General features: G+C 57.2%; 117 protein-coding genes, 2 tRNA genes and 2 riboswitches (1 of these 121 cut by a window edge). Of the genes, 41 read left to right on the top strand and 78 right to left on the bottom strand.

Features of this window, described 5'->3' with window-relative positions:
• On the bottom strand, window positions 1–36 hold the 5' portion of the coding sequence (locus tag RA28_RS11285; RefSeq protein WP_039529382.1) for an MFS transporter. Its footprint begins 1332 nt before the window's first position; only the first 36 of its 1368 coding nucleotides appear in the window; the start codon lies at window positions 34–36; its stop codon lies off the left edge, out of view.
• Between the two features lie 128 nt (window positions 37–164).
• On the opposite strand from RA28_RS11285, the gene RA28_RS11280 reads away from it, so the two are divergent.
• From RA28_RS11280 to yaaA, 3 genes are all read left to right on the top strand, one after another.
• On the top strand, window positions 165–452 hold the full coding sequence (locus RA28_RS11280) for a YggT family protein (protein WP_039528459.1): 288 nt from the start codon (window positions 165–167) through the stop codon (window positions 450–452).
• A 78-nt stretch (window positions 453–530) separates the two neighbouring features.
• Entirely contained in the window at window positions 531–2570 is a 2040-nt protein-coding gene (gene recQ, locus RA28_RS11275) for a DNA helicase RecQ (RefSeq protein ID WP_039528456.1), read from the top strand.
• 33 nt (window positions 2571–2603) lie between these two features.
• Entirely contained in the window at window positions 2604–3374 is a 771-nt protein-coding gene (gene yaaA / locus RA28_RS11270; protein WP_039528453.1) for a peroxide stress protein YaaA, read from the top strand.
• Here yaaA and RA28_RS11265 read toward each other — a convergent pair.
• The 6 genes from RA28_RS11265 to RA28_RS11240 form a co-directional block, all read right to left on the bottom strand.
• Entirely contained in the window at window positions 3365–3826 is a 462-nt protein-coding gene (locus tag RA28_RS11265; protein WP_039529380.1) for a VOC family protein, read from the bottom strand. The two genes, yaaA and RA28_RS11265, sit on opposite strands and share 10 nt — an antisense overlap.
• A 47-nt stretch (window positions 3827–3873) precedes the next feature.
• Window positions 3874–6078 carry a response regulator gene (locus RA28_RS11260; RefSeq protein WP_039528449.1) on the bottom strand — a complete coding sequence of 735 codons (2205 nt, stop codon included), beginning with the start codon at window positions 6076–6078 and terminating at the stop codon, window positions 3874–3876.
• A gap of 66 nt (window positions 6079–6144) precedes the next feature.
• A complete protein-coding gene (locus tag RA28_RS11255; protein ID WP_039528445.1) occupies window positions 6145–8187 on the bottom strand; it encodes a membrane protein in 2043 nt (680 codons plus the stop codon).
• Window positions 8184–10946: a DUF4159 domain-containing protein gene (locus RA28_RS11250; protein WP_039528442.1), complete on the bottom strand. Its 2763-nt coding sequence runs from the start codon at window positions 10944–10946 to the stop codon at window positions 8184–8186. Before RA28_RS11250 ends, RA28_RS11255 begins: the two co-directional genes overlap by 4 nt.
• Window positions 10943–11818 carry a DUF58 domain-containing protein gene (locus tag RA28_RS11245; RefSeq protein WP_039528438.1) on the bottom strand — a complete coding sequence of 292 codons (876 nt, stop codon included), beginning with the start codon at window positions 11816–11818 and terminating at the stop codon, window positions 10943–10945. The genes RA28_RS11250 and RA28_RS11245 overlap by 4 nt, the downstream gene beginning before the upstream one ends.
• On the bottom strand, window positions 11815–12822 hold the full coding sequence (locus RA28_RS11240; protein WP_039528435.1) for an AAA family ATPase: 1008 nt from the start codon (window positions 12820–12822) through the stop codon (window positions 11815–11817). The genes RA28_RS11245 and RA28_RS11240 overlap by 4 nt, the downstream gene beginning before the upstream one ends.
• Window positions 12823–12886: 64 nt before the next feature.
• On the opposite strand from RA28_RS11240, the gene RA28_RS11235 reads away from it, so the two are divergent.
• Window positions 12887–13468: a DUF1285 domain-containing protein gene (locus tag RA28_RS11235; RefSeq protein WP_082029822.1), complete on the top strand. Its 582-nt coding sequence runs from the start codon at window positions 12887–12889 to the stop codon at window positions 13466–13468.
• Here the strand turns inward: RA28_RS11235 and RA28_RS11230 are convergent.
• Complete coding sequence (locus RA28_RS11230; protein ID WP_082029823.1) at window positions 13465–14403, bottom strand: DMT family transporter; 939 nt, start codon at window positions 14401–14403, stop codon at window positions 13465–13467. The two genes, RA28_RS11235 and RA28_RS11230, sit on opposite strands and share 4 nt — an antisense overlap.
• A gap of 179 nt (window positions 14404–14582) precedes the next feature.
• Here RA28_RS11230 and RA28_RS11225 point away from each other — a divergent pair, with 179 nt between their 5' ends.
• Together RA28_RS11225 and RA28_RS11220 are read left to right on the top strand one after the other, a co-directional pair.
• Complete coding sequence (locus RA28_RS11225) at window positions 14583–15341, top strand: hydroxypyruvate isomerase family protein (RefSeq protein WP_039528427.1); 759 nt, start codon at window positions 14583–14585, stop codon at window positions 15339–15341.
• Between the two features lie 29 nt (window positions 15342–15370).
• On the top strand, window positions 15371–15643 hold the full coding sequence (locus tag RA28_RS11220) for a DUF2798 domain-containing protein (protein ID WP_241481118.1): 273 nt from the start codon (window positions 15371–15373) through the stop codon (window positions 15641–15643).
• A 42-nt stretch (window positions 15644–15685) separates the two neighbouring features.
• Here RA28_RS11220 and polA read toward each other — a convergent pair whose 3' ends face one another.
• The 3 genes from polA to RA28_RS11205 form a co-directional block, all read right to left on the bottom strand.
• Entirely contained in the window at window positions 15686–18481 is a 2796-nt protein-coding gene (polA, locus tag RA28_RS11215; protein ID WP_039528423.1) for a DNA polymerase I, read from the bottom strand.
• Window positions 18482–18551: 70 nt separating this feature from the next.
• Window positions 18552–19034 (bottom strand): hypothetical protein, encoded by a 483-nt coding sequence (locus RA28_RS11210; RefSeq protein WP_052261444.1) that lies wholly within the window; start codon window positions 19032–19034, stop codon window positions 18552–18554.
• Between the two features lie 80 nt (window positions 19035–19114).
• Window positions 19115–19291: a zinc-finger domain-containing protein gene (locus RA28_RS11205; RefSeq protein ID WP_082029821.1), complete on the bottom strand. Its 177-nt coding sequence runs from the start codon at window positions 19289–19291 to the stop codon at window positions 19115–19117.
• 87 nt (window positions 19292–19378) lie between these two features.
• Between RA28_RS11205 and RA28_RS11200 the strand changes: the two genes are divergently transcribed.
• Window positions 19379–20371, top strand: coding sequence for an ABC transporter ATP-binding protein (locus RA28_RS11200; RefSeq protein ID WP_039528416.1), 993 nt, complete (start codon window positions 19379–19381; stop codon window positions 20369–20371).
• Here RA28_RS11200 and RA28_RS11195 read toward each other — a convergent pair.
• On the bottom strand, window positions 20368–20832 hold the full coding sequence (locus RA28_RS11195; protein WP_039528413.1) for a DUF1203 domain-containing protein: 465 nt from the start codon (window positions 20830–20832) through the stop codon (window positions 20368–20370). The two genes, RA28_RS11200 and RA28_RS11195, sit on opposite strands and share 4 nt — an antisense overlap.
• Before the next feature lie 110 nt (window positions 20833–20942).
• Here RA28_RS11195 and RA28_RS11190 point away from each other — a divergent pair, with 110 nt between their 5' ends.
• The 3 genes from RA28_RS11190 (at window position 20943) to RA28_RS11180 (ending at window position 25405) form a co-directional block, all read left to right on the top strand.
• Window positions 20943–23861: an error-prone DNA polymerase gene (locus RA28_RS11190; protein ID WP_039528410.1), complete on the top strand. Its 2919-nt coding sequence runs from the start codon at window positions 20943–20945 to the stop codon at window positions 23859–23861.
• Window positions 23862–23909: 48 nt separating this feature from the next.
• Entirely contained in the window at window positions 23910–24323 is a 414-nt protein-coding gene (locus RA28_RS11185) for a group III truncated hemoglobin (RefSeq protein WP_039528407.1), read from the top strand.
• 146 nt (window positions 24324–24469) lie between these two features.
• On the top strand, window positions 24470–25405 hold the full coding sequence (locus RA28_RS11180) for a DMT family transporter (protein WP_039528402.1): 936 nt from the start codon (window positions 24470–24472) through the stop codon (window positions 25403–25405).
• A gap of 45 nt (window positions 25406–25450) precedes the next feature.
• Here RA28_RS11180 and RA28_RS11175 read toward each other — a convergent pair whose 3' ends face one another.
• Together RA28_RS11175 and RA28_RS11170 are read right to left on the bottom strand one after the other, a co-directional pair.
• The gene (locus RA28_RS11175; protein ID WP_039528399.1) at window positions 25451–26176 is read right to left on the bottom strand and encodes an NYN domain-containing protein; all 726 of its coding nucleotides are present in this window, start codon (window positions 26174–26176) and stop codon (window positions 25451–25453) included.
• A 94-nt stretch (window positions 26177–26270) separates the two neighbouring features.
• The gene (locus RA28_RS11170; protein ID WP_039528394.1) at window positions 26271–27383 is read right to left on the bottom strand and encodes an S-(hydroxymethyl)glutathione dehydrogenase/class III alcohol dehydrogenase; all 1113 of its coding nucleotides are present in this window, start codon (window positions 27381–27383) and stop codon (window positions 26271–26273) included.
• A 130-nt stretch (window positions 27384–27513) separates the two neighbouring features.
• Between RA28_RS11170 and RA28_RS11165 the strand changes: the two genes are divergently transcribed.
• On the top strand, window positions 27514–27801 hold the full coding sequence (locus RA28_RS11165; protein WP_039528391.1) for an I78 family peptidase inhibitor: 288 nt from the start codon (window positions 27514–27516) through the stop codon (window positions 27799–27801).
• Window positions 27802–27868: 67 nt separating this feature from the next.
• A complete protein-coding gene (locus tag RA28_RS11160; RefSeq protein ID WP_039528388.1) occupies window positions 27869–29521 on the top strand; it encodes a DUF6504 family protein in 1653 nt (550 codons plus the stop codon).
• A gap of 17 nt (window positions 29522–29538) precedes the next feature.
• Here the strand turns inward: RA28_RS11160 and RA28_RS11155 are convergent, their stop codons facing one another.
• Window positions 29539–30264 (bottom strand): SDR family NAD(P)-dependent oxidoreductase, encoded by a 726-nt coding sequence (locus RA28_RS11155; protein WP_039528384.1) that lies wholly within the window; start codon window positions 30262–30264, stop codon window positions 29539–29541.
• Window positions 30265–30455: 191 nt separating this feature from the next.
• Between RA28_RS11155 and RA28_RS11150 the strand changes: the two genes are divergently transcribed.
• The 9 genes from RA28_RS11150 (at window position 30456) to RA28_RS11110 (ending at window position 38152) form a co-directional block, all read left to right on the top strand.
• A complete protein-coding gene (locus RA28_RS11150; protein WP_039528381.1) occupies window positions 30456–31787 on the top strand; it encodes an NAD(P)/FAD-dependent oxidoreductase in 1332 nt (443 codons plus the stop codon).
• A complete protein-coding gene (locus tag RA28_RS11145; RefSeq protein ID WP_039528377.1) occupies window positions 31741–32286 on the top strand; it encodes a hypothetical protein in 546 nt (181 codons plus the stop codon). The genes RA28_RS11150 and RA28_RS11145 overlap by 47 nt, the downstream gene beginning before the upstream one ends.
• Window positions 32286–33509 carry an MFS transporter gene (locus tag RA28_RS11140; protein ID WP_039528371.1) on the top strand — a complete coding sequence of 408 codons (1224 nt, stop codon included), beginning with the start codon at window positions 32286–32288 and terminating at the stop codon, window positions 33507–33509. The genes RA28_RS11145 and RA28_RS11140 overlap by 1 nt, the downstream gene beginning before the upstream one ends.
• Entirely contained in the window at window positions 33506–34123 is a 618-nt protein-coding gene (locus tag RA28_RS11135; protein WP_039528367.1) for a DUF3833 domain-containing protein, read from the top strand. The genes RA28_RS11140 and RA28_RS11135 overlap by 4 nt, the downstream gene beginning before the upstream one ends.
• Window positions 34120–34662, top strand: coding sequence for a DUF3833 domain-containing protein (locus RA28_RS11130; protein WP_039528364.1), 543 nt, complete (start codon window positions 34120–34122; stop codon window positions 34660–34662). The genes RA28_RS11135 and RA28_RS11130 overlap by 4 nt, the downstream gene beginning before the upstream one ends.
• A 74-nt stretch (window positions 34663–34736) precedes the next feature.
• Window positions 34737–34939, top strand: a riboswitch (cobalamin riboswitch).
• Between the two features lie 102 nt (window positions 34940–35041).
• The gene (locus RA28_RS11125; protein WP_039528361.1) at window positions 35042–35398 is read left to right on the top strand and encodes a DUF1636 family protein; all 357 of its coding nucleotides are present in this window, start codon (window positions 35042–35044) and stop codon (window positions 35396–35398) included.
• Window positions 35395–36171, top strand: a complete 777-nt coding sequence (locus RA28_RS11120) for an ABC transporter ATP-binding protein (RefSeq protein WP_039528358.1) — start codon at window positions 35395–35397, stop codon at window positions 36169–36171. The genes RA28_RS11125 and RA28_RS11120 overlap by 4 nt, the downstream gene beginning before the upstream one ends.
• A gap of 18 nt (window positions 36172–36189) precedes the next feature.
• Complete coding sequence (locus RA28_RS11115; RefSeq protein ID WP_039528355.1) at window positions 36190–37137, top strand: ABC transporter substrate-binding protein; 948 nt, start codon at window positions 36190–36192, stop codon at window positions 37135–37137.
• Window positions 37138–37147: 10 nt separating this feature from the next.
• Complete coding sequence (locus tag RA28_RS11110; RefSeq protein ID WP_241481117.1) at window positions 37148–38152, top strand: FecCD family ABC transporter permease; 1005 nt, start codon at window positions 37148–37150, stop codon at window positions 38150–38152.
• Window positions 38153–38178: 26 nt separating this feature from the next.
• On the opposite strand, the gene RA28_RS22820 is transcribed toward RA28_RS11110, so the two are convergent.
• From RA28_RS22820 to RA28_RS11045, 13 genes are all read right to left on the bottom strand, one after another.
• On the bottom strand, window positions 38179–39618 hold the full coding sequence (locus RA28_RS22820) for a CAP domain-containing protein (RefSeq protein WP_193747400.1): 1440 nt from the start codon (window positions 39616–39618) through the stop codon (window positions 38179–38181).
• A gap of 339 nt (window positions 39619–39957) precedes the next feature.
• The gene (locus RA28_RS11095; RefSeq protein ID WP_039528348.1) at window positions 39958–41100 is read right to left on the bottom strand and encodes an aminotransferase; all 1143 of its coding nucleotides are present in this window, start codon (window positions 41098–41100) and stop codon (window positions 39958–39960) included.
• Between the two features lie 134 nt (window positions 41101–41234).
• Window positions 41235–42137, bottom strand: coding sequence for a metal ABC transporter substrate-binding protein (locus RA28_RS11090; RefSeq protein WP_193747399.1), 903 nt, complete (start codon window positions 42135–42137; stop codon window positions 41235–41237).
• Window positions 42137–42484, bottom strand: a complete 348-nt coding sequence (locus tag RA28_RS11085; RefSeq protein WP_039528345.1) for a hypothetical protein — start codon at window positions 42482–42484, stop codon at window positions 42137–42139. Before RA28_RS11085 ends, RA28_RS11090 begins: the two co-directional genes overlap by 1 nt.
• A complete protein-coding gene (locus tag RA28_RS11080) occupies window positions 42469–43239 on the bottom strand; it encodes a DUF4198 domain-containing protein (protein WP_039528344.1) in 771 nt (256 codons plus the stop codon). The genes RA28_RS11085 and RA28_RS11080 overlap by 16 nt, the downstream gene beginning before the upstream one ends.
• A gap of 14 nt (window positions 43240–43253) precedes the next feature.
• A complete protein-coding gene (locus RA28_RS11075) occupies window positions 43254–44423 on the bottom strand; it encodes an ABC transporter permease (RefSeq protein WP_052261442.1) in 1170 nt (389 codons plus the stop codon).
• The gene (locus RA28_RS11070; protein ID WP_039528341.1) at window positions 44420–45088 is read right to left on the bottom strand and encodes an ABC transporter ATP-binding protein; all 669 of its coding nucleotides are present in this window, start codon (window positions 45086–45088) and stop codon (window positions 44420–44422) included. Before RA28_RS11070 ends, RA28_RS11075 begins: the two co-directional genes overlap by 4 nt.
• The gene (locus RA28_RS11065; RefSeq protein WP_152612079.1) at window positions 45085–45603 is read right to left on the bottom strand and encodes a hypothetical protein; all 519 of its coding nucleotides are present in this window, start codon (window positions 45601–45603) and stop codon (window positions 45085–45087) included. The genes RA28_RS11070 and RA28_RS11065 overlap by 4 nt, the downstream gene beginning before the upstream one ends.
• Before the next feature lie 280 nt (window positions 45604–45883).
• Window positions 45884–47173 (bottom strand): NAD(P)/FAD-dependent oxidoreductase, encoded by a 1290-nt coding sequence (locus RA28_RS11060; RefSeq protein WP_052261441.1) that lies wholly within the window; start codon window positions 47171–47173, stop codon window positions 45884–45886.
• Between the two features lie 14 nt (window positions 47174–47187).
• Window positions 47188–48387, bottom strand: coding sequence for a trans-sulfuration enzyme family protein (locus RA28_RS11055; RefSeq protein WP_039528337.1), 1200 nt, complete (start codon window positions 48385–48387; stop codon window positions 47188–47190).
• Entirely contained in the window at window positions 48374–48721 is a 348-nt protein-coding gene (locus RA28_RS22685) for a hypothetical protein (RefSeq protein ID WP_152612078.1), read from the bottom strand. Before RA28_RS22685 ends, RA28_RS11055 begins: the two co-directional genes overlap by 14 nt.
• Window positions 48718–51114 (bottom strand): transketolase, encoded by a 2397-nt coding sequence (locus tag RA28_RS11050; protein ID WP_039528334.1) that lies wholly within the window; start codon window positions 51112–51114, stop codon window positions 48718–48720. The genes RA28_RS22685 and RA28_RS11050 overlap by 4 nt, the downstream gene beginning before the upstream one ends.
• A gap of 87 nt (window positions 51115–51201) precedes the next feature.
• Window positions 51202–51555, bottom strand: a complete 354-nt coding sequence (locus tag RA28_RS11045; protein ID WP_241481116.1) for a hypothetical protein — start codon at window positions 51553–51555, stop codon at window positions 51202–51204.
• A gap of 310 nt (window positions 51556–51865) precedes the next feature.
• Here RA28_RS11045 and RA28_RS11040 point away from each other — a divergent pair, with 310 nt between their 5' ends.
• Entirely contained in the window at window positions 51866–52273 is a 408-nt protein-coding gene (locus RA28_RS11040) for a RidA family protein (protein ID WP_052261440.1), read from the top strand.
• Window positions 52274–52317: 44 nt separating this feature from the next.
• On the opposite strand, the gene RA28_RS11035 is transcribed toward RA28_RS11040, so the two are convergent.
• From RA28_RS11035 to RA28_RS10980, 12 genes are all read right to left on the bottom strand, one after another.
• On the bottom strand, window positions 52318–52575 hold the full coding sequence (locus RA28_RS11035) for a hypothetical protein (protein WP_039528331.1): 258 nt from the start codon (window positions 52573–52575) through the stop codon (window positions 52318–52320).
• Window positions 52576–52586: 11 nt separating this feature from the next.
• Entirely contained in the window at window positions 52587–53285 is a 699-nt protein-coding gene (locus RA28_RS11030) for a NapC/NirT family cytochrome c (RefSeq protein ID WP_039528329.1), read from the bottom strand.
• 30 nt (window positions 53286–53315) lie between these two features.
• A complete protein-coding gene (locus RA28_RS11025) occupies window positions 53316–53744 on the bottom strand; it encodes a nitrate reductase cytochrome c-type subunit (RefSeq protein ID WP_039528327.1) in 429 nt (142 codons plus the stop codon).
• A gap of 56 nt (window positions 53745–53800) precedes the next feature.
• On the bottom strand, window positions 53801–56293 hold the full coding sequence (gene napA / locus RA28_RS11020) for a nitrate reductase catalytic subunit NapA (protein WP_039529351.1): 2493 nt from the start codon (window positions 56291–56293) through the stop codon (window positions 53801–53803).
• Window positions 56294–56310: 17 nt separating this feature from the next.
• The gene (locus RA28_RS11015; protein WP_039528324.1) at window positions 56311–56583 is read right to left on the bottom strand and encodes a chaperone NapD; all 273 of its coding nucleotides are present in this window, start codon (window positions 56581–56583) and stop codon (window positions 56311–56313) included.
• Entirely contained in the window at window positions 56580–57092 is a 513-nt protein-coding gene (napF, locus tag RA28_RS11010) for a ferredoxin-type protein NapF (protein WP_039528321.1), read from the bottom strand. Before napF ends, RA28_RS11015 begins: the two co-directional genes overlap by 4 nt.
• Window positions 57093–57305: 213 nt before the next feature.
• The gene (gene dxs / locus RA28_RS11005) at window positions 57306–59234 is read right to left on the bottom strand and encodes a 1-deoxy-D-xylulose-5-phosphate synthase (RefSeq protein WP_039528319.1); all 1929 of its coding nucleotides are present in this window, start codon (window positions 59232–59234) and stop codon (window positions 57306–57308) included.
• Between the two features lie 16 nt (window positions 59235–59250).
• Window positions 59251–60117, bottom strand: a complete 867-nt coding sequence (locus RA28_RS11000) for a polyprenyl synthetase family protein (protein ID WP_039528318.1) — start codon at window positions 60115–60117, stop codon at window positions 59251–59253.
• On the bottom strand, window positions 60118–60360 hold the full coding sequence (locus RA28_RS10995) for an exodeoxyribonuclease VII small subunit (protein ID WP_039528315.1): 243 nt from the start codon (window positions 60358–60360) through the stop codon (window positions 60118–60120).
• Entirely contained in the window at window positions 60357–61283 is a 927-nt protein-coding gene (locus RA28_RS10990) for a histone deacetylase family protein (RefSeq protein WP_039528314.1), read from the bottom strand. The genes RA28_RS10995 and RA28_RS10990 overlap by 4 nt, the downstream gene beginning before the upstream one ends.
• A gap of 68 nt (window positions 61284–61351) precedes the next feature.
• The gene (locus tag RA28_RS10985) at window positions 61352–62053 is read right to left on the bottom strand and encodes a response regulator (RefSeq protein WP_039528311.1); all 702 of its coding nucleotides are present in this window, start codon (window positions 62051–62053) and stop codon (window positions 61352–61354) included.
• Complete coding sequence (locus RA28_RS10980; RefSeq protein ID WP_039529349.1) at window positions 62050–62562, bottom strand: MarR family winged helix-turn-helix transcriptional regulator; 513 nt, start codon at window positions 62560–62562, stop codon at window positions 62050–62052. The genes RA28_RS10985 and RA28_RS10980 overlap by 4 nt, the downstream gene beginning before the upstream one ends.
• A gap of 158 nt (window positions 62563–62720) precedes the next feature.
• Between RA28_RS10980 and RA28_RS10975 the strand changes: the two genes are divergently transcribed.
• Both RA28_RS10975 and RA28_RS10970 read left to right on the top strand, forming a co-directional pair.
• On the top strand, window positions 62721–63587 hold the full coding sequence (locus RA28_RS10975; protein ID WP_039528308.1) for a branched-chain amino acid aminotransferase: 867 nt from the start codon (window positions 62721–62723) through the stop codon (window positions 63585–63587).
• A gap of 272 nt (window positions 63588–63859) precedes the next feature.
• Entirely contained in the window at window positions 63860–64081 is a 222-nt protein-coding gene (locus RA28_RS10970) for a hypothetical protein (protein ID WP_039528306.1), read from the top strand.
• Window positions 64082–64119: 38 nt separating this feature from the next.
• On the opposite strand, the gene cobO is transcribed toward RA28_RS10970, so the two are convergent.
• The 5 genes from cobO to RA28_RS10945 all read right to left on the bottom strand — a co-directional run bounded on the left by cobO (window position 64120) and on the right by RA28_RS10945 (window position 68218).
• Window positions 64120–64719: a cob(I)yrinic acid a,c-diamide adenosyltransferase gene (gene cobO, locus RA28_RS10965; RefSeq protein WP_039528303.1), complete on the bottom strand. Its 600-nt coding sequence runs from the start codon at window positions 64717–64719 to the stop codon at window positions 64120–64122.
• A 57-nt stretch (window positions 64720–64776) separates the two neighbouring features.
• Complete coding sequence (locus RA28_RS10960) at window positions 64777–65712, bottom strand: DMT family transporter (protein ID WP_039528300.1); 936 nt, start codon at window positions 65710–65712, stop codon at window positions 64777–64779.
• Between the two features lie 54 nt (window positions 65713–65766).
• The gene (locus RA28_RS10955) at window positions 65767–66429 is read right to left on the bottom strand and encodes an HD domain-containing protein (protein WP_052261439.1); all 663 of its coding nucleotides are present in this window, start codon (window positions 66427–66429) and stop codon (window positions 65767–65769) included.
• The gene (gene aroC / locus RA28_RS10950) at window positions 66413–67513 is read right to left on the bottom strand and encodes a chorismate synthase (RefSeq protein WP_039528295.1); all 1101 of its coding nucleotides are present in this window, start codon (window positions 67511–67513) and stop codon (window positions 66413–66415) included. The genes RA28_RS10955 and aroC overlap by 17 nt, the downstream gene beginning before the upstream one ends.
• A gap of 123 nt (window positions 67514–67636) precedes the next feature.
• Entirely contained in the window at window positions 67637–68218 is a 582-nt protein-coding gene (locus tag RA28_RS10945) for a 6,7-dimethyl-8-ribityllumazine synthase (RefSeq protein WP_275041373.1), read from the bottom strand.
• A riboswitch (FMN riboswitch) is annotated at window positions 68203–68402 on the bottom strand. (Overlaps the previous gene by 16 nt.)
• Window positions 68403–68456: 54 nt before the next feature.
• Here RA28_RS10945 and RA28_RS10940 point away from each other — a divergent pair.
• The 5 genes from RA28_RS10940 to RA28_RS10920 all read left to right on the top strand — a co-directional run bounded on the left by RA28_RS10940 (window position 68457) and on the right by RA28_RS10920 (window position 72789).
• Window positions 68457–69086 (top strand): FMN-binding negative transcriptional regulator, encoded by a 630-nt coding sequence (locus RA28_RS10940; RefSeq protein ID WP_039528292.1) that lies wholly within the window; start codon window positions 68457–68459, stop codon window positions 69084–69086.
• A gap of 54 nt (window positions 69087–69140) precedes the next feature.
• Window positions 69141–69749: a glutathione S-transferase gene (locus RA28_RS10935; RefSeq protein WP_039528289.1), complete on the top strand. Its 609-nt coding sequence runs from the start codon at window positions 69141–69143 to the stop codon at window positions 69747–69749.
• A gap of 298 nt (window positions 69750–70047) precedes the next feature.
• Window positions 70048–70632 carry a ubiquinol-cytochrome c reductase iron-sulfur subunit gene (petA, locus tag RA28_RS10930; RefSeq protein WP_039529342.1) on the top strand — a complete coding sequence of 195 codons (585 nt, stop codon included), beginning with the start codon at window positions 70048–70050 and terminating at the stop codon, window positions 70630–70632.
• A 12-nt stretch (window positions 70633–70644) separates the two neighbouring features.
• Complete coding sequence (gene petB, locus RA28_RS10925) at window positions 70645–71988, top strand: cytochrome b (protein WP_039528287.1); 1344 nt, start codon at window positions 70645–70647, stop codon at window positions 71986–71988.
• A gap of 18 nt (window positions 71989–72006) precedes the next feature.
• Window positions 72007–72789, top strand: a complete 783-nt coding sequence (locus tag RA28_RS10920; protein WP_039528283.1) for a cytochrome c1 — start codon at window positions 72007–72009, stop codon at window positions 72787–72789.
• A gap of 55 nt (window positions 72790–72844) precedes the next feature.
• On the opposite strand, the gene RA28_RS10915 is transcribed toward RA28_RS10920, so the two are convergent.
• The 3 genes from RA28_RS10915 to dapF all read right to left on the bottom strand — a co-directional run bounded on the left by RA28_RS10915 (window position 72845) and on the right by dapF (window position 75390).
• Window positions 72845–73102, bottom strand: coding sequence for a hypothetical protein (locus RA28_RS10915; RefSeq protein ID WP_152612077.1), 258 nt, complete (start codon window positions 73100–73102; stop codon window positions 72845–72847).
• 192 nt (window positions 73103–73294) lie between these two features.
• The gene (mtaB, locus tag RA28_RS10910; RefSeq protein ID WP_039528277.1) at window positions 73295–74551 is read right to left on the bottom strand and encodes a tRNA (N(6)-L-threonylcarbamoyladenosine(37)-C(2))-methylthiotransferase MtaB; all 1257 of its coding nucleotides are present in this window, start codon (window positions 74549–74551) and stop codon (window positions 73295–73297) included.
• On the bottom strand, window positions 74548–75390 hold the full coding sequence (gene dapF / locus RA28_RS10905; RefSeq protein WP_039528274.1) for a diaminopimelate epimerase: 843 nt from the start codon (window positions 75388–75390) through the stop codon (window positions 74548–74550). The genes mtaB and dapF overlap by 4 nt, the downstream gene beginning before the upstream one ends.
• A gap of 211 nt (window positions 75391–75601) precedes the next feature.
• Between dapF and RA28_RS10900 the strand changes: the two genes are divergently transcribed.
• A tRNA-Lys gene (locus RA28_RS10900) sits at window positions 75602–75677 on the top strand.
• Between the two features lie 517 nt (window positions 75678–76194).
• Here RA28_RS10900 and RA28_RS10895 read toward each other — a convergent pair.
• From RA28_RS10895 to RA28_RS10880, 4 genes are all read right to left on the bottom strand, one after another.
• Complete coding sequence (locus RA28_RS10895; RefSeq protein ID WP_052261438.1) at window positions 76195–77184, bottom strand: HupE/UreJ family protein; 990 nt, start codon at window positions 77182–77184, stop codon at window positions 76195–76197.
• Window positions 77181–78011: a peptidylprolyl isomerase gene (locus RA28_RS10890; RefSeq protein WP_039528272.1), complete on the bottom strand. Its 831-nt coding sequence runs from the start codon at window positions 78009–78011 to the stop codon at window positions 77181–77183. The genes RA28_RS10895 and RA28_RS10890 overlap by 4 nt, the downstream gene beginning before the upstream one ends.
• A 160-nt stretch (window positions 78012–78171) precedes the next feature.
• Window positions 78172–80094: a DUF3604 domain-containing protein gene (locus RA28_RS10885; protein WP_039528269.1), complete on the bottom strand. Its 1923-nt coding sequence runs from the start codon at window positions 80092–80094 to the stop codon at window positions 78172–78174.
• Between the two features lie 204 nt (window positions 80095–80298).
• Window positions 80299–81381: a hypothetical protein gene (locus RA28_RS10880; RefSeq protein ID WP_152612076.1), complete on the bottom strand. Its 1083-nt coding sequence runs from the start codon at window positions 81379–81381 to the stop codon at window positions 80299–80301.
• Between the two features lie 436 nt (window positions 81382–81817).
• On the opposite strand from RA28_RS10880, the gene RA28_RS22815 reads away from it, so the two are divergent.
• Complete coding sequence (locus RA28_RS22815; protein WP_039528264.1) at window positions 81818–82288, top strand: Lrp/AsnC family transcriptional regulator; 471 nt, start codon at window positions 81818–81820, stop codon at window positions 82286–82288.
• A 50-nt stretch (window positions 82289–82338) separates the two neighbouring features.
• On the opposite strand, the gene RA28_RS10870 is transcribed toward RA28_RS22815, so the two are convergent.
• Complete coding sequence (locus tag RA28_RS10870) at window positions 82339–82677, bottom strand: ASCH domain-containing protein (protein WP_039528261.1); 339 nt, start codon at window positions 82675–82677, stop codon at window positions 82339–82341.
• 317 nt (window positions 82678–82994) lie between these two features.
• On the opposite strand from RA28_RS10870, the gene RA28_RS10865 reads away from it, so the two are divergent.
• The 3 genes from RA28_RS10865 to RA28_RS10855 all read left to right on the top strand — a co-directional run bounded on the left by RA28_RS10865 (window position 82995) and on the right by RA28_RS10855 (window position 85817).
• Window positions 82995–83070: transfer RNA gene (locus RA28_RS10865), tRNA-Thr, on the top strand.
• Between the two features lie 936 nt (window positions 83071–84006).
• Entirely contained in the window at window positions 84007–84267 is a 261-nt protein-coding gene (locus RA28_RS22680; protein ID WP_152612075.1) for a hypothetical protein, read from the top strand.
• 653 nt (window positions 84268–84920) lie between these two features.
• Window positions 84921–85817 (top strand): hypothetical protein, encoded by an 897-nt coding sequence (locus tag RA28_RS10855; protein WP_152612074.1) that lies wholly within the window; start codon window positions 84921–84923, stop codon window positions 85815–85817.
• Between the two features lie 758 nt (window positions 85818–86575).
• Here the strand turns inward: RA28_RS10855 and RA28_RS10845 are convergent.
• On the bottom strand, window positions 86576–86965 hold the full coding sequence (locus RA28_RS10845; protein WP_039528254.1) for a thermonuclease family protein: 390 nt from the start codon (window positions 86963–86965) through the stop codon (window positions 86576–86578).
• A 167-nt stretch (window positions 86966–87132) separates the two neighbouring features.
• Window positions 87133–87687 (bottom strand): hypothetical protein, encoded by a 555-nt coding sequence (locus RA28_RS22250; protein WP_152612073.1) that lies wholly within the window; start codon window positions 87685–87687, stop codon window positions 87133–87135.
• An 89-nt stretch (window positions 87688–87776) separates the two neighbouring features.
• On the opposite strand from RA28_RS22250, the gene RA28_RS22810 reads away from it, so the two are divergent.
• Window positions 87777–87923 (top strand): hypothetical protein, encoded by a 147-nt coding sequence (locus RA28_RS22810; RefSeq protein ID WP_193747398.1) that lies wholly within the window; start codon window positions 87777–87779, stop codon window positions 87921–87923.
• Here the strand turns inward: RA28_RS22810 and RA28_RS10830 are convergent.
• Window positions 87904–88743: a hypothetical protein gene (locus RA28_RS10830; RefSeq protein WP_039528250.1), complete on the bottom strand. Its 840-nt coding sequence runs from the start codon at window positions 88741–88743 to the stop codon at window positions 87904–87906. The two genes, RA28_RS22810 and RA28_RS10830, sit on opposite strands and share 20 nt — an antisense overlap.
• A 914-nt stretch (window positions 88744–89657) precedes the next feature.
• Here RA28_RS10830 and RA28_RS10825 point away from each other — a divergent pair.
• Window positions 89658–90158 carry a hypothetical protein gene (locus tag RA28_RS10825; RefSeq protein WP_152612072.1) on the top strand — a complete coding sequence of 167 codons (501 nt, stop codon included), beginning with the start codon at window positions 89658–89660 and terminating at the stop codon, window positions 90156–90158.
• A gap of 21 nt (window positions 90159–90179) precedes the next feature.
• On the opposite strand, the gene RA28_RS23150 is transcribed toward RA28_RS10825, so the two are convergent.
• Window positions 90180–90518 carry a helix-turn-helix domain-containing protein gene (locus tag RA28_RS23150; protein WP_039528239.1) on the bottom strand — a complete coding sequence of 113 codons (339 nt, stop codon included), beginning with the start codon at window positions 90516–90518 and terminating at the stop codon, window positions 90180–90182.
• 411 nt (window positions 90519–90929) lie between these two features.
• Here RA28_RS23150 and RA28_RS10815 point away from each other — a divergent pair, with 411 nt between their 5' ends.
• Window positions 90930–91415 carry a hypothetical protein gene (locus RA28_RS10815; protein ID WP_193747397.1) on the top strand — a complete coding sequence of 162 codons (486 nt, stop codon included), beginning with the start codon at window positions 90930–90932 and terminating at the stop codon, window positions 91413–91415.
• A gap of 445 nt (window positions 91416–91860) precedes the next feature.
• Entirely contained in the window at window positions 91861–93066 is a 1206-nt protein-coding gene (locus RA28_RS10810; RefSeq protein WP_052261435.1) for a tyrosine-type recombinase/integrase, read from the top strand.
• A 619-nt stretch (window positions 93067–93685) separates the two neighbouring features.
• Here RA28_RS10810 and RA28_RS10800 read toward each other — a convergent pair.
• From RA28_RS10800 to RA28_RS10745, 11 genes are all read right to left on the bottom strand, one after another.
• Window positions 93686–94150 carry a hypothetical protein gene (locus RA28_RS10800; protein WP_039528230.1) on the bottom strand — a complete coding sequence of 155 codons (465 nt, stop codon included), beginning with the start codon at window positions 94148–94150 and terminating at the stop codon, window positions 93686–93688.
• A gap of 424 nt (window positions 94151–94574) precedes the next feature.
• Window positions 94575–94895, bottom strand: a complete 321-nt coding sequence (locus RA28_RS10790) for a hypothetical protein (RefSeq protein WP_039528223.1) — start codon at window positions 94893–94895, stop codon at window positions 94575–94577.
• Complete coding sequence (locus RA28_RS10785; protein WP_039528221.1) at window positions 94892–95335, bottom strand: DUF5681 domain-containing protein; 444 nt, start codon at window positions 95333–95335, stop codon at window positions 94892–94894. Before RA28_RS10785 ends, RA28_RS10790 begins: the two co-directional genes overlap by 4 nt.
• 149 nt (window positions 95336–95484) lie before the next feature.
• The gene (locus tag RA28_RS10780; protein WP_039528217.1) at window positions 95485–96009 is read right to left on the bottom strand and encodes a hypothetical protein; all 525 of its coding nucleotides are present in this window, start codon (window positions 96007–96009) and stop codon (window positions 95485–95487) included.
• Window positions 96010–96216 carry a transcriptional coactivator p15/PC4 family protein gene (locus RA28_RS10775; RefSeq protein ID WP_039528214.1) on the bottom strand — a complete coding sequence of 69 codons (207 nt, stop codon included), beginning with the start codon at window positions 96214–96216 and terminating at the stop codon, window positions 96010–96012.
• Between the two features lie 100 nt (window positions 96217–96316).
• Window positions 96317–96691, bottom strand: a complete 375-nt coding sequence (locus RA28_RS10770) for a hypothetical protein (RefSeq protein WP_039528211.1) — start codon at window positions 96689–96691, stop codon at window positions 96317–96319.
• 116 nt (window positions 96692–96807) lie between these two features.
• The gene (locus RA28_RS10765; protein WP_039528209.1) at window positions 96808–97002 is read right to left on the bottom strand and encodes a hypothetical protein; all 195 of its coding nucleotides are present in this window, start codon (window positions 97000–97002) and stop codon (window positions 96808–96810) included.
• Window positions 97003–97467: 465 nt separating this feature from the next.
• Window positions 97468–98697 carry a tyrosine-type recombinase/integrase gene (locus RA28_RS10760; RefSeq protein WP_039528205.1) on the bottom strand — a complete coding sequence of 410 codons (1230 nt, stop codon included), beginning with the start codon at window positions 98695–98697 and terminating at the stop codon, window positions 97468–97470.
• 349 nt (window positions 98698–99046) lie between these two features.
• On the bottom strand, window positions 99047–99247 hold the full coding sequence (locus tag RA28_RS10755) for a hypothetical protein (protein ID WP_152612070.1): 201 nt from the start codon (window positions 99245–99247) through the stop codon (window positions 99047–99049).
• 406 nt (window positions 99248–99653) lie between these two features.
• Window positions 99654–100190 carry an SRPBCC family protein gene (locus tag RA28_RS10750; RefSeq protein WP_039528200.1) on the bottom strand — a complete coding sequence of 179 codons (537 nt, stop codon included), beginning with the start codon at window positions 100188–100190 and terminating at the stop codon, window positions 99654–99656.
• Between the two features lie 140 nt (window positions 100191–100330).
• The gene (locus tag RA28_RS10745) at window positions 100331–100804 is read right to left on the bottom strand and encodes a phosphoribosyl-AMP cyclohydrolase (RefSeq protein ID WP_039528198.1); all 474 of its coding nucleotides are present in this window, start codon (window positions 100802–100804) and stop codon (window positions 100331–100333) included.
• 301 nt (window positions 100805–101105) lie between these two features.
• Between RA28_RS10745 and RA28_RS10740 the strand changes: the two genes are divergently transcribed.
• The 3 genes from RA28_RS10740 (at window position 101106) to RA28_RS10730 (ending at window position 103676) form a co-directional block, all read left to right on the top strand.
• Complete coding sequence (locus tag RA28_RS10740) at window positions 101106–101495, top strand: hypothetical protein (protein WP_039528197.1); 390 nt, start codon at window positions 101106–101108, stop codon at window positions 101493–101495.
• A 64-nt stretch (window positions 101496–101559) separates the two neighbouring features.
• Window positions 101560–102942 carry a leucyl aminopeptidase family protein gene (locus tag RA28_RS10735; RefSeq protein ID WP_152612085.1) on the top strand — a complete coding sequence of 461 codons (1383 nt, stop codon included), beginning with the start codon at window positions 101560–101562 and terminating at the stop codon, window positions 102940–102942.
• Window positions 102939–103676, top strand: coding sequence for a C40 family peptidase (locus RA28_RS10730; protein ID WP_039528194.1), 738 nt, complete (start codon window positions 102939–102941; stop codon window positions 103674–103676). Before RA28_RS10735 ends, RA28_RS10730 begins: the two co-directional genes overlap by 4 nt.
• On the opposite strand, the gene RA28_RS10725 is transcribed toward RA28_RS10730, so the two are convergent.
• The 10 genes from RA28_RS10725 to RA28_RS10680 form a co-directional block, all read right to left on the bottom strand.
• Complete coding sequence (locus tag RA28_RS10725) at window positions 103673–104023, bottom strand: DUF2794 domain-containing protein (RefSeq protein WP_039528190.1); 351 nt, start codon at window positions 104021–104023, stop codon at window positions 103673–103675. The genes RA28_RS10730 and RA28_RS10725 overlap by 4 nt on opposite strands.
• A 73-nt stretch (window positions 104024–104096) precedes the next feature.
• Window positions 104097–105761 (bottom strand): ABC transporter permease, encoded by a 1665-nt coding sequence (locus RA28_RS10720; RefSeq protein ID WP_039528186.1) that lies wholly within the window; start codon window positions 105759–105761, stop codon window positions 104097–104099.
• A gap of 108 nt (window positions 105762–105869) precedes the next feature.
• Window positions 105870–107090, bottom strand: coding sequence for a phenylacetate--CoA ligase family protein (locus tag RA28_RS10715; protein ID WP_039529324.1), 1221 nt, complete (start codon window positions 107088–107090; stop codon window positions 105870–105872).
• A 19-nt stretch (window positions 107091–107109) separates the two neighbouring features.
• Window positions 107110–107943, bottom strand: a complete 834-nt coding sequence (locus tag RA28_RS10710; RefSeq protein ID WP_039528184.1) for an ABC transporter ATP-binding protein — start codon at window positions 107941–107943, stop codon at window positions 107110–107112.
• Window positions 107944–108016: 73 nt separating this feature from the next.
• Window positions 108017–109297, bottom strand: coding sequence for an ABC transporter substrate-binding protein (locus RA28_RS10705; RefSeq protein WP_039528181.1), 1281 nt, complete (start codon window positions 109295–109297; stop codon window positions 108017–108019).
• Window positions 109298–109373: 76 nt separating this feature from the next.
• On the bottom strand, window positions 109374–110450 hold the full coding sequence (locus RA28_RS10700) for a branched-chain amino acid ABC transporter permease (RefSeq protein ID WP_039528177.1): 1077 nt from the start codon (window positions 110448–110450) through the stop codon (window positions 109374–109376).
• Window positions 110451–110453: 3 nt separating this feature from the next.
• A complete protein-coding gene (locus RA28_RS10695) occupies window positions 110454–110711 on the bottom strand; it encodes a hypothetical protein (protein ID WP_039528174.1) in 258 nt (85 codons plus the stop codon).
• 2 nt (window positions 110712–110713) lie between these two features.
• A complete protein-coding gene (locus RA28_RS10690; RefSeq protein ID WP_039528171.1) occupies window positions 110714–111700 on the bottom strand; it encodes a branched-chain amino acid ABC transporter permease in 987 nt (328 codons plus the stop codon).
• A 29-nt stretch (window positions 111701–111729) separates the two neighbouring features.
• On the bottom strand, window positions 111730–112548 hold the full coding sequence (locus RA28_RS10685) for an ABC transporter ATP-binding protein (protein ID WP_039528169.1): 819 nt from the start codon (window positions 112546–112548) through the stop codon (window positions 111730–111732).
• 78 nt (window positions 112549–112626) lie between these two features.
• Window positions 112627–112807: hypothetical protein (locus tag RA28_RS10680; protein ID WP_039528166.1), on the bottom strand; the 181-nt coding region annotated here is incomplete at its 5' end.

Genomic DNA, 112807 nt, shown 5'->3' with positions numbered 1-112807 from the left:
ACCCCAGATCCGCTTTCGCTTGGAAATCTCTGCCATGACTGCCCTTGTTTTCGTTGCTTTCATAAGACGGACCTTTGGCGCATAGCGCAAGTGTTCAGTTGGCGCACACTTGCTCTTTGCCGCCGGGGCGCTTAGGTCTCTGGCAATTGACGAACGGAGTGCCCATGCTGTCGCTGATCCAAATCCTATTGCTGATCCTGGACATTGTCTGGTTCATCATCCTCGCCCATGTGATCATGAGCTGGCTGATCAACTTTCAGGTGCTTAACCTGCAACAGCAACTTGTGGCGCAGATCTGGTATGGTCTGAACCGTATCCTAGAGCCGATTTATGGACCCATCCGACGTGTTCTTCCCAATATGGGCGGGCTGGACCTGACACCTTTGGTCGTGCTGGTCGCCGTCTATGCGCTGCGGATTATCCTGATCAACAACGCGGTCTATTTCGTCTGACCTCTTGTTCACTGAATCTTAGTGTGTGATTGTCCTGTCTTAAGAGCAGATAAAACTTAAAACAGGGCCAACCCGCACATGTTCGACGCCGCACCCTTGTTGCGAGATGTCTTTGGATTCGACGATTTCCGCCCCGGGCAGGAAGAGATTGTCGACGCCGTGACCGCCGGCGAAAACGTGTTGGCGATCATGCCCACAGGTGGCGGAAAATCCCTGTGCTATCAACTCCCTGCATTGTTACGAGACGGCGTTACCGTGGTGATTTCGCCGCTTATCGCCCTGATGCGCGATCAGGTGCGCGGTCTGCAGGAAGCCGGCGTAGAGGCCGGTGCACTGACATCGGGCAACACACCTGAAGAAAACGATGCGGTCTGGGACGCGTTGGAAGCCGGAAGGCTGAAACTGCTCTACATGGCGCCGGAACGGCTCGCAGCCGGATCAGCACTGGGCATGCTGCGACGGATCAATGTCAACCTGATTGCGGTGGACGAAGCCCATTGCGTCAGCCAGTGGGGCCACGATTTTCGCCCAGACTATCTGCGGATCGGAGAGCTGAGGCGCGCGCTGAAGGTTCCGCTTGCCGCCTTTACCGCGACAGCTGACGCCGAAACACAGGACGAGATCGTCCAGAAACTGTTCGACGGCACCGAACCTTTCAGGTTTTTGCGTGGGTTCGACCGCCCCAACATCCATCTGGCGTTTGCCGCCAAGGACGGGCCGCGCAAACAAATCCTCGACTTTGCTGCTGCGCGCAAAGGTCAGCCCGGTATCGTCTACTGCGGAACCCGCAATAAAACCGAAGCACTCGCGCAGGCACTGCGCGACGAAGGTCATGCCGCCTGCTATTACCACGGCGGGATGGAGGCCGAAGATCGCCGAATCGTCGAAACCCGTTTTGCGCGCGGGGATGGGCTGATCGTCGTCGCAACCGTTGCTTTCGGCATGGGCATCGACAAGCCGGATATCCGTTGGGTTGCGCATGCCGATCTGCCGAAATCCATCGAGGCCTATTATCAGGAAATCGGACGCGCCGGGCGCGATGGAGGACCGGCCGAGACGCTGACCCTGTTCGGCCCCGACGATATTCGCTTGCGCCGCTCACAAATCGACGAGGGGCTCGCCCCACCAGAACGGCGCATGGCCGACCATGCACGGCTGAACGCTCTGCTGGGGTTGGCCGAAGCGCTGTCATGCCGTCGTCAGACCTTATTGGGCTACTTCGGAGAACAAGCCGCCCCCTGCGGCAAATGCGATCTGTGCGATAGCCCGCCCGAGGTATTCGATGGCACCACCCCCGTCCGCATGGCCCTGTCCGCGATCCTGCGCACCGAGGAATGGTTTGGTTCGGGGCATTTGATCGATATTCTGCTGGGCAATGAAACGGACAAGACCCGCGCCCGGCGCCATGAAAGCCTGTCAACCTGGGGTATCGGCACAGACTGGTCACGCCCGCAATGGCAGGCGATTTTTCGTCAGATGATGGGGCACGACCTGATCCGTCCCGACCCAGAGCGCCACGGTGCGTTGCGCATGACCGAAACCGCCAAACCGATCCTGAAGGGCGAGGCGCAGATCAGTCTGCGCAAGGATACGATCCGTAAAGCCACCCGCCGCCCCGCTGTCAAAGCAATGGTGGCCGAAGAAGACGCGCCTCTGCTGTCCGCACTCAAGTCCAAACGCCGCGCTCTGGCCGAGTCCGCTCGAGTCCCAGCATATGTCATTTTCCCGGATCGCACTCTGATCGAAATGGCCGAAAAGCGCCCAATGTCCTTGGACGACATGGCGCGTATTGGTGGGGTGGGCGCAAAAAAGCTGGAACGGTATGGCGATACGTTCTTAAAGGTGATCGCCGGAGAGGTTGCCGCAGTACATCCGGTTCGTCGCAAACTGGCGGGTCGTGACCAAGGCGATATTTACGACCAACTATTGGCTGTTCAGAACGACCTGGCCCGTGGCCCGGACGGTACCGACAAACCGCTGACCTGCTCGGCCTCGCAGCTTGCCAAGGTCGCGAAGCTGCGCCCTGACAACCCGCGCGGATTGGAACAGGTCTTGGGGGATCGCCGGCACGAAAGGTTCGGCGAAGCCTTTCTGGACGTGTTGCGGCAAGCGGGCTAGATACCCCGGTGAAGGCAAGGAACGAGGGCAGATATGCTGGTAGTGATTTCCCCGGCCAAGCGGCTGGACTGGGCGGGGCGGGACGTGGACGTCACGCAACCGGATTTCCAGGATGACGCCATCCGCCTGTCCAAAACCGCGCGCAACCTGACGCTTGGCGACCTCAAAAAGCTGATGGACCTGAGCGACGATCTGGCCCGGCTGAATCGGGACAGGTATCGCACCTTTGCTGAAGCGCCCGCAGCAGAGGCAACACGCCCGGCAGCTCTGGCCTTTGCCGGCGACACTTATCAGGGTCTTGAAGCGGCATCGCTGGATGCGGATGAGATGGACTGGGCGCAGGATCATCTGCGCATCCTGTCCGGGCTTTATGGCGTATTGCGACCGTTGGATGGAATTCAGCCTTACCGGCTTGAGATGGGAAGCAAATTGAAGACCCGCCGCGGCAAAAACCTTTATGAATACTGGCGCGACCAACTCGGCAAGGCCCTGAACGCGCAAGCCGACGCGGTCGGAAGCGATACCTTGGTCAATTGCGCCAGTCAGGAGTACTTTGGGGCGGTTGATCTTAAAGCACTTAAGCTGAAAGTGATCACGCCCGTCTTTATGGAAGACAAGGCCGGAGCCTCCAAGATCGTCAGCTTTTTCGCCAAAAAGGCGCGCGGGGCGATGGCGCGGTACATCATTCAGCATCGGTTGACGGACCCGCAGGCACTGCTGGAGTTCGACAGCGGCGGATATGAATACCGACCGGAGCTTTCGGGCGAAGACAAACCCGTCTTCGTGCGCCCTTATCAAGCCTGACTTAACATCGACCTGTCATAGGCAACCAGTTCAACTGTGTTACCCTCGGGGTCTTCGGTGAAAATTCCGCGCCAGCCAATCCAATCGAAGGTTTCGACGCGGTAGGATTGGCCGATCTGGTCATACCAACTCATTACGGCTGCCTGTTCATCAAAAGGCAGCGACAGGGCAATATGATGCAACGACGAGTTGCCTCCGGTTACCGGTCTATCGTCTCCGGTTGGGTGCAGGCCCGGACGAGGCGCCGCTTTGTGATGAAAAAGCGCAAGAACCTGCGTATGCCCATCAAATCCTGCGGCAATCCGAAAGAACGTGATGGCGCTGTTGTGATCACCACTGAGACGCTCCAAACCAATTACATCTTCGTAGAAGGCAACCATTGCGCTCATGTCTGAGCAGCGAATGGCAATTTCGCCAAGTGCGCGGACGCGAAAATTCTTTGGATGTGGCATGGGGCCAGAATAGCCCCCATGCTTGTCGATTTGAACCGCCCAAGGCGTCAATCAGCCGATGGAGAGTCATCCGTCAATGCAGCTGTATCTTCAGGATGGTGATCCATGATCATTTGGTGGATCAGTTTCTTGTGCAGCGGTTTTGTCAGATAATGATCCAGACCAGCGGCCAGGATGCCCTGATCGTCTCCGGCCATTGCATGCGCCGTTAGGGCAACGATGGGCACGCTTTTGGCGGTGCCGATTTCGCGTCTTCGGATCTCCGCTGTGGCTTGTTTTCCGTCCATCTGCGGCATCGAGATGTCCATGAAGATCAGATCCGGGTTGAAGTCCAAATAGGCTTCGACCGCCTCCAGCCCGTTGGCGGCAAACCGCAGTTCGATGTTCAGGTCCTTGGTCATCTTTCGAAAGATCAATTGATTGGTCCGGTTGTCCTCCGCCGCCAATACCCGCATTTGTCTCTGGTTTTTGCCAGCTGGCTTTTTGACTTCCGGATGTCGCGTCGGTTCGGGGCTTGCCGCACGCGGCACACCAAGGTCCAGAAGCCGGGCGTACAGCTCGGACCTGGGGATAGGTTTCTGCAACACACCGTCAATCAGGTTGTGCGTGGGGTCGGCGTGAATGATGGCGGGATTGGCGGACATCACGACGATTGGCAGATCATCCCAACCCTGTCCCCGCAGGGTCTTGGCCAATTCCAACGCTTCCATATCCGGCAAGTCCTGATCGCAAATCACAAGGTCAACGGTATCGTTGATGGCCCCAAGTGCGGCACCACCGGATTCACATACGGTAACCTGCGACCCCAGGCGCCCCAGTTGCTTGGTCAATATCGCCCGGTTCACTTCAAGGTCTTCGACCACGACAACATTTTGCAACTGGTCGGCCAGATTCGGCGGTGCAGGCTGTGGCCCTTCCGCCGTCGGCAGCGTGATACGGAAGCCGAAACACGACCCTTTGCCCGGCTCGCTTTCCACCCAGACCGTTCCGCCCATCATTGTGATCAGCCGCTTGGTGATTGCCAGCCCGAGCCCAGTCCCCTCGAATTGCCGGTTGCGCTCGTCTTCGACCTGATTGAACTCGCCGAAGATATGCGAGATTTTGTCAGTTTCGATCCCAATCCCGCTGTCTTCGATGGCGACGTGAATGTCACAGCTTTGCGCATCTGAATTGGGAACCCCGGTAACCCGGACCAGCACATGCCCGTCCGAGGTAAATTTGACTGCGTTGCCAACAAGGTTGGTCAGAATCTGTCGAATACGGCCCGGATCGCCCACAAACAGGGTCGGCAGGAACAGGTCGTAATCCACCAGCAGCGTCAGTCCTTTGTCGCGAACGCTGGGCTGCAGCAGCATCGAGACTTCAAGGATACACCGCTCCAAATCGAATTGTTCAGGATGCAGCGCAAGCTTGTCCGCCTCGATCTTGGAATAGTCCAAGACGTCGTTGATGATGACAAGAAGTGCCTCGCCCGAGTTGCGGATGGTATTTACGTAAAGCCGTTGCTCATCACATAACGGAGTTTCCGTCAGCAATTCTGTCATGCCGACAATGCCGTTCATCGGAGTGCGGATTTCGTGGCTCATGTTCGCCAGAAAGGCGGATTTGGCACGATTGGCCGCCTCGGCACGCTCGCGCGCAGCGTGCAACTCGGCCTCGTGCCGGACGGACGACGTTATGTTCAGTGCCAGGCTGACCACATCCCCGTCCGAGCCGCGCTGGTCGATAAGGCGGATATAGTGACCATTCCACAGTTGGATCACGATCGGTTCGGGGTTGGAACACGCCCACCGACGCCGCATATTGGCTTGCCAGTCAGCAGCGGAGTCTTCGCCGATGTCGACAATGCCTTCCTGGGTCAGAAGATCGAGAATACGGTCGTACGATATACCCGGGGCGACCTCGTCCAACCCCTCAAACACGCTGAGATAAGCCTTGTTTGCGCTGATCAGGTAACCGTCGCCATCAAAAAAGGCAAATCCGTCCTGTATCGTCTGGATCGAATGCCAAAGACGGCGTTCGGCGACCTCGATCTTGGCATGTGCGACCGTCAGATCGGATTTGACCTTTTCGTTTTCGCCACGAACGGTTTCCACCTCAGCCTGGGTTTCATCAATCTGGCGCGTCAAGGCAATCGCGTGGCGGCCCAGTTTCTGGTTTGCCGCTGACAGTTCAGCCTGCTTCAGTTCCAACAACCGCTCTGCCGCAAGGCGGGCGCGCCTTTCCTGGGATAATTTTTCAGCAAGGCTCATAAAGCGAAAATCCTCGGACCGTCTCGTCCCAGCATCCGCGCAGATCGTGAAAAAGTGCTTAAGCCTCTATCGTCGCCCTTCGCGCAGCCACCCGGCCACCAGGAACCCGCCAGCCAGAAGCAGGGCAAGCCACGGCGGCAGTAGGCCCGCTTGTGTGACGTCGCGGGTCTCATAGGCATCGCGGGGGGTCAGACCGATCCACCCGCGTCCGGCAGCAGGTCGCCCCGCCCGCACATTACGTAGGGCCGGCAAACCGTCTTCGACGCGAATTGCGCCCCCGCGTAAGCTGGCGAGCACGGGTGCCAGAACCTCATCCGTCGCGATTGTCCGTTCGAACTCTTTCGGTGCAGCGGGACCCAGACCGATAACCGCCGAATGATCACCTTCCTGCAATCGGTAAAGGCCGATCTCGGGCCCGACATAAACGGTTTCGAACCGACCCGGTGAAACTTCGCGCAGTTCCACCTCGAGCGTTTCGCCATTCGGGCGGGTCACAGTGACGGGCCCGACTTCTTCGCCAAGGGTCTGACGAATAATGCGCATCGACTGGCCATTGGCCTCGGCCCACAGTGCTTCTTCCTCAAGCTCGGGCTCTTTCATCATCCAATGGGCAAGCCTGCGCAGCAGTTCCAGTTGGGGGCCACCGCCTTCGAATCCGCGGCTCCACAACCAAGCATGATCCGAGGCCAACAGAGCCACACGGCCTTCGCCTACGCGATCCAGAACCAGCAGGGGGCGATCTTCCAGACCGGTCATCAGAACTTCGCCTGTCCGGTGTTTGACATCGATCTGCCGCAACCATGCGCCCCAGTCCTCGGCCTCTCCCAGGTCGGTAGTCACCGGATGCCTGTGGCCCAGATCGGTCACCATTGGAACAAACCGCTCCTCAATAACGCGCGCCGTTGGCTGCGCCGGCAGCATCGAGGCCAGTGGCGAGCGGAAAATACTGTCAGCAGTCGCAAAGTCCGGACCGGCCGCGACCAGCACCGCACCCCCGTCGTTGATGTAGTTTGTGACGTTGTCCAGATAGATCGCGGGCAATATGCCACGCCGTTTGTAACGGTCAAAGATGATCAGGTCGAAATCATTGATCTTTTCGAGAAACAGTTCGCGCGTGGGAAAAGCGATCAGCGAAAGCTCATCCACTGGGACGCCGTCCTGCTTTTCAGGCGGACGCAGGATGGTGAAATGCACAAGATCGACAGAGCTGTCTGATTTCAGCAGGTTACGCCAAGTACGCCCACCGGGATGCGGTTCACCTGAAACCAAAAGCACGCGCAGGCGGTCGCGCACCCCGTTCATCTGAATGAGGGCCGTGTTGTTGCGGTCGGTCAACTCGCCTTCGGCCTGCGGGACCGAGAACTGAATGACGTTGCGGCCACCATGCGGCAACGTGACCGGCAGTTCCACATCCGTCCCGATCGGAATCGTAAAACGCTCGGGCTCGGCCCCATCCACGGAGATTTCGAGCGGGGCGCTGGTGGCGCCTGCCGGTGCAGCGCCGCTGTCTTCGACACGCAGCGTCAGCGTGATCGGTTCGCCAATGATGGCAAAGGCTGGGGCGTTGCGGACAATCAGTCGGCGATCCCAATCCTCGGCACGGCCTGTTTGCAGCAAATGCATCGGGGCCGGTAAATCCGGTGCCTGATCGGCGTCGTGCACCAACCCGTCCGATATCACCAAAATTCCGGCTATGCGCGCCCGTGGCTCTTCGGCCAATGCCTCGTTCACCGCAGCCATCACCTGTGTGCCCTCATCGCCGTCGCTGTCGCCAACGCGAATCCTGCGCAATTCGGTATTGTCGCGCGCCTCGATGCGTGCGGCCAGGTCTTCGGCGGTTTGCAGCGTCTGCTCGGCACGATCCGACAAGGTTTGGCTGGCGCTTTCGTCTTCGATCATCAGAACGATATCGGTCAGCGGCGCGCGGTCCTCGATCTGATAGACCGGGCCAGACAGCGCGGCAAGAACGACCAGCGCTGCCAACCCACGCAACGCCCACCCCGAAAGGCCACGCCACAACGCAAGGATCACCCCGCTGACAGCAATTGCGGCCACCACCAGCAACAGAGGCCAGGGGACGAGCGGATCGAAAATTACGGTTCCTGTCATTGCCCCAACCTGTCCAGTAGAGCGGGCACATGGACCTGATCGGATTTGTAGTTTCCGGTCAGAACGTGCATCACCAAATTGACCCCAAACCGGTTCGCAAGCTCGCGTTGACGCTCACCGGCATAGCCGCGCCCAACAGGCAACAAGGCCTGTCCGTTTCGGTCAACGGCCCATGCTCCGGCCCAATCGTTGCCGCCAATCACAACCGGCGTAACGTTGTCGTTGAGGTTGCGGAACGGCATGCCCTCGATCTGCTCGGCGTCCAAAGGCGCGGATTCCACCCAGACGCCTGAACCCGCATAGCGGCCGGGGAAGTCCTGCAACAGATAAAAGGCTCGTGTGAGAACGTGATCGTTCGGAACAGGCTCTAACGAAGGGATGTTCAGCGGAGCGGCCAGTTGCTGCAGCTTGCGGCCATTGGGGCTGGAAGCCCCAAACTCGGCAATATCGGCGTCGCGGGTATCGAACAGGATCATTCCGCCCGAGCGGAGGTATGTGTTGAGTTTGGCATAGGCTTCGACCGAAGGTTGCGGTTGATCCGGCGTGATCGGCCAATACAGCAGCGGGAAGAAGGCAAGCTCGTCACGCTCCAGGTCGACACCGATCGGTTCAGCCGGTTCAACCGACGTTCGGAAATACAGAGTCTGCGCCAGCCCCCGCATTCCGGCAAGCGCAATGTCGTCAACCTCGCGATTGCCGGTCAATACATGGGCCAAAACAAGCTCGTGAGTGGCATTGAGCGCAAAGTCGGTATCTTCGGGTGCCTGTGCCCTGGCATCCGGGGCGATCAGCAAAGCACCCAGTACCACGGCAGCTGTTCGTGCCATTCCCAACCGTCCCGACAAGGCGAGCGAGGCCAGCACATCGATTGTCAAAAGGACAAGTGCGAGGCTGAGCAGCAGACCCCCAATCGGGGTTTCCGTGCTGACCTCTTGCCCTCTGATCGGCACATCCGCCGGCCAGACAACCGGGGTGAGCACGGCGTCCTCGGACAAGACGTTCAGCGCCAGTTTTTCCTTGCCGCTTTCGTACAAGCCCGGACGCAGATCCGGCCCGATTTCGCCGCCGATCAGCTGGGCGCCGTCCACCCCCGGCAGGCTACCGGCATCGGACAAAGTACCGAACCCGTCCAGAATCTGGATCGGTTCCCAAGTGGTGCCCTGAAGCTGTTCCTGCTGTCGCGACTTTGCAGCCGAAGCGACCGCCAATCGGTCCAGCATCTCAACAAACAGGCCCGACAGGGGCAAGCTCGACCATTCGGCATCTGCCGTGACGTGGAACAACACCACTTGCCCCAAACCCAAGGCCTTGCGCGTCACCAAAGGCGTTCCATCAGACAGCGATGCTATGACCCGATCTGCCAAATCCGGGTCCGGCTGCGCCATCACCTGAGTCGTTACATTCACGTCCGCAGGAATCCGCAGGCCAAAAAACGGAGAGGAGTCCGGGAACGGTGCCAGACCCTTGGCTTCGCCCCAACTCATCGCTCCACCGACTGAGCGCCCGCCGCTGCGCAGGCGAACGGGCAAAAGGATGTCCTCCTCATCGCGGCCCAGATCGCTGGCGGCCATGCGCGGTCCGGCAAAACGCAAAAGCAACCCGCCCTGTTCGACCCATTCGACCAATGCGGCCTCTTCGGTTTCCGCCAAAGTGGCAACGTCTGCCAGTACAATCACATCCGGGTTGGCAGGCAGAACGTCAAGCAGGCCGCCATCCACGAAATCAGCCGTGGGACTTAGAACCTGTGTCAGATAATGCAGCGGCGACAGCAGTTCCAATCCTTCACGGTTGAGCGTTCCCGCAATCAACGCGACCTCGCGTCGACGCAGGCTGTCATCCGTCAGGGTTATCGCCCCGGCAGAGCGTTGGCCCTGTATCTCGAACCGCGTGATTCTGGCGCGCAGTTCGGAGGGCAGCGCTAGCTCAATCTGCGCCAGCGTTTCACCGCTTTCGAACTGCATATCAACCGACTGCAGCACGCGCATCGTTCCAGCCGGGTCCCGGCCCTGCGCCAGAACGGTGATGTCGGCAGCCGGACCGGGTGCCGCCCGTACCGCTGTCAGCTGAATGACCCCGTCCTGATAAGAGGCAGGCAAAAGGGCCGTCACCGCGGACGCGGCCCGGTAAACCGTTACATCCCCCCGCGCCTGCAACATCGCAAGCATCTGATCATGGCCCGGGTAATCCAGCCGGTCGCTAAACCAGTGGGTGTCAAACCCGCCTTCGACCTGGGTTAGAGCCTGAACAGATTGTGCAACCTGCGCCTCGGTCGGTTGCCACGCTTGCGGCGTCAAACCCGGAAGACGGCCGCGCCAAGCCTCCGCAGCCTGAAAGACCGGAGCCTCGGGTTCGGACAACCGCAGGATGGAAACTGGGCGACCCGCACGGCCCGCTTCGGTCAATTGCGCGTCGATCTGATCCAGAACATTGCCCCATCGCGACGCCCCCGCCCAACTGGCGTCCAGAACCAGCAAAAGCGGACCCGTCCCGGTTTGATCCCGCGAGGGGTTCAGGACAGGTCCGGCCAGCCCGATGATGATCGCAGCCGCCGCCAGCATTCGCAGCAAAAGCAGCCACCAAGGTGTCCGGTCCGATACGCTTTCATCATCCTTGAGACCCAACAAAAGGGTAACGGCGGGGAACAAACGGCGGATCGGCGCCGGCGGTACCGCCCGCAGGATCAGCCACAGAATCGGCAGCGTCAGAAGACCCAGAAGAACCCAAGGCGCGGTAAACCCGATGCCCGCCAAAACCGTCATTGCGTGCCCCCGTCAAGCGCCCGGTAGAGCCACAAAAGCGCGCTTTGGGGGCTTTCAACCGTATGGTGCAGGCCCAATTGCCAACCCGTTGCGCGGCACAGATAGGTCAAAGCGTCTTTACGCCGGGCCAGGCGATCCAGATAGCGGTCGCGCAAATCCCCGGCCTTGAGCGTCTCGTGCCGGGTCGTTCCGCCGACGCTTTCAAAGATGGTGCGGCCACGGTAAGGAAACGACTCTTCGCTGGGGTCCAGAACCTGAAGCAAAACGCCGCGCACACCGCGGTCGGCAGCCTTGGTCAACGCAAGTTCGACCTCGTCCATCGGACCCAGGAAATCGGAGATGAACACCGCACGCGCATGAGGGATCATGGCGCGATGTTCAGGTGGGGAATAATCGGCATCCGAATCCTCTGACCAAGCCTGTGCAAGACGCACAATCTGCGCATTTCCGCGCCGGGGCGGCAAGGTCGTTCCGGTCAAACCAACGCGTTCACCGCCACGAACCAGAAGGATCGCAGTCGACAGGCCCAAAAGACGCGCCCGATCGGCTTTGGTGGCCAGCGTCTTTTCGGACGCAAACCGCATCGAAGCGCCCTGATCAATCCACAGCATCACCGATTGCGCGATTTGCCATTCCCGCTCGCGCACAAATTGCTGGTCCCCCCGGGCCGACCGGCGGTGATCGATCAAACGGCGGCTATCGCCGATCTGAGCAGGGCGATATTGCCAGAAATCATCGCCCAAACCGGCGCGACGGCGACCATGATCTCCAAGCAGAACGGTGCCTGCCAGATGCTCTGCCCGTGCAAGCAGGGGCGGAAGCCGCGATGCCTCGGCCTCGGACCTTTCGCGAAGGGTCAGCGCGGCATTCACGCTGCAGCCTCGGTACGGACCAACCCGGCTGCGGTGGACTCGATGAGTTCGGCCAGACTGTCGCCGCGTGCCCGCGCCGCAAAGTTCAATGCCATCCTGTGGCTGAGAACGGGCCGCGCCATGTCCATGACGTCTTCGGCGTTGGGAGCCAGCCGTCCTTGTAGCATGGCGCGCGCACGGACCGTCATCATCAGCGCCTGGGCGGCACGCGGGCCGGGGCCCCAGGCAACGGTTTCGGCAACGCGCTCGGACGCGCCTGCCTCATCCGGGCGGAAGGCGCGGACCAGATCAAGGATCAGTTCGACCACGGACTCGCCGACCGGCATGCGCCGCAACAAAACCTGAGCAGCAAGCAGGTCTTCCTTGGTGAAAATCTGATGCGCCTCCTCCTCTTCAACCCCGGTGGTCGCAAGCAAAATATCCCGCTCGGTCTGGCGATCCGGGTATTCAACGTCGATCTGCACAAGAAAACGGTCCAGCTGCGCTTCGGGCAGGGGATAGGTCCCTTCCTGCTCAATCGGGTTCTGCGTCGCCAGAACATGGAACGGAACCCCAAGCGAGCGGTCTTCGCCGGCCACGGTTACCGTGCGTTCCTGCATCGCCTGCAACAGCGCGGATTGGGTTCTGGGGCTGGCACGGTTGATCTCGTCCGCCATAAGTAATTCGCAAAAGATCGGGCCGGGAATAAAGCGGAAATGACGGCTGCCATCTTCGGCAGTGTCCAGAACCTCGGAGCCAAGAATATCGGCGGGCATCAGGTCGGGTGTGAACTGGATGCGGTTGCCATGCAGGCCCATCACCGTCGACAACGTCTCGACCAGCCGTGTCTTTCCAAGCCCCGGCAAACCGATCAGCAAAGCGTGCCCGCCGCACAACAGCGCGGTCAGCGTCAGGTCGACGACCCTCTCCTGTCCGATGAAACGGCGAGTGATCGAGGACTTTGCCTCTTGCAGCTTGTTTTCAAGCGCCTCAATCTCGGCGACAAGCTCGGCAGGTTCGGACATAAGGTTCCCTTCCGTGGACTGTTATGGTTGAAGTGTATCGCGCTGACAGCAAATGGCAAAAGCGATGAGCGGACAAAACCCTGTGAAACCGTCGCCGAATGGTCTGGCGGCATCAGTCAAGGCGGCCAATTCGGCGGGTTTACCGCCTTTGGATCAATGGAATCCCCCGTTTTGCGGCGATCTGGACATCCGGATCGCAAAAGATGGCACCTGGACATATTTAGGGTCGCCGATCACCCGCTTCGAGTTGGTAAAGCTATTTTCCTCAATTCTTAAGAAAGAAGACGGCAAATATTACCTCGTCACCCCGGTCGAAAAGGTGGGAATCACCGTCGACGACGCGCCATTCATCGCCGTCGACTTTGACCAAGCTGGAACCGTCGAAGATCAGACACTGACTTTCACCACACACGTCGGCGACACAACCATTGCCGGACCAGACTTTCCAATTCGAATTGTCATCGATCCAGAAACAAACGAGCCATCGACCTATGTATTGGTTCGCGCCAATCTTGAAGCCCGCTTGGACCGCAAAACCTTTTATCGTCTGGTGGACATTGGCACGGATCACGGCGACTGGTTTGGGGTCTGGTCGGGTGGAGCGTTTTTCCGCCTGATCCCATCGGATCAGATGCAGGCCGACTAGGACACCTGACGCACACCGCGGTCCTGTGCCAGAATGACGGCAAAGGCAACGATGCCAGCCCCCAACGCCCGGGTCCAATTCCAGTCCTCGCCCAAGACCACCATGATGACCATTACGTAGAATGGCGCGACGTTGATGTGGAACGACGACAACGCCACCCCCAATCGACCAACCGATGAAATGAACAGAACCTGGCTCAGACCCATCGAGATCAACGCATAAATCACCAGCATCCCGGCTTGTTGGGCGTCAACCGCGGTCGTCGGCATGACATCCATGCCAAGCTGAGCCGACACGAAGACCAGCAACGCGGCCATGCCGAGCCCACCGATAAAGGTGATGGTCGTGCGTCCGGTTTGGCTGAGTTCGGGAAAATCCCGAGCCGTTGCCATGCTGGCCCAGCAGAACAACGCCGTGGATGCGACCGCGCACACCGCACCCAGCCCCAATTGCGCCGGTGCCAACGCGCTGGTGGCAATCAGACCCCCAACAATCGATACAACCACGCCCAGCGCAAAGTTCCAACGCAAGCGGCGCGTCCCCGCTGCAAGTTCAAGCAGTGCCGCCACCAACGGCGCACATGACGCAATAATGGCGACTGTCACCGGATCGGTCAGTTTTTGCGCCAGAATTAGCAGGAACATGCCTGATCCCAGAGCGACTCCACCAACGACCATTGCATGACCCCAGCGGGCCGAAAGCACCCGGCGGGGACCGTCCATCAAAACCCAAATCGGAACCATGACGGCCACTGCGAGGGCCAGTCTTGCCGCCAACAGCGCGACAGGCGGCCAGGTCTGCAGCAGGATTTCAGCGGCCGGAAAGCCTGCGGCCCAGGTCAACATCGAGGCCACCGCCAATCCGTTGCCGGACAGGGCAGAACCCCGCTTGCCAGACAATCCGATTGTCGTCCCGCGTGCGGGATCAGGGCTCATCGCCATAACGTTCAGACCTTTTGTTGGAACGGCACGAAGAAATGATTCGCCGTATTGATGGCACTCTCCCTGAATCCGGTGGGTCGTTCTGGTCGATTTTCGACAATCTGTCGTTTTTCGTCCCTTTCACATAATTCGACCTGTGACTACGCTCCGCACAACGATCACAAAGGCCGCTCATGCCCAGATTTGCTGCGAACATTTCTCTGCTCTTTTCCGAGCTTCCCTACCTCGACCGGTTTGCAGCTGCTGCGGCATCAGGGTTCACCGCGGTCGAAATCCTGTTTCCTTACGATCTTGCCGCCAAAGAGACACGGAGGGCCCTTTTGGCCAATGGGTTGGATCTGGTGCTGATCAACGCGCCGCCGCCCAATTACACCGGGGGTCAACCGGGGTATGCCGCCGTGCCCGGCGGCGAGGCGCGTTTTCGATCGGACATCCGGCGCGTCCTGCGATATGCCAAGGCGCTGCGCCCGGATGTGATCCACGTGATGTCAGGTGCGGCTTCGGGACCCGTAGCTTTCGAGACGATGGTGCAGAACCTGCAATGGGCCGCCGATCTGGCGCCGGCCCAATGCTTCACGATCGAACCACTCAACCCCGTGTCACAACCGGGCTATTTCATGAACGACTACGAACTGGCGGCCGAGGTCCTGGAGCGTGCAAACCGCCCCAACCTCGGGCTGCAATACGACAGTTTCCACGCGGAAATGATCCACGGCGACGCCCTTGCCGTGTGGGACCGCCATCAAGCAAAAGTCGTACATGCGCAGATCGGGGCCGCGCCTGACCGGTCCGAACCGGGGCGGGGCAAAGTCGATTTTGCTCAGCTGTTTCAGACAATGGACGACAGCGGCTATACCGGATGGGTGAGCGCAGAATATGTACCGTCGACCGGACAGACCGCCGCCTCGCTCCATTGGCGAACAGGCTGGTAACAGCATCCTTATTGGAAAAACGCTCTGAAATGACGCACATTGCGGGCGCCCGGATTGCAAGGATGCCCGATATGGTCCCAGCCCGTTATGAAAACGCCCTGTTTGGCCTGCTCATGTCTGGTCTGATGTCCTGCATCGTGACGGGGATCACCACCGTCAAAGCGGTTGGGTTGGGCGCAAATGCGCTGGGTGACTGGATTGAATCGTGGATCTTCTGCTGGCCGATCGCATTTATCGTCATTCTGATCCTCAGCCCATCGGTCAAACGGCTGGTCGCGCGACTGGTCAGGCCGCAGGACTGACCCGCTGCGAAGCGGGCCCGGCCGGCCTGATGCGCTGCGCGGCTAGTGCGCCTCGGCCCAGTTGGCCCCTTGCCCTGCATCCACGCTCAGCTTCACATCCAGCTTCACTGCCGGGTCCGACGCATTCTCCATCACGTCGCGGGCAACGCCGACCAGCGGATCGACTGCATCCTCGGCGACTTCAAAAAGCAATTCGTCATGCACCTGCAACAGCATCTTCGCAGGCATTCCGTTGATCGACTCCGGCATCCGCACCATCGCGCGCCGGATCACATCCGCCGCTGTGCCCTGGATCGGTGCGTTGATTGCAGCGCGGCGCGAGAATCCAGCATGCGGACCCTTGGCATTGATCTCGGGCGTATGGATTTTCCGCCCGAACAGGGTCTGCACATAGCCATGCTCCTTTGCAAAAGCGATCGTGTCGTCCATGTATTTCCGAATGCCCGGGAAGCGCTCGAAGTACCGGTCGATGAACCCCTGTGCCTCGGCCCTCGGAATGCGCAGGTTGCGCGCCAGACCAAAGCCTGAGATGCCGTAGATCACACCAAAATTGATCGCCTTGGCCTGACGACGAATATCGGGCGTCATTTCGTCCAGCGGCACATCAAACATCTCGGATGCGGTCATGGCGTGAATGTCCAAACCGTCCGCAAAAGCCTGTTTCAGGGTCGGAATATCGGCGATATGCGCCAGTATCCGCAGTTCAATTTGGCTATAGTCCAAACTGACCAGCACATTCCCCGGTTCGGCGATAAACGCCTCGCGGATGCGCCGCCCCTCCTCGGTTCGTACAGGGATGTTCTGAAGGTTCGGATCGGTCGAGGCCAAACGGCCCGTGTTGGCCCCGGTGATCGAATAGGACGTATGCACACGGCCCGTATCCGGGTTGATATGGGTCTGCAGCGCATCGGTGTAGGTCGATTTCAGCTTGCTGAGTTGCCGCCAGTCCAGCACCCGACGCGGCAGCTCATGTTCGGTTGCCAAGTCTTCTAGCACATCAGCACCGGTCGAGTATTTCCCCGTTTTGCCCTTTTTCCCGCCTTCCAGACCCATCTTGTCGAACAGGATCTCACCCAGCTGCGCCGGAGAGCCCACGTTGAAATTCTCACCGGCCAGTTCGTGAATTTCAGCCTCTAACCCGGCCATTTTCTGGGCAAAGGCATTGGACATGCGGCTCAGTACGTCGCGGTCAACCTTGATGCCATGCATCTCCATCTCGGTCAGAACCGGCACCAGCGGACGTTCCAGCGTCTCGTAAACCGTCGTCACCTGCACCTGATGAAGTTGCGGCTTGAACAGCTTCCACAGGCGTAGGGTGATGTCCGCATCCTCGGCGGCATAGGCGGTCGCCTCGTCAATCGGCACCTTGTCGAACGTGATCGCCGACTTACCCGACCCGAGCAGCGGCTTGATCGGGATCGGTGTATGGCCCAGGTAACGCTCCGAGAGCGTATCCATGCCGTGCCCGTGTTCACCGCCATGCATGGCGTAGGACATCAGCATCGTATCGTCGATTGGTGCTACATCGATGCCGTAACGCCGGAATATCTTGGCGTCATACTTCATGTTCTGCCCGATCTTGAGGATCGACGGATCCTCGAACATCGGTTTCAGCAAGGTTAGAGCCTCATCAAGTGGCATTTGCCCTTCGGCCAGCGCATCCGAACCAAACAGATCATCCGATGATCCGTCGCGATGGGTCAGCGGGATGTAACAGGCCTCACCCGCCTCTACGCAAAGAGATATGCCCACCAGATCGGCGATCATCTCGTTCAGGCCCGTGGTCTCGGTATCCACCGCGATCCAGCCGCGTTCATAGGCCTGATCGATCCATTTCTGCAAAGCAGCCGTATCCCGGACACATTCGTATTTCGATGCATCAAACGGCATCGCTTCGGCTGCTGGCTCTGCCTCTGCGGTGGGAGCCTCGGGGATCACCGGCGACTCGAAGCCCAATTTGTCCGCAATGCGCTTTGTAAGCGTGCGGAATTCCATCTCGGCCAGAAAGCTCATCAAAGTGTCCGGCTCGGGATCCCTGACTTCAAGATCGTCCAGCGTGAAGTCCAGCGGCGTGTTCTCGTCCAGTTGCACAAGCTTTTTCGACAGTTCGATCTGATCGCGCTTTTCGATCAGCGTTTGGCGGCGTTTGGGCTGTTTGATTTCTTCCGCGCGGTCCAGAAGTGTTTCCAGGTCGCCATATTCGTTGATCAGCAATGCCGCTGTTTTTACCCCGATGCCCGGCGCGCCCGGCACGTTGTCCACACTGTCGCCTGCCAAAGCCTGCACATCGACCACGCGTTCCGGCCCGACGCCAAACTTTTCCACCACGCCATCGCGGTCGATGCGCTTGTTCTTCATGGCGTCCAGCATCTCAACACCGCCGCCAACAAGTTGCATCAGGTCCTTGTCGGAACTGACGATGGTCACGCGTCCCCCTGCATCCCGCGCCTGAACCGCCAATGTGGCAATGATGTCATCGGCCTCATAACCTTCCAGTTCCTTGCAGGCAATGTTGAACGCCTTTGTTGCCTCGCGGGTCAACGGCATCTGCGGGCGCAGGTCCTCTGGCATCGCTTCGCGGTTGGCTTTGTAGAGGTCATAGAGGTCATTGCGGAACGTGTGCGACCCTTTGTCGAAGATCACGGCAACATGGGTCGGCGCGTCCAGCCCGTCATTTCCTTCGACGTACTTTTGCAGCATGTTGCAAAAGCCGGAAACGGCCCCGATCGGAAGCCCGTCCGATTTGCGCGTCAGCGGCGGCAGCGCGTGGTATGCCCGAAAGATAAAGGCCGATCCGTCGATCAGATGCAGGTGACATCCTTTTCCGAAACTGCTCATGCACGCTCTCCCTGTCGGTCAGGGACGGTTCTGCCACAGGGCAGAACCAGAGGCCAGTCCAGAACGTGCGCTAGCCGCCGAAGAGGCCCGAGAAGGTTTCCGTGAAGAAATCGGAAAAGCTGTTCAGCAACGCCATGATGACCAGAACGCCGAGGAAGGCCACAAAAGCCCAGGCGAAGAACTGAAACAGGATCGCACCGATGCCCACCGCAATACCAGCGATGGCTGGGCGCGTTCTTTCGTGACGCAGAAGCCCGACAACGGACAGGATGATGGCAAGCCCACCCAGCATGGCAACGCCGATTTTCAGAATGTCATCCAGATCGCGGGCCGGTGCAACGGGTTCAGGCTGTTCCAGTCCGGCTGCGGCGCGCAAGGTGGATTTACCGATCTCGGCCGCAAGTTCACCCAGCGAAACGCCAGCGGATTGCTGCGGCGCGAACGGCCCCGCCCAGAACACAAAAAGCGCGGCCAGCAGCGCAATCGCAGCAGCACAAAACCCAACCCATCCGAATATGGGGGCAGCAGAATGGTCAGCAGTCGCGTCGGTCATCGGTCCTATCCGCTAATTCGCGCGGTCAGATACCTACAGAAACAGGGCAGGAATTGGGCAACTCCGCTTCAATCGGCGTATCAGCTTTGTTCTGTGCTTTTCAGAACATACCGGCAATCGCAATACGGGCACTCGACCCAGCCGGTATCTTCGGGGATCTGCAACCAAACGCGCGGATGGCCCAACGCGCCTTCGCCACCATCGCAGGCGACTCGGGTGGTTTCCACAATCTTGGTTTCCGGCGCTTCGATTGTCACGGCTGGCGATCCTTCACTGGTTGTCGGCCTCGCGGGCATGCATTAGGTGCGTTTATGAGCGATGAGCAAACAAGGGGCAAGAGCCACATGGCCGATGCGGCGATCAGGATCGAAAGGCTGCGCAAGACCTATAGGGGCGGCAAGGGACAGCCTGAAAAGCAGGCCCTCAAAGGCATTGACCTGACCGTGCCTCGCGGATCGGTTTTCGGGTTGCTTGGGCCAAACGGTGCAGGCAAATCAACGCTGATCAACATATTGGCGGGTCTGGTGGTGAAAACGGCCGGGCAGGTTTCGATCTGGGGGTTCGATCAGGATCAGCACTCGCGCCAGTCCCGCGCAGCCATTGGCGTTATGCCGCAGGAACTGAACCTCGATCCTTTCTTTACGCCGCGTGGAGCGTTGGAAGTTCAGGCCGGCCTTTACGGCGTGCCCAAGGCGCAGCGGCGCAGCGACGAAATTCTGGAACTGGTCGGCCTCAGCGACAAAGCCGAGGCTTATGCCCGCACGTTGTCCGGCGGGATGCGGCGGCGCTTGTTGCTGGCCAAGGCGCTGGTGCACCGCCCCAAGATTTTGGTGCTGGATGAGCCTACCGCCGGTGTGGATATCGAATTGCGCCAGATGCTTTGGTCGAATGTGCGCAAATTGAACCAGCAGGGCATGACCATCATCCTGACCACGCATTATCTGGAAGAAGCACAGGAAATGTGTGACGAGATTGCCATTATCAACCACGGCGAAAAGATCACGCAGGACAGTACGGCCAATTTGCTGGGGCGCATGGACAGCCGCACCATGGTCATCATGCCCGACAGCCCGGTCGCCGAACTGCCCGTCACGGCAGGCGTCGAGGCCGCGCTACGCGATGACGGCAGCCTGATGCTGCAATATCGCAGCACCCAGACCAGCGCCGAGCAGGTTCTGGAATCCGTGCGCGCGGCAAACATCCGTATCCGCGACGTTCGAACCGAGGAAGCCGACCTGGAAGACGTCTTCCTTGCGCTGACATCTTCGCGCGCGGATGATCCACCGGCGAACGATCAGGATCAACCGCGTCGCGGGATGCATCGCGTCAAGCTTTAAGCCCGGTCAATCCGCGCCTGATAGCAGTTGTTCCGCGCGGATCGGACATGGATGTAGGCGACATCCGGTCTGGCAAAGATATCGCTGACTTTGGCGCTGATTTCTTCCGTCGGCGTGACCGCACCGGTGCCATAGACGATCCGATCATCCGCGCCATAGCCCTTGATCAGATAATCAGGGGACGAGGTCAGAACCTCGGGCATCGCGTCGCCTTCGTACCGGGTACAAGGCGCGGCACACAGAAAGATCGGTCCGGTTTCGGCGTATGGATGTGGCTCCGAAAAAGGGCGATGTGCCAGTATCAGCATCTCTTCGCCTTCGGGAATGTTCTGAAGGCAATGACGGCAGGGGTTGCCGGTGCCCTTGGAAATGGCTCGCTCTGGCACGGCACCATAAGCATCGGGTCCGCCTGCCTGAAGGGCGCGCACCTCATCTGTTGGTAGGGCGATGATTTTGAACATATCGGGTCTCCTTTCTCTGTGACTATGTCCACTGCTTTTCACTCAAGCGACCCGTTTTCTGCGCAAAGGACTCGAAAAAGAACAAAACGTGAATATAATAGTGACTCGCCATGTATGCCGAGCTGTCGATCACATCGAACTTCACCTTCCTCACCGGGGCCTCGCACCCCGAGGAATACATGGAGCGTGCCGTGACCCTGGGCCTGCCCGCGATCGCAATTGCCGACGACAACTCGGTCGCCGGGATCGTCCGCGCCCATACCCAAGGGCGCGAAATCGCCCGCAAGGTCCGCGAACGGCTGGAGTGGGAAACGCAGAATACGCACATAGGCCCGCCCTGCCCCGATCACATCCCCAAACCGCCTTCGTATCCGATTCACGCGGTGCCGCGCCTGATCCCGGCAGCCCGGCTGATCTTTACCGACGCGCCCAGTGTCACCGCCCTGCCCCTGAACCGGCAGGGCTGGGGGAACCTGTGCCGCATCCTGTCCGAGGGTCGCCTGCGCGCCGAGAAGGGCGACTGCATCCTGCACTTGTCCGACCTTCTGGAATTCTCCGACGGTCTCCACCTGCTGCTTTGGCCACAAACGACCCGCTCGCCGGGCGGCGCGGATGCATGGCGGACACAGGCGCAACAGTTGACGCGCCGCTTTGCCGGACGGATGCATCTGTTGATGCATCCCCGGTATGATGGCGCAGATAACGCGTATTTCTCCGTGTTAGAGGCTGAATCAAGGCAACTCGGCGTTCCCACGCTCGCCAGCGCCGCACCGATGATGCATCACGGTGCCCGCCGCAAGCTGGCAGACGTCGTGACCGCCATTCGCCTGCGCCGCAAGGTTGACGAGTTGGGCCGCGAGGCGCTGGCCAATGGCGAACAACGCCTGCGGTCCGAGGCCGAGATGCTGCGCATCTTCAAGGGCCATGAAGGGGCCGTCGCCCGGGCGCATGAACTTAGTGGGCAGCTGACATTTTCGCTTAATGAGCTGCGATATGAATACCCCAGCGAAGGCAGTGAGCAGGAAACCCCGACCGAACGTCTGCACCGATTGGCGCATGAGGGGCTGAATTGGCGCTATCCCGCGGGCGCGTCTGAAAAGGCGAAAAAGATGCTGGCGCATGAGCTTGCCCTGATCGGAAAACTCAAATACGAACCCTACTTCCTCACCGTCCGCGACATCGTCAAATTCGCCCGCTCGCGCAATATTCTCTGCCAGGGGCGCGGGTCAGCGGCCAACTCCGTCGTCTGCTACTGCCTTGGTATCACCGAGGTCAGCCCCGAATTGGGCACGATGGTCTTCGAACGCTTCGTCTCCGAGGCACGCGACGAACCACCTGACATCGACGTGGATTTCGAACATGAACGCCGCGAAGAGGTGATCCAGCACATCTATGAACGTTATGGCCGGGAACGCGCGGGCCTGTGTGCCACGGTGGTGCATTACCGGGGCAAGCGCGCCATCCGCGAGGTGGGCCGCGCCATGGGTCTGACCGAAGACACAATCTCGGCGCTCTCGTCGCAGCTTTGGGGGTTCTTCTCGACCGTCGGACTCGAGGCGCACCGGATGCGCGAGATTGGCCTGGACCCCGAGGACCGGCGTCTGAAACAGACTCTGACACTGGTATATGAAATTGATGGCTTCCCCCGCCATCTCTCGCAACATGTGGGCGGATTCATCATAACCGAGGGGCGATTGGACGAACTCGTCCCGATTGAAAACGCCACGATGGAGGACCGCACGGTCATCTGCTGGGACAAGGATGACATCGACAGTCTGGGCATCCTCAAGGTCGATGTGCTCAGCCTTGGGATGCTGACATGCATCCGCAAGGCGTTCGACCTGATCGGCCAGCATCACCAGACCAGCTATACGCTCGCCACCCTGCCACCCGAGGATCCGGCGATCTATGACATGCTGTGTAAGGCGGACTCGGTCGGCGTGTTTCAGGTCGAAAGCCGGGCGCAGATGAACTTCCTGCCCCGGATGCGACCGCGCAATTTCTACGATCTGGTGATCGAGGTCGCCATTATCCGCCCCGGCCCCATTCAGGGTGACATGGTTCACCCCTATATCCGCCGCCGGAACGGAGAGGAGGAGGTCAGCTTTCCCTCGGACGAGTTGGGCGAGGTACTGGGCAAGACGCTGGGCGTGCCGCTGTTTCAGGAACAGGCGATGCAGATCGCGATTGTCGGCGCAGGTTTCACTCCGGAACAAGCGGACCGGCTGCGGCGGTCGCTGGCGACGTTCAAGAAACATGGCAATGTCAGCGAATTCCGGGCGTTATTCCTGCGCGGCATGAAACGCAACGGGTATGAACAGGATTTCGCGGAACGCTGTTTTTCGCAGATTGAAGGCTTCGGCTCTTACGGCTTTCCAGAAAGCCATGCGGCCAGCTTTGCGCTGCTGGTCTATGCCTCGGCCTGGATCAAGTGCCACCATCCCGGCATCTTTGCCTGCGCGCTGCTGAATTCGCAACCAATGGGGTTCTACGCCCCCGCCCAGATCGTGCGCGATGCGCGCGAACACGGGGTACAGGTGCGCCCGGTCTGCATCAACGCCAGCTTCTGGGACAATGTGATGGAGCCTGATGGCCATGGCGGGCTAGCCTTGCGGCTGGGCTTTCGCCAGATCAAGGGGTTGAGCGAAGAGGATGCCAGTTGGCTGACCGCCGCGCGCGGCAACGGGTATCATCAGGTCGACGATGTCTGGCGTCGGGCGGGCCTCAGTCCGTCGGTCATCGAACGGCTGGCCGAGGCCGATGCCTTTGCCGCCTGCAACCTGACCCGGCGCGAGGCGCTGTGGCAGGCCAAGGCGATTGCCACCGCCAAGCCGCTGCCGCTGTTCTCGCAGGATCTGGAGGGTGAGGCGCTGGATGAGCCCGAAGCCTATCTGCCACAGATGACCCTGGGCGAGCAGGTGGTCGAAGATTACGTCGCCACCCGCCTCAGCCTGCGGGCGCATCCCGTAGCCCTGCTGCGGCATATCCTGACACCCGCGCCACGCGACAAAAGCACCTCTGTTGCATGACAGCTGAAAGGGGTATTGCCCTTGCTCAGAGCCGGTTCCGAGACTGCAATGACCAAACCAAACCTTCCGCCGCGCTTCCCAGCGACACCAGAGCTGATCAAAGCTCAGGTCAGCGCCTTTTATGCCCGCGTCCGCACAGACGACGTGCTGGGCCCGGTCTTTGCCAACCATGTCGATGACTGGCCCGCACATGAGGAAAAGATCGCCACTTTCTGGCGCAACGCCATCCTGTTCGAACGCAGCTATGACGGCAATCCACAGCGGGTTCATATCGAACGGACGGACGTAAAGCCCGAATTCTTCGCCCATTGGCTGGATCTGTTCGACGAGGTCGCCACAGATACACTGCCACCCGAGACCGCAATTCCGTGGGTTGCACTGGCGCGCCGCATCGGGGCAGGCATGAAGGCCGGCGTTCAATCTGCCCGCCAACCCAAGGACGCGCCACCCGTCCTGCGTTGACCTCCGGTCATGGCGGCTTTGCAATGTTAGCGGTAAAATAGGGGCTATGCGCCCTGACAAAATGGGTTTACTCAGAACCCCGACAGCCCCTTCGCGCTGCACCGGCATAGAGCCACCACACCGACACATGATCCGAGGCCATTGGCATGAGCACTCAGAACACCACCCTGCGGGGACTTGGCTTTGCGTTTCTGGGCTTTGCCGTCTTTGCCAGCCACGATGCGCTGATCAAAGTGCTCGGCGGAACGTACTCGGTGATGCAGATCATCTTTTTTGCCACGCTGTTTTCCTTTGTCCCGATGGCCGTCACCATCCTGACCGACAGGACCACCGGAAACTTTCTGCCTCATCACCCGTGGCTTGTCTTGCTACGGTCGGGCCTGATGGTCACCGCAATGTCCTGCGCGTTTTACGCTTTTTCGGTCCTGCCGCTGGCCGAGGTCTATTCGTTGCTTTTCTCGTTCCCGCTGATCGTCACGGTCTTGTCGATCCCAATTCTGGGCGAGGTTGTCCGTATCCAGCGCTGGGCCGCCGTTGGCGTGGGGTTGATTGGCGTGCTGATCGTCCTGCGGCCCGGCGCGACGGACATCACATCAGGCCACCTTGCCGCCCTGGCCGCCGCGTTTTGCAGCGCCTTTGCATCGGTCCTTGTGCGCAAAATCGGCAATGAAGAGCGTTCTGCGGTGCTGATCCTCTATCCAATGCTTCTGGCCATTGCGGTCATGAGCCTCGCCCAACCTGCTGTTTACCAACCGCCAACACTTTTTCATCTGGCAATGATGGCTCTGGTCGGAGTGTTCTCGGTCGTGGCGCAGCACCTGATCATCCTGGCCTACCGCGCCGCGCCTGCAGGGGTCGTTGCCCCCAGCCAGTACAGCCAGATCATCTGGGCCACGATCTTCGGCGCGGTGTTTTTTGGTGAAAGGCCGGATGTCTGGGTTGCCGTCGGTGCAAGTATCATCATCGCCTCGGGCGTCTTTGTGGTCTGGCGCGAGGCCCGGTCAAACGCTTCTGCCAATACGCCGGTCCTTCGGGTTCGATCGCCGCGTGCCGATACAGGGGCCACACGGCCGGGGGCGTAACTTCCAATCTGCAAGAACCATCACCTTGTTTGAATACGATTGTTTTTAGCGATCTTTCAAACGAATCTTGTAACCGCCATTTACGCCTTTTTCTTCAAACTTGCCTGTTGCACGCACAAGATCGCTCAGCTTTGAAAAACCATAAGACCGGGGATCGAAGTCAGTATAAATTTTGCCGAGCTGGCTACCAACTTGCCCGAGTCTCACCCACCCATCCGGTTCGTCAGTACCCTGAATCACGTTGCGAATGACTTGGAAGGCGTGGTTTAAATCTTGCCTCGACTTTGAGCTTGCAGCCTTTTGGGTCTGCGACGAGTCGGTTTGGGCCTTTTCGATGTTTTCGATATAGATGAACTTGTTGCATGCCGCCACGAACGCTTTGGGTGTCTTGCGTTCTCCGATGCCGTACACGTCCATCCCCTGCTCTTGAATGCGACTGGCGAGACGCGTGAAATCACTGTCGGAAGACACCAAGACAAAACCGCCAAAACGACCGGAATGCAGAATATCCATCGCATCAATCACCAATGTGATATCGGAGGCGTTTTTTCCGGCGGTGTTTGTAAACTGCTGTTGGGGAACAATGGCATATTCAGCCAAAGACTTGGGGTTCCACCCTTGCGGCGAACCCTTGGAAAAATCTCCGTAAATCCGTCTTAACCCGGCCTCGCCCAATGTGGCGATTTCTTCAAAAATCTCGGCTGCGTTTTTCGCGGGCACATTGTCCGCATCAATCAGAACCGCAAGGCGGTCCGTATTCCTTGTCGTCACTTCAATCCCTCAACCTGAAATAGTATTCTCAGAGAGGAATGTAACAACGAAAGGGGCGGGAAAAAGCCCGCCCCAAGCGTTTTTCGAAATTTTATCAGTAGACTACGACAGACCGGATGCTTTCGCCACGATGCATCAGATCGAAACCTTCGTTGATGTCATCCAGACCCATTGTGTGGGTGATCATCGGGTCGATCTCGATCTTACCTTCCATGTACCAGTCCACGATCTTGGGCACGTCGGTCCGGCCACGGGCGCCACCAAAGGCAGTACCGCGCCAGGACCGTCCGGTGACCAGTTGGAACGGACGGGTCGAAATCTCGGCACCAGCGGGAGCCACCCCGATGATGATCGATTCACCCCAGCCCTTGTGGGCTGATTCCAGCGCGTCGCGCATCACGCCCACGTTGCCGGTGGCGTCAAACGTGTAATCCGCGCCGCCCTTGGTCAGGTTGACCAGATAAGGCACCAGATCGCCTTCGACCTCCTTCGGATTCACAAAGTCGGTCATGCCAAAGGCTGTGGCCATGTTGACCTTTGATGGATTCAGGTCGACACCAACGATCTGATCCGCGCCAGCAAGGCGCAGGCCCTGAATCACGTTCAGGCCAATGCCACCCAGACCGAACACAATGGCTCGGCTGCCGATTTCGACCTTGGCGGTGTTGATCACCGCACCGATACCTGTCGTGACGCCGCAACCGATGTAGCAGATCTTGTCGAACGGCGCATCCTCACGCACCTTTGCCAGTGCGATTTCCGGCAGAACCGTATGGTTCGAGAAAGTGGAACACCCCATGTAGTGCAGGATCGGATCGCCATCCAACGTCGAGAACCGAGACGTTCCGTCGGGCATCAGCCCCTTGCCCTGCGTCTCGCGGATCGCCTGACACAGGTTGGTTTTGGGATGCAGGCAGTATTCGCACTCGCGACATTCCGGCGTGTAAAGCGGGATCACATGATCGCCGGGCTTCAGGCTGGTCACGCCTTCGCCGACCTCAAGCACCACGCCTGCACCCTCGTGGCCCAGAATAGCCGGGAAAAGACCTTCGGGGTCAGCCCCCGACAGGGTGAACTCATCGGTGTGGCAGATGCCGGTGGCCTTGATCTCGACCAGAACCTCTCCCGCCTTCGGGCCCTCCAGGTTCACGTCCATCACTTCCAAAGGTTTGCCCGCCTGAACGGCGACGGCGGCACGGGTACGCATGGTGTTTGTCTCCCTGTCACTTTTGTCTCGACCCTGCGTCAAATACAGGGTGTTTTCAACTGCGCTTTCATGGCAGGCTGGCTAAATATTTGATATTGCAGAAACGACATTGTCAGAATGAGGAACGCCAATGCACCGTTTTTTACCGATCCTGGTCCTGTCGGCGGCCTGCGCAGACACCAGCATTCCTCAGGATGTGGCCGCGGCGTCCGGGGATGCGCCGGTGGATTTGGCGTTTTGCAAGGGTGAGTCCTTTGCCGACTCGGTAGGTCAGCCCGTATCGACCATTGAAGCCGACCTTCCGGAACGGTCGCGCGTTCTGGGACCCGATGACATCGCTACACAGGATTACCGGATCGACCGGCTGAACGTCTATGTGAACGGTGCAGGGATCATTCAGCGGCTCACCTGCGGGTAAAGCCAGACTCGACTCGGGGCATGATTCTCATTTAAGAACAAAATAAGAACATTCTGATGTCTGCCCAATGCCGAAACGTCGCATACTTTCCCTGTGGTTCCCGCGTCTGGGGGCTGAACGGCTGGTCCGCGCCGCGCGGGGCCTGCAGGATGGTCCTTTGGCCGTGGTGGCTGAGCAGTCGAACATGCAGGTCGTTACCTCGCTGAACGCCGAGGCTCAGGCCGCCGGTCTGCGCGTGGGTCAGCCGGTGCGTGATGCCCACGCCATGTGTGCCAGCCTGATGACCCGCCCGCGCAATGCCCCGGCCGAAGCCGCATTCCTGACCGCACTGCGTCGCTGGGCCGGCAAATTCAGCCCGTGGGTGGCCGAAGAGGCTCCGGACGGGCTGATTGTCGACCTGTCGGGCTGCGCCCATCTGTTTGGCGGCGAAGAGACGTTGCTGAGCGTTCTCGAAACCGACTGCGCCGATATGGGTCTGAGCGTACAGATGGGTATCGCCGACACATTGGGCGCGGCCTGGGCGCTGGCGCGCTATGCAGGGCAAAAAGCCACTTCTGATCGTAATGGCGACGCCATCAGCCAAGAGGCGCGGGCCACCCGCGCCCGCGCAGGCAAGCGGCGGCACTGGACCAAGGGCGGGGCCGCACCGCAAGTGGTGGCGCTGGGCGGTGGCGCGCGGATTGCTGCGCCGGGGCAATCCTATGGCGCACTCAGTCCCCTGCCGATTGCGGCGCTACGGCTTGACGATCAGGTGGTTGCACAATTGAACCGTCTGGGTCTGCGCCGGATCGGCGATCTGCTGGGGCAACCGCGCGCCTCGCTGGCGCGGCGGTTTGGGCGGGGATTGGTGTTGCGGCTTGATCAGGCGATGGGCAGCGCGCCCGAGCCGGTCTCACCCGCCCGCCCACCGCATCACTTTGCGGTGCGGATGACCTTGCCCAATCCGATCGGTCTGATCGAAGACGTGATGGCCGCTATCGACCGGGTATTGCCAACGCTGTGCGCCAAGCTGGAAGAGAAAGGCCGTGGCGTGCGCACATTGCGGCTTGAGGCGCATCGCGCCGATCAGGCGGCAGAGATTATCGAAGTCGGGCTGGCGCGTCCAACCTATGATAAAAACCGTATTCGCCCTTTGTTAGAGATGAAAATCGATAAAATCGACGCCGGCTACGGCATCGATATGCTGCGGCTGGAAGCAGTTCAGACCGAACCCATCCACGCCCGCACGATGGCCGGTCATGCCGAGGCCCGACAGGTGGCCCGCAATCGCCTTGAAGGTAATACAGCCGTGGATGACCTGATCGGAAAGCTGGGGGCCCGCGTAGGGCTGGAGGTAATCACGCGGCACCATCCGGCAGCTTCGCATATCCCCGAGAAGACGGCGCAGACGCTGGCGGCGGCCTGGTCGGAACCAGCCCGCGACTGGCCCGCACCTGCGCGCCCGCGACCCCTACAGATGTGGCAGCCTGAACCGGTAATGGCTCCGGAAACGCCGGATGTGCCCGCCACTTTTCGCTGGCGCGGGCGCGACTGGCAACTGGCGCAGGCCACTGGTCCGGAACGTATTGCGCCCGAGTGGTGGCTGGACGACCCCAACTGGCGCAGCGGTGTGCGCGATTACTGGACAGTGGTGACAGAACAGGGCGAGCGGCTGTGGCTGTTTTATGGCCATGGCGGCACCATGTCGGCGGGTTGGTTCTGTCAGGGGCAGTTCGGCTGAAACCCTATTGTTAGGGCCTATTTCCCGCGATAGACCAATATATCGGGCAGATAATCAATCAGGCGGATCACCCAGGAAAACGGAGCCGGGAAATCGGTGCGAAAACGCCGACGTGACATCGCCTTGACCACACGGTCTGCGGCGTCTTCGGGCGTCATCAGCATCGGCATTTTGAAACTGTTCTTTTCCGTCAAGCGGGTCTTGATGAACCCGGGATTGACGATGCGTACCGTTACGCCACTGCCAGCCAGATCATGCCGCATCGTTTCTGCCAACGAAATCAAAGCAGCCTTGCTGGCCCCGTACCCAACCGCAGCCGGTAAACCATGGTAACCCGCCAAAGACCCGATCAGAGTAATGTCCCCACGACCTGCGCGCACGAACCCGGGCACGGATTCACCCAAAACCCGCAGCGCACCGGTGTAGTTTACGTCGCTCATGGCCAGGGCGGCTTGGCTGTTCCACTCTGTCGCACGCATCGGGTCATAAGCACCGGCGTTGTAGACAAGCGCGTCGATTTCCCCGGTTTCAGCAGCGGCATTGCGAACCGAATCCAAATCGGTCACGTCACAACGCACCGCGCGCGCATTCGGCAGCATTTCACAAATCTCGGCAAGGCGGTCAGAATTGCGAGCCGACAGAACCAAATGTGCGCCCTGACGGCTGAGCGCCACGGCCAAAGCACGGCCAAGGCCCTCGCTGGCTCCTATGATCCAGTAGGTTTTCCCGTCAAAGCTGCTCATTGGTGCCCGGTCCAGTCTTGCATGATGCTTTTACGGCTCCAAACCCGCACTGGATCAAACCTCGGGCACTTGGCCCAGTCTCGGACCCAGAAGTCACAGTATAGTACATTGTCAAAAAAGTTCTAACGCGATTGATCCATCTCAGCCTACCCTGCGTATCCTATTGTAAAATGTCACATATCGAGGCTTGAATGTTCGACGAAACCCGGGGCGTACGTAAGAAAATCGCAGTAGTTGGTGCAGGTATCTCTGGTCTGTCGGCAGCGTATTATCTTTCCGAAAAACACGACGTTACAGTATACGAGGCGGAGCCGCGCCTTGGCGGCCACGCGCGCACAGTGATGGCCGGGCGCAACGGTGATCAGCCGGTCGACACCGGATTTATCGTTTTCAATTACGCGACATACCCGTACCTCACGCGGTTGTTCGATGAACTGAATGTTCCGGTCACAAAAAGCGAGATGAGCTTTGGTGCGACAATCGATAATGGGCGGATCGAATACGGCTTGAACAATCTGCGCACGCTCACCGCGCAAAAACGCAACCTCGCCCGCCCCGCCTATTACAAGATGATCGCCGATATTGTTCGGTTTGGCAAAGAAGCCCCGGAAGCCGCCCAAGACGATGACACAACCATCGGCGAACTGGTCGATCAGCTCCGTCTGGGCTATTGGTTCCGCCATAATTACCTGATGCCGATGTGCGGCGCGATCTGGTCAACTCCGATTGAATTCGTGGATCAGTTCCCGGCCCGGTCGCTTGTGCAGTTCTTCCGCAACCACGCATTGCTGGCCAGCGGGCGCGCCAATCAACACCAGTGGTATACGGTCAAAGGTGGCAGCATCGAATATGTGCGCCGGATCGAGGCCGCATTGAGCAATCGTGGATGCGATATCCGGGTGGCTGCGCCCGTCGATGCCGTCGAACGGCATGATCTGGGCGTGACCGTCACAAGCGCAGGGCGCGCCGATCTGTTTGACGAAATCATTTTGGCCACGCATTCCGATCAGACGCTGTCGATCCTGGGCGAAAACGCCACCAAAGACGAAAAAGACGCACTGGCTGCAATCAGATACCAACCCAACACGGCCGTGTTGCACTGTGATCCTGCACAAATGCCGCGCCGCCGCGCCTGCTGGTCCAGTTGGACCTATAGGTCGCAAAAGGGCAATGTTGGGGTCACATACTGGATGAACCGCCTTCAGAACATTCCGGACAGTGACCCGCTGTTTGTCAGCCTGAACGCGTCATCAGAAATTCCCGCGGAAAAAATCTATGATCAGGTCGAATTTGCCCATCCCGTATTCGACAAAGCCGCCCTGAAAGCACAAGGGCAAATCCGCGCGATGCAGGGACAGAACCGAACCTGGTTTGCCGGTGCCTATAACAGGCACGGCTTTCACGAAGACGGAATTGCCAGTGCGATGCATGTTGTCGATCGCATCAACGGCAGCCCGCAAGACCTCGGAGTTCACAATGGCACTCTTGAAAAAGACCCGGCCATCGCTGTCCCGGCCGAATAGACGAACATGGCGCGCCGCGCTTTTTTCCTTGACCCTGCTGGTCCCAAGCGGGCTGGCAGCCTCGCCGCTGTCAGACGAATTGAAAGATCCTCAGTTGCTCGGAAGCGCGACATTCCGCTACTTGGGTCTGCCGATATACGACGCAAAGCTGTATACGCCCGGTGGGACGCAATTCAGCTGGAGCGAGGATTTCGGGCTTCAGTTGACGTATCGCAAGAATCTAAAGCAAAAAGCCTTGGTTGAATCGACGCTGGATGAAATCAAGCGGCAGGGCAATCAGGCTCCGACACAGGCGCAGTTGGAACAGTGTTTCAAGGCGGTCAGCAAGGGCGACAGCTATCTGGCGATTTCGGAAGGGCCCAACAAGGTCGGTTTCTGGCGCAACGGGGTCAATACCTGCACGCTGTCCAATCCGGGAATCAAGCAGGCCTTCATGTCGATTTTCCTCGGCAACAACACCAGATCCGCCTCGTTCACACGGCAGTTGAAGGGGCAGTGATGCTGTATCCCCGGGTCAGCCTCTATGCGCTGATGCTCGCCGCGGCGGGCATTCCGCTCTACATACACCTGCCCCGGTTTGCTGCCGTCAATCTGGGTATCAGCCTCGGCGTGATCGGCACAGTCTTGTTGGTCATCCGGTTGGTTGACCTGGTGCAGGACCCGCTGATCGGGTGGGCGATTGACCGCTGGCCGGGCGGGCAACTTTTGTTTGCCGCTATGGCGTCCTTTGGATTGGCGGTTGGGTTTCCTCTGCTGTTTTCGTTGCCCGAAGGTGCAAGTGTCGGCACGCTGATCGCCATTCTGATCCTGCTGTTTTCTGCCTATAGCCTTGGCACCATACTGCTGTATGGGCGCAGCGCGACGCTGGCCAAAAGCCCCGACGCGAAGGAACTGATGACGCTGGCCGCGTTCCGCGAAGGCGGTCAATTGACCGGCGTCGTCATTGCAGCCAGCGCCCCGGCGCTGTTCGTCGCGTTGGGGGCCGGCGCGCAGGGTTATCCGGCATTCGGGATGTTTCTGGGCCTTCTGGCGATTCTGACCATCGCACTGACATTTCCGATGTGGCGACGCACGCCCATCACCGGCGACGGCTTGTCTTTTGCCGGATTGGGCCAAGCCGGGGCGCTGCGATTGCTCGCGCTGGCCTTGGTCAACAGCCTGCCGGTTGCCATCACCTCGACCTTGTTTTTGTTTTTTGTCGAAGATCGGTTGCAATTGCCCGGTAAGGCCGGCCCGCTTTTGATCCTGTTCTTTCTGAGCGCAGGTGCAAGCGTGCCGCTCTGGGCCCGTCTCAGCAATCGAATTGGCTCGAAACAGACTCTGATTATTGCGATGCCGCTATCCATCGCCGGTTTCATCGGTGCGGCAATGCTGCCCGCTGGGGAACTGGTCGGCTTCGCCCTGATCTGTCTCGCCTCAGGTGCGGCATTGGGGGCGGATATGGTGGTTCTGCCCGCCATGTTTTCGGTGGTCCTGACACGCGCCGGTCTGAATGCTTCGGCCGCGTTCGGGATCTGGTCGTTTGCCGGCAAGCTGGGCCTTGCCCTGGCGGCCTTTTTCACATTGCCACTGCTCGAACGCAGCGGCTTCACACCCGGTCAGTCAAATTCCGCACAGGCGCTGGAAACTCTCAACCTCGCCTATGCGGTGCTGCCCTGCATCCTCAAACTGGGTGCGTTCGGGATGGTTCTGACCCTACCGACAGAGGTAACCGCGAAATGAACTTTCTTGTTGTCGTCCTGATTGCCATTCTGCTTCTTGTCATCGTCAGGGGACGGTTCCTGAGCTTTCGCGCGCAATCGCCTACGGACTATTCCGCCACAGGCCCCGCGTTTTCCCTGAAAAAACACCTGAACGGGGAAATCCTGTCCGAAGGCCTGATTTACGGCCCGAACGGGAAGGTTTCGAACAGTTTCGTCGCCCGCATGGTTGGTGAATGGGATGGCAACTCGGGCACGCTGGCCGAGTATTTCACCTATTCGAACGGCAAGCAGATGACGCGCAAATGGTATCTGACCTTGGGAACCGGCAACACCTTTATCGCAACGGCCGACGACATCGTCGGAGAGGGCCAAGGCGTGATGTCCGGTTCAACCGTAAAACTGAACTACCGGATCATCCTGCCGCAAGATGCCGGCGGCCACACGCTGGACGTCACGGACTGGATGTACCTGACTGAAAACGGTGCGATCATGAACCGATCTGAAATGCGCAAGTTCGGCATCAAAGTTGCTGAACTGGTTGCCACCATGCGACCGGCGCCCGAGGTCAAGCCGGTGCACCTCAACGGTGCCAATGGCTATGACGCGGATGCAGAGCAAAGGCCACTGCAATGACACTCCGTCGCATCCTGATCGGTGTTGTGGCCATCACCGGACTTGCTGTACTGGCCGCATGTTCGGCAAAGCCGAGGGTCCCCAAAACCTTTTTGTCGGATCGCCAGTTGAACCTGGAAGAGTTCTTTGAAGGCAAGACCGTGGCCTATGGTCAGTTTCAGGACGTGTTGGGCAATGTGCCCCGCCGATTCAAGGTCGATATCGACGGCACTTGGGACGGGGAAACGCTGACGCTGGTTGAAGATTTCGTTTATGACGACGGCGCGACCGAGCAACGTATCTGGTCGCTGACAAAGACCGGAGAGGACACCTGGACCGGGACCGCGCCGGGTGTGCTTGGTACAGCATCCGGCATCGAACGCGGCGACACTTTCAATTGGAAATACAAGATCGACCTGCCTGTCAAAGACGGTACGATGCGTGTCAATTTTGATGACTGGATGTGGTTGCTGTCCGATGATCGGTTGCTGAACAGGGCCTATGTCTCGCGCTATGGAATTCGGCTGGGCGAGGTCATTTTGTATTTTGAGAAGCTCTGAACCCCGCCGGAGCGCGTCGTTGGCCCGGCCGGTCGTCATGTTTTGATTGCGTATTGACGCATCCAAGATTCTCAGGCACTCACTTTGTCGATGGTTCCCGCGGGCTCGCCCAAGGGATGAAAAGGGAATACGGTGCGGCCGCCAAGGCCAAGTCCGTAACTGCCCCCGCAACTGTAAGCGGTGAGCGACGCCGAGAATCCACTGGTCCGACGGGCCGGGAAGGTTGGCCAAGCCACGACCCGCAAGTCAGGAGACCTGCCATCTGATGTTCAACCAACCCGGGGCGGGGCGTCCTGGAAGGAGGCTTAGATGGCACGTTCAGCACGTGTTCACACATACGGCACCTTCTGTCCGCGCTTCGCCAAAAGCGGAGCGGACGATGCCGGACACAGCTGATCACTTCATCCTCGTTTGTGCGACGTGCAACGGCTCTCAATCGTTTGAATCGCTGAGAGAGAAACTGGGAAAGAACGCGCCACCCGGATTTGCGATACGGTCGGTCGACTGCATGGCGGGGTGCGCCCATCCAACAACCGTTGGATTTCAGGCCGATGGCAAGGCGCAATACCTTTTCGGCAACATCACCACAGACGAAGACGTCATGGCGTTGACAGAGTTTGCCCGTCAGTACCGCAGAAGCGAGGACGGCTGGACCAGCGCGACGGACCGACCACGCGCTTTGTATACCAAAACGCTGTCGCGCATGCCCGGGATCAGACCCGAGGTGGCGCAGTGACCTTTCTTGCCGCCAGAGATCTGGAATACTACGCGCTGAACGGCGATGTCCTACTGAGCGGTATTTCGTTCGATCTTGAGGAAGGATCGATTCTTGCCATTGCCGGTCCGAACGGCGCTGGAAAGACGACGCTCTTGAACCTGCTCTGCGGGGCTGAACCTCTGGCCTTGGGAGACGTTCAAATCAAGGGTCAGTCCCTGAAGCAGCTGTCGGCGCAGGACCGCGCGCGCATGATTGCTGTGGTCAGTCAGCAAGAGTTACCGGACGGACGGCTTTTCCTGCGCGACTATGTTGCCTTGGGGCAGATACCCATCCGCGCAGACCGGTCCGCCGAAGGACATGCAGCGGAACTGGACCGGATTTTGGAACTGACCGATCTGACCAAACTCGCGGACAAGCGCATGGCTGTTCTGTCCGGTGGTGAACGCCAACGTGCGCATATCGCGCGGGCGCTGGCGCAAAACCCTTCGTTGCTGTTTCTGGACGAGCCGACAAACCATCTGGATCCGGATGCCAAAGGGCGAATGCTGTCGCTGGTTGCGGACCTTGGCATCACCGTCGTGATGATTGTCCACGATCTGGTCATGATCCCGGAATTCGCCACCCATGTTGCACTGATGAAATCCACTCGGCTGACTGGGTTCGGACCGGTTGATGCGGTGCTGACCTCGGACCGGGTGCGCGAAACCTTTGGCGTTGATTACCTGTGCTTCCATCACGAAGGCCGCGTGATCCCGGCGTTGGACATCCGAAAAACCAAAGTCTCACCCTAAATCAAGGAGCATTCCCCAATGAAACACATCTGGTCCGTGGCGTTGGCCACAGCCATCGCAGGCGGCGCCTCTGCCCACGAGGTCTCGGTCGACAATTGCGGCGAACCGCTGGTGTTCGAAACCCAGCCCGAACGCTTGGTCGTACATGATATGAACATGTCCGATATGGCCTTTGCCCTTGGCTTGCAGGACAAGATTGTCGGCCTGACAGGTATCACCGGATGGTACAAGACCAGCCCGGAATTCGACAATTTGCGCGGTGATATACCGGAACTGGCACCGAAATACCCGACCGTCGAAAACCTGGTGGCGGTCGAGCCGGACCTGTTCTTTGCCGGTTGGTACTACGGCATGAAGCCGGGTGGCGACGTGACGCCCGACACGCTGGAACCCTTCGGCATCAAGACCATGATCCTGACCGAAAGCTGCGTGCATCTGGACAAAGATCGCCCCGAGGCCAGCATGGATCTGCTGTTCGACGACGTCCTGAGACTGGGCAAAGTCATGCATGTCGAAGACAAGGCTGAAACCCTTGTTTCGGGCTGGAAGGATGAACTGTCGGCGATCGAAGCGCAGACTGCCGATCTGTCCAAGCCCCGTGTTTTCCTGCTGGATGGCCCTGCGGACGCTCCGTTCACTGCCGGAAAGTTCGCCATTCCGGACGCAATGATTGCCGCTGCGGGCGGAGAGAATGTCACCCACGACATGGACACCAGCTGGGGTCGCTCCTCGTGGGAGGCTGTCGCCGCATCCAATCCCGAATTCCTTGTTCTGCTGGACTATCAGACCGGCAACGGAGCCGAAGACACCTTTAAGTTCCTGCAGGAGCATCCGGTGATGTCGCAGACTGATGCGGTCAAAAACGAACGCTGGATCGGTCTGCGCTATGAGGAACTGACACCCGGACCGGCAAATATTGAGGCGATCTCGAAAATGGCGAAGGCCATGCATCCGGGTCTGAACTGATATGGGCCGAATGGCTCTGACGCTTTTGCTGGGGGCGGTCGTTCTGACCGCCCTTTTGCTGATATCGACAGTCTACGGCACCACGTCGATCCCTGTTTCCGATACGTTCAACGCGATCCTGTTGGGCACCGGACTGACCGAAGGTGACATGTCGCCGATGCACCGGATCGTGTTTGACCTGCGCCTGCCTCGCGCCCTGTTTGCCGCCGTGATCGGTGCCGGGCTGGGCATTGTCGGCGTTGTTTTGCAGACAACGACGCGCAACGATCTGGCTGATCCGTTTCTCTTTGGCCTGTCTTCAGGGGCCGCGGCAGGGGCCGTGTTCGTTATCACCGTCACTGGTGACGTTTTGGGTCTTTGGACCTTGCCATTGGCGGCGTTTTGCGGCGGCCTGGTTGCTTCGGGCATTGTTCTGGCGCTGGTCCACGGGCTTCGGACAAGTGCGCCCGAAAAGCTGATCCTGGCCGGGCTGGCCGTATCCTTTCTGTTTTCGGCGATTACCAATTACCTGATCTTTGCCGGCGACAGCCGGGCCGCGCATTCGGTGATCTTCTGGATGCTGGGCGGGCTGGGCCTTGCGCGGTGGGAGACTTTTCCGCTTGTCTGCGCTGGTCTGGCCTTGATTCTGGCCTATTCCTTGTACCGCGCGCGCTGGCTGGATGCTTTGCTGACCGGCGATCTGACCGCCGCAACGTTGGGCGTTCCGGTTCAGGGCCTGCGATTTCGCATGTTCTTTGTCGCCGCGCTCGCCACCGCTGTTTTTGTGTCGGTTGCTGGCGTGATCGGCTTTGTGGGTCTTATGGTGCCGCATATCGCACGCGGCATAACGGGACCTCTGCACAACCACCTTGTGCCCACAGCCGCCATAGTTGGCGCTGCCCTGCTGACCGGTTCGGACATCCTGAGCCGCCTTTTGCTCGCGCCACAAGAGTTGCCGGTTGGCATCGTGACCACATCAATCGGGTCGGTCTTCGTGTTTCTGTTGCTGTTCAGAACGGCCAGAAAGCAGCGCTAGCTGCTTTCTGACAACGTTCCAAAAAATCAGACAATGCCCAGCGCATCATCCTCGATACGTGTCACGGTAAAGACCACGTCCTCATAGTCCTGATCGCCACCACCGGTCAGGTCTTCGAACCCGATTATCATCGACTCTCCGCCTTCGACGATGCCCGACAGAGCGTGCTGTGCATTATCGACATTCAATGACGCCTTTTCCGCATGGAACGTCGTTTCGTTTGCGGCCCGTCCGTTCACCATGAGGATCAGATCGAAGTCATCATCTACGTCCGCAACATCTCCGTTGCTCGAACGGAACTCCAGCACATCGCTACCGGAAATCGAACGCGCCCAATCAGCGGCATTCTGGACAACGAAAAACCCAAGGCGCGCGCCATCGGCAACATCGTTGATCGTGACAGACCCGGAATCGCGGTTCGTGTTGTTGTAGATCAGGCGAACATTGGTGATCTCGCCATTGTCGAGAATATCGTAGACGCCCAGAACGTTGTTATAACCTGCATGCCCGATGTCATTCAGTTCGATGCGAAAATCAGTCTCGCCATCGCCAGCAAGGAATTCCTTGTTCACGATGCCGTTGACGTCGCTGCGGCTGACGCGTTCTCCGTCTGACAGGTTGGGAAGATACTTGGCGTAGCTGATAATGGTGTTTCCATCAATGGTGATGGCAAAAATGTCACCGCCCGAGCGCCCCTCGGACAGTGAGATCGTCACATCCATATCGCCATCGCCATCAGTGTCGATCGCGATTTCGGAATTGCTGTTGAAGCGGATGTTCGAACGACCCGTTTCGACGCCTTCAAGGATCAGCTTTTTGCCCTCATCGAAGTTGCTGATCGTGTCCCTGTTCAATTCCGAAGGCGACCCCTGCAGAACACTGTTCTGACCGTCGAATGCAAAATGCTCGCGAGAGGATGTGGGCTCGGGGTTGTTGTTCTGACCGGGGGTGTCGTTGACGATCACAGTATCGGGCGGCGGATCAGATGGTGTCGGATTCGGTGCACCTGTATCCAGCTGAACACCCGCCGATGTGCGGGCAAAGTTCTGGGTCACCATCACAGCGGGATAGCCGTCAAAGGTTCCGATCTCGATACCGATCCCTATATAGTCCAGATCCCGGTGCAATATGTTTGCGCGGTGGCCCGAACTGTTCATCAGCGCGTTGTGCAAGTCGACGACATCGTCGCTGAACCCCGGAACGCCGCGCTGGCTTTGCCAGGCAATGTTTTCTGCAGTGCGCCAAGACCCGGACAGCACAAAACCGGAATCCCGAATGCGATCTGTCGCCGAGCTGTTACCGACGCCGGTGTGCGAAAAGATGTCTGTATCCAGCATCCATTCGCTGTGATCCTCGGCTGCTGCGTTCAGCCGCAATTCCAGTTGAACCGGATCAAGCCCGCGTGACGTACGCTCGGCATTGATCAGGTTGAGCATCTCGAGCTCAAGGGAACTTGCCCGTGACATCCACTGTCCTCCAGTACTTTTTAGTATGATTGGAGGCAATATTGTCTAGAATTTGACGAAGCCTCATCACAATTTCCTGACGCGCCGCAAGCGGCGAGTTCCCGCTTGTTGGCGCGCAGGGACCGGCAAAAATCAACATTGGGGGTCGAGAAAAGGCCCAATGACGACATAGCCGACGAAAACAGTGGTGAGACTCTGCACAGCCTTTTTGACGCTGCGCGGGATTATGGCGAATTCATGTCCCGCAGGGTCTGTGCCGCGTGGAAATTGCAGAAACCGATTCTTTAGTCTGCGCATAAGAATCGATACCGCTGGACTTCGCGCTCTAATCGCAAACGCTCATCGGCTGACTTCAAGGTTTGCGTTATGGCGTGCCAAAAAGCCCGAGAGCCTCTTTAGCCCCGCCTTCAGATCCGCCGTCGGGTTGGTGTAGCCAAGACGCAACCACCCCTCCATATCCATTGCGCTGCCCGGGGTCAGCATAACGCCTTCTTCCTTCAGCAGCGCGACGCACAGATCGCGTGACGACATCGGTAGATCGTACTTCAACAATGCCGTCGTGCCCGACTTTGGCGGCACCCAACTCAATAGGGGTTCATCTGAAATCCAGTCTTCGACGATCCGCAGGTTTTCGCGCGTAATCCGCCGCGCACGTTCAAGGATCTGGTCACGGTTTTCCAGCGCCATCGCGGCAAGAAGCTCGTCCACCTGTCCGACCGAGATCGTATTGTAGTCGCGGTGGAACATCACATCGTGCAACAGATCTTTGGAACCTGCGATCCAGCCCACCCTCAACCCGGCCAGCGAATAGGCTTTGGACATGCCCGCCGTGCTGATCCCTTTTTCATAAAGGTCCGCGACAGCCGCCGTGAACCCATCCCCGGTTTGATCCGTACCGCGGTAGACCTCGTCGCATAAAATCCAGGCGTCAACGCTGCGTGCGACCTCAACGATCTGTTCCAGCATCGCGCGATCCATCAAAGCGCCGGTCGGGTTGTTGGGATTGTTGATTGCGATAAGCCGCGTGCCCGGTCGGACCATGTCGCGCAGCACGTTCAGATCGGGCAGAAACCCGTTTTGGGGCAAAAGATGCAACAACTCAATGTCGGCCCCAATGCTCTCGGGAATCGAGTAGTGCTGCTGATAGGTCGGGATGACCGAAATCACGTGGTCGCCACGTGACACAAGCGTCTGATGCACCAGAGAATTGGCCCCGATGGTGCCGTGCGTAGTCAGGATATTGTCGCGTGTCTGGTGCTCGTATAATCCGCAGATCGCATGTCGCAGCCGTTCCGAACCTTCAATGGCACCATAGGTCATCTTCAATGCCGACAGGTCGCCAAGAATGCTGTTATGCTGCCCGGCCATTTCGAACAGTTCACCCAGCGTTATGGATTCGACGCAGGTTTCCGCAAGGTTGAGTTCGCATTTCGTCTCGAACTCGTTCATCCACATCTCGACGCCGAAGGGTCTGATTTCCATGGGTCTCTCCTAAACTCGCGGATCAGGCCGCACGTGCGCTTCGGACGGCGCACGACGCACAGATATCGCCAATCAAACGATTGATAGAACGGAAGACAACCGATTTATTGTCGGGTCGGGAATTACGGACCCCTCTACTGACGCATTTGGATCGCTTCAGAAAGTGTTCCAACCGACTGCTCAAAAGAGCTGAGGTACGTCGCATCTGCGGGTTCCCGGACGAGCGTCGGAAAGATCACACTTTGCAAACCCAGGGATTCGACGGCCTCAATCGCTTCAACCGGTGGTTCAGCTTCCCAGATCAACACCTGTGCGGCGGTTTCCTGCGCCAGCATTTGAAGCTCTGCAATTTGCGCGTCGTTTGGGGTGGCCCCGGCCTCCCATTCAAGGGAGGAGATTTCCAGGCCATAGCGGCGACCGAAGTATTGGTACCTCGGATGGGTTGCGATTAGCGCAGCGTTCTGGACGTCTGAAAAAGCCGATTTCGCCTGTTGGTCGAGCGCTTCAAGTTCTTTGCGGAGTTGCTGTAGCCGGTCCTCTACCTCATCGGGCGGCGCAAGGTTGCGGGCCTTAATCGCCTCGGCAATCGCCTCGGCCTGCGCCATTGCAAGCGTCGGATCGAGCCAAACATATGATGCCAGCCCTTCATGCGAATGTTCACCCCCGTCGCCGTGGCTGTGGGTGATGGACTCGGTCACGATGAACTGATCCTTGATCGCGGCAGTGGTGTTCACCAAGCGCGATCGCGGCAGCGTTACGCGGTCCACCCAGGTCGCAAAACCCGCACCGTTCAACAGGATCAGATCCGCCGACTGGATCATGCTGATATCGCTGATGGACGGCCGCCAGAATGACGGATCAACTCCATCCGGCACCGGGAACACAACCTCGGCAGAACCGCCCAAAAGGCGTTCGGCGAAATACTGGAGGGGATAATTGACCGCGACGACCTTGGGCCGGTCCTGCGCCACGACAACCGTCGCCATCAGCAGGCCAAAGACCGCAAGGACAACACGTTCGATATATCGATGCACCATCAACTCCCGCATTTCCGCGCAATGTCTTCCGGGGTCACAATCCAATAGTTGTCATGCCCGCCGGTATCCACTTCGATCACCAAGCCCGAAGAATGGTCAACACTGGTCAACGGAACACGCGCCATGCCATCGCTGCCGAGCGGCAATGTTGTCATCAGCGCGTTTTCACCGTCCAAAACCCGAACCTCACCCGTTTGGGCGACCCTGCCGTTCGAAAACTTGGCTTCGACGGTGACAACCTCGCAATCTACCGAGGCGAAGACCACAAGCTGATGCGCGGCTGCCGCCAAAGGCGCAGCGGCAAACAGCGAGGCTAGGCCCATCGCGCGTATCACTGGCCTGTCCATTCTTCGAAGTGCACCCAGATCACGGCCCCCAACTCAACAGCCTTATCCTCACCATCCTGCGGTAAGGTATAGTCGGCAGTGTTCAGCGCAGCAAAGCCCCACCAGCCATCCGATGGGGCGGCATAAGTAAACACGCCATCGGCGTCGGCCTTGACGGTTTGTGTGATCATTAGTTCATCCGGCACAGTCGCACCGGCGCCATCATTGAAGAACTCAACCTCAACCTCGGCATAGGGAACCGGCTCCCCGTCCATCTTGACGATGCCCTGAAACACATTGTGCTCCCACAGCCCAAAGGGCTTGGACAGGGGCACGATCTCGGTCTTCAGGCCAAGTTCCGTATCCCACCCCTCATCATCGCCGTAAGCGGTCACATAGGTTTTGGTGTAGTGGACGATGAACGCATCCTCGGCAGGTTCCCAATAGGGCGTCGGCTCCATCGCGAAGATGTAGGTGCCGGGCCGTTCCAGCGGGTAATCGAGCGTGAAGCCCTGATCTTCCATCACAGTGGCATCTTGAAGGCTGCCGAGCAGTTCGGTTGTGGTGCCCTCATGCGTGACAGTGAACGCCACAGGCTTTTCCAACATCATCCCGTCCAATTCGAAGGGATGTGAGAAAGACATGGTCAGGGACAAGCTGCGCCCGTCTTCCTGACTGATCATCGGATCATTCGGGATAATCATACCGTAATGCGCCAGCGCCGGCGTGACCGCGACACTGCTCGCCAAAAGTGCAAATAATACGTGCTTTTTCATGTAGTCTCCCTTTCTCATGCACCGAGCGAAAGCAGCCAGCCCACCCACGTGTCGGCATTTCGTGCAACCAATGCGGCCCCGATCGCCGCGATGCACCCCGAGATGAACAGCAGGGTCACTGTCTCTGCCGCCAGCAGGCGCAACACCATGCCCCGTCTGGCACCCAGCTTTACCGCCGTCGCGATTTCTTTTGCGCGTAGCCGGTAGCTTAGGAAAACCGCAAGCCCGACAGCCGCAAGCGCGGCCACAGCAACGATTGCTGTCACCACGTCCAATAGGGATTTGATGCGAAAGATACGATCCACCAGTCCTTGAATTACACTGGCGGGTTCGATCAACTGGCTCGGGTTTTCGCTGTCCAGATACCGACCTTTGAGGATTGTCGCGGATCGCGTGTCGGCAGGGACGACGATCACAGCCGTGGCCGGAAAATCGCCTTGCGATCCGTGGAAATGAAAGCTTTCGATATTCTCAGGCGTGATGCGCTGAAACTGCACGACGGAGGCATTGGCCAGCGCTTCACTTCCAGCGGCGATATCTGCTGCGGTGACGACATCCTCATGCCCGTGCCCGATCCCCTGGATCACCCAAGCCGTTTTGATATCAACGAAAATCGCCTGATCGTCAGGCGTATTTGTAGCCTCCAGAACGCCCACGATTGGCATCTCCAAGGGATAAACGCCATCCAGATCAAACAGGTTCTCTGGCGAAGAGACCAGAGTGTCACCAACGCCTTTGCCCAGCGCATCCGCCACCGCAGCACCGATCACGGCGTCCCCCAGCAATGACAGGCCACGCCCGTCTGAAAAGGTCAGATCGCGAAAGTCGAAGTAGTCCAGCGAGGTGCCGACGATCCTGAACCCGCCGGATGAAAATGCGGTATGCAGCGGTATCGGCACCGCCAGGTTGCTGTCCCAGATCGTATCCACTTCGCGCATCGCAATGGGGTCTGGTCGCTCATTGGAGAAGTAGAGGGCCGCCATCGTTAGGTCCAGCTGAGACCCACGACTGCCGAGCAAGAGCGGCGTTGCCTCCCCCCGCGCGATCAAAGCCGTCTGGCTGGTCGAAAGCAATATCTGCGTCGCAACAGGCACAAACAAGATCAGCGCAGCGGCGATCACCAGCACAAGGCTGCGCGCCCAATGGTAACGCAGGTAAGCAAACGCAAGGTACAGCGTGTTCATGCGTCTGCCACCTCGCGATAGTCTGCAAAATCAATCACACGCTCGAAACGCGGCAAAAGCTCATGGTCATGCGTGACGGCCAGCAGGGTCGCACCCGCCTCGCTGGCCTGTTCGAACAGCAAATCCAGAATGCGGCCCTTGCTTTCAGGGTCCAGATTGCCCGTCGCTTCATCCGACAGGATGAGTTTGGGTTGCGTGACAAGTGCGCGGCAAATCGCAACGCGCTGTTGTTCCCCCTGGCTGAGCTCATTGGGGTGCCTGTCCAGCTTGTCGCGAATACCGCAGGCCTCCGCCAGAACCTCGACACGTTCCCGAACGGCCTGATCCAGTTTCAGCGCGGGCGTGACGCGATAGGGATACAGGATATTCTGTAGTGCGGGCAGGTAATCGAGCAGCGCAAAATCCTGAAACACAAACCCGATATGGCTGGCACGGAACTGGCGGCGTTCGGTATCGGTCAAAGCCGTGACATCCTTACCGGCGACGACAATGCGCCCTGAATCCGGCGACAAGATACCCGCGACCAAATTCAGAAGGGTCGTCTTCCCACTGCCGCTGGGCCCCACAATCGCAAGGCGTTCGCCCGACTGCATCGACAAGCGCGGAACATTCAGTCGAAAATCACCCGTGCCATAGGCGAAAGAGACATTTTCGACACTGATCATTGGTCACCTTCAGGTGCCAAATACGTCTCACCCGCGGCATCCCTGTTCACGTCGCGCAGATCGAATTCAGTGATCCGCCACGCGCCTTCAACCGGGGAAATGGACAAATTCGCTTTGTAGGTGTTTCCCCGCACATGCAGGTGCTCGGCATGGCCGACCGTACCAATGACCTGCCACGTTGCATCAATGGTCAGTGTTGCCTCGTCACGCGCGACCTGACTGTCCAAAAGGTTGATCTCGTGGATCGTCTGGTCCGCTTCGTCGAGGCCACCGCCCGCCATGGCTCCGACACGCTCGAGGTAAAGATATTCCAACGCGTCGCCATGGGTCACCTCGGCCAGGGTGTCGTAGATCGCGTCTTCCTGCGTCTGACCGAATGCGTCGTACACGACCAACAGCAGTGCAGGTGTCAGCTCATCAGCAAGTTCATGCGCGATGGGAACAGTCATTCCCGGCATGCCCGGAACTGAATAGGCCTGTTGCTCCGGCGCGCGTGATGCGCCTCCGGAAGACATGAAAATCACACCGGCAATAATGCCGACGCCTACCGAAAAGACTGCAGTTAACAAAAGCCCTTGGCGCACACGTTCAGTTCCCAAACTGTTTTTGATACGTGGCAACCGATGACTTGGATCGGTTTTGTTCGGGTTTTTCGCATGGTGACGGGTTCACGACCGATTTCGGCAAAAACAGCGGTCATTGCAGCCCAAGGTCCATGGCGCTTTGGTTTTCCGCCTTAGAACGCAAGCGGCCTGCATCGGCTTCTGATCCAACGGACAACATGACAGCGACCAATCAGGTGGCCAGTTTCCAGGTTCTGAACACACGTTTGGCCGCTGCACCCCAATCCATCATCTGCGCTTTCTGCCGCGGCAGGACATGCCCAACAGGGGCCTTGAGCGGTAACAAAAGCGCGTCTTCAGACCCCGAGATCAGGTAATCAGCGATGTTTGTTCCAAAGACTGTTCCGGGCGCGATTCCTCGTCCGTTATAGCCCGATGGTGCGATCAGGTTGGGCGCGGGCTGAAAGTATGACGGAACATGGTTGGCCGTGAATCCAATTGTCCCGGTCCAGCTTAGCTGCCAGCCGACTTGGCCCAGCTTTGGGAAAAGCCATCGTATCTCGGCACTTAGCCATCTTCGGGCCAACGCCATCCTAATGCCATTCAAAGATCCCACGCTTCCCATGACCAGCCTGTTTTCGCTGTCTTTTCGAAAGCAGAACGCGACGTCTCGTGTGTCCCAAGCGCAGTGGCCTTGTGGCAATACCGCTTCGCCATCCGCGTCCAGCGGATCGGTAGCAAACTGGAAAAATGGAACTGGTATAATGGGTGCCGGGATTCGTGGAAAATCACGTTTCGCCGTCAGTGCGTTTGTCGCGATCACCACAGTATCTGCAGTGACTTTGCCTCTTGCCGTCTCGCAACACCACACATCCGACGCGCGTTGCAAGCCCGTGACGCGCGTACCCTCAAAAACCAAGGCGCCGACCTGTTCGGCGGCCTGCGCAAGCCCACGACAATATGCCAGCGGGTTGATACTGCCCGCTCTTTTGTCGATCAATCCTGTTTGGTAGCGGTGCGTTCCGGCGACGTCTGAACATGCGTCACCGTGAACCATGTGCACATCACAGCCAAGGTTTGACATCTGACCATAGCGTCGCTGCAGTTTTTCGACATCTGTTTCTGAATAGGCCAACTGAATGGACCCTGCGCGTTGCGCAGCACATTGAATTTGATGCTTGGCGATCAGATCGAAGACGCGATCCGGGCCACCGGCCAGCGCGGAGTTCAGCCGCTTTCCGACCTTTGGTCCCACCGTCGCCGCGACATCATCCGGGTCCAGCCAAAGGCCGGAATTGACCATGCCGGCGTTTCGGCCTGAACCGCCCCGACCAACATGATCCGCTTCAAGCACGACAACGCTCTTGCCGGCTTCTGCCAGCCTGAGAGCTGCTGACAACCCGGTGTAGCCGGCACCGATGATTGCAACGTCGCATCGCAGATCATCCCAAAGGCTTGGATAGCTCTTTTGGGCGTCGGAACTCAGGCTCCAAACCGGGTCTTGGTCATTGGGTCGAAACACGGGCGGGTCCGGAGCTAAAGTCTGCCTATTGCCTGATCGATGTCTGCAATCAAATCTTCAACATCTTCAAGCCCGACGGCCAGTCTGATCAATTCGTCGTCGATGCCGAACTTCGCGCGTTCCTCGGGTCCATAAATACCGTGCGTCATGCTAGCGGGATGTTGCACCAGCGTCTCCGCATCTCCCAGGGAAACCGCGCATTTTATCAGCCCCAAATTGTTGATAAAGCGCCGCCCCGCTTCCAGCCCGCCATCGAAACGAAGGGCAATGATCGCGCCGCCAAGGTCGCCCATCTGCCTTGCCGCCAGATCGCGCGACGCATAATCCGGCAAAGTTGGGTAGATAACGGATTTGACCTTCTCGTTGCCGGACAGAAACTTTGCAATCGACGACGCGGAACTCGAATGGCGTTCGACCCGAAGACTAAGGGTTTTCAAACCGCGCATAATCAAAAAGGCGGAATGCGGCGACAGCGTTGCCCCGGAAAGAACGCGCAAACCCTCGCCGCGCACGCGATCGACAAGACCTTGGTCGCCCGCAACGAGCCCCGCAAGTAGGTCTCCGTGCCCGCCGAGGAACTTCGTCGCGGAATGAACAACCAGATCAGCGCCATGTTCCAAGGGTCGCTGAATGACCGGGGTGGCAAACGTGTTGTCCACGATCACGAATGCCTCAACCTCATGTGCCATTTCGGTGACGGCAGCAATATCTATTATCCGCACATTGGGATTGGACGGGGTTTCAAAGAAAACCGCTTTGGGCTTCAGCGCCATGCAATCGCGCACCTGATCAAGATCGGTCATGTCGATGAATTTCACATTCACCCCGAACTTCGCTATCCCTTTGGAAAAGAAAGCAAAGGAACACCCGTAGATCACCTGATCCACGATGATCGTGTCGCCTGCCTTCAATAGCGTCCACATGGTTGCTGTGATGGCTGCGATCCCCGACGCCGTTGCAACGGCTGCGTCCGCGTTTTCAAGGCTGGCTATTCGTGTCTCGAGAATCGCCTGGGTCGGGTTTTTCGTCCGCCCGTATACAAGCCCCGGTCTTTCGCCTGCAAATATCTCCGAGCCTTCTTCGGCGGTTTCAAAGGCGTAGGTGGATGTCATGAAGATCGGCGGCGTCAGCGCGCCCATGTGATCAGATGGCGAGTACCCTTCATGAATTGCGCGCGTTGCAGGGCCAAGTTCTTTGGGACTATTTTTTAACATTTTCTTTCTCCTGCATATTCTGATGGGTCGTTTCGTTCAGTGCCAATCCATGCGGCAGCGTAAGGTTCCGGGTATTCCGCAAGCCGCCTTTTCGGTCCGTGGGGGTACGCCCCATAGGCCGCGTGCCCGCAGATTGACCTATCGTCAGGCTTGAGCCGGACCTGACGGGAAACACACAGCTTGCGTTTGTGATCATCGTATCCACATCGCGCGCCGATCCCAGCGTGATCCGTACACAAGGTGTTTCACGCGCCGGACCTATCAAACCCATGATTTGGGACGGGCCAGACCCGATCCACTGGCCCTTAATACGGAAAGTTTCGCTAAAGGTCATGTTGCCTCGAGATGTCTCAAAGGGCGGCCCGGCGAGATTTGTGAAACTGCGTCCAGTATGCCTCTCGTGTCGATTCCGAAGTGCCGGTACAAGTCAGCGACACGGCCGGATTGGCCAAATTGTTCGACACCAAGTGCGCGGGTGGGGTGCCCGCAAACGCCGCCGATCCACGCAAGAGTCGCAGGATGCCCGTCAATCACTGTGACCATGGAACAGTTTCTGGACAATGGCTTCAAGAGGCGCTCGATATGGGCTTCGGCATCTCGCTTTCCTTGTCCTCTGGCGGCTTGGGCGGCGGACCATCCGGCATGAAGCCTGTCAGGTGACGTGACCGCAAGCAATCCAACGTTGCGCCTGTCTTCCTGCGCGAGGGATACGGCCCGCAGTGCCTCGGGGGCAACGGCCCCGGTATAGGCAATAACCAACTCTGTGTTCGGGCCGGGTTCACGCACCCAATAGGCGCCCCTGATAATGTCAGCCTCTCGCGTCGGTGTCATGGGCAAGGTGATCTGTTCCAGCGGTCTTGTGGACAGCCGGAGATACACGGACCCTCCTGTCTGATCCCGGAGCCATGTACCCGGCTCCGGTTTCTTGTCTCCGTCACGTTGCATGTAATCAAAAGCAAAGCGGATTATGACAGCCAATTCATCCAAATATGACGGCTCGAAATAGGCCAGCCCATCCTGTGCGATACCGAGCATGGGCGTCGATATGGACTGATGAGCACCCCCCTCGGGCGCCAGTGTCACGCCAGAGGGTGTCCCGGCCAGCAGGAATCTGGCGTCTTGATAGCACGCGTAGTTCAATTGGTCCGCCGCTCGCAAAATGAAGGGATCGTAGACAGTCCCAACAGGCAACAGACGCTGACCATTCAAATGATGCGACAGACCGAGTGCCGAAAGCATCAGAAACAGATTGGACTCGGCAATGCCCAGCTCAAAATGTTGACCGTCCGGGGACGCTTCCCATTTATAGGCAGACGGAATGCGGGCGTCTTTGAACGCGTCCGTCTTTGGGTGTTTGGAAAACAGTCCGTTCCGATTGATCCAAGGTCCAAGGTTTGTCGATACCGCGACATCTGGTGCCGTTGTCACAATTCGTCTCGAAAGCTCGCTGTCGGACTTTGCGATTTCATGCAGGATTTGACCGAAACCTGCTTGCGTCGACATCGGCTTTTGTTTGGTATCCGGTGCTGGAAATTCGGCGTCCAACTTTATCTTCGGCGCACAGAGCCGACGGTTCTTCGTCGAGAAGAATGGCGCGGTTTTGATCAAGTCCCTGATCGTCTCAACCCCGGGCAGCCCGTCAAGCTTTGCCCATTCGTCTTGGGGTTTGACGCCAGATTTGGATCGCAGCGTTTCGATCTGGCCGCCGGTCATCAAACCGGCGTGGTTATCTTTGTGACCAGCCAACGGCAGGCCGTAGCCCTTGATCGTATAGCAAATAAAGACCGTTGGCCGTTCATGTTGCCGGGCATCCTCAAAAGCGCCGAGGATACTTTCGAAATCGTGCCCCCCGAGGTTGCACATAAGTTCCGAGAGCTGCTCATCATCGTACGACTCCAACAGCTTGACGACGTCTTTCTGGCGACCAAGATCTTCCAGCAGCGCCTTTCTCCAGGCCGCCCCGCCCTGAAAGGTCAGCGCGGCATAGATCTGGTTCGGGCACTGATCAATCCAGTCTCGCAGCGCCTCACCCCCCGGCTGAGCGAAGGATTCAACCTGCTTCGTTCCATGCTTGAGCACGACAACGTCCCAGCCAAAACTTTCGAAAATATTGAGCAGCCTTTCCCAAAGTCCTTCCTGCACGACACCATCCAAAGACTGCCGGTTGTAATCCACAACCCACCAACAGTTTCTCAAGCCGTGTTTCCAACCCTCCAGAAGCGCCTCATAAACGTTCCCCTCGTCCATTTCGGCGTCGCCAAGCAGGGCCACCATGCGTCCGGGCTTTGCGACGGGGGACCAGTTTTTTTCGAGGATGTAGTCCTGAACCAATGACGAAAAAATGGTCTGTGCCACACCCAGCCCCACCGAGCCGGTCGAAAAGTCGACATCGTCGGTATCTTTCGTCCGGGACGGATAGCTTTGAGCCCCGCCAAAACCGCGGAAATTTTGCAGTTTTTCGAGGCTTTGCCGCCCAGCGAGATACTGGATGGCGTGAAAAACCGGGGACGCATGCGGTTTTATCGCCACGCGATCCTCTGGGTTCAGGATCTTGAAGTACAGCGCGGTCATCAATGTCGTCAAAGAGGCTGAGGACGCTTGGTGCCCGCCGACTTTCACTTCGCCGTCTGCGGCGGGTCGATTGTGATTTGCCGAATGGATCGTCCAGGCCGCCAGCCACCTTACCCGCGCCTCGATTTGCGAGAGTAGGCTCACTTCATCGCGCATTGGTATTCTCCAAGTGAAAGGGACGCTGAGAGCGCCCGAAGTCGGATGGCAGGACGAAAGGCAGCCAGGCCCGGCTGCCTTTATGCCTTATTCGTAGTCGCGGCGCTGGATTTCGGTGTAGTGACGGCTTCGCTGGTCCCATCTGCTGAGAACGCGTTGAGCGGCGTCGGGCACGTAGCACGCCTCGTAGTCTTCGCCTTGAAAATCAATAACGTTCTGAAGCGAGTCAAACGTCATGATGGTAATGAACTCGACCTCGTCTTCCTTATCGCACCGAAGCAACTCGATACTGCGATATCCGGGGATTTTCTTGGCTTCGATGCCCGGAAAGACTTCGTCATTCAGAAGGTTTTGATAGGTGTCGGCGTTTTCCAAGGTGGTATAGCCGTGCCAGATACGTTTGATCATGTTTCGAACCTCGAACTTGTTTGTCAGCACCATAGCCGCGTTGAGATTGGGAAGTTATCGAATTTCAAAGGTTCAAGCGCGCGAACCCGTCGCTCTGCCAGCCGTTTTTCTACTGCTGAGAGAAATTTTCTCTCTCAATCAATCTGGGAAACAACAATTCTCCAAGTGAATTTAATCTCCGAGCCGGGCACCGGATAAGGGCGATCAAAGGTTGCGCGAACAGTTTTTCTTCTGTCTTGTGCGTGGTTGCGATATTTTTCGCCGGGTTCCGAAGGAAAAAGTCAAAAGAGATAGGAATTCTCTGCAACGCTGACACATCCAGTGACAAAATGCTGGAGGGGTCATGTTAATTCGTGGCGAAGACCTGGGTTGGACTTGGGCAGCGAAATCCAATTCCACTATTGCGCAGGCGCATTCTGGAATACTGTATGTTTCAGGATTGGTGGCCTTTGACGCGGACGGGAAAATCGTCGGCGCAGACATGGCGGCCCAATCCAAGCAGGTTTTCGGGAACCTGCGGCAGGTTCTGACGCATGCCGGCATCACGTTTGAGCAGGTCTTGAAGATCAATTGTTACCTGAGCGACCTGAGCCAATTCCGGGCCTTTGCAGACGTACGCGGCGCTGCGTTCCCAGATCGATTGCCGGTCAACACGACGGTGGGCGCTGCACTCGCACTTCCGGACTTACTTGTCGAGGTAGAGGCACAGGCCTTTTATCAGTCTGACGATCAGGGCCGATCTGAGGGCTGAGTAAAAAGCAGGTCCCGGAACCCGCTCTGCAAAAGAAGTGGTAATCAGACCGTTGCCCCCTTCAGCCGAATGGCCGTGCCGACGCTTCCTGCGCAGATGCCGACAATTATGGCGATCATCAGTTCCAGAGTTTCGATATTGCCAAATTGCCAATGGGCAAAGATGAGCGTTTCCAATACGCCGATCACGCCCCCCATCAGCGCACCCAGCCACAGTTTGCGTGTCATCATGCCCAGCGCCAGCCCGAGAATACCGGGAAGGCTCAGGACGTTGCCGCCGATTGTTCCAAGAATATCAAGCATATCGTCCCGCCTCAATCCGTCGTTTCATTCAGGAACACGCGAATATCGTCGCCTGCAGCCGCGTGTTTTTCGGGCAGGTCGCCCGCTTGCGCACTGAGCGTTTCGGTGACCTTCTGGTATTCTTCCAGATATCCGGGTGGAAGGTTGTGGGCGATGCCCTGATGGCAATCAATGCAAGTCATGTTGTTGTCGATGGCGCGCTGGTGTTCGGACGCAGCGCGGGCTTCTTGAATGGTGAAGTCCATGTAATCGAAATTGTGACAGTTCCGGCATTCGCGACTGTCTGACGCCTTCATCTTTTTCCAAACGGCTGCCGCCATGCTCAGGCGATGGGCTTCGTATTTTTCAGCCGTGCCAATGGTGCCGACAAGTTCATGGTAGACGTCTTTGACGGCCATGACCTTGGCCTTGATCTTGTGGTTCCACTCGTGCGGGACGTGGCAGTCCGAACAAATCGCCCGAACCCCGGAGTGGTTGTTGTAGTGGATGGTTTCACGGTATTCGCCCAGGTTGGTTTCCATCGAGTGGCACGAGGTGCAAAACTCTTCGGTATTTGTCAGTTCGAGCGTCCAGTGAAACCCGCCCCAGAAAAGAATGCCCGCCAGAAACCCTGCGATCAGGGTAAAGCCGACGCTTAGAACGGGGATCGGGCTCCAGAACCAATCCCACAGGCGTCGAATCCGACCTCGGCTGTCTTGGGAGTCTGCCATTTTGCGTGCTCCTTTTACGATCCGTTTCGATCAATTGCCGTGGGACGGCACAAAGACGTTTTCGACCAGCGGTGGCGTATCGGCCTGCGGCACGTGGCACTGGTTACAGAAGTACCGCGTCCCCGCGATGTGATCCAACTCGTTACCTTCGCGATCCAGGTAGTGAGTCATCGAAAGCGTGGGCGCGTTGCGCTCCCCCGCTTTTGTCCAGTCGTGACAGGACAGGCACTGGTTGGTTCTGAGGTCGATCTGATACTGCGTGATCGAATGCGGGATAAGCGGCGGTTGCTGCCGGTAATTCCGAACCATGCGACCTTCGCGTCCTTCCCACTGAAGGCTCATGTTGACGACGCTGGGCGCATCGGGGGGCGTACCGCGAAGATCCCGAAGTTCCTGCGCCAAGGTAATGCTGCCAAGCGCGGTCAGAAGGGCAGCGACGAGAACGATAGTCTTTTTCATCTTGCATGTTCCTTGTCTTTGGCTGGACGGCTAAATCTCGGTTTGCCATCGCTGCTTCAGGCACGCTCGACTTTGCAGGCGCATTTCTTGAAATCAGTTTGCTTGGAAAGCGGACAGGTCGCATCAAGGGTCAGCTTGTTCGTCAACTGGCCTTCATCGAACCAAGGCATGAAAACCAAACCGCGTGGCACCTTGTTTCGGCCCTTGGTCATGATCCGGCTTGTCACCTCGCCCCGACGGGTCTTTATCTTGATTTCCTGACCGTGCCGCAGATCGCGATCCGCGACATCATCGGGATGCATGTAGAGAACGGCCAACGGGAACGATCTGTGCAATTCAGGCACACGGCGCGTCATCGAGCCCGAATGCCAGTGTTCCAGAACCCGACCGGTGCAGAACCAAAGGTCGTATTCCTCGTCCGGCACCTCCGGGGGGGCCTCGTAAGGCGCGAAGATGATCTTGGCCTTCTTGTCGGGGAAGCCATAGAACTGCAACTCCGATCCCGCTTCGACATACGGGTCGTGGCCCTCGCGATAGCGCCAGCGGGTTTCTTTGCCGTCAACAACCGGCCAGCGTAGGCCACGCTCTTCGTGGTATCGCTCGAACGGTGCAAGGTCGTGGCCGTGGCCGCGTCCGAATTCCGCATACTCTTCAAACAGGCCTTTCTGCACGTAAAAGCCAAAGTGATTGGCGTCGTCGTTCGGATGGCCGTGCTGGATTTCGCTGAGCGGGAATTTGTCAACGTTTCCATTGTTAAAAAGAACGTCGTACAGGGTCTTTCCGGCCATGTCGGGCGCTGTGGCGACAAAATCTTCTCCCCAGGCCTCTTCGACGGTGAAGCGTTTGGAAAACTCCATAAGTTGCCACAGGTCGGATTTGGCCTCGCCCGGCGCGTGCACCTGCTGGCGCCACATTTGTGTGCGGCGCTCCGCATTGCCATAACACCCTTCTTTTTCGACCCACATGGCCGTTGGAAGGATCAAATCCGCCGACATGGCCGTGACGGTCGGGTATGGGTCCGACACAGTTACAAAGTTATCGGGGTTGCGATAGCCGGGCCAACCTTCTTCATTCATGTTCGGGGCCGCTTGCATGTTGTTATTACACTGCACCCAATACGCGTTCAGCACGCCGTCGTTCAGCATTCGGTTCTGTTGCACCGCGTGAAAACCAACCTTGTCGGGGATAGTCCCTTCGGGCAGTTTCCAGATTTTCTCGGCCTTTGCGCGATGCTCGGGATTGGTGACGACGTAATCGGCAGGCAGGCGGTGGGCAAAGGTGCCGACCTCACGCGCGGTTCCGCAGGCAGAGGGTTGTCCTGTCAGCGAGAAGGGCGAGTTTCCGGGCTCCGATATCTTTCCGGTCAACAAATGGACATTGTACATCAACGAGTTCACCCATGACCCGCGAGTGTGCTGGTTAAAGCCCATTGTCCAAAGGCTCATGACTTTGCGGTCCGGGTCTGCGTACTGCTGTGCCAGCTTTTCCAGTTTCTCGGCAGGAACGCCGGACAGTTCGGCTGTGTAGTCCAACGTGTATGGCTTAACCGACTCGGCGTATTCGTTGAAACTGATCGGGGTAAGTTCGCCAGAGTTCGGATTGGCGGCAGCGAGCTGCAACGGGTGCTCGTCCCGCAGTCCGTACCCGATATCCTGGGCCGTCTTGGTGATGTTCACATGTTTGGACAGGAACTCTTCGTCTACGGAACCCGTCTGGATGATGTGGTTGGCAATATAGTTGAGGATCGCCAGATCGGTTTGCGGCGTAAATACCATCCCGTTATCGGCGAGTTCGAAGGACCGGTGTTCGAACGTCGACAGTACATGGACCTGACAGTCCTTCTTGGTCAGCCGGGTATCGGTGAGCCGCGACCAGAGGATGGGGTGCATCTCGGCCATGTTCGACCCCCACAAGACAAACGTGTCCGCGGCTTCGAGGTCGTCGTAACACCCCATTGGTTCATCCACGCCAAAACTGCGCATAAAGCCCATGACGGCGGACGCCATGCAATGGCGCGCATTAGGGTCTATATTGTTCGAGCGAAAGCCCGCCTTCATCAGTTTCGATGCGGCATATCCTTCCCATACCGTCCACTGGCCGGAACCAAACATGCCGACGCCCTCTGGCCCTTTGCTGCTAAGCGTCTCTTTCCACTTCTCAGCCATGATGTCGAAAGCCTGATCCCATGAGATCGGTTCAAAATCGCCGTCCTTTGCGTATTCGCCGTCGCGCATACGCAGCAACGGTTGCGTCAGGCGGTCCTTGCCGTACATGATCTTGGACAGGAAATAACCCTTAACGCAGTTGAGGCCCCGATTGACCTCGGCCTGCGGGTCGCCCTGTGTGGCAACGACGCGGCCATCTTTTGTGCCGACCAGGACCGTGCAGCCTGTCCCGCAAAACCGGCAGGGCGCCTTGTCCCACCTGATGTCCGGGCCTCCGACCTGAGCGTCGGCGGGTCCCGGTGTCAGCGATAGTCCGGCGGTCGAGGCCGTTGCGGCGGCAGCGGTCGCTTTCAAGAACGTGCGGCGGGATTCAGAGATGGTCATGGCATGGGTCTCCGGCTTCATGTCTGGTGAGAGGCGGGATCGTGCGCGCGCGCCTCAGTAAGGTCTTCGAAATGGTGGTAGGTCAGCGAAAGCGAGATCACGCCCGGCACATGGTGCAGATCCATGATCGTCTCGGATGCCAGGCGCTCATCTGTATCTTCGACGACAACGACAAGGCGCCCGTCATCGGTGGCGGCGTGAACTTCGGCACCGTTTACGCGGTTGATTGCGTCCTGTGCGCCTTGCACGGAACCGGGCGCAACATGAACGAGGCAGCCGCAAATATTCATGCCGAAACCTCCGGTCCGTCTTGCGTCGGGCGCTCAAACCCAATGGCCCGAACCGGACAAGCACCAGCACACGCGCCGCAACCGGTGCACGCGTCCGTGTCCAGAACTGGTTCGGATCGCCCGCCAAGCTGGAGGCGAAACCGCAACGCATCCCGATCGCAGATGTCCTGACAAATTCGGCAGGTGACGCCGTTTTTCGATAGGCAGGTGGCCGCAAAACTTGCACGCCAAGGCCAATCAGAAACACGGTCACGGTCTAATGCACCGGTCGGACACGCGTCAGCGCAATCTCCGCAGAAGGTGCAGGCGGCGTTTTCAAAACGCACCTCGGGCCAACCCTGAGCGTCAATGGTAATAATGTCCTGTGGGCAGGCCTGAACGCAAACATCGCAGTCGTGACACAGTTCAAAAAAGCTGTGATCCACCGCACCCGGAGGCCGGATGGTGGACCGGTCTGGTCGTAGAACTCGGCCGCGCAAAAACGCGCGTCGGCTTGCTAGCTTGTTCATTTGCTTGCCACTTTCGGTACATCTGACAGCGCAATAATCGCTTGCTTGCAGGCCTAGCCTAGCACGAAGTCAGCGAATGTGACTCAGAACATTTTCTGGGAATGGGAAACCACGTCGGAATAAAATATTCATATTATTATGAATGACTTGCCGCAACGTTGCGAAAGTCGATGACCCGCTCAACCGCCTTACTTGGAAATTACCAAGCGCGACTCAGGCCCGTTTTTCGCCGATTGAAGCGACACCGAGAATCGACAGTACCTTGGCTTCGATGTGTTCCGCGTTCATGCCCGCGACAGAATACATATCCGCCGGGCTGGCCTGATCAATGAACGTGTCGGGCAGCACCATCGAGCGGTATTTGAGGCCCCGGTCAAAGATGCCCTCTTCCGCAAGCAACTGCCCGACATGGCTGCCAAATCCGCCAATTGCCCCTTCTTCGATGGTGATCAACGCCTCATGGTTTGCGGCAAGTTCCAGGATCAGGTCGCGATCAAGCGGTTTGGCAAAGCGGGCATCTGCGACGGTGGGCGTGATCCCGCGGGCCGACAGAGCCTCGGCAGCTTTTTGAACTTCGGCCAATCGGGTGCCGAAGGACAGCAGCGCAACACGTGCGCCTTTTTGGATCATGCGGCCCTTGCCGATCTCCAGAACCTCGCCGCGCTCGGGCAAGTCGACGCCCGCGCCCTCGCCGCGCGGATAGCGAAAGGCAATCGGGCCGTCGCTATGGGCGGCGGCGGTGGCCACCATGTGCATCAGTTCAGCTTCATCCGCCGCGGCCATCACGACAAATCCCGGCAAGTTGCTGAGATAGGCAATGTCGAAGGATCCGGCATGGGTCGCGCCATCGGCACCGACCAACCCAGCGCGGTCAATGGCAAAACGGACCGGCAGGCGCTGGATCGCCACGTCGTGCACGACCTGATCATATCCCCGCTGCAGAAATGTCGAGTAGATCGCGCAGAACGGTTTCATTCCACCGGCCGCCAACGCGGCAGCAAAGGTCACGCCGTGCTGTTCCGCAATCGCAACATCAAAACAGCGCGAAGGGTAGCGTTCCGCAAACAGGTTCAATCCGGTGCCATCCGGCATCGCCGCAGTGACGGCGACGATCTTGTCATCCCGCGCCGCTTCGTCGACCAGCGTTTTGCCAAAGACGGAGGTATAAGACGGCGCATTTGACGGAGCCTTTTTCTGTTCCCCCGTGACAACGTCGAATTTGGCAGTCGCATGCCCTTTGTCCCGGGCTTGCTCGGCAGGGGCGTATCCCTTTCCTTTCTTTGTAAGGACGTGGATCAGGATCGGCCCAGTCGCCTTGGCCCGAACCATCCGAAGTACCGGCAACAACTGATCCATGTCATGCCCATCAATGGGCCCGAGGTAGGAAAACCCCAGTTCTTCGAACAATGTTCCACCGACGGCCATGCCCTTCAACATTTCCTTGGCCCGTTTGGCACCCTCACGGAACGGCTCGGGCAGTAGGGAAACAGCGCCCTTTGCGGCGGCTTTCAGGTCGTGGAATGGTTCTTCGGCATAGATACGCGACAGGTAACTGGACAGGGCCCCCACCGGCGGCGCAATGCTCATCTCGTTGTCGTTGAGGATAACGATCAGGCGCTTGTTCAAGTGGCCGGCGTTGTTCATGGCTTCGAACGCCATGCCCGCAGACATCGCACCGTCACCGATAACGGCAATCGCATCACCCAGACCTTCGGGTGTCACACCGCCCAGATCGCGCGCCACGGAAAAACCAAGCGCGGCACTGATCGACGTGCTGGAATGCGCCGCACCAAAGGGATCGTATGGACTTTCGCTGCGCTTTGTGAATCCACTAAGCCCGTCCTTCTGACGCAAAGTGCGAATTCGATCTCGCCGTTCCGTCAGAATCTTGTGCGGATAGCACTGATGCCCCACATCCCATACAATCTTGTCACGCGGCGTGTCGAAAACCGCGTGAAGCGCGGTGGTTAATTCCACAACGCCCAGCCCGGCACCCAAATGCCCGCCAGTCACGGAAACCGCCGAGATCGTTTCGGCCCGCAACTCCTGTGCCAGCTGGTGCAACTGAGCATCCGAAAACTGCTTCAAATCCGCCGGGCGGTTCACAAGGTCCAACAGGGGCGTATTGGGGCGTTCAGACATTTGGCGCTTTCTTGGCTTAGCTGTCCCGGGCAATAACGAAGCGGGCAGCCTGCTTCAAGGTTTCTGCCTTCGAACCATATCCGTCCAGAGCAGTGCAAGCCTGTTCCACAAGCTCCTCGGCCCGTGCCTTGGCTGCGTCCAAGCCCAAAAGCGAAACGAACGTGGCCTTGCCCGCTTTGGCGTCTTTCTGCAGTCGCTTGCCGGCCTTTTCGGCATCTCCCTCGACATCCAAGATGTCATCAGCGATTTGAAAAGCAAGACCAAGGGCTTGGGCATATCGGCGCAGGGGTTCGGGGTCAGCCTGCGCCAGCCTCGCGCCGGCACAGGCCGACCACTCGATCAACGCGCCGGTTTTTCCAGCCTGCAGATGGGTGATTTCATCCAGCGTCAGCGGGCTTTGGCATGTCTCGGCTGCAATATCCAGCGCCTGACCCAATACCATCCCCTGCGCACCACTGGCTTTTGCCAAGGCCAGAGCCAGTTCCGCGCGAATGTCCGCAGCACCTATCTCGGGACGCGTACACATTTCGAACGCCAGCGCCTGAAGGGCATCCCCCGCCAGAACCGCCGTGCCCTCATCCCATTTCACGTGGACAGTTGGTCGGCCGCGCCGCAAGTCGTCGTCATCCATGCAAGGCAGATCGTCATGAACCAAGGAATAGGCGTGAAGCGCCTCAATCCCCGTCGCAGGCCAGATTGCCCGATCCGGCTCGACCCCATGTAAACGCGCGCTTTCCATCACCAGAAACCCGCGCAAACGTTTTCCCCCCTGCGTGGCATAGGCCATCGCTTGGGTCACGACCAGATCTTCCAGTGACCTGAATGCACGGTCGAACTGCGCCTGAATGCGGACGGCATCCTGCGCAAGGATTTCGCGAAACATCTATTGACCTTCGACAGGCGTTGTCCCGGTCGGTTGACCATCCGAGTCCAGCGTGATCGCCGCAACTTTTTCTTCTGCCCGTTTGAGCTCGTCTTCGCACCGCTTTTTCAATGCAGCACCGCGTTCATACAATGCGATAGACTGATCCAGCGCCACGTCGCCGCGTTCCAACTGGCCCACAACGGCCTCAAGCTCTTTCATCGCTTGTTCGAAAGTCATCTGCTCAACGGGTGTATGGGTCATCGGGCTGCCTTCATCAGTTCTTCTACATGGGCGCGCGTCGCTTCGGCCAGTGCGTTCAGATCATAACCGCCTTCCAGAGTCGAGACGATACGGCCCTGGCAATGCTCTTCTGCGATCTGGCACAGTTGGGCGGTGATCCAGGCGAAATCCCCGGTGGACCAATTGAGATTGGCCAATGGATCATCCTGATGCGCATCAAACCCGGCCGAGATGATTATCAACTCTGGCCTGAAGGCCCGCAGTCTGGGGAAAGCCTGCGCCGCATACGCGGCCCGCATTTCGGACCCGCCCGTTCCGGGGGCAAGCGGGATGTTCAGAACGGTCTCGTAAGCCCCGGTTTCGTCTGGGCGGCCCGAGCCCGGCCAAAGTGGCATCTGTTGACTGGTGATCACCAACGCACGGGCTTCGTCCCACAAAAGGTCCTGCGTCCCATTCCCGTGGTGGACGTCGAAATCCACAACCGCCACCCGGTCCAGACCGTGGTGATCCAGCGCGTGTTTGGCGGCAAGCGCCGCGTTTCCGAACAGGCAGAACCCCATCGCCGTTTCTCTTTCGGCATGATGGCCCGGCGGACGCACGGCGCAAAACGCATTTGGCGCCTCATCACCCAGCACAAGATCCACGGCGCGGACCACCGCGCCCGCCGCGCGATACGCGGCGTCCACCGATCCGGGCGACATGAACGTGTCGCCATCTATTTGCGTGAATCCGTCAGTGGGCCGGTTGTCGCTGACTTCACGTATGTAGCTTTCAGGATGAATCCGAAGCAGATCGTCATCAGCCGCCAAGGGCGCTGTAACCCGTTCAACTTCAAGCCCCTCTAACGCGTGCAGGACATGCTCCAGCCGGGCAACGCGTTCGGGATGTCCTTGGGGTGTCACATGCCCAAGACAATCGGCATGGGTCAAAAGGGCGGTCTTCATAAGGATCCCATCTTCATCTGGCTAAAAATATCCTCGCCGAAGGCAAAAATCGCCGCGCAGCGGCACAATCAATCCGGCGCCAGCATATAACCCGCCCCGCGGACGGTCTGCAAATACCGAGGCTGTTTGGGATCCTGCTCAATCTTGCGGCGCAACCGCGTAATCTGAACGTCGACGGCGCGTTCTTGTGCCTGTCCCTTGTCGCGACCCAGATCCTCGACCAGCTTTGCGCGGCTGATCGGCTCGCCCGGCTGACCCGAAAATATCTTCATCAACTGGCTTTCCGTCGCGGTCAGCCGCACGGGGTCCTCACCCTGCCACATTTCGCCGCGCTCGATATCATAGCGGATCGGGCCAAGATGAAGGATTTTCGCAGCTGTGTCCTGCGCTGCGGTTTCGGGCATCCGCCGCAAGATTGCGTTGATCCGCAGCAGCAGCTCCTTGGGTTCAAACGGTTTGGCCAGATAGTCATCTGCCCCAGCTTCAAGCCCGGCGATCCTGTGCTCTGTTTCCCCCTTGGCGGTCAGCAACAGAATTGGCGTTGTGTGCGTCTCGCGCAATGCACGCGTCAGGCTGACGCCATCCTCACCAGGCATCATCACATCCATCACGATCAGGTCAAAATCCAACCCCGACAAAACCCGACGGGCGTGGGCTGCGTCGCGGGCTGACGTCACCAGAAAACCGCTGCGCATCAGAAACTTCTTGAGCAAATCTCGAATTCGCTCGTCATCGTCGATGATAAGAAGATGCGCATCCATATCGCTCATGAAGTGGTATCCCGCAGTTTGGTGTATGCATGACGCATATCAGCATCCATCATCGCTTCAAGCACTTTGCGAAACCCTGCAACGGCCTCGGGACCCGCATCTTTGTATGCCGCCCGCATCCTCGCGCGCTGGGCGTCGGACAATCGCGTTTCGAGGGCCTTACCCTTCTCTGTCAAAAATAGGTGCCTTTCACGCTTGTCCACAGTCCCGACACGGCTTTCCACTAAACCATCTTCAATCAAGGTGCGCAAAACACGATTGAGCGATTGTTTCGTGACGCCCAGAATGGCCAGCAAATTGTTCACCGTCGTGCCCGGAGCACGGTTGATGAAGTGTATCGCACGATGATGTGCCCGCCCGTACGCCATTTGCTCCAGAATGCGATCGGGGTCGGCGGTGAAGCCGCGATAAGCAAAGAACATCGCCTCGATGCCCTGTCGCAACTGCTCATCCGTCAGAAACAGCAGGCTTTCGCCGCTAAACGCCGGAGCAGGCCGGATTTCGGACATATCGCGCCTCATATGTTGTGTCGGCCGAGTTTATGTCAGCGTTGTTGACATTCCAAGACCGCAGGAGTATCGATCCCCGGATTTTGCGCAACATTTATGTGAAAATCCATTTGAATTGCGCAACATCTGAAAATTCATCCCGGTTCAGGAGGGTTCGCATGGCGGGGTATGACGATCGTGACGGTGTCATCTGGATGGATGGCGAACTGGTAGATTGGCGTGAGGCCAATGTGCATATCCTGTCTCATGCAATGCACTATGCCTCGTCGGTCTTCGAGGGCGAACGCGCCTACAATGGCAAGATTTTCAAAAGCCGCGAGCATTCCGAGCGGCTGATCGCCTCGGCCGAGGCGCTGGACATGCCGATGCCTTACTCGGTCGACCAGATCGAAGCCGCAAAGGAAGAGGCCTTGAAAGCCAGCGGGTTGAAAGACGCCTATGTCCGCGCCCTTGTCTGGCGCGGCTCGGGCGAAGATATGGGCGTTGCATCTGCACGGAACCCGGTTCGCATGGCAATCGCCGTTTGGCCTTGGGGCGCCTATTACGGCGATGCCAAAATGCAGGGCGCCAAGCTGGACATCGCTGAATGGAAGCGTCCCAGCCCGGAAACGATCCCCGTCCACGCCAAAGCGGCCGGTCTTTACATGATCTGTACCATTTCCAAGCACAAGGCCGAGGCAAAAGGGTGCTCGGACGCCCTGTTCCTGGATTGGCGCGGTTACGTCGCCGAGGCGACCGGCGCGAATGTTTTCTTCGTCAAAGATGGTGAGGTCCACACGCCCTTGGCAGATTGCTTCCTCAATGGGATCACCCGCCAGACGGTCATCGAGATGCTCAAGGAAAAAGGCGTCACAGTCCATGAACGCCGCATCCAGCCCGAGGAAATGGCCGATTTCGAGCAATGCTGGCTGACCGGCACCGCGGCAGAGGTCACCCCGGTTGGCCAGATCGGCGACTATACATTCGACGTCGGGGATCTGACCCGCGAGATTGCCGAAGACTACGAAAAACTCGTGCGCGCATAGCTCGGGTTTCAGCGGGCTGCGTGCATGCAGCCCGGTATTCGTTCTCTGCCTTCAGCAAGAAGAGCCGCCTGACTCACTTTCCGGCGGCCCTGAGCAGTTTTTCGACTTGAAAAATCTGACTAAAACAATCAGATAAGAATCGACGCCAGAAAAACCGAATTCCAGCACCAGATTTCGAGGCGGTTTGCGGGCTTAGCGCGCGACGGAGTGAGAGCTTGCCGCCGCCTCGGAAACGAACTGCGGACATGCCATGCGTATCTGAGAGGCAAGAGATGGGAGACCCGCTCGACGAAGTAATTGCAAAGCATGACGCGGCCACCGCCTGTGGCTGCGGCTGTTGTGACGACGACTTTGCAGCATATGTCGAGCAGAAAAGACGCGAACTCGCGATTGACCAGACCAATGACGCGGATGCGCTGCCGCCTAGCGCCGCCAGCCGACGCGGATCAGTGCGTTACGTGTTCGAACAGGTCCTGTCGCGCCGCGATCCCTAGCGGGTGCAGCGCTTCAAACGACACCCACCTTTCGCAAATCAGTAGTCGACGCCGCGCTGCGCTTTGATCCCGGATTGAAACGGGTGCTTTTCCTCGGTCATTTCGGTCACCAGATCGGCGTAGTCGCACAATTCCTGCGGCGCATCGCGTCCCGTCAGAAAGACGCTGGTCTTGTCCGACCGCGCATCCAGTCCCGCTATGACCTGCTCGACGGACAAATATTCATAGCGCAGGGCGATATTAATCTCGTCCAGCACGACCAAGTCATATTCGCCACTCGACATCAGCGCGCGCGCCTTGTCGAAAGCAGCATTTGCGGCGGCGATATCGCGCTCGCGGTCCTGCGTGTCCCAGGTGAATCCCTCGCCCATTGTATGCCATGTCACCAAATCGCGATCCTGAAAGAACCGGCGCTCTCCGGTTTTCCATTTGCCTTTGATGAACTGCACGACGGCCACTTTCTGACCCCAGCCCAGCGCACGTATGACCACGCCAAACGCAGCCGATGACTTGCCCTTGCCTTTGCCGGTATTGATCAGAATCAAGCCTCTGCCCGGATCGACCGCCTCGGACACTTTCTTGCGGTGCTGGGCCTGCACCTTCTGCATCTTTTCCTTGTGATCCTGCGCGTCGCTCATGGGGGAACCTCGTTTTTTGTGCGGCCCAAACTAGGCGAAGTTTTCGAAAGGTAAAGGTCAGGCTTTGGGGTCGGTGACCGAGCGGGCCTTGCCACGCTCCAACCCCAATTGATGCTCACGCCAGATTACAACAACATTTCCCGCAATCACCAGCGCTGCACCCAGCAAAATCGCAAGCGTCGGCAATTCATCGAACCAGATATAGCCGATCACGATCGCGAACAGCATCGTCGTGTAGTCATACGGCGCCAACATCGAGGCCTGCCCAAAGCGATATGAAGACGTGACGAGAATCTGGGCCACGCCACCAACAAGGCCCATTGAGACCAATATCAGAGCCTGATTCACTGTCGGCATGGTCCAGCCCCAAAAAGCGGTCAGTGCCGACAAAAGCGTGGCCGTCATCGAAAAGTAAAAGACGATAGCAGCCGGGTGATCGACCTTGACCAGTTGCCGGATGTGTATCTGAACGAACGCGCGGGCGATGGTTGCGCCCAGGACGCACAGCGCACCGACAGTTGCGGCGACCTCCATCTGGGTGGTGCCAAGCCGGGGCCAGATCATGATCAGAACGCCCAGCAGTCCGATCGCGACCGCGCCGATACGGATCATGCGAATACGCTCGCCCAGCATGACGGCGGCTAGAATCAGGGTGAAAATCGGTGTCGCGTAACCGATGGCCGTGACCTCGGGCAGCGGCAGCAGACTGAGGCCTGTGAAGGTCAGTCCCATTGCGCCGGTCCCCAGTACGCCCCGCCAGAAATGTCCCATCGGTTTCTTGACCACAAAGCCTTGCGCCAATTCTCCGCGCGCAATCAGCCAGATTATGATGACGGGGATTGCAAACAATGAACGAAAAAACACCAGCTCACCCGGTGGGAAATCCTCGGACAGTGCTTTGACCAAGGCCGACATCGACGTGAACAGCATCAAAGCGGCCAGTTTCAGACCAACGGCAAGCATAGGTCGATGCGATGTTAAGGATTGTGCCATTGGCCGCGACCCTGCGCTTTTGACCCAGAAAGATCAACGACGGGATTGTACCAATCAGGTGGATTTCCAGTTGTCGGGAACAGGATGGCCAATCTCTTCCGCAAACACCTCAAGATACCCAAGCATCTGAGACACCCGCTTGTGCGCCATATCGCGTCCACCTTCGGTCAACATGTCCTTTGGCAAGGTCAGCAGTTTGACCCGCCAATGGTCCATTGCGTAGGTCAAATCATCCAACTCGCGCGTTTCAGCAAAGGGATCCTTTGGGTCATAAAGTGTTCGACCCAAAGCACCGGCCACAACGAAGCAACGGGCGATGCCGATTGCGCCCAGCGCATCAAGTCGATCCGCATCGCGCAGGATGCGGGCCTCGGTTGAGCGTGGCGGTATGTTGGCCGAGTAACTATGCGCCTCGATGGCGTGTTGCGCTAAGCGGATTGCAGGATCATCAAGACCCAAATCCCTCAATATAGGCTCTGCTATCTGTGCGGATTTACGAGATGCAAGATGGCGATCCGGATCATTTTTGGGCAGGTTGACCAGATCATGAAGATAGCAGGCGGCCAGCAGGACCTGCATGTTTGCCTGTTCGTCCGCAATGGCCTGAGCGTTGTTCCAGACGCGATCCAGATGCGCCAGATCATGGGCCGGATCGGTTTCCATCCGCTGCGCGACAATGCCGCGAAGCCGCGCGCGCAGATCAGCCGATATGTCCACGGTTCTCGCCAATTTGACCGCGATGCAGCAGCAGGTGGTCAAGAATCACGCAGGCCATCATCGCCTCACCCACCGGCACGGCACGGATGCCAACGCAGGGGTCGTGGCGGCCTTTGGTGATGATCTCGGTCTCTTCGCCGGATTTGGTAATCGTTTTGCGGGTGGTCAGGATTGAAGAGGTTGGTTTGACCGCGAAGCGCAAAATAACGTCCTGCCCTGTTGAAATACCGCCCAAAATACCGCCCGCATGGTTGGAACTATATTGCGGGCCGTCCTGACCCATGAATATCTCGTCCGCGTTGGCTTCGCCCGTCAGTTCGGCGGCGGCCATTCCTTCGCCGATCTCGACGCCTTTGACGGCGTTGATCGACATCATCGCAGCGGCTAGATCAGTGTCTAACTTGGCATAAACCGGCGCACCGAGCCCGGCAGGAACGCCGCGCGCCACAACCTCGACCACCGCGCCGACCGAGTTTCCGGATTTGCGCAGGTCATCCAGATAGGTGGCCCAGTCTTCTGCGGCCTGAGCGTCCGGCGTCCAGAACGGGTTCTGTTCGATCTGGGACCAGTCGAAGTTGTCTCGGTTGATCTTGCGCGGTCCGATCTGGGTCATGTAGCCGGTGATTTGCACGTTCGGCGCGATCTGTTTGATCGCCTCGCGCGCCAGCCCACCGGCAGCGACGCGGGATGCGGTTTCACGGGCCGAGCTGCGCCCGCCGCCGCGATAGTCGCGGATACCGTATTTCTGCCAATAGGTGATATCAGCATGCCCCGGGCGGAACTTGTCTTTGATATCGCCATAGTCTTTCGAGCGCTGATCGGTGTTTTCAATCATGAGCTGGACCGGCGTTCCAGTCGTCTGACCTTCAAACACGCCGGACAGGATCTTCACCTGATCGGCTTCGCGCCGCTGAGTGGTGAACTTGTTCTGGCCCGGTTTGCGCTTGTCCAGCCAGTGCTGGATCATGCTCTCGTCAATCGGAACACCCGGCGGGCAGCCGTCAACGGTGGCTCCCAAGGCCGGTCCGTGGCTTTCACCCCAGGTGGTGACGCGGAAGAGGTGGCCAAAACTGTTCATCGACATGGGGCATGCTCCTTTGAGCGTCGTGATTAGCGGGCAAGGCCCCCGGCCTCAAGCGCAATTGCGTTTTGACTGGATGCGCTGCCCGATGGGCAGCGCGTTTGAGTATTTTTGAAAAGATGAAGATCAGGCCGCGTGCGCGATTTTCGCGCGGGCTTCGGTGATTTTTAGCGCGGCGTGTGCGGCCTCGCGTCCCTTTTCCACAAAATGTGCGCGGTAGATGGCGTTGTGGTGGTCGGTTTCCTGATACTGGTGCGGTGTCAGGGACACGGACAGAACCGGAACGCCGGTATCCATTCCTGCGCGCATCAGGCCATCAACCACGGCCTGCGCCACGAAGTCATGGCGGTAGATGCCACCATCCACGACAAAGGCCGCGCATGCGACGGCGGCGTAGCGCCCGGTTTGGGCCAGGTCGCGGGCCAAAAGGGGCATTTCGAATGCTCCCGGAACATCGAACACATCGACTTGGTCGGCGGGGACGAGGTCCAGAAACCCCTCTAACGCGCGGTCGACGATATCAGAATGCCAGTTGGCTTTGACGAAAGCATAGCGGGTGTGTGTCATGGCGATCTCCTTTCGGTTTGGTGGCCTGCTGGCGATCGCGAAAACCGGTTCCCGAATTTCGCTGCCAGCACGGCATGACACGTCACCCAAGGCGATCACGAGCAGACACGCCGAAACGGCGCGCTGCGCATTCTCTTTCATCCGGACTATAACCGTCGGCTCTGGCCTCTCACCAGATCTGCTGACACCCCTTGGTGGTTCCACGATCTGTCCGAAAACCGGTTCCCACTTTTCGGATTGTGGACGCTGCGGGGCCGCTCGCGGGCTTACGGGTCCATGCCCGCATACCGCCGGTGGGGAATTTCGCCCCGCCCTGAGAACGCCGCAGACCTTGCCAAGAACCGGTCCGTTCTGCAAGAGGATAGGCGGGAGGTTTCAGATGCATCCAAATCCCGCGTTTCGTGCCGAAGACCGCGCCCGGCACATCGGGTTCGCACGCGATCGGGCGTTTGGCGTTCTGGCTTTGTCGATAGAAGGCGCGCCGTTGCTGAGCCACGTTCCATTCCTGCTGAGCCAGGATGGTGCGATCGCGGAGCTCCATCTGGTTCGGTCAAACCCCGTTTTGCGCGAATTGAAACAGCCGAAGGCCGCGCGCATCGCTGTAACCGGACCGGATGGGTATATCTCGCCCGACTGGTATGGGGTGCAGGATCAGGTTCCGACGTGGAACTACGTTGCCGTGCATTTGATCGGAACGCTTGAGAAGATGCCGCAGGATACTCTGCTGGATCTGCTGGACCGCCAGTCTGCGTTCTATGAGGTGCGCTTGCGGCCGAAACCGCAGTGGACCACTGGCAAGATGTCGGACGAGGCTTTGACAAAGATGCTGCGTATGATCGTTCCCTGCCGTATGCAGATCGACGACATACAGGGGACATGGAAGCTCAACCAGAATAAGTCAGAGACCGTGAGGCTGAACGCGGCTGAGCGTGTTTGGCCCGATGGTTTCGGCTCGGAGCTGGAGGCGCTGCAGGCTTTGATGCGCGCCGCAGGGCCAGACAAAACCTGAAGGGTTTCGCTTTGCCTGGCAAAGGCTAAGGTGCAGTCAGCAAGGAGACAGGATATGAAACTCTATCACAGCCCAACCTCGCCCTATGTCCGTAAGGTTATGGTATTGTTGCACGAAACCGGTCAGCTGGACGACGTTGAGTTGCTGCCCGCAACGGGTACGCCAATCTCTCCGGCCGAGGCGTTGGTCGGCAAGGCGCCATTGACCAAAGTGCCCGCGCTGGAGCGGCCGGATGGTCCAACGCTGTTTGACAGCCGGGTGATCTGCGCGTTTCTGGATGCGCGCGCCCAGGCAGGGCTTTATCCTGACGGACCGGCCCGATGGGATGTTCTGACGCTTGAGGCACTGGCGGACGGTATTCTGGATGCGGCCCTTCTGATGACATACGAGAATCGATTGCGCCCTGCCGACAAGCAGTGGGGCGACTGGGTCGACGCGCAGTGGGACAAGATTGATCGCGCGTGCGCTGCTTTGACCGAACGCTGGATGGCGAATCTGTCGGGGTCACTCGATATGGGTCAGATTGCGGTCGGCTGTGCGCTTGGCTACCTGGATTTGCGCCATGACGCGCGTGGATGGCGTCAAGGCAACGATGCCTTGGCCACATGGTATGCCGAGTTCGACGCACGGCCCAGCATGGTTGAGACGCGACCGCCGGCCTGAACGATGCATTGAATCGGGGATGAACTGTTCCGCCTCAGAACGCACCGGTCGGGAATCCCGACCGAATCAGGCAGTCGCTGCGGCACTTCGAGGCGAAAAAATCGGCCTCAGAACCAGAGGCATCTTGAAATTTGGCCTCCGCGTAGTGACCTGAAAGCCCAGATGCGGCGTATTGCGCGTTTATGACCGCTGGACGAACACTATTCTCCCCGATAGATAGCGCGGTTAAGACATCGCATTCGTGCGGTGCGCGAGCTATATGCCCGTCCGCGGGCGCCAGACAATCGGAGAGAACCTCGTGTCCCACGCAGAAGACCACGAAGGCACCCGCAGAGATTTCCTGTATTACGTCGCTGGCGGCGCAGGTGTCGTTGCAACGGGTGCAGCCGTATGGCCCCTCGTCAACCAGATGAACCCCTCGGCGGATGTGCAGGCGCTGTCCTCGATCCGCGTGGATGTAAGCGGGGTCGAACCGGGCACGCAGTTGACCGTTAAATGGCTGGGCAAGCCCGTCTTTATCCGCCACCGCACCGGTGCCGAGATCGCGGAAGCGCAAGAACAGGATGCCGAAGGCGTCGGCGCATTGCCTGACCCGCTGGCCCGTAACTTTAACCTGAACGCAGATGCGCCTGCCACGGACGCCAACCGCGTCATGCCCTCGCCTGAGGGTGAAGCGCCGGGGGCCTGGATCGTCCAGATGGGCGTCTGTACCCACCTTGGCTGTGTACCGCTTGGCGATGCTGGCGATTTTGGCGGCTGGTTCTGCCCGTGCCACGGATCGCACTATGACCTTGCGGGCCGCATCCGCAAAGGCCCCGCGCCTGAAAACCTTCCTGTTCCGCCTGCCGAATGGGTGGACAACAGCACAATCCGCCTCGGCTAAGGGAGACCCAATATGTCAGGAATTCCCCACGACCATTACGAGCCGAAGACAGACGGTGAAAAGTGGCTGAACAGCCGCCTGCCGATCGTCGGCCTGATATACGACACCATCATGATCCCCACGCCAAAGAACCTGAACTGGTGGTGGATCTGGGGTATCGTCCTTGCCTTCTGCCTGGTCTTGCAGATCGTCACCGGTATCGTTCTGGTGATGCACTATACGCCGCATGTCGATCTGGCCTTTGCCAGCGTCGAGCACATCATGCGCAACGTGAACGGTGGCTACTTTATCCGCTATCTGCACATGAACGGCGCATCGCTGTTCTTTGTCGCGGTGTATATCCACATGTTCCGCGGCCTGTTCTATGGCTCGTACAAAGCCCCGCGTGAGATCACGTGGATCATCGGGATGCTGATCTACCTGATGATGATGGGCACCGCCTTTATGGGTTACGTGCTGCCCTGGGGTCAGATGTCCTTCTGGGGTGCGACCGTGATCACCGGCCTGTTTGGCGCGATCCCGTTTGTGGGTGAGGCGATCCAGACCTGGTTGCTGGGCGGACCGGCGGTGGACAACGCCACGCTGAACCGTTTCTTCTCGCTGCACTATCTGCTGCCGTTTATCATCGCGGCACTGGTCATCGTGCATATCTGGGCCTTCCATACCACCGGCAACAACAACCCGACCGGAGTTGAGGTGCGCCGCGGCTCGAAAGCCGAGGCCGAGAAAGACACGCTGCCCTTCTGGCCCTACTTCGTGATCAAGGACCTGTTTGCACTGGCCGTAATCATGGTCGTGTTCTGGGCCATTGTCGGCTTCATGCCGAACTATCTGGGCCACCCGGACAACTACATCGAAGCCAACCCGCTGGTGACACCGGCGCATATTGTGCCTGAATGGTACTTCCTGCCGTTCTACGCGATCCTGCGCGCCTTCACCGGCGAGGTCTGGGTCGTGCAGTTCGCCAGCTTCATCACCGGCGGCATCATCGACGCCAAGTTCTTTGGTGTTCTGGCGATGTTCGGTGCGATCCTTGCAATGGCACTGGCGCCGTGGCTCGATACCTCGACCGTGCGTTCGGGCAAGTACCGCCCGATGTTCAAGTGGTGGTTCTACCTGCTGGTTATCGACTTCTTTGCCCTGATGTGGCTGGGTGCGATGCCTGCCGAGGAACCGTATGCCACATTCTCGCTGATCGCGTCGGCCTATTGGTTCGCTTACTTCTTTGTGATCCTGCCGATCCTGGGGGTTATCGAGAAACCGCTTGTTCCCCCGGAAACCATCGAAGAAGACTTCAACGCGCATTATGGCAAGGCTGATGCCGAAGCCACGCCTGCAGCGGCTCCGGCCGAATAAAAAGAGGGACCGGATACAATGTTCAAGAAACTTGCAATCGGTGCCGCGTTTGCCGTCGCATTGACCCCTGCTGCGTCCTTCGCGGCAGGTGGCGAGGGGCATGTCGAGGACTTCCACTTTTCGTTCGAAGGTCCGTTTGGCACTTTCGACGAAAGCCAGCTTCAGCGTGGCCTTCAGGTCTATACCGAGGTCTGTGCGGCCTGCCACGGCCTGCGGTATGTACCCCTGCGCGACCTTGAGGCGCTGGGATATTCGGAAGAGCAGGTCATCACCTATGCGGCTGACAACTTTGAAGTGTTCGATCCCGAGCTGGACGATTTCCGCCCGGCCATCCCGACCGACCACTTCCCGGCAAACGATGCCGTCGGTGCACCTGACCTGAGCCTGATGGCCAAGGCCCGCGCCGGGTTCCACGGCCCCTACGGTCTGGGCATCAACCAACTGGTCAAGGGCATGGGTGGCGCGGAATACATCGCTTCGCTGCTGGATGGCTATACCGGAGAAGAAAAAGAAGAGGCAGGCACGATCCTGTACGAGAACAAGGCCTTCCCCGGAGGCTGGATCTCGATGGCCCCGCCGATGTCGGATGATCAGGTCGAATACGCCGATGGTCACGCCGCCACGGTCGAAGAGATGTCCAAGGACGTTTCAGCCTTCCTGATGTGGGCCGCTGAACCCAAGATGATGGACCGCAAAAACGCGGGATTCGTCGGTGTTCTGTTTCTGACCGTCCTGTCGGTGATCCTGTATCTGGTCAACAAGCGCTTGTGGGCACCTGTGAAGGGCAAAAAGCAGCACTGACCTGCCTACACACCAACATGCATGGAAAAACCCGCCTGATCGGCGGGTTTTTTTATCAGCTCATCTTTTTCACGGCTTCAGCAACGGCCTTGTCATACGCGGCCCGTGCCTTTTGCACTTTCATATCCACTTTGTGTTGCTGGTCCAGCAGCTTGCGCACTTGCTTCATCGCTTCGGCGGCCTTGATCGGCGGCAGCTTGAAACTCTTTTTCTCGATATCCGCCCGCTTTTGTCTGATCAGGCCGGCCATTCCTTCGGCTTTTGCCAGAGCCATGCTTAGCTTTTCGAGTTTGCCAATTACAACTTTGTCCATATTGCTTCCTCGTTTGCTGATGATCCTGCTGCCAATCATAGCAAATTTTAAGAAAGCGCGATGTGACACGCATCACGGTCACAAGTTCGCGTAGCGAAGCGCGCCTGTTGAGATCATTCGCAAGAGACTACGCGTGCTGATTTTGTGCTGGCATGACACGTCGGCCAAGCGCCATGATGGGCACCGTTAATGCTATGCCGTCAGCCGGTTTCCGTCGTTACCTGTAATCGCAGCCTGCACAATCTGGCCTTCGGCTTGGGACTTCGAGAATGCGACTTCGGCGAATTGCTCGGTTCGGCCCATATGCGGGTTCTCCATCAGGATGTGATGGGATTTGCCGACCTGATCCGAAAGGTGCCTGGCCACCTGCGCCTCGCCCGCTGCGCGCAAACGGGCGGCGCGGTCCTTGATCACGCGCCCGTCGATTTGCTGTGGAATGCGGGCCGCAGGCGTGCCTTCACGCCTGGAATAGGGAAACACGTGCAACCATGTCAGATCGCATTCCGCAACCAGCCTAAGGGAATTTTCGAAATGCGCATCGGTTTCGGTTGGAAAGCCCGCGATGATATCGGCGCCGAACGTCATGTCCGGCCGCAGTTTGCGCGCGTCTTCGGTAAACCGAATGGCATCGTCGCGCAGGTGACGGCGCTTCATCCGTTTCAGGATCAGATCATCTCCGTGCTGCAGTGAAAGATGCAGGTGCGGCATCAGGCGACGCTCGGTTGCGATGGCCTGCATCAGGTTCTCGTCCACTTCGATGGAATCGATCGAACTGATCCGCAAACGGGGCAGGTCAGGCACCAGTTTCAGGATACGCGTGACTAGATCGCCCAGCTTCGGTTGCGCAGGCAGGTCCGCCCCCCACGAGGTCAGATCAACGCCTGTGAGAACGACTTCGTTATATCCCTTGTCCACAAGCCGCTTGATCTGATCCACAACCACACCAGCCGGGACGCTACGCGAGTTCCCACGGCCATACGGGATGATGCAAAACGTGCAACGATGGTCGCAGCCATTCTGAACCTGAACATAGGCACGCGACCGTGTGCCGAAGCCATCGATCAAGTGGCCTGCGGTTTCCGTTACGGACATGATGTCATCAACCTGAACGGCTTCGGTTTCGCCGATGAAGTCCGCCGCCATGCCCTTCCACGTACCGGGCCGCATTTTCTCGGAGTTGCCGATAACTGCGTCCACCTCATCCATCTGCGAAAAGGTCTGAGGTTCGGTTTGCGCGGCGCATCCGGTGACGATCAACCGCGCGTTCGGGTTCTCGCGCCGCAGTTTCCGGATCTCCTGCCGCGCCTTGCGCACTGCTTCGGCTGTTACGGCGCAAGTATTCACCACCACTGCGTCGGTCAAACCCGCCTGCCGCGAAAGCTCTTTCATCGCCTCTGTTTCATAGGCGTTCAGGCGGCAGCCCAACGTTGTGAACTTGGGCGCGTTCATCCCAGCGACCTCAGGAACTCAGACGTCAAAGTACCAGAGAACACATGGCAGGTCGGACCGGTCATCCACACACCGTCGTCGCGCCAGTCGATCCAGATCGTGCCGCCATCCAGTTCTATCTGTACCTTGCGCCCGGTCAGGCCAAGCCGCGCAGATGCGACTGCGGTCGCGCAAGACGACGAACCGGATGCCAGTGTAATCCCCACGCCACGTTCCCAAACACGCATCCGGATATGGTCAGGACCCAAGACCTGAGCGACCTGCACATTCGTGCGCTCGGGGTATAGAGGGTGGTTCTCATAGCGTGCGCCAAACTCGTCCAGCGGAATAGCCTCGGCATCATCCACAAAGAACGTGCAGTGCGGGTTGCCCATACCGGTCGCCGTGGGACGACCTTCGACTGGCAATCTCAGCGTATCCATCTCTTCGGCCAGCGGAATCTCATCCCAGCGAAGTTGCGGCAGCCCCATATTGACCGAGGTCAGACCGTCCCCCGAATCTCTGGCTGTCAACGCGCCGCGTTCCGTGGTCAGATTGAGTTCGGACTTTCCGCTCTCGTTCATCAAAAACCGGGCTATGCAACGGGTTGCATTTCCGCAGGCCGCCGAGGTCGAACCGTCCGCGTTGTAAAACGTCAGATGTGCATCCGTTTCACCGGCTTCGATTATGGCAAGCTGGTCAAAGCCGACACCAAACTGACGGTGCCCGATTCCTCTGGCCATGGCCGGTGTGATCGCGCCTGCCTGCGCGCGCGCGTCCACAATGACAAAGTCATTGCCCAGCCCGTGCATCTTCATAAAGGGCAGTTCGGTGTCGTTTACCTGTTGCATGGCGGGCATATAACGTTGGTGCGGATGTGAATCCACCCTATGCGGGAGATTCCTGAAAAAAGGGCTTGACCACCCCGCATCCCCTGCCTAATTAGGCCGCCTATCGGGGCGCCGGACACCAGTTGAATGTCGGCGAAACGGGGTGCGAAATAAGGGCTTGAACCCGATCGGGAAAATACCTTACAGAGCGCCACGGATCCATGCGATCCGACAAAAGAGTGGGCCGTTAGCTCAGTTGGTAGAGCAACTGACTTTTAATCAGTGGGTCGCAGGTTCGAATCCTGCACGGCTCACCACTTTTTTAAATACAAGGCCGTTCGCAGATAAGATTGCGCTTTGAATACACAAGCGTACGATCACAGTTTCGAATTCTAAAGTTTCCGGATGCATACGGCGCGGTATCGTTGGGTGAATGCAAAATTTAATTCGGCGTGGCCTCACTCTTTTTTGGTAGTGAGTCCCAATTGCGGGTATTTTGCGAAGGTCAAAACCGCTGGACAAACGGCGTTGTTTACACTGAGGTACGCCTAGCCGGTCTCAAAAATTCGCTTGGCTTCATCAAGTCGCACCACTGGTTTGGCTAATCTGTATCCAACGCGTTCTGCCATTCCCGTTGTCTCGGAAAGAAACACTTGTATTCGATGCCTTGGGAGCAACCCATTTTTAAGGCTGTACCCAGGTTTGCACTAGAGGTCCCGCGTCACAGTCCATCTGGGGGCGCGGTGATCAAAGGCAAAGACCCAAGTCAATTGGTGGCACCAATTCACATTGATCCATTTTCGAACCGAGCAATAGAAAGCCGCCGCAACACAATCAAAAGCCACTTATTCGCTCTATCAGCCAATACATCGACACCGAACCGATGCCATATGCGGCAATCACTGTCGCGCGTCGACTGATCGGATGCGCCGTCAACCGCCAGATCGCTACCAGCAGAGCCAATGCGCCGATAAAACTCAGCTGTCCGGCTTCAACGCCCAGGTTAAAGGCAAGCAAGGCCGCCGGAATATCGTTCGCGGGCAGTCCAATATCAGCCAAAGCGCCAGCAAAACCAAGGCCGTGCAACAGCCCAAATCCGAAACAAATGATCCAGGGCTTTTGTTTTGAAAGCCGGAACCGGCCCTCTTCACCCTTTACGATCTCCATGGCCAGAAAAACGATGGACAACGCAATGACAGCCTCGACCGGCGGACCAGGAACATTCAAGACACCAAATGTCGCCAGCGCCAGAGTGATGGAATGCGCAAGCGTGAATGCAGTGACAGCTCCGACCAATTTCCACGGCTCGCGCACCAGAATGAAAAGCGCAAAAACAAACAGAAGGTGATCCCAGCCCTCCAGTATGTGTTCAAAACCCAGCAGGAGGTAAGCGGCGAAAACCGCCCATGTCGTTTGCTCGGCAGGCGTGATTTGCACGGACGTCTCAGGTGTGAAACGAAGCGTGGTTGGTTCGGCATTCAACGGGAGCAAGCGGACCAGAACGTCGTTCTTTTGGGAGTCCAAGCCGTCAATTGCAATGGGCTGGCCTGCGATACCTGCATGGCACTCGACAATCCAGGATGAAACCCATGCTCGACTATCGGAGATGGGAGACGGCCCGCGCGCGGGTGTACAATTTTCCGGCAACACAGCATCAATCGCCATCGGTTGGCCATTCACATCGGGCTTCCGCCAGTGGACGCTCCAGTTAACGGGTGAGATTTGGCGTATCTCCAGATATCCGGGATCGAGCGCGTGGGCATTTGCCTTGCCTGCGGGCCAAGCGCACAAGACAAAAAGAAAAACGCAGACCAGCAACCTCATTTGTCTGGTCCTGAGAGATCGGGACTTTCGATCTCGTAGTTCTCGACCAAGCTTTCGAACTGCGCCTGCGCCAGATCTTCACTCGCGGCGCGACGCCAATCGCGCAGAACATCACTGCGAATTTCGGACAAAGGTGGTGTTCGGCTCGGTTCAAAGGCAAGCACTTGGACAAGATGGACACCATAGCCCGATTGGATCGGTCCGGTCCAAGGACCTGTTTGAGCCTCTGCGAGACCCTTTGAAAATCCAGCACCAAAGACCGAGTCGATAACTCTGGTCGCAGTCAAAGGCATCGAAGCAGGTAGCAATATCGAAGAATTCGAGACGGTGACATCCTGTCCGGCATTCAGCGTATTCAACGCGGTTGTGATCTGGGCCTCGCTTGGTTCTTCACCCAGAAAGATCTGCGTGAACGCCACCTTGTCGGATGTTGCGTAGCGTGCGGGATTTCGATTGAGAAACGCCTCTAATTCTTCGTCTTCCGGGACCACTGAGGTGGCAATTGCCTCTGTCAGAAAGTCCATTTTCTGGCTCAGCCGAGACCTGATTACGGAATCTCCGCGATCCAGACCGAGCTTTCTTGCCTCCCTGACCAGAACTTCTTCACGAATTGACGCATCGACCAGGGCTTGTAGCTCGGCCTCGCTCGGTCGGCGCTTCCACCTGGCTTCAAACTGATCTGCCAAACGGGCGACATCGGCCTCGTCGACCCGGATGGTTTCCAGGTTTTCGACAGCTTCGCCGTCGGGCGCAATAATATGGAACCAAACGAAAATAGCCGCTCCAATCAAAAAGAAATGGAACAGAGGTTCTTTCAGTATGCGCATGAAGGCTCCTGCGTGACGCGAACTTGTGCTCTCAGGACCGATGCTGGCATCGTCCGATTGACTTTTGCAAGGAGCCCGGCAACAAGCAGGTTTCACACATATGGCGACTGCACTCGGCTGAGGTCACAAGCTCGGTTTCCGGACCCATGCCTGAAACACTTCAATCCGCCGGGGTGTACCAGATCGGAGAGGAATATGCGCGCTCCTGATGTGTGAGAACGGCATCTTGCGGCAACTCTGCGCCGAACCTTAGCTTGTCATAAAGGATCCAACGTGGGGTCGGGATTTCGATTGCGCGAACGTAATAAAACGCTCTTGCGTCGGGGTCGAAATCCGGGTCGGACCAGACGGTCACCAACTCGGCAGTGCCGATCGTGTTGGCCCAGCTTGCGGTCTCAACGTCCACGGTGTTTCCAACCGCAGGAACCTTGCCATTTTCGTCAGCCACACGGCCATCCGACCAGGCAACGTCGTAGACCTTTTCCTGCAAGATGCCGTCCGAGTCGAGCCATCCCTTGACAACCTGAACGCGGTCCAGATTGGCACCAACCGGGTCACGTAATGCAGCAATCAAAAAGGAAGGTGCCACATCGCCTTCGCGAGGGCGCAAATCCGAACCCATTGGAACACCTTTGGTATAGCCCACGTTTGCAAGGAACCGCGTTTCGACGTCAGCATCGCTGAAATCCCATCCGCCAAAGAACCTAAGCCCGATCCGAGGTCCGGTTGTGGCGTAGGTTTCGCGCCGCTTGAATGCATCGAAGATCGCCGCGCGGGTGTTCTCGGTCGCCCAAACGGCTGTGTACCCGGACGCGACCAGAAGATCGCCGGGAATTTCCCCAAGATCATTGGCAATGAATGGATGCTTGATACGAGAGACTGACGGCTCAACACTGACAGACTTGCCAAAAAAGTTGTCCTCTTCAGCCGTCGCCAAAGATGTATGACTGTCCGTTGCGCCGCCCATCCCGAACTTGTAGGGGTTCACACCAAACTTTTCTTCCAGCATCAAGCCACGCTTCAGCGCCTCTCGGGCATATTCTCCGGCCAGCATGTCTTCTGTCTTAAGTTCGGTGATATCGAGATTGCCAACGTCCCAGTTTTCATAGTCTGCAAATTCATCGTCCGGGCTCAGGAAGGGGTGCGCTTCTCCGTCGCCCTTGATCTGCGTGACTTCATAGTGGGGCTCCCATTTCGCGCGGGCAGCCACGTATTCTTCGTCCACCTTGCCGCCGTGGTACGTGTCCTCGGTCGGAAACATCCATCCATTCGACAAGTTTCCATTATGGGCAAAGGCGACAGCGCGGCCCCCGGTTTTCTCCTGATATTCTTCCAGCCATGCGTAGAGCGATTTCGGGTCGGTGTCGCCGTAAGGCGGTTGCGTGACCGGGGGAACCATCTGAAGTGCTCTGATCGGTCCGTCCCGCAACATTACGTTCCGGTGCAGATTGAATCCCTTCGGAACAGAGGTCCACTCGAACCCGATAAAGGCGGTAAAATTCCCGGGGTCGTTGTGCCGCTCGGCCGCGAGAACAATGTGCTCCCAAGTGAACGCAAAAGCGTCGGCACCAGGGCTGTAGGACTCAAGCAGGATTTCCGGCAGCGTCATTTGGGAGAAATTTGTAATAATATCAAAGGCGGTTTTTCCGGCCTCTTCACCACCGGCTTTATATCCTTCGTACCACTCCAATCCTTTTGGGTCGGAAATAACACCCGGCTTGCCAGCTTGCAGGTCCGGAGCGAACCCCATCAGATCCGTGTGATCCGTAAGAACCATCCAGTCCAACGGTCGCGCCAGCCTTACAGGTTGGCCGGTAGAGGAGATGACCTGCTCACCCTTTGCAAAACGCCACGCGTCATCTGGCAGCAGCGTGTTTCCAAAGGCACCCGCGTCCAAAGAAAGCCCTGTGTGAAGATGGGTATCACCCCATAACGGCCGCTCTGGGAAGCTGCGTTGTGCATAAGGGGAGTAGGGTTGTTCCAGGAACAAGCCTTCGGCTGCCTCTTCGCTTGGCACAGCGTCGGAGAAAGCGGAAGCTGGCGCAATCACCAGCGCGAAAGCAAAGGCGGATACCCGGTACATATTGACCTCCCAAATCAACAATACGGTTCGAAACAGGGGCTCTTTTCGGCCCGATAATATTCGATTTTGTTTATATCATAAGGCGTCGACTTCTGTTAAAAATTTTTCTTCGCCGATATTTTTGGACCATTGAAGGACGCCGTTCCGTGCCAACACGGGCTTCTTACGGATCAACTTAAGGTCTTATCGCAGTCTTGATCCGGCTCATTCGGACGTACCGTCATCCTGTAGAACCATGTTCAGAAAAAATTGCGTCGCTGGGTCCGTTTCTTCAAGCGCAACCAAAGCTTCGAACTTTTGGTAGAGAGCAGTTTCGCCCCAACTTCGCGTTGCAATAGCGATTTGCAGGGTCAATTCTGGATCGCTATCCAATACATCCTCAAATACCCGCACGATCACACCCTGCAACTGGTTCTGTGACGATCCCGCCTCGGATAAAGCCCGAACCAGAGCTTTCTTGTCATCTTGCGTCTTTCTGCCGTCGTTGAGGGCGAGACCAATTGCGTTTATCGCAGATACCCCTTCCGCCTCTATGCCGGCGAGCGCCCACTCATGGGAATGCAAACCACCGGATTTCAGGGATTTGGCAAATCGCGAGCGGACGATCGAACGTGCCTGCGGATCGGTTTTCAGTCCCAATAGTCGAATAGCGACGGGCCAATAGGCAAAACGGTTCAGGTCATTCAACTCTTCCAGAATCTGGCCGGTTGAAAACCTGTCTCCGATCGGGCGCACAAGTGCATAATTCGCGCGCCCGATTTCCACCAAGGCCGAGTCATGCAGGGCTTGATCCGGGTGCCACAAATAATCGGCAAAAAACGAAACGCGCGCAGCGTTTTCGGTTTTTCCCAAATCCCAAAGTCGACCATCGGTTTGAAGTCTTTCAAGAAACGCGCTTCGGTCCGGGTTCATCACAAAGACACGCCGCCAGGCCCGCGAAAAGCCGCGCCCCGTCTTGTCGTTGATTTCTGGTCCGTACGTCAGCAGAACCGTTGTTGTCGGGTCAGCGCGAAATGCGCGCCGCGTAACGCTGTCGATGAGAAATGGAATTCTCGGTGCGTTATGGAGTTTTTGTTCACTTCCCTTGATGACGTGTTGAGGCGAATACTCGAACGGGTTCTCTGATGCAGGACCCGCGAATACGACGACTTCCGCTGCCAAAATCTGATCAGTAATGGATGCCTCCGGCAGTTCAGTGCAAACCGCGCAAGCGTGCAATGCACGCGGTGTCGCAAGTGCGAGGATGCACATGACAGCTGCTATCGGCTTTCGTATTTCCAGGCTCACAGACCCGACCTTCACTTCGCAAACGATACTGGCGCTTTGAAAGTACCAATAAAACACCGCTTTGCGAAACCGCGTTGACTTATGCAGTGTATTTGACCGGCCCCGAGGTCCTTAGGACCAATCTGAATGTTGGATGAATACGTGTTCTGGAACCGCGCCCGCTCTTGCGCGCGCGCGACTAACAGAAAAGGCTTCCGCCACCCCGGCTGCCCATATGATCCTGCCTCATGCGAAGTCGGGGCCTGTCCGGAAATCCTCGACTTGCCCTGTGCAGGGCGCTTTGGATTTCAAAACACGCAGAGTTGCGCATTCACCTCTACCATGGCATTTGGCAACAACGCCTCAACACACTCAACGCGAACACCACATCCGCGCGCACCGGGTGAGGACAGGCAAGCGGTATGCGGGACAAGCCGTCGGACAAAAAACAGACGCAATGATGAAAACGAACCTTGATGAGACAAACCGCCGAATCCTGCGCGCGTTGCAACGGTTGGGCAGAGTGACGATGGCAGAACTGGCGGAGCACGTGAATATGTCGTTGGCGCCGGTGCACAAGCGCGTTCGAAAGATGGAAGAAGACGGGATCATCAAAGGCTATTGGCCGCGGGTGGATCGGTTGGCACTTGGACTTGGGGTCGAGGTGTTTTTGGAAGTCACATTTCGAGAGCACCATGATGACCACACTCAAGCGTTCCGCGCAGCGCTCGGGCGCGTGCCCGAGGTCAAATCCGTGCGGATGATCTCGGGCGAAGCCGATTACCTCGTTCAGCTCGTCGTTGGCGACATCGCGGACTATCAAAGGATTGTCAGGGAAGTTCTGTTGAAACTACCGATGATCAAGGACATCCGCAGCTCGATCGTATTGGAAGAAGTTTTCGACAATCAGCCGCTTCATGTGGATTGAATTGCGTGCCCGCCTGTCCGGATTGCCGCAAGCGCCAATTATGAATCCGTTCACGGACGCGTTTGTTCTGCCGGTGGATCGAATTCGATGACCTGCACAACGCTCGACAGTTCTATTTCCGGATAGTGCTCGCGCATGCCGTCCAGCATGATGTCGTCCGGCCATTCCTCTGCGCGCCCAAGGTAAGCCGCGGCCTCGCTCAGTGGCATGTCAGTGCATTTGACCACATGAACACTCACGGTTTGATCCGCGTCAGAGAGATTGAAAAAAGTCAGAACGCCGGGTTCAACACGCTGTTCCCGCCACCGAATTGTCGAGGTTTTGGATCCATCCAGGACGAAGGGGAAAAGCCGATCCACCACGGCAAGCCTTTGACTTTTCTGTTTCATTTGTCACATGTACGTTGGTTTTCAGAACGTTAGTACGAGGGGGTCGGCCAAAAGTCTACCGATCAACGCAGTGATGTTGCCCAAAGTTCAGAGGCTTATGGATTGGCCATTTTCGAAAACGTTCGCCTAGGCCATTCGCACATTTGCAGGCTTGCGTGGCTTGGGTGTAACGGTTAAACGACGACCCGTCGACGCATTACCCCACCAATGACGACAACCGCCTCGCAAGAAACGGGTGCATGTCAGGCTGAATTGCAAAGCCGAAATGGTGAGGGCAATGTGCAGATGTGAATTGAGCCTATGTTCGGGTTCACAGTGCCTCAATAGCTCAGCTGGTAGAGCAGGTCCTTCGTAAGGACAAGGTCGGGGGTTCGAGTCCCTCTTGAGGCACCAACTAATCAAGCAAGATAATGAAGTACAAAGGCTTTTCAAAAAGCCGCTTCTCTATCCCCTGATTCATCCCCTGATTTTTTCATGGATACCCGCCTGTTTTGGCCGCCGCTCCTGATTGAGTGCCAGCCATCCTTCAAATGAAACCAACCGCCAGGTGTATTGGCCCTAGCCGGTGGTTCGCACGGGAAGCCTTAACCGATAGACGCCGGAAATCCATGTCCGCGCGGTTTGAAGCCTGTCCCGTTTGTTTCGAAGTTTAATTGAGCGACCCGCTTTTCTTGAATGGATGCAGAATAGCGGGGAGACCCGTTTATAGGCGATTCTTGCAGAGCTCATAAATCACGTTCAAAACTATCGCGAATGATGGCCATTCCCACTTTTCGATATCCTGATATCGCTCGTCCACCGGTTGGACCAAGTCTACAGTTGTTACGGCGAGGTCAGACAAGCACTCAGATTCTATTTCAGCCCTTTGGTTGTGGCCGGTCTCATCCCCATCGGTTGTCTGCGCTAAGTCTCGGTCAACAACGCCAGCGACAAAGCCTAGACGTTGGCTATAATTCATGTCGTTCCATTATCCACGGTTCGCGTGAAACTGGCTCAGAGCGGCGGTCGGCGAGGCGACAAGCGCAAATAAGAGTATGAATCTATTCATGGCCTTATGCCTATTCGACTAGGCGCGCGCCCATCAAGAGCACCTATCAATGAAAACCCGGTTTCGACGTTACTCCCCTGATAATCACGCCAAAACCACTAAACGGCTGCATGGGGACTTTTAAACCGGCTCCCCGCTATTCACCGCTAGAGAGCGGCTAACGCTCTATTTGCATCTACAATGGCTAAATTTGCAGGCAGATTTCAAGCCTTAGGGGGTTGAAGGGTCGGCAAGCACACTGTGATATCCAACCACAGAAGGAAGTTAACTGGAAGTAACCAATGAAAAAACTAACTGCACTCATTGTATTAATGGGTTTGGCCGGATGCGGCGATCCTCAGCCAATTGTTTCGGAATTTAACGGCGACAGCGTCAATATCATTACCTCGTCCTTCTCGGACCGCCAGCAAGCTTTGGCTGCCTCGACAGCTGAGGCCCAACGTATATGTCAGAAAGGATCTAAGAAAAAAGCCGAACATGTGTCGGTGCGACACAATCCGAATACCTACCAAAATAACGACCTTTTCCTCTGCTTGAACTGATGCTGAAGAGTCTAGGCTTTTGGCCTTCGCTAACGCGGGGGCGTTTTCTTTTCTGCGAGGAATCATTTCCAGTTACAGCCTACCAACTGAAAGCCCAACACCAAGCGCAATCGGCGTGGGGCGGAACTTTTTTGATAGGCCTCGGGACTTAAAGCGACTAGGCCTTCTCGAGCGCTGTGTCCAAAAGCAAAGGCATGCTTATTGGGAAATTCATTGTGCTCTCTGCCTGAACGCTGAAGTTACCGACACGCGAAATTACCGCGTTGCGATATTCTGATTCCCCCAACACGTTACGCTCGACAAACCAACTTGTAACACGCACCCAGTCATACAGTGGGCGCTTAGACGAACCGCGCCATGCGCCTGTCAATTTGGCAAGTTGTACGGCTGTTTCCGGGGTTCTACTTCGGGCCGGGCGTTCGCGCCACGCGGTATGAGCCGACTTAAGTGACCCTGACTACAGTTCGAGATTTCGTCCGGCGTCAAAGCCATCGTTGCCCGTTTGACACACAACTTAAGCGAAAGATTGTAACGAGAACTTCTCGCTATAATTGCTATTGTCAAACCCTTGCCCTTCGGTCAACAAGCTCAAAATGAGACAACAAAAACATGAGGTAATCGAGTTGTTTTCGAAAAGAATAATTTCCCTTGCAATGCTGGCTACCATTGTTCCGGGTATCGTTGCAGCGCAGAGTTTTCAAGGTGCCACGACGCTTGGATACGGTCATGCGTCAGCATCAGATGGTGCCGGAGACATCGACACTCCCACCTTGGATGCTTTTGGTTTGATCGATTTTGAAAATGGCCTGTATCTTGGCCTGGTGGGCAAATACTCGAACATCGATCCGGACAACACATCCGGCGACCTGTCCTTGCTTGATCTCGGTACCAAGCTTACATACCAGTTTGACAATGGTGCTACGGTCGGCGCCTACTTGGATTATGCGGACGCGGATCTGGACACCGGGCTGGGCATCGATCTGTCAGGTGACGCCACCTCATACGGGATCACCGGTGGCTATTCGACCATGGGCTTTGGCATTGAGGCGTGGATCGGTGAAACCGAAACGTCACCGGACCTGAACGGGGTCGACTGGACGGATTACGGCTTATTGTTCCGTTACCAAGCCACAGAGAAGGCCGTATTCGGCGCTCATTACGTCAGAAGTGAGCTTTCAGGTTTCGGAGACAGCGCCGATTTATCCAGCATCGGTATGGGGGGTTATTATCAGTTTGCTTCGGGCTGGGGCGCATATGCCGGTATCAGCCGGCAGTCTCTGAGTGATGTTGATGTTGATTTCACGACAATTGGCATCGGCGTTGACTATGACTTCAGCCAGATCAGTGAATTTCCGGCACAACTTTCCTTGGAACTGGCGCGAACAGATCTGGATGTCGCCAACCTGAGCGGTGACCTCGACACGGTTCGCCTGGGCCTGACCTTCCCACTCGGGCAACGCGAAGTATCAACCCCTCTCAACAGCGTCGCACGGGCAGCGATGGCACCCCGCCACAATGCTCTGACCACCCTTGTGGACACCCTGTTCTAAGGCGCGAGCGGTTTGCGAAGATACGGTCGGCAAGTTATCTTGCCGATCATTTCTAAAACAGTCATGACAACGGTAAAATAGGCACGTCCCTGCTAGGGTTGGAAGCGTTTGCAGATTGCTCCGAATGCCAACGCACCATGACCCGGAGAGTGAAAACGAGTCCTGCCCGCCGACTTCGTCAGGCCCCGCGGCGTTCGTGTCACAAAAATAGGCTGCGAAAACCGCGGCTAAATGTAACGATCGGCAAAGGCTAACCGCAAACAGCCTTTCTAGTTCGTTGTAAGTCTCCCGGCGCGAGTCACTTTTCAGGTCCCGGATTCAGGTCGGTCACAAATATACCAGAGAATAAATCAAAGCGGCAGATGAGCCGACAATAATGATGCAAAAAGTTCCAACCACAATCCAAGCCTCAACCCGGTTCTTGAGCGGGTTTTTCTGCCGCATTTCCTTCAGATTTGTCTCCCATCCAAGACCATTTCCAACTTTTTTCCGCCATACTTTGAACATTTGCCCCAATTGCCATTATTCTCATCATAATGGCTAACCAACTTAGCAGACCAACAATCGTGAAGGTAACGGGAACTGCCTATGCAGCCTTCAAATACAAGGGATCAATTGGCGGATTTCGCCCAAGCACGTAGGGCCCCATCCCAGCCATCAAGCGGGCGGGATTCCAGTTCTTTGTGGAAGTCGTAGGGGATGCGGTTGGGCCAAGTCATGTGAGGTATAGGACGTGCATGAATAACTGATGCCTTAAATCAGCGGCAGTAACTAGCCCGCTTGAGCCGTGATTTAGCTGCTGGGGTTTCGTACTTCTTATATCGCCCGCCTGAGTATCGGGCACAGTCTAACGCGTGCCCCGCGGCGATAACAGCGGCTCCTATGTCCTGTCCGTTTGCTAAACAGGTCCCAACCCAGCGGTCATAGGTGCGCTCGCCGTTCAGTTTGCAGTCAACGGATTTGTCGCGAAGAAAGTTCACCATCCAGCGCTTAGCATTCTGTCCTGAGCGCGTTCCCAACTCGGGGGCATCCACGCCATTCAACCTAACTGGGGTGCCATCAACAACGATTGTGTCCGCGTCTCTGACGTGTACCTGGGCCTGTGCAGCGGTTGCGAAAAGGGCCAAACAAATAGCTAGTCGTATCATGCCTGTAATATAGTGATTCCGGGTTAATCCTTCACCCCTACAACGCAAAAAAGAACGCCCAGCCGTTAAGCTGGGCGGTTGTGGGTAAGGACACCTATCGACGTGGCGGCCATCCAAATCATCGTGAAGGTCGTGCGGTATGGCTTATCGTCAGTTTTCCGTTCGCCTTAGTCATTCAAAACCAAATCCGATAAGTTGAAAACGCCTATCCCGAAGTCAAACAACGAACCAATCGCACAAAGAACCGCAAAACTACTAGAAGTCGGCGCTAAAAATCCCCACCACCATCGTGCCCGGGCGCTATAACTGTCCACTTCGTACAGGGTATCTAGGTTGCTGCTCAGAAAAACCTCGCGGCTGTGGCTGGCCAAATATGCAGATGCGGCGCACATGCCCCCGAATAGCGCACCCATGCCAAACCATGAAAGAGAGTGAACTGCGGCTTCAAAATCCAACTTAAGTGGGGAATTTTGGTTGGCTATTGAGGAAATGAAGCCCAGCATTGCCACAGCGGCCCCGCCATTGATTAACAGCGTCGATTTCACAGCCACGGAAATAAGCTCTGACGTAGATTTTTGCGCACGTTCGAGCTTGTCGAACTGTTTCTCTTGACGTTCTATCTCCATTTGCCGCTCGACGAAGCGGGCTTCTACTTCTTTATCAATTTTCTCCAACATTTCCTTTCGCCATTGGGCAAGGCGGTCATTTATTCCGGTAGTCATTTCCCACCCTCGATGATCCCAATAATTTCGATAGCTTCCATCTAAAAAACCTCTGATAAATCTGGGGGAGAAAAAGAAAGAAACAGGCAGTGGCAATTGCCATCGACCAGAAAACCAAAAACCCAAATACTGTTGATGCCGTCGCTTCCAGGCTCCCGAACAAGAACGGCAAAGCGAAGGCAAAAACCAACGCCGCCAACAGCCAGAGCCAGTCCTTCATAGAAGCGAAACCTTGAAGTAGTCCTCAAGCCACTGGATTTTGTCCATAAACCCTTCATCTAAAGACAGCGCATTCGCCTCACGTCTGGTTGTGCCAGCCCGTCTTTTTTCGTCGGGGGTTCTGTTGGAGCCGCGTGTTTTTTCTATGGCCCTTTCGATCTCTTCCCGAGGCATGCTCACGCCCATGGGATCATAGAGGTTCTTTTGCACCCAAGCTGGACCATCTGATTTTATGAATTCATCGAGAAAAAGCGGCCTAACTTCGAAAAAGTCGTCCTCCGCCATTTCTTGTAGGCCAACGATGGATTCGGACAGCCTCTTTATGTAATGCGAAACAGTGTAGTCGAACGCACCTGCCAGCGAGTTGAAATTAGGGTAGACGCGGCGAAGGCAGTAGAAGTGCAGCACTGACTCATGCGACGGCTGGAACAACGCTTTCGTGTGCCGATAGCTCAACTCCACCAAAGGTTTTTTCAGGCCAGTAATGGTGACCTCATCCCAATTGGGTCTGGTATTTTTGCGGGATTTTGAGAACAAACGATAGGACTCAAAAACTGCCTCGGTGCGCCTATCGAAGTAATTCTTCCTCGCTATGAGACCGCCACCTTCCGTTTTCCCCTTGTGGATCCGGTCTGTCTCTCGGACAAGTTCAGCGAGGTGCGCGTATGGTCCGGCATCCATTTCACCTTGGATGTTGCAGCCCGGAACATAGTTGACCAAATTGCAGAATTGTCGTGTCCCTGCCCTCGGGAATCCGCCAATGATGACGATTTTTGGCTGTGGCTGTTCGGTTTCTATCTTTTTGGGTTCCGCAACCTTTTTTCGAATTCCAATCATTTTTGACCCGGCCCAAAGGTCATAAATCTTACTCCCGAGCTATCGCTCGATGCTTCGTCAGTCATTTCGCCTGCCATTTCATTCTAACTTGTCATCCGCGCTCAATTCGCGGGCAGGCTTTACGTAGAGATGCTGGCCAGTATCACAATGAGATTGTTAACCACTGGCAGAAATCGAGGGCAACTTAGCGGGAATTGCGGGTTTTTCAGGTTGTGGCCAGAATTGCCCTGCACAAACGATTTGCACGTCTCTCGTTGTCTGACATCTCTCCGACAAGATACCGCGAAAGCAGGTTGAATTCCTGTGACGCTGTCAGGACGAGCGGCAGCGCCGCCCACCGCAAAGGGTGACCAGTTTAAGTCCACTGTCTTTCCCCAATAGAAAAGGCCCCGCAAAAGCAGGGCCGCAGTCAGGTTGTGAGGCAGTTTATGCCCCCCTTTTGGCGCGTTGTGCGCCTTGTGGTTTCAATCTTGGCGTGAACAGGTTTGACCTACTAACCCAAGAAGAATTGAGCGCTTTTTGCTCAGAAGAGGACTAGAATGAAAACCCTAAACGCCTGCGCTTTTGCAGTCAGCGCCGCCATGTTTTTGAGTGTCGGTGCCCACGCCATGCCAAATGGCTTTACCACTCACGTCGAAGATGTCGAACACGGCGGTGGATGTCGTAAAGATAGTCCTCGCGGCCAGTGTTGCCATGCGGGAAGGCAACCCTACCACTGCCACTGATATTCGACACTACTAGAGGTCGCGCTTGGGTTAGCGCGGCCTCTTTTTTGTCCATGCGCCATCCAAACGGCAGAATTTGCCGCCTGTTTGGCTTTGACTGCGCCTAGCTGGGGCTTGCCCCGTGGATAGCTAGGAAATCGTTAACTAGCGAGTGAGTTTTTCCCTCATAGAAAAGAAGACAGACAAGCTATGAAACGGTCAATCCGAAACGGACTATTAATCAGAGGCACACTTTCATTAATGATTAACGTCGCCCTATCACTTCTTTGCGCTTACTTTTTTGAATTCCGCAGCCCGCAACTGACATTTGGGATCGCCCTCGCCTTCTTCTGCGTTGCGCCCACCCTATTCGGCGCTAAGACGGCAATAGTCACAGCCCTACTCAACTGGATCGCTCGCAAAAAGTTACGGCAAATGATCCTGGTAGACGTCCAAAGGGCCAAGATGCCAACTGGGGACCAATACGATTACTTCGATGCTGATGAATACCTGATCCAAGTCGCTAAGGACCGGTCAGTCCCAACTAAGACGCGAATGAAGGCCACGGAATTTGCCGCGACCCTAGCCGCCTTTCGCCAGACAGAGTGGGTGTTTGCCACATTCCTTCAAGCGGCACTCAATGGCGCGATCCGCGACCACTTCGTAATAAACACTGCCCCCTCTGTTACCAGTGAGGACAGTGCTAACTAGGCCAGCGGCGCACATGCGCCGTTAGTCATTTGATGCGTGAAGACCGTTCAAAAGGCGGGACGCCTCGCTAGGGTCTGTGTTCAAAAACAGTTGCACGTAGATGTCTGGGCAATAAGCCGCGGCGCACTTCATAACCCAAGGGAACGGCTTCATTCCCAATGCCTTAGCGATAGGACGCCATTTTCTCGGCGGAATCGGGGATTTTGCCCTTTCGTAATGGGTGACAATTCGCGAACCGGGAAGGCCAATTGCCCTCGACAGTTGCAACTGAGTTAAACCAGCGGCTTCACGGTTTCGTCTCAGGATTTCCCCGAGTTCTACGCGAAGCTTGTACTTCCGTTCATTTTCTTCGCTCAGCACCAGAAAATCTTTCCTTGCAAATTGATGCCGCTCGCAGATGAACCTCAGAAATGGGGAGCACAAGGTGACAAAACCGGTATTGGCAGGATGTGCAGGGTCAATGGCAGTAAGTGAATGCTTACTGAGTCTATCTCCACGTCGTTTTCGCCTAAGGCAAAGTGCTGTAAGCGTTTTACAAGCTGAGTTGTCTGGATCGCAGCGCGTGTTTGGTCTTGCTGTAGCTTTGTTGGTTTTGTCTTTGGGGCTGCCATATCAGTTCAGGTTCGTTGCCGGTTGCCTTCCTTTAGTGTTTGTGGGGAAGGCTTTGCTTCTCTTTTGTCAGCTTTTGCGTGTTTTCTGCCGTTATTGTGGCTGAGATTTATCCCAATTTGAGACTTTCGAACTCAGATGTAGGACCCCGATTCGATGAGAATGACGAAGTACTTTTCAATGATTGAGCGGAGCAAACCAGACGCGTGGCGCGTTGAGGTATTGCCGCCCTATCTGGCCGAAATTCAGCAGCTCAATGATCCCTTGGAGGAGCCGCCTTACCTTTTGGCGGAGAAGCCGACCAGTTTGCTTGTGTTCAGAGACGATGTGCGGATTTCCGTCGCCATGGGCCGAATAGAAGAAGAAGAATTCAACGAAGATTGGGCAACGGGTTTTTCAGACAAGAAAGCAACGCTTCGCCGTGCCGATTTTCTTTTCAGCGGCTCGTTGATCTACTCGTGCTCTTATGTTTCCGTTGATGGCGGCAGATGCGATCTACCCCTTCTCTCCAGTGGGAAACTGACGGTTCCGAAGCGCTTTAATCGAGCTATGCAGATATTCCACCAAGCCAGAGAGACAGGGTGTAGCTACTCAAACTATATCGTTGGGTCTCGCGCTACTATCGTGGATGAGGAGTGGCCTGTTTAGGTTATTATCGATCGCCCCGTCTTGGACGAATTTTGGACCTAAAAGGGTTTCGCGCTTACTTAAAATTTATGAAAGCTCGTAGCCGTTGGCTTTATCAAGGTTACCCTCGGTACTCGCCCGGCCAAACTGGTCGGGCCTTTTTCTCTTTATTCTAATGAACCTAAGTGCAAGCGATTCAGTGGGGGTAAACAGAAACACTACAAGCAGCACATGGAGAGCACCCGTGAATAACTCAAAACATGCCCCCGATTTGTCATGCGAAGACAACGTAGCCAATCTGCAAGCGCGGCGAAGCCCGTACTGGAACATATTGGAGTTTTGTCGTCATATCGGAGTCGCGAAGCTGCCTTCAGGTGACTGCTATTGGGCGGCGCGCATTCGAAGAAAGGATGGGAAGTATAGACAAACGCGCATCGGAAAGCTTGCACCGATACATGCCGACGGAATGAACTACAACGAAGCGTTAGTGCTCGTGAGGCATTGGTTCGACCTACCAGAAATCAGGGCGATTGCTTCGCAACCATACCCGGTCGGCACAAACTCGACGCTTAAGTACCAGAAGACCAACGAGCGCTTCACCATTGGTGACGCAATGCACGGCTTCGTCGAATGGAAACGTATAGCCGCTGCAAAAACCTATTTTGAGACATCTCTGTCCCTAATCAACCATCACATAATTCCGAGAATAGGCAATCTACCCGTTGAAGAGCTCAATCATTCGGTTTTCTTACGATTTTGTACTGATGTACTTGAGGCGGCTCCAAAAAGAGGTAACCAGTTTCAAGGTCCAAAAACTCGGATTGAGGCATTGAGTTTTGAACAGTTGAGGAAGCGAAAGAAGACGCTCAATACCGTTATCGGTATCCTCAGAACTGCTGTCGAGATGTCGTGGGAAAACGGTGATGTCGAAAGCGAACGCTCATGGCGGGTGTTGCGGAGACTTCCCCACGCAGACACACCTCGCCAGTTTTTCCTTACCCGGGCACAAGCGAAGCGCTTGGTTGCTTCCAGTCGACCAGATTTGGCTCTTTTGGTTCAGGCTGCCCTATACACAGGGTGTCGTGTCTCGGAACTGGCAAGGCTCAAGGCGCGTGATGTTGGCGGACACGTATTCGGCATCTACGTAGCGCCAATGAAGAGCTATCGCGGGCGCTATGTAATCTTGCCCGAAGAAGGCATGTCCTTTTTCTTGGATCAAGCTGAAGACTTAGACGAAGAAGATTTGGTGTTTAGAATGTCGTCCGGGAAGGCATGGACCGGATGCCATAAACACCTGTTCAAGGACGCAGTTCGGCGCGCTGGTTTGCCGGATGGATTTGTTTTTCATGGCCTAAGGCACACTTACGCTAGTCAGTTGGTGCAGGCGGGTACGCCACTGGCAATCGTTGCAAGGCAACTTGGCCATTCAAACACCGATACGGTCAGCAGAACCTATGGCCACCTTTGCTGCCACTCCATTGAGTCAGAGATTTCGCGTAGGTTCGTTCCTCTGAAAGAGGCCCGCGAAGACCCGCGACTTGTTGACCTTCGAAACACCCTTCAGGGCATTGAGGAGCCCAGTTGGTCCTGGCCTCAGAAGAACTATAGCAGAGCTCAAGGGACAGTAGTCGAGATTCTTAGACAACGAGAAGACGAGTTATCCGAGAGGTAAAGTCTTAGGCTTACCTTTTGTTAAGGAGTTCGGGTCAAACTGCTTTCTCAGACTTGGAATGGAATTGCTGTTATGGATGACGAGTTCTTACGGAACGCAAATGAAATAGAGCTCAGATTGAAAGCGGAAGGTATGTTCGCCACCGCAAACTCAATCCGTAAGTTTGTGAACTCTTACGTTTGCATCACTATAAATACGCTCGATGATCCTACGTTAAATGCCGCAACACTGCATCCGAACCCGGATTTAGAGGCCATTAGCGTCGATTGATAGTATTCGCCCTGGTCAGTGTTTCTTCTCCTTATTTGACCGGTTCTTCGCCGATTTGTTCGTAGGTGAAGCTGATTTTGGCAGCGAAGACGTTTGAACTATTTTTACTTTTACCACTCACCAACGGCGCGCGTTGTCGCTTTGCCCCCTCATCAACTGGCAACGTGAGTTATTTTCGAGCACATCCAGGTTAACCGGCTACTGAACCCGTCGGGTTAAGGTGACGCGGCGCGTCATAATGGGGTTTAGCGATTTCATTAGGGGGTACGAGTTCGGCGCGTCGTACCAATCCGTTTTTGCCGCGTTGAAGACCATGTGCGTCACGCTTTGGGAAACTCAATTCAGTAGTTTAGTCATCGGTAGCCGGATCTTTAGAAGCTATGACCTCCGATTCAGAAATTACTGAGTATCCCACGTAAACAGTTCCCAGAGCACAGATTACACCCATCGCGATCCAAAAAACGTATCTGGTTTCAGAGTACCCGCCAGAGGAACTACCTTCAATCGAGCGGTAGTAATGGACTGTCCATCCTCCACTGTCCGACAGGTCAAGCTCTGTCGCCTTCAGGTATTCGTCCAACTTGCGCGCGTGAGCGCGAAGCTCAGAATACCTGCGAATTCCAATGAACACGATGACCAAAGACAAAAGGGCAAGTACCAGACTAATCAAGGTTGTTTCTGTCGACAAAATGAAGGCAAAGATTGCAGACACTGTTCCTGCAGAGAAGTTTTCGTTGCCATTCATTCTGTCGATTACAGAATTCACTTCGCCCCTAAGCGATCCAATCTCAGCCAATTGAAGTTCTTTCAACATAAATTTCTCCAAAATATACCTTCATCAGGATGCTGACAAAGCCGAACATGCATCGCAAGCCATCCTGCGTTCAATGACATGCGAATTGCCAACCAGCAGTAGGCAAGAACCGGCTTTGTTTTCGCTTCTGAGTGCGTTTTCGCATTCCTTGTTTAGGCGATTACTGAGGTCTCTAAACTCTTCATCATCAAACCGCTCGACTTTGATGTCTTCCAAGCCGTCGATTTTGGCTGTAGCACAGAAAATGACAGGTTCCAGCCTTCCTGAGAAATCATCAGGTGTACGACAAAGACCTCAGACGCTATGCACCAGCCGTCCATCTCGGGAGTAAAACTCAACATCAGGCAAAACCAAGATTGGGCCTTTCGGAGATACTTTCTCAAGCCTTTCCAGTCTTTTACGTACGCTCATTTCCCTTACCCCCTTAGAGCCGCTTTGCGCCCCAATAAACCCAGATGCCCTTCTTGTCGGATGCGGCGTACATCTCCCGTGTGGCATCAGTAATACGCGATTTGAAGCCAGAGAGGCTCTCGCCTTCTTCTCGCACAACGTTGCGTGTTTCCATGCCCGATACCGAGAAAAGCGCGGACCGAGCCAACTCGTCCAATTGCTCACGCCGTACAAATTCATTGGAGCGCTCAAGCACAGTTCCGTTTTCGTCCAGGAAGGAAACCGTCGGGCAAATAACCTTGAATCTATCCGATGAACGTATTTCCAGCTTTTTGACTCTGTTCTTCACGCTCATTTCTTTGCCTCCAATGCCGTGATCCGGTGTTCAAGTTCGGTCATCTCCAGCACCCGCCGAAACTGCTCAACCAACCCCATGACGGTTGCACCTTCAAGCGGGGTTACTTCGCCTTGTGATACGGCCTGTAGGACCGCCTGAGCAGCTTCAGACGCGTCCTGTGCGTTCTGGATAGGTGGAAGCTCAAAGTTTACCGGCGCGTCCTTTCTGGTGGGCGCTATCCGTTCCAGGCACAGACGTAGAGCAGTGCTGTCGCCCTCAAGCGCCAACTCAACGGCCTTTTGAGTGATTGCCTCAGATTGACCCTCTAGCAGTTCCTCAACCGCCCGCGTGACCCTATGCCGGGTTCCGCGTGGTTTCCCGGGGTTACCTTGTGCGAACTTGCCGCTCTCATCCGTGTACGTATTGACTACGTTTTTTCGTTCGGATTCATCCGTCATTGCTCATGCCTCGCTTGTTGGATTGTTGGTGCGGTAGGTGTCCGTTTCCCCCAGACCCCCTGGTAGATTAAGGATGACTTAAATATTGCGACGGGGGACTTGCCGAAATCGGGTGTTTTCGTCGCAAATATTGATACGGCCCGTCGCATTTATTGCGTCGCCTCCGTCATTCTCGTCGCAAAATCTACGACGGTCTCGTCGCAGTTTTTAAGACAGGGTTTTGTTTTTCCGCCCTTGCCTGTCGGGTTGTGAACCGGGGCTTTTACCACAGGGAAATCTGCACCTTCAGACCACTGCTTGTACAATCTGCGGCCGGACTCCCCGTGCGCCGTCGGCAACGAAATCTCGGTTAGCTCGAACAGCGGAGATGATGCGACGCCACTGGTGCCAAGTTTTGGCGGGCGGGTAACGGCAATGAAGCCTTTTGCCTGAAGCTCCCGGAACCCTTTGGCGGCGGTGTTGTAAGACACGCCCAGACGTTCAGCGGCTTGTCTGACGCTCAAGCAAATCTTGCCATTGTTGTTATTGTCTACGCCGTGCCATTCCAGCCTGAGCCAAGGGTACAGAGCCTGAGCAGTGGACGAGAGGGCCCGCCAGGCGGGCTCCTCCATCATGTTTCGCACCATCTTGGTCCAGTGTTCACCACGGCGCTCGTTTTTCTTGTCGCGCCCCATCTAAGCAGCCTCCGCCTTACTGAGCGCGTCTATGAACTCCGGCAGCAATTCCGCCTTGAACGCGACGCCTTGCTTTCCGGGCAACATCTCTCCGTCTTTTGAGACGAAGAACACGCGGATATTGATGATGTCGTAACCCTGAAAGTCATCCCGGCTGACACGGAATTCCTCACGGCTGTTCTTGGGGATCTGGGTGATGAGGGCCATCAGCGGCCCTCCCCGAAATACAACGTTGCGACAATGCGAGCAGCGGCTTCAGTAAGGCCATGCTTGCGGCGAAGGATCTGGAATTGAATGTTGAAGGCACTCATTGGGGCGCCTCCTGACCGTCGATCCGGGCAACGGCATCGCGCAGAAAATATACTCCGCAACGCTTACGCCCCGTTGAGATGTCGTTACTGTACCATTCAGTCTCGATGCTGAGGCCTTGTTCCTCACGAAACTCCGTAACGTACTGCGACAACCGGCATGGGCTGGCGCAGTACATCGGGCGCTCATTCAGCCCGTCCAGGATGCAGCGTTTGTTTTTCCTGACGTGAATAGTTCGACTTTCGCCGCTCTGGTCTGTGATCCTGTATGCCGCCGTTTCAATCTGGTGCGGTAGGTCCAGCCATTTCAACACCCAGCGCGTGTTGCGTGGGGCTCGTTTGGTCTTTGCTTCACTGCTCTTTTCAGTAGCCATGTGTGCTTACCTCGCTTGCGCGTAGGCGACGAACATCGTACACTTTGGGCGTCTTTAGCGTTAGCGATACAACGAATAGCCCGTGTCCAATGTGTCCCCATTGGCGCGGATTTCGTTTAAGCGCTGCGGCTTTCACCCATGATCCAGTTGTCAATCTGATGCGTGTCCACAAACGCGGCGTTGCCAACCTTATGCTTGGTGATGTGACCAGCATTTGCGGCATTGTCGAATGTGGAACGACACAGCGAATAACGCCGTATTGCATCCGTCAGACGGATTAGGTTTTTAGGCTTGTCGGCACTGTCTGCCATGTCATCTTCCTTATGACACGCAGAAGCTCAGAACAGAATTTTTGGCAGTCGCGACGGTCTGTCTGTTCACTATTTGCGAAAATATAACTGTTGCGAATACCACGACATGTTGCCATATCGCATATAGCCATATAACGTGGTCGATGACGAAGGGAGAAATTTTCTAGCAAGCCAAATCTGGCTTTCGCTTTCTCTCCAATCGTTAGCATTCTATTCCGAGCCTTCTGCTTGTTGGTTTCGGATTTCAGCAGAGGGTCGCCTAAGTATTGGACCACGGCGGCGGCCCCTCTGCTCTTTATGCCCATCGCTCCCCACTGGAAAGCATACCGGCCTATTCATGATAACGGCCCTTGTTGTGTGGCACAAGGGAATGTTGCCCATTTGTCCCCATGCGCAAGATGATGATAAATATCAGGATATTTCTGCGCTATAGGTGCGGGCAGGCCTCTGGCGCGGTCGCAGGTCTCAGCCATTCCCGCTCTCCCTCAGGTGGATCACCTTCGGCCTGATTCCCGTCACATGTTCTGCCCAGCGCTCGGCCAGCAACAACCGCTCATCGAAGTAATCTGACCGCTGGTAAGCCCGCGATACGGCAGAGCCGACTTTGTGGCCGATTGCCGTTTCCTTGATTTCATAATCGGTTTTCGTGGCCTCATCTGCCCATGTTCTGAAACTGGCCCGAAACCCGTGGGGTCGTGCATCCAGTTCCAGCCGCTCCATATGCCGTGACATGCTGGCATCGCTGATGACGCCCTTGCGGACGCCCGGGAACAGATAACCGTCTCTGGCGGTTTCCTTTGCCGCCTGGACAATGCGCATCGCCTCTGCCGACAGGGGCGCACGGAAATCATCTGTCTTGCCGCGCGGCCCCTTCACTAGCTCTGCTGGTACGGTCCATGTGTTTCCGTTAATCTGATCCAGCCTTGCAAATCGGATCGGCCTAGACCGCAGCCCGGTCAGGATTAACAGTTGCAGCGCAAGCTGGACCGTGCCGCCCCCTTCAAGGGACTGATAGAACGCCGGAACATCCCGCCAGTTCATTGAGGGGATGTTCTGTGCCTTGTGTATCTGTTTGCCCAGCAGTTCGCGGGCGTCGTCTATGGCGTGGCGGTCAATCTCGAACCTCTTGGCGCTGGCATAGCTCAGGCAGGCTTTAAGCCGGGTTAGGGCTTTCCTAGCTACATCCGTCTTGGTGTGCCAAATCGGGCGCAATGCATCGGCTATAACGGTCCCAGTGATTTCCTCGACCGGCTTCTCGCCCAGAGAGGGCAGGATGTGCGTTTTGATTGGGCTGTACCATCGGCCAGCCCGCCCATCGTCTTTAAGCTGGGCTTGGCGGGCCTTGAATGCCTCGGGGGCGATGTTCTTCAACAACCGCGCCTCTCTGGCGTTTGGGTCGTTGGCAATCAGATCCGCTGCGGCCTGCGCCCGTTCACCGCTGCGCACCTCGATGGGGTTGCCACCGCTCTTTACAATGGAACGATAGGCGTCTGCCATTTCCCGCGCCTGCGCCAGCGACACGCCGGGGTAGCCGCCCAAGCCCATTTCCCTACGCTTGCCCGAGATAGTGAACCGAAACACCCACTGGTCGCCTGAAGCCAGCCGGTAGAAATACAGGCCGCCACCATCACTGTGCTTGCCGGGTCCGACGCTGCGAACCTTTGCCGCTGTCAGCTTGTATAGGGCTCCTGCCATGCGGTCCTCAGGGGATAGGAGTTTACATCCCCTGTTTTATCCCCTGTTTTTTCGTCGGTTGCAATGGGCATATATGGGCACCTTTGGGCATAGAGACCTAAAAGTACATTAATTACATAGCAGTATTGAGAGGGGAACCGTCGAAGTTAGGTAGCCTTGGGCAATTGTTCAGTGCCCTCTTGAGGCACCAAATTTTCTACCAAATTACTGAAACTATAAGGATTTTCGGTAATCTCGTTCTGTATCCCGAGATTTGCCCGCCGATACTCAGCCCAACGGCGTCACTCATACTGACAGCCTTGAACAAAAGCACCACTTAAATCGACTTGCGAAATCAATTCCAAGGGCGTCACGCGCACAGTGACATCAGCAACTCCCAAAGATACGGCAAGCTGGGCATGCCCAGCGCGTGATGCATGGCCTTCAACAAAAGCACCACCAAAAGCATCGCCGAAAAATAGACCCCGGTAAGCATCAAAACCACTTTTGGATCGGTGCCGCGAAAGCACCTGTCCAGCTTCGGCCCGACAACGATATAGTCAGATAGCATTGATCCTGCGCGCCTTCGCGTTGATTTCTGCTCAGTTATCATGGAATTTTTCCGCAAAATTCTGGCTCGACGATGGCGCTGTGGTGGCGATTTGAACGTACTTTCGGTCATCAACCTGCCCAAGGCTGTTTTTGAGAAATGCGGTCCCGCAGCAAAAACCTGCGCGTCCTTCCGGAATGCCAGCGATGCACCGCTTATCGTTTCGGAGTTCTGACGTCGACGGAAGGGACATTCGCTCTGCCTCCGCGAAGGTTCAGTCTCGTATCTCTGTTTGAATTTCAGTCACTTAATATCCACTTTCTGAAAAGCCTTTTTTCAATCGCTCCGTGGCGATCAATGGAATTTGGTTTGGTGTTTCAATGAACTCGCACAACAATACGCGGCTCAGTTTCCCGTTTGGATGAGGTCATCCCTGCCCCTCAACCAAGGACTTGAGGTTCTCTAATCCGCGTTCGTAATCCCCGCCGACCCAGCGATCCATCATAAGACCCATCCATCGCGACATGGGGTTTAATCCCAGCTCGGACAGAAACCCCCAGGTGACCTGCGTTTGCGACCCGTCAGGCTGCAACACGAACGAGGCCGAAGCCGTGCCCATCGGTCCAAAGTCAAGCGCTGTTTTTACAAGCTGATCATCAACACTCTCGACAATTTCTTGCGATCCTGTACCCACTTGCGGATGGTCCGAGCTCCAATTCAAGGTGTTGCCCACACCTGCGTCCGGGCCGGAATACGAGAGTTTCGTTTCGGGATCACGCGACAGCCAGGGCGACCATTTCTCGGTTTCCTGCATGGAATTCACATAAGGAAAAATCTCTGACGCGGGCGCATCGATCGTGATGCTGCGCGATACTTCGGTTTTGCCGGGCAACAGGTAGGATACGCCCACCAAGATCAGAACAATTGCCAGCAAAACCAGAATAACGCGTTTGATAAGCCTCATGGATCTCATTCCCAATCCTGTGACATTCCCACTATTATAACAAAAAACGGCGCGGAATCAGAGACCTGTTCCACGCCATCGGTACCGCAATTTACGCCAGACACTGTCTGATTTTGATGTCGATTTCTTTGCCGCCCAGCTTATGGCTCGTAAGGCAAGGACGAGTGATGCAGGACGATACGCAACACGCCATCGGCGTCTTTTTTGTAGCCAAAGCTCTTATCGACTTGCGTTACATCGCCGTGCCGGTCTGTCAGAATGACCTTACCCATCCACATTGCGACATCGCCTTCCACAAAGGATGCGGACGTCTCGCTTTCCATTGCGCGCCACCCTTTGATCCCGAAACCGCTATCGAGCGGATAAGCGGTGTCATGGCCGACGAAATATGACAGCGCACCCGTGCGCGTAGGTCTGAAGGTCTGATCCCCCGAGGCCAATGTTGGTTTGAACAGGACCGGTCCCAAATTATAACCGTAAGCTGCGTCCAAAACACCTTCGGCAACAGGTCGCGCCGCGTCGATGCCGCCATCTTCGAATGCCTGTGCAATCGCAATCAGCCCTTCGCCCCAGGCATTCCGGGCGGCGATCAACTCGTCGTTGGTAATTGGCATGATCCAGTCCTTTCGTGCCCTGCGCGTTTATTTATCGTAATAGGCGGCTGGTGGGCCCTCACGCAATGGTGTTGGTCACGCGCGACAACATGAAAACAAACGCATGGGCGTTCAATTGAGCGCAGGCAGGGGGGCAAAATGTGCGTGGACAAGGCCGAAGCTCGCCTCCTTCCATCACTTTCGCGGGAGCGCCTACGCAGAATTCTCACAAAATTCGAAACATTATGAATACCTTAGCGCAAGAAATCAAAAAGGGTTCGGGGTAATAGTCGTTCTGCGTCGTGGGGGCGTGAAGAATGGGGTGAATGCTGTGAGCAAGATTATCACGCTTGAACAAAAGGAATCCGTTCGTCTGGATCCGGACCGGCTGAACGGGTTGTGTCGTCAATTGGGTGGCACGAATGCAATGAACGTGCTGTGCCGAACGGTCGAGGAGCTGGCAGTGCGCCTGTCGAACTGCGAACGGTTCTGGCGGCGGCAAAACTGGGCCGATCTGCGGAAATGTGCCAAATCTCTTGTCGCAATTTCCGATCAGGTTGGAATGACGGCCCTGTCTCGCGTGGCCGGGGACGTTGCGCAGACCATCGACGCGGGGGATGCAGTGGCCACGGCAGCAACGCTGGACCGGCTGATACGGGTGGGTGAGCGGTCGCTGACGGCGATCTGGGACCAACAGGATCTGATCGTGTGACAGGGGGTTGCGGGTCGGGCGCAGGCGGATAATCTTGGCGAAAACAAACAAGGCTGAGATGACCATGGCTTTATCCTTTGCGCCACCCGCTGAGCGGTCGGTTGCGCTTCACGTCATTGCAAAACCTGATCTGCAGGCATGGCTGGCCGAGCAACCGGATCATGTCGCCGCATGGGTGAATTCCAATGAGTTCACCGGCGCATTGGGGCAGGCATTGCTGCTGCCGGGTGCCGATGGAACACCTGTCGCCGCAATCGCTGGCTACGGCACCGAAAGCACCCGCGTGCGCAAAAGGTTTCCGCTGGCCTCAGCCGCCGAGAAATTGCCTCAGGGCAGCTATCAAATCGTCTCGGGCCTGCCGGACTCGGTTCGAGAGATGGAGTGTTTGGGTTGGCTGTTGAGCGGGTATTCATTCGACCGTTACGCATCCCAAACGCCCAGCCAAGCAGCCCTTGTCGCTCCCGAAGGTCTGGATGCCGCCCGGATCGAAGCAATGGCCGCTGCCGAGGCACTGACCCGAGATCTGGTAAACACGCCAGCCGCTGACATGGGGCCAGATCAGTTGCAGAAGGCGGCAGAAGACTTGGCCCAGAGATTTGGCGCAACCTGCGATGTAACGCTGGGCGACGCCTTGCTGAAAGACAACTTTCCAGTGATCCACGCCGTCGGGCGCGCAGCTGCACAGGTACCGCGACTGATCGAGGTCAATTGGGGCAGCAAAGGGCCAAAACTGACTTTGGTGGGCAAGGGCGTATGCTTCGATACGGGCGGGCTTGACCTGAAACCCGCGTCCGCCATGGGACTAATGAAAAAAGACATGGGAGGTGCGGCCAACGTTCTGGGGCTGGCGCACATGATCATGGCGCTGGACCTGCCGGTGCAGCTTCGCGTACTGATCCCGGCCGTGGAGAACGCAGTCGCGGGAAATGCCTTCAGGCCGGGAGACATACTGACCGCTCGCAATGGTTTAACGGTTGAGATCAACAACACGGACGCTGAAGGACGGCTGGTTCTGGCCGACGCTTTGGCCTTGGCAGAAGAAGCCCGACCCGACCTTCTGATTTCGATGGCGACCTTGACCGGCGCGGCACGTGTTGCGGTAGGGCCAGATCTGGCTCCTTTCTTTGCCAGCGACGATCAGATGGCGCAGATCGTGCATCGCGCCGGAAATCAGACGGCAGACCCGGTCTGGCAAATGCCGTTTCACACGCCGTACGAAGCAATGATCGAGCCCGGGATCGCCGATCTGGACAACGCCCCCTCTGGCGGTTTTGCAGGTTCGATTACCGCCGCGCTTTTCCTTCGACGGTTTGTTGGTGAATGCCGATATCTGCATTTCGACATCTATTCGTGGCAGCGCACCAAAGAACCGGGACGCAGCAAAGGCGGGTTGGGTCAGGGACCCCGTGCCCTGCTTGCCGCTCTGCCGGAGATTCTGGAGTTATGACTCACAAACGCGCCATCCGCCCGGTCGTTGACATTCTGCGCCGTCCAGACGGCCCTCGCGACCGCCAGCTGCTGTATGGGGATACTGTGACGGTCGCCGAAGAAACCAACGGTTGGAGCCGCATTACCTCGGATAAGGACGGCTATAGCGGCTGGGTCAGTTCGGTCCAGTTGGGCGGCTTGTCACCGCAAACCCACTGGGTTTTGGCCCCGGCAACCCATGCTTATGACCAGCCCGATATGAAAAGTCCCGACCTCGTTTCGCTTAGCCTGGGCAGCAAGATACGGGCGTTGTCGGAGGAAGAAGGGTTTCTTGAAACAGAGTTGGGGTATGTGCCACGGGTCCATACTGTGCCCGCATATACGCGCTTGAACGATCCCGTCGCGGTTTCCGAGCAATTCCTTGGCACACCCTATTTGTGGGGCGGCAACAGTCGTTTCGGGTTGGATTGTTCGGGTTTGATTCAGGCCGGCCTACTGGCCTGCGGAATCCCGTGCCCCGGTGACAGCGATGATCAGGAACGGGACCTGGGTAATCCACTGACGCCCGGCGAGCCTGCCAGACGCGGAGATTTGATATTCTGGAAGGGCCACGTCGCGTGGGTCGCCGGCGATAACCTGCTGCTGCACGCAAACGCCTATCACATGGCCGTTGCATTCGAAGCGATGGATCAAGCCATTGCCCGGATCAAGCAACAGGGTGACGGGCCGGTTACGGTCCGAAAGCGGCTCTAATCCGGGTCAACGGCCCGGATCAGCTTGCGCTCCAATACCCGCAGGACGGCCCGTAAATCGTGGCCGCGTTTCAGGATGCGCCCATCCATACCAACGACCGAGTACATGCCTTGCCGCAACCGCAGGCGCGGATGCTTTTCCACGCGATATATCGGGTGTTCCGCCGTTCGCCTGAATATTGAGAAAACCGCCGTATCCCGCAGGTTTGAAATTCCGTAATCGCGCCATTCTCCGGCGGCGACCATCCGGCCATATACGGACAGGATCTGGGACATCTCGCGCCGGTCGAACGCGACGGGCATCTGGGCCTGGCTTGCAGTAAACCGGCTGGGAGGCTGCATGTTCATACCTCAAGCCTTGCCGGAAATCGAAAAGGAATCAAGCCCGCTGCGCATCAGCCTTGGATTTTGGATTGCCTTGTTACCGACGACCAACTTGTCGGCAGATCAGAATGACAGGCAACAGACCAACGGCGACAATGACCAGAGACGGTACTGCCGCACCTTCAAGTCGTTCGTCCGAAGCCAGCCGGTACGCCTGAACCGCAAGGGTGTCAAAGTTGAAAGGCCGCATGATCAGGGTCGCCGGGAGTTCCTTCATGACATCCACGAAAACGATCAGAAGCGCGGTCAGCAACGATGGCGTCAGGATCGGCAGGTGAATGCGGCGCAACGTCCCCAGTGGCGTTTGGCCAAGGGATCGCGCCGCAGCGTCCATGTTGGAATGCACCGTGCTTTGTCCGCCTTCATAGGCGCTGAGCGCGGCAGCCAGGAACCGCACCATGTAAGCCGCAACCAGCAACCAGATCGACCCGGTGACCAGCAACCCGGTCGAAACCTGGAAAGTCTGGCGCATCCACGCATCCAGCGCATTGTCAAACGCCGCGAAAGGCACAATCAGCCCAACGGCGATCACACCGCCGGGAACCGCATATCCCAATCGCGCGATATATGCCGCCAAGTTCGAGCGACGCCCGGGCCGCAAGCGTTGGTAGAAGCCGATGCTGATCGCAGCACAAACTGTTACCACCGCAGCGATGCCCGCCAGCGTCAGCGAATTTTGAATGAAACCTATGTACCGCCGGGACAGAAGGTTCTGTTCGGATTCCAGCCCCATTTCCACAAGGATTATCACAGGCAACAAGAACCCGAAAACAACAGGCAGCGCGCACAGTATAAAGGCCATCACTGACCGCCAGCCCTTGAGCCTGGCGGCTGTCATGCCTTCATGCCTTTTTCCGACCTGATAGTACTTTGCCTTGCCGCGCTGAGTGCGTTCGGTCACCGCCATAAGCAGCGCAAAACACAGCAAACACAGCGCGAGCTGTGCAGCGGCACCTCGGTCCGCCATCGAAAACCAGCTCGTGTAAATTCCGGTGGCAAAGGTCTGGACACCGAAATAGGCCACCGTTCCGAAATCGGCGATGGTTTCCATAACGGCCAAAAGCACCCCGCCGGCGATTGCGGGGCGCGCCATCGGCAGAGAGACCCGCCAAAACGCCGCCCAAGGACTGTCACCGAGCGCACGTGCAGCCAGAAAGGCAGTCGCGCTTTGCTGAAGGAACGCGGCACGCGCCAACAAATAGACATAGGGGTACAACACCAGGATCAACATCACCGCCGCCCCCTCGGTCGAGCGGATTTCGGGGAACCAATAGTCTCGCGGCCCCCAACCCATCACCTGCCGCAAGGTCGACTGTACGATCCCCGGATGATCCAGAACAAAGGTATAGGCATAAGCCAAAACATACGCCGGAAATGCCAAGGGCAGAACCAGCGCAATCTCAAGCAGCTTTACACCCGGAAAACGGGTCATGGTGACAAGCCACGCCGCCCCGACCCCGATCGCAAACGTCCCGATTGAAACCAGAACCACAAGAACGATTGTCGTCAGCGTGTACTCGGGCAGAACCGTTGCCAGCAGATGCGATACTGTGTCCGTCCCGCCAGTCAGGGCCGCAAGGACCACTGCCACCATGGGCAACAAACATGCGGCTGCGACGGCAAAGGAGATACCGCCGACCAGCCGGGTGCCCAGCACGCCGCGATTGCGTGTTCCATGTTCCGCGTATTCGATTTCCGCCATTGATCCGGCTTTTGACTCAAACCCTGAGGAATTCAGCCTTTAATCGACCAAAACGCTCGGAAAGGCCAGTAGGACGGTCGACAATTTCGCGATATCCGACGGCAACATTCACTCGTAAACGCGCTGATCCTCGATCACCAGCCCGTCTTTCGGCAGCGAGCCCGGGGCGACCACCTCGATCGCGCCTTTGAGTTTCAACACCTCGATCACCGAGTTTGCGTAAGCAGATTCATCCCCGCCCGGGCTTTCGATTTTCACGGTCATCGTGTCCATCTCGCCCTGACGCGCGGCGATGACCCGCGCCTTGACGATCTCAGAGTGTTTGTCCACCAGAACCGCCACTTGTTCGGGGCGCACGAACATGCCCTTGATCTTGGTGGTCTGATCCGCGCGGCCCATCCAGCCTTTGATCCGCATGTTTGTCCGCCCACATGGGGACTCGCCCGGCATCACGGCAGACAAGTCGCCAGTCGCGAAACGGATTAGAGGGTAATCTGGGTTCAAGGATGTCACCACGACCTCGCCGACCTCACCCAAAGCAACCGGCGTTCCGGTTCCGGGGGTGACAATCTCGACGATCACGTGTTCGTCGATAATCATCCCTTCGATGGCCGGGCTTTCGTATGCGATATTGCCCAGATCCGCAGTGGCATAGCACTGCAGACAGGCAATGCCCCTGTCCGCGTATTCCTGACGCAGGGACGGAAACAAAGCGCCGCCGCCCACGACCGCCTTGGAGAACCCCAACGAAACGCCCATCTCGTCGGCCTTGTCCAGAATGACCTTCAGATAATCGGGCGTGCCCGCGTAAGAGGTGCATCCGACGTCGCGTGCGGCCGTCACTTGCAGCTCGGTTTGTCCGGTTCCCGCAGGCAGTACCGCTGCACCGACGGCGCGTGCCCCACTTTCAAAGATCATCCCGGCGGGCGTCAGGTGATAGCCAAAACAATTCTGCACAATGTCGCCCGGGCCCACCCCGGCAGCGTGGACAAATCGCCCCATCCGCCACCAGTCATCGTCGGCACTGCCGGGTTCGTAGATCGGCCCCGGCGACTGAAACACATGGTGAAAATTGCGCGCCGGCTTGACAGTGAAACCGCCAAACGGCGGACGCTCGGCCTGCGCGCGGATCAGGTCGGATTTGCGCAAAACCGGCAACTTCACCAGATCTTCAATGGACGCCACGGCCCCTGTATCGGTATCCGCAAGATGTGCCGCGAATCCCGGTGCGGTTTTCGCCTGTTCCAACTGGACGCGCAGAGCATCCGACTGATCAGCAGCCCGCTGGTCCGCTGACCGGATCTCGAGCGTATCGTAGTATTTTGACATCGTCAGATCCTCCATCCGCTTACAGCCAACGTTTGCGGCGCCGATACGACCGCACGTCGCGAAAACTCTTGCGGCCTTCGTCCGACATCCCGAGATAGAATTCCTTCACATCCGGGTTTTCGCGCAATTCAGCGGCCGGGCCGTCCATCACAACGCGACCGGATTCCAGAATGTACCCATAATGGGCAAAGCGCAGGGCAACATTGGTATTCTGCTCGGCCAACAGGAAGGACACGCCTTCTTTTTCATTCAGGTCCTTCACGATGCCGAAAATCTCTTCGACCAATTGCGGCGCAAGGCCCATCGAGGGTTCATCCAGCAAAATGGTCTCGGGTCGCGACATCAGGGCCCGCCCCATCGCAACCATCTGCTGTTCCCCGCCCGAGGTGTAGCCCGCCTGACTGCGGCGGCGTTCCTTGAGGCGCGGAAAATAGGTGTAAACAAGGTCCAGGTCATTCTGAATCGCCGCCGCTCCGTCCTTTCGGGTATAGGCGCCGGTCAGCAGGTTTTCTTCGACCGTCAGATGTTCAAAACAGTGGCGGCCTTCCATCACCTGGATCACGCCTTTTTCCACCAAATCCGCCGGGTCGCTTTCATGCACGCTCTGGCCGCGATAGGTGATCGTGCCTTTGGTGACTTCGCCACGCTCTGAATGCAGCAGGTTGGAAACTGCCTTGAGCGTCGTCGTTTTCCCCGCCCCATTGCCGCCCAGCAACGCAGTGATACCACCCTTGGGCACCGTTAGGCTGACACCCTTCAGCACGAGGATCACGTGGTTGTAGATCACCTCGATATTGTTGACCTCAAGCAGCGTTTCTGCCTGTACGTCCGTGGTTTGTGCCGCATCCAGCATCTGGGCCAGTCCTCATCAGAGTGTCGGGATCGGAACGGCGGTCAACCGCCGTTCCGTGTGTCTATGTGTGCGATCAGCACCGCGGATCGATATTGTTTTCCGCTGCATACGCACTCGAGTCTTCCGTGATCAGTGGCCCGATCACGTCCCCGTCTGTGGGTTTGAACTCGGAAATCAGGCTCCAGGTCTTGGTTGCCGCATCCCACTGGGTCACACCAACCAGGGCGTCACCGCCGTGGTTTTCACAGCTGACCGAAAAGGTCGGGCCAAAATTTGGCAGGCCGAGTTCGGACATCTTGGCTTCTGTAATTTCCAAAGCCTCCATTCCATCGCGCATGTCGGCAGGCGTGATTTCAGCGTTACCCGATATTTCCTGCGCTTTTTTGGCGGCTTCAGCGGCCAACATCGCGGCGTACAGACCTCGGTTGTAAAGAACCGTACCCACCTGATCTCCTGCGCCTGCTGCCTTGCCAGCGTCAATGACGTATTTGTTCAGATCATCGTACAGCGGAAAATCGGATCCCACATTGTGGAAGGTCAGAGCCTTGTATCCATTGGCGGCTTCGCCCGCTGGCAACACGTCATTTTCCGATCCAGACCACCAGATGCCGATGAAATTTTCCATCGGAAAACGAATATTGGCTGCCTCTTGCACGGCAACCTGGTTCATCACGCCCCAGCCCCACATCAGGACATAATCGGGCTTGTCGCGGCGGATTTGCAGCCATTGAGACTTTTGTTCCTGGCCCGGATGGTCGACCGGAAGAGCAACCAGCTCAAAGCCGTGTTTCTTCGAAAGCTCTTCCAGCGTGCGGATCGGCTCTTTGCCGTAGGCAGAGTTGTGATAGACCAGCGCAACTTTTTTGCCGTTCAGATCGCCACCATTTTCTTCGAGCAGGTAGTTGATCGCGCCCGATGCACCGTCCCAATAGTTGGCCGGATAGTTGAATGTGTGGCTGAATACGCCGCCGTTCTTGGCCGATGTCCTGCCATATCCCATCGTATGCATCGGGATGCCGTCAGCAGTGGTTTTAGGGATCAACTGATAGGTAATGCCGGTCGACAATGGCTGATAAACCAACGCGCCCTCACCCTTGGTCGACTCGTAGCACTCGACACCTTTCTCGGTGTTGTACCCGGTTTCGCACTCGATCACCTTGGCCGGAACGCCCCCGATACCGCCGTCACGTTCGTTCAACAATGTGAAATAGTCAGCGTAGCCATCCGCAAACGGGATGCCACCTGCCGCGTAAGGGCCGGTGCGGTAGCTAAGCGACGGGAACACGAGGTCGGCCATGACCGGTCCTGCCGCCATAACGGCGCCCAGCGCCATGGTTGCCAGTTTCGTTTTCATCGGGTGTATCCTCCCTTGATTGATCCGATGTTGGTTTCGGGCTTGTTCCGCCCGTCTTTGTGGTTGGGCCGACCCATCAGTGCGGGAACGGCCAAAGTCTGAGTTTCTCTTTGGCCACGCGCCACAACTGGGCCAGGCCGTGCGGCTCGAGGATCAGGAACAGAATGATCAGCGCACCGACGATGACCAATTGCAGATGGGCAACGATGTCGGTTGGCCACCCCATCCAATCTGCGCCGACAACCTTCAGGACGACGGGAAGCAAAACGAGGAAAGCCGCACCCGCAAAGGAGCCGAAAATAGACCCTAATCCGCCAATTATGATCATGAACAGAACCAGGAACGATTTCTGAATGCCAAAGACCTCACCGACTTCGACAGCACCCAGATAAACCGCAAAGAAGAGCGCACCCGAGATGCCGACGAAGAAGGAACTGACAGCAAAGGCCGTCAACTTCGCCTTGAGTGGATTCACCCCGATAATCTCGGCCGCAATGTCCATGTCACGAATGGCCATCCATGTCCGGCCGGTGGTGCCGCGCGTCAGGTTGCGCGCGACGACGGCACACAAGGTCAGGAAAATCAGACAGAACACATAGGTTGCCCAGGCTGGCGCGTTGGGCCCGGTGATGATGATGCCAAACACATCCCGTTCCGGCGCGTTGATCTGGCCCGAAGCCGAATAGTTGTAGAACCACGGGACCCGGTTGAACAACCAGACCAGAAAGAATTGAGCAGCCAGCGTGGCAACAGCCAGATAGAACCCTTTGATCCGCAAACTCGGAAGGCCGAACAGCACGCCAACAATTGCGGTTATGCCGCCGGCAAGGATCACATGGATAAACATGCTGACATCGGGGAATGCTGTCATCAGCTTGTAGCAGGCATACGCACCCACAGCCATGAACCCCCCGGTGCCAAGCGACACCTGCCCGCAATAGCCAACCAGGATGTTCAGCCCGATCGCTGCAATTGCATAGATCAGGAACGGCAGCAGCAGCGCATTCGCCCAATAGTCGTTGATAATGAAAGGAATGATGCCGAATGCCACGGCGAGCACGACATAGTACCTGTACCGGTCGAACTTGATCGGGAAAGTCTGGCTGTCATCGACATATGAGACTTTGAAGTCTCCGGCTTCACGATAGAACATGTCTTACTTTCCCCATTCTTCCTGCGCCCGGTTCCGGGTCGCCGCGTCAATCTGGTTGGACCCTTTGGCATACCCGCTCAACTCCGAGGCCCGCACCAGTTTCATGTATGCCAGCACGCCTGTGACCAGCCCGGCAAAAGCGAGGATGGCGGCCACGACAAGCTGGGCCTCACTCAGATCATCCGACGTCACCGCAATGTACCCGAAGGCCCAGAAACCAGCCCAAGCGACTACATTGACGACGGCGATCAGCTTTTGCATCGCTACACCCTCTCGATGATCTTCTCGCCAAACAGACCTTGCGGTCGGAACACGAGGAAGATCAGCGCCAGTACATAGGCGAACCAGTTCTCGGTCGCGCCACCCAGCGCAGGGCCAAGCGTGAACTCAAACAGTTTTTCGCCCACGCCGATAATCAATCCGCCCACAATCGCGCCGGGGATCGAGGTAAATCCGCCCAGCATCAACACCGGCAAGGCCTTGAGCGCAATCAGCGACAGCGAAAACTGAACGCCTGACTTGGTGCCCCACATGATCCCTGCGACCAAAGCCACAAACCCGGCCACGGACCAGACCATGATCCAGATGAAGTTCAGGGAAATCCCGACGGACAGCGCCGCCTGATGGTCGTCCGCCACAGCGCGCATCGCGCGGCCCTGTTTGGTGTATTGGCTGAATGCGACCAGCGCGGCCACCAGCAGTGCGGCAATCACCGTCGCCACGATGTCCAGATTGTCGATGAAGAAGCCGTAGCCAAAGATGTTGAACGTGCTCTCGTCGATCCACAGGTTGATACCCTGCGGCAGACCCACATCCAGCGTCTTGATCTCGGACCCCCACATCAGGTCGGCAACGCCTTCAAGGAAATAGGCCAGCCCGATGGTGGCCATGAACAGGATGATCGGCTCTTGCCCGACCAGATGCCGCATCACAAACCGTTGCACGGCCCAGGCCAGCAGCACCATGACAGCCATCGTCAGCAAGATCGCAAACAGCGCTGGGACATTCCAGCCGAAGTAGTGGATGTGGGTGCCAAATATAGCGTTGATCAGATGGGAAAACGGAACCTGACCGTTCATGATCCCCACCAGGGTCATGGCCGCGAACAAGGCCATAACCCCCTGGGCATAATTGAAAATCCCGGACGCCTTGTAAATCAGCACAAAGCCCAGCGCGACCAGAGCGTACAGCACGCCGGCCATCAGACCGTTGAGGATGACCTCCATCCCAAATACGAGTTGTTCAGGCATGCAAGCCCCTCCCCAATCCTGCCCGGATCCTAGTCATGGCTTACCCCAAGATAAGCGTCGATGACTTCCTGATTGTTGCGCACCTCGTCGGGTGTGCCGTCGCCGATTTTGCGACCGTAATCCATCACGACCACGCGGTCGCTCAGGTCCATGACCACGCCCATGTCATGTTCGATCAGGGCTATGGTGGTGCCGAACTCATCATTCACGTCGAGGACAAAACGGCTCATGTCCTCTTTTTCTTCGACGTTCATTCCGGCCATCGGCTCGTCCAGCAGCAGCAGCTTGGGTTCTGCCGCCAGCGCACGGGCCAGTTCGACGCGTTTCTTCAGACCGTAGGGCAAGCGCGAAACAGGCGTTTTGCGGATATGCTGGATTTCAAGGAAATCGATGATCTTTTCCACCGCTTCGCGGTTTTCGACCTCCTCCGCTTCCGCTTTTCCCTTCCAAAGTGCTTGTTGGAAGATATTGGTCTTCATGAAATTCAGCCGTCCAGTCATGACGTTGTCCAGAACGCTCATCCCTTCGAACAGTGCGATATTCTGGAACGTGCGGGCGATCCCCTGTTGCGCCACCTCGAAGGGCCGCATTTGCGGTCGCTTTGCCCCATGAAACCAGACCTCGCCTTCCTGCGGGATATAAAACCCCGAGATCACGTTCAGCATCGAGGACTTGCCGGCCCCGTTCGGCCCGATGATGGCCCGGATCTCACCCTCGCGGATGTCGAACGAGATATCCTTGATCGCCACCACGCCGCCAAACCGCAGGGTGATGTTCTTCATCTCCATAACCACACCGCCGATCTTGCGGCCGTCTTCGGTGACATATCCTTCGGAACTATCCAGCATCAGCTTCTCCTTGAGCCGCGCGATTCGGGAGGGCGGGCGGGGCGATTACCGCAGGTCGAGCGGCGTTCGTCCTGCCGCTCATTCCGCCGCCACCTTGTGCTGTGCTGCCGTGTCTACCGGCGCATCGACGATCTCCAACGTGGCGCTGATCGATCCTTTGCGACCGTCCTCATACGTCACTTCGGTTGTGGTCGAGACGGTCTTGGCCCCGCCATAAAGCGCGTCGATGATGTCCTGAAACTTCTCTTCGACAAAGCGG

Origin of the sequence: Ruegeria sp. ANG-S4, from assembly GCF_000814005.1 — a bacterium.
Lineage (GTDB): Bacteria > Pseudomonadota > Alphaproteobacteria > Rhodobacterales > Rhodobacteraceae > Ruegeria.
This window is presented reverse-complemented; position numbering and strand designations above follow the sequence as displayed.

Coding starts and splice junctions, on each gene's coding strand:
- RA28_RS11280 (WP_039528459.1), top strand. CDS start 165: ATGCTGTCGCTGATCCAAATCCTATTGCTGATCCTGGACATTGTCTGG.
- recQ (WP_039528456.1), top strand. CDS start 531: ATGTTCGACGCCGCACCCTTGTTGCGAGATGTCTTTGGATTCGACGAT.
- yaaA (WP_039528453.1), top strand. CDS start 2,604: ATGCTGGTAGTGATTTCCCCGGCCAAGCGGCTGGACTGGGCGGGGCGG.
- RA28_RS11265 (WP_039529380.1), bottom strand. CDS start 3,826: ATGCCACATCCAAAGAATTTTCGCGTCCGCGCACTTGGCGAAATTGCC.
- RA28_RS11260 (WP_039528449.1), bottom strand. CDS start 6,078: ATGAGCCTTGCTGAAAAATTATCCCAGGAAAGGCGCGCCCGCCTTGCG.
- RA28_RS11255 (WP_039528445.1), bottom strand. CDS start 8,187: ATGACAGGAACCGTAATTTTCGATCCGCTCGTCCCCTGGCCTCTGTTG.
- RA28_RS11250 (WP_039528442.1), bottom strand. CDS start 10,946: ATGACGGTTTTGGCGGGCATCGGGTTTACCGCGCCTTGGGTTCTTCTG.
- RA28_RS11240 (WP_039528435.1), bottom strand. CDS start 12,822: ATGTCCGAACCTGCCGAGCTTGTCGCCGAGATTGAGGCGCTTGAAAAC.
- RA28_RS11235 (WP_082029822.1), top strand. CDS start 12,887: ATGAGCGGACAAAACCCTGTGAAACCGTCGCCGAATGGTCTGGCGGCA.
- RA28_RS11230 (WP_082029823.1), bottom strand. CDS start 14,403: ATGAGCCCTGATCCCGCACGCGGGACGACAATCGGATTGTCTGGCAAG.
- RA28_RS11225 (WP_039528427.1), top strand. CDS start 14,583: ATGCCCAGATTTGCTGCGAACATTTCTCTGCTCTTTTCCGAGCTTCCC.
- RA28_RS11220 (WP_241481118.1), top strand. CDS start 15,371: ATGACGCACATTGCGGGCGCCCGGATTGCAAGGATGCCCGATATGGTC.
- polA (WP_039528423.1), bottom strand. CDS start 18,481: ATGAGCAGTTTCGGAAAAGGATGTCACCTGCATCTGATCGACGGATCG.
- RA28_RS11210 (WP_052261444.1), bottom strand. CDS start 19,034: ATGACCGACGCGACTGCTGACCATTCTGCTGCCCCCATATTCGGATGG.
- RA28_RS11200 (WP_039528416.1), top strand. CDS start 19,379: ATGGCCGATGCGGCGATCAGGATCGAAAGGCTGCGCAAGACCTATAGG.
- RA28_RS11195 (WP_039528413.1), bottom strand. CDS start 20,832: ATGTTCAAAATCATCGCCCTACCAACAGATGAGGTGCGCGCCCTTCAG.
- RA28_RS11190 (WP_039528410.1), top strand. CDS start 20,943: ATGTATGCCGAGCTGTCGATCACATCGAACTTCACCTTCCTCACCGGG.
- RA28_RS11185 (WP_039528407.1), top strand. CDS start 23,910: ATGACCAAACCAAACCTTCCGCCGCGCTTCCCAGCGACACCAGAGCTG.
- RA28_RS11180 (WP_039528402.1), top strand. CDS start 24,470: ATGAGCACTCAGAACACCACCCTGCGGGGACTTGGCTTTGCGTTTCTG.
- RA28_RS11170 (WP_039528394.1), bottom strand. CDS start 27,383: ATGCGTACCCGTGCCGCCGTCGCCGTTCAGGCGGGCAAACCTTTGGAA.
- RA28_RS11165 (WP_039528391.1), top strand. CDS start 27,514: ATGCACCGTTTTTTACCGATCCTGGTCCTGTCGGCGGCCTGCGCAGAC.
- RA28_RS11160 (WP_039528388.1), top strand. CDS start 27,869: ATGCCGAAACGTCGCATACTTTCCCTGTGGTTCCCGCGTCTGGGGGCT.
- RA28_RS11155 (WP_039528384.1), bottom strand. CDS start 30,264: ATGAGCAGCTTTGACGGGAAAACCTACTGGATCATAGGAGCCAGCGAG.
- RA28_RS11150 (WP_039528381.1), top strand. CDS start 30,456: ATGTTCGACGAAACCCGGGGCGTACGTAAGAAAATCGCAGTAGTTGGT.
- RA28_RS11145 (WP_039528377.1), top strand. CDS start 31,741: ATGGCACTCTTGAAAAAGACCCGGCCATCGCTGTCCCGGCCGAATAGA.
- RA28_RS11140 (WP_039528371.1), top strand. CDS start 32,286: ATGCTGTATCCCCGGGTCAGCCTCTATGCGCTGATGCTCGCCGCGGCG.
- RA28_RS11135 (WP_039528367.1), top strand. CDS start 33,506: ATGAACTTTCTTGTTGTCGTCCTGATTGCCATTCTGCTTCTTGTCATC.
- RA28_RS11130 (WP_039528364.1), top strand. CDS start 34,120: ATGACACTCCGTCGCATCCTGATCGGTGTTGTGGCCATCACCGGACTT.
- RA28_RS11125 (WP_039528361.1), top strand. CDS start 35,042: ATGCCGGACACAGCTGATCACTTCATCCTCGTTTGTGCGACGTGCAAC.
- RA28_RS11115 (WP_039528355.1), top strand. CDS start 36,190: ATGAAACACATCTGGTCCGTGGCGTTGGCCACAGCCATCGCAGGCGGC.
- RA28_RS11110 (WP_241481117.1), top strand. CDS start 37,148: ATGGCTCTGACGCTTTTGCTGGGGGCGGTCGTTCTGACCGCCCTTTTG.
- RA28_RS22820 (WP_193747400.1), bottom strand. CDS start 39,618: ATGTCACGGGCAAGTTCCCTTGAGCTCGAGATGCTCAACCTGATCAAT.
- RA28_RS11095 (WP_039528348.1), bottom strand. CDS start 41,100: ATGGAAATCAGACCCTTCGGCGTCGAGATGTGGATGAACGAGTTCGAG.
- RA28_RS11090 (WP_193747399.1), bottom strand. CDS start 42,137: ATGGTGCATCGATATATCGAACGTGTTGTCCTTGCGGTCTTTGGCCTG.
- RA28_RS11085 (WP_039528345.1), bottom strand. CDS start 42,484: ATGGACAGGCCAGTGATACGCGCGATGGGCCTAGCCTCGCTGTTTGCC.
- RA28_RS11080 (WP_039528344.1), bottom strand. CDS start 43,239: ATGAAAAAGCACGTATTATTTGCACTTTTGGCGAGCAGTGTCGCGGTC.
- RA28_RS11075 (WP_052261442.1), bottom strand. CDS start 44,423: ATGAACACGCTGTACCTTGCGTTTGCTTACCTGCGTTACCATTGGGCG.
- RA28_RS11070 (WP_039528341.1), bottom strand. CDS start 45,088: ATGATCAGTGTCGAAAATGTCTCTTTCGCCTATGGCACGGGTGATTTT.
- RA28_RS11065 (WP_152612079.1), bottom strand. CDS start 45,603: ATGTCTTCCGGAGGCGCATCACGCGCGCCGGAGCAACAGGCCTATTCA.
- RA28_RS11055 (WP_039528337.1), bottom strand. CDS start 48,387: ATGTTAAAAAATAGTCCCAAAGAACTTGGCCCTGCAACGCGCGCAATT.
- RA28_RS22685 (WP_152612078.1), bottom strand. CDS start 48,721: ATGACCTTTAGCGAAACTTTCCGTATTAAGGGCCAGTGGATCGGGTCT.
- RA28_RS11050 (WP_039528334.1), bottom strand. CDS start 51,114: ATGCGCGATGAAGTGAGCCTACTCTCGCAAATCGAGGCGCGGGTAAGG.
- RA28_RS11045 (WP_241481116.1), bottom strand. CDS start 51,555: ATGGTGCTGACAAACAAGTTCGAGGTTCGAAACATGATCAAACGTATC.
- RA28_RS11040 (WP_052261440.1), top strand. CDS start 51,866: ATGTTAATTCGTGGCGAAGACCTGGGTTGGACTTGGGCAGCGAAATCC.
- RA28_RS11035 (WP_039528331.1), bottom strand. CDS start 52,575: ATGCTTGATATTCTTGGAACAATCGGCGGCAACGTCCTGAGCCTTCCC.
- RA28_RS11030 (WP_039528329.1), bottom strand. CDS start 53,285: ATGGCAGACTCCCAAGACAGCCGAGGTCGGATTCGACGCCTGTGGGAT.
- RA28_RS11025 (WP_039528327.1), bottom strand. CDS start 53,744: ATGAAAAAGACTATCGTTCTCGTCGCTGCCCTTCTGACCGCGCTTGGC.
- napA (WP_039529351.1), bottom strand. CDS start 56,293: ATGACCATCTCTGAATCCCGCCGCACGTTCTTGAAAGCGACCGCTGCC.
- RA28_RS11015 (WP_039528324.1), bottom strand. CDS start 56,583: ATGAATATTTGCGGCTGCCTCGTTCATGTTGCGCCCGGTTCCGTGCAA.
- napF (WP_039528321.1), bottom strand. CDS start 57,092: ATGAACAAGCTAGCAAGCCGACGCGCGTTTTTGCGCGGCCGAGTTCTA.
- dxs (WP_039528319.1), bottom strand. CDS start 59,234: ATGTCTGAACGCCCCAATACGCCCCTGTTGGACCTTGTGAACCGCCCG.
- RA28_RS11000 (WP_039528318.1), bottom strand. CDS start 60,117: ATGTTTCGCGAAATCCTTGCGCAGGATGCCGTCCGCATTCAGGCGCAG.
- RA28_RS10995 (WP_039528315.1), bottom strand. CDS start 60,360: ATGACCCATACACCCGTTGAGCAGATGACTTTCGAACAAGCGATGAAA.
- RA28_RS10990 (WP_039528314.1), bottom strand. CDS start 61,283: ATGAAGACCGCCCTTTTGACCCATGCCGATTGTCTTGGGCATGTGACA.
- RA28_RS10985 (WP_039528311.1), bottom strand. CDS start 62,053: ATGAGCGATATGGATGCGCATCTTCTTATCATCGACGATGACGAGCGA.
- RA28_RS10980 (WP_039529349.1), bottom strand. CDS start 62,562: ATGTCCGAAATCCGGCCTGCTCCGGCGTTTAGCGGCGAAAGCCTGCTG.
- RA28_RS10975 (WP_039528308.1), top strand. CDS start 62,721: ATGGCGGGGTATGACGATCGTGACGGTGTCATCTGGATGGATGGCGAA.
- RA28_RS10970 (WP_039528306.1), top strand. CDS start 63,860: ATGGGAGACCCGCTCGACGAAGTAATTGCAAAGCATGACGCGGCCACC.
- cobO (WP_039528303.1), bottom strand. CDS start 64,719: ATGAGCGACGCGCAGGATCACAAGGAAAAGATGCAGAAGGTGCAGGCC.
- RA28_RS10960 (WP_039528300.1), bottom strand. CDS start 65,712: ATGGCACAATCCTTAACATCGCATCGACCTATGCTTGCCGTTGGTCTG.
- aroC (WP_039528295.1), bottom strand. CDS start 67,513: ATGTCGATGAACAGTTTTGGCCACCTCTTCCGCGTCACCACCTGGGGT.
- RA28_RS10945 (WP_275041373.1), bottom strand. CDS start 68,218: ATGAAAGAGAATGCGCAGCGCGCCGTTTCGGCGTGTCTGCTCGTGATC.
- RA28_RS10940 (WP_039528292.1), top strand. CDS start 68,457: ATGCATCCAAATCCCGCGTTTCGTGCCGAAGACCGCGCCCGGCACATC.
- RA28_RS10935 (WP_039528289.1), top strand. CDS start 69,141: ATGAAACTCTATCACAGCCCAACCTCGCCCTATGTCCGTAAGGTTATG.
- petB (WP_039528287.1), top strand. CDS start 70,645: ATGTCAGGAATTCCCCACGACCATTACGAGCCGAAGACAGACGGTGAA.
- RA28_RS10920 (WP_039528283.1), top strand. CDS start 72,007: ATGTTCAAGAAACTTGCAATCGGTGCCGCGTTTGCCGTCGCATTGACC.
- RA28_RS10915 (WP_152612077.1), bottom strand. CDS start 73,102: ATGGACAAAGTTGTAATTGGCAAACTCGAAAAGCTAAGCATGGCTCTG.
- mtaB (WP_039528277.1), bottom strand. CDS start 74,551: ATGAACGCGCCCAAGTTCACAACGTTGGGCTGCCGCCTGAACGCCTAT.
- dapF (WP_039528274.1), bottom strand. CDS start 75,390: ATGCCCGCCATGCAACAGGTAAACGACACCGAACTGCCCTTTATGAAG.
- RA28_RS10895 (WP_052261438.1), bottom strand. CDS start 77,184: ATGAGGTTGCTGGTCTGCGTTTTTCTTTTTGTCTTGTGCGCTTGGCCC.
- RA28_RS10890 (WP_039528272.1), bottom strand. CDS start 78,011: ATGCGCATACTGAAAGAACCTCTGTTCCATTTCTTTTTGATTGGAGCG.
- RA28_RS10885 (WP_039528269.1), bottom strand. CDS start 80,094: ATGTACCGGGTATCCGCCTTTGCTTTCGCGCTGGTGATTGCGCCAGCT.
- RA28_RS22815 (WP_039528264.1), top strand. CDS start 81,818: ATGATGAAAACGAACCTTGATGAGACAAACCGCCGAATCCTGCGCGCG.
- RA28_RS10870 (WP_039528261.1), bottom strand. CDS start 82,677: ATGAAACAGAAAAGTCAAAGGCTTGCCGTGGTGGATCGGCTTTTCCCC.
- RA28_RS22680 (WP_152612075.1), top strand. CDS start 84,007: ATGAAAAAACTAACTGCACTCATTGTATTAATGGGTTTGGCCGGATGC.
- RA28_RS10855 (WP_152612074.1), top strand. CDS start 84,921: ATGCTGGCTACCATTGTTCCGGGTATCGTTGCAGCGCAGAGTTTTCAA.
- RA28_RS10845 (WP_039528254.1), bottom strand. CDS start 86,965: ATGATACGACTAGCTATTTGTTTGGCCCTTTTCGCAACCGCTGCACAG.
- RA28_RS22250 (WP_152612073.1), bottom strand. CDS start 87,687: ATGACTACCGGAATAAATGACCGCCTTGCCCAATGGCGAAAGGAAATG.
- RA28_RS10830 (WP_039528250.1), bottom strand. CDS start 88,743: ATGATTGGAATTCGAAAAAAGGTTGCGGAACCCAAAAAGATAGAAACC.
- RA28_RS10825 (WP_152612072.1), top strand. CDS start 89,658: ATGAAACGGTCAATCCGAAACGGACTATTAATCAGAGGCACACTTTCA.
- RA28_RS10815 (WP_193747397.1), top strand. CDS start 90,930: ATGACGAAGTACTTTTCAATGATTGAGCGGAGCAAACCAGACGCGTGG.
- RA28_RS10810 (WP_052261435.1), top strand. CDS start 91,861: ATGAACTACAACGAAGCGTTAGTGCTCGTGAGGCATTGGTTCGACCTA.
- RA28_RS10800 (WP_039528230.1), bottom strand. CDS start 94,150: ATGTTGAAAGAACTTCAATTGGCTGAGATTGGATCGCTTAGGGGCGAA.
- RA28_RS10790 (WP_039528223.1), bottom strand. CDS start 94,895: ATGAGCGTGAAGAACAGAGTCAAAAAGCTGGAAATACGTTCATCGGAT.
- RA28_RS10785 (WP_039528221.1), bottom strand. CDS start 95,335: ATGACGGATGAATCCGAACGAAAAAACGTAGTCAATACGTACACGGAT.
- RA28_RS10780 (WP_039528217.1), bottom strand. CDS start 96,009: ATGGGGCGCGACAAGAAAAACGAGCGCCGTGGTGAACACTGGACCAAG.
- RA28_RS10775 (WP_039528214.1), bottom strand. CDS start 96,216: ATGGCCCTCATCACCCAGATCCCCAAGAACAGCCGTGAGGAATTCCGT.
- RA28_RS10770 (WP_039528211.1), bottom strand. CDS start 96,691: ATGGCTACTGAAAAGAGCAGTGAAGCAAAGACCAAACGAGCCCCACGC.
- RA28_RS10765 (WP_039528209.1), bottom strand. CDS start 97,002: ATGGCAGACAGTGCCGACAAGCCTAAAAACCTAATCCGTCTGACGGAT.
- RA28_RS10760 (WP_039528205.1), bottom strand. CDS start 98,697: ATGGCAGGAGCCCTATACAAGCTGACAGCGGCAAAGGTTCGCAGCGTC.
- RA28_RS10755 (WP_152612070.1), bottom strand. CDS start 99,247: ATGCTATCTGACTATATCGTTGTCGGGCCGAAGCTGGACAGGTGCTTT.
- RA28_RS10750 (WP_039528200.1), bottom strand. CDS start 100,190: ATGAGGCTTATCAAACGCGTTATTCTGGTTTTGCTGGCAATTGTTCTG.
- RA28_RS10745 (WP_039528198.1), bottom strand. CDS start 100,804: ATGCCAATTACCAACGACGAGTTGATCGCCGCCCGGAATGCCTGGGGC.
- RA28_RS10735 (WP_152612085.1), top strand. CDS start 101,560: ATGGCTTTATCCTTTGCGCCACCCGCTGAGCGGTCGGTTGCGCTTCAC.
- RA28_RS10730 (WP_039528194.1), top strand. CDS start 102,939: ATGACTCACAAACGCGCCATCCGCCCGGTCGTTGACATTCTGCGCCGT.
- RA28_RS10725 (WP_039528190.1), bottom strand. CDS start 104,023: ATGAACATGCAGCCTCCCAGCCGGTTTACTGCAAGCCAGGCCCAGATG.
- RA28_RS10720 (WP_039528186.1), bottom strand. CDS start 105,761: ATGGCGGAAATCGAATACGCGGAACATGGAACACGCAATCGCGGCGTG.
- RA28_RS10715 (WP_039529324.1), bottom strand. CDS start 107,090: ATGTCAAAATACTACGATACGCTCGAGATCCGGTCAGCGGACCAGCGG.
- RA28_RS10710 (WP_039528184.1), bottom strand. CDS start 107,943: ATGCTGGATGCGGCACAAACCACGGACGTACAGGCAGAAACGCTGCTT.
- RA28_RS10705 (WP_039528181.1), bottom strand. CDS start 109,297: ATGAAAACGAAACTGGCAACCATGGCGCTGGGCGCCGTTATGGCGGCA.
- RA28_RS10700 (WP_039528177.1), bottom strand. CDS start 110,450: ATGTTCTATCGTGAAGCCGGAGACTTCAAAGTCTCATATGTCGATGAC.
- RA28_RS10695 (WP_039528174.1), bottom strand. CDS start 110,711: ATGCAAAAGCTGATCGCCGTCGTCAATGTAGTCGCTTGGGCTGGTTTC.
- RA28_RS10690 (WP_039528171.1), bottom strand. CDS start 111,700: ATGCCTGAACAACTCGTATTTGGGATGGAGGTCATCCTCAACGGTCTG.
- RA28_RS10685 (WP_039528169.1), bottom strand. CDS start 112,548: ATGCTGGATAGTTCCGAAGGATATGTCACCGAAGACGGCCGCAAGATC.